This is a genomic window from Plantibacter sp. VKM Ac-2885, from assembly GCF_015351205.1.
In the GTDB taxonomy this organism is placed as follows: Bacteria; Actinomycetota; Actinomycetes; order Actinomycetales; family Microbacteriaceae; genus Plantibacter; species Plantibacter auratus.
In genome coordinates, this window is sequence record NZ_JADKSK010000002.1 from 1,009,618 (window position 1) to 1,122,113 (window position 112,496).

The following is a 112,496-nucleotide window of genomic DNA, read 5'->3' on the forward strand; positions in this document are numbered from 1 at the left end:
TCACCGGATTCGGGCGGTCGCTCGTGTGCCCTTCGACAGGCTCAGGGAGCGGTGGAGGATCACCGGATTCGGGCGGTCGCTCGTGTGCCCTTCGACAGGCTCAGGGAGCGGTGGAGGATCACCGGATTCGGGCGGTTGCTCGTGTGCCCTTCGACAGGCTCAGGGAGCGGACGAGGTTCCTCCCGGACGGGAGTGGTCCGGCATGCCGCTCCTGGTCACCGAGCCTGTCGAAGTGCAGAGGTTCCTCGTGTGCCCTTCGACGGACTCGGGGGCCGGGAGGAGATCGCCGGAGCGCGTGGTTCCTCGTGTGCCCTTCGACAGGCTCAGGGACCGGGAACAATGCCGCGGAGCATGCCCGAAGTCGGTCGGTCGCGCAAGTTGTTCTTGGGTGGTCATGTGTTATGCCAGGATCTCAGTACCGTGTACCTCGATCGAAAGACACCATGAGTTCCAACACCACCCCTGAATACCCCGCGATGCCGACGTACGGGCAGCCATACGCGCCTGCTCCGATCCGCGGTGCCGCCTCCCCGGACGACCTGACGCTCCCGCTCTACGGGGCGACCTTCCCGCAGGCCATCAAGCGCTACCTCCGCAAGTACGCGACCTTCACCGGCCGGGCCTCGCGGAGCGAGTACTGGTGGGCCACGCTGTTCGTCTTCCTCGTCGCGCTCATCCCGAACATCCTCTTCTTCACGGGCTTCCTGATCGGCGCGACATCGGCTGCCGCGCAGCGCGAGGCCGTCGTGTTCGACAGCAGCCCGGGCGCACGGACGTACTACACCCAGCCCGGCATCCTCGAGATCCCCGAGGCTGCTCCGCTGATCCTGACGGGCTTCGTGCTCCTCTGCCTCATCGGGCTGGCGACCATCGTCCCGAATCTGGCCCTCGCTTGGCGCCGCCTGCACGACGCCAACTTCCCCGGCCCGTTCTACTTCCTCTCGCTCATCCCGTCGGTCGGCGGCCTCATCCTGTTCGTCCTCTTCCTCCTGCCCTCGAAGCCTGAGGGCCAGCGGTTCGACACGGTGCGCTGAACCGTAGTCTGACAACCGGAACGGGCCGGTGTGGACGTGATGTCCGCACCGGCCCGTTCTCCGTCCACTCCAGGACGTGCGTGGACGCCTCAGCCGGCCGCCGCGACGTCGAGCACCCAGGTGACGCCGAACCGGTCGGTCACCATGCCGAAACCGGGGCTCCAGGCGGACGCGGCGAGCTCCTCGACGACCGAACCTCCGACGACGAGGCGGTTCCAGAACACCTCGACCTCCGCGAGCGTCTCGCCACGCACCGCGACGAAGCAGGACTGCTCGGTGACCGTCGTCCCGTGCTCGCGGCGGGTCGTTCCGGTGCCGATCAGCGACGCCGCCGGAGCTCTGGGGCTGTCGTACGCCATCACGCGGAAGCCGTCCTCGGATTCGACCTGACCGAAGACGACCAGGTCGGCACCCGGGGCGTCCTTCGGCATCCCGAAGTCGCTGTAGCTCGCGATCGTCGTCCGCCCGCCGAAGACGGACTCGTAGAACTCCAGCGCAGCGCGGGCGTCGCCCTGGAAATTGAGGTGGGTCGTGGTCGTGATGCTCATGCGTGCTCCTCGAGTCGTGCCGGGCTCCTCCCGGTCGAGCACCACTGTCCCAGGCGTCTAGGACAGATCGTGTCCTGCACTCGGACTACGCTCGCACCATGGCCTCACCGACCTCCAGACTCCTGCAGTTGCTCTCGCTCCTGCAGGCGCGGCGCGAGTGGCCGGGTGCCCTGCTCGCCGACCGGCTGGACGTCAGCCACCGCACGATCCGCCGCGACGTCGACCGGCTCCGGGAGATGGGGTATCGCATCGAGGCCACGATGGGGCCGGACGGCGGGTATCACCTCGACGCCGGGAGCGAACTCCCGCCGCTGCTCTTCGATGACGAGCAGATCGTCGCGCTCACCATCGCCCTCCAGACCGCCGCCGTCGCGGGATCCGGGTTCGAGGAGCCCGCGCTCCGAGCACTGACGACCGTGAGACAGGTCCTGCCGTCGCGGCTGCGGCATCGACTCGACGCCCTCGACGTCACCTCGGTGCCCCGAGCCGGCGACGGACCGACGCCGCAGGTGGCCGTGCCGGTCCTCCTCGCGCTGTCGGCGGCCATCCGCGCGCGGGAGGTGCTCCGGTTCGGGCGATCCGACGACGACCCGGAACCGCCCCGGCGCGTCGAGCCGCACCACCTGGTCACCTCCCAGGGACGCTGGTACCTCGTGGCCTGGGATCTCGACCGCGACGACTGGCGGATCTTCCGCGCCGACCGCATCGTGCCGAGGACGCCGACCGGACCGCGGTTCCGTCCGCGTGAGGTGCCGGGTGGAGACGTGCAGGCGTTCGTGGCGGCGAGGTTCAAGGGTTCAGAGCAGACCGACGCCTGGCCCTGTGTCGGCACCGTCGTGCTCCACCTGCCGTTCGAGGCGGTCCGACCGTTCGTCGGCGACGGCACCGCCGGGCCCCTCGGCCCGGACCGCACGCGCTACACCGCCGGCGCATGGTCGTGGGTGGCGCTCGCCGCCTCCCTGAACCGCTTCGACACCGACGTCGACGTCGTCGAGCCGCCCGAGCTCGTCACCGCGTTCGCACAGCTCGCGGAGCGCAATGCCGCGACCGCGCAGACGGTCAGCCGTGGAGCGCGTCGTCCGGCGGTCCGAGACGCACCGCGGTGAACCGGACTGTGAGGCCGGCGCGCGTGGGGGCCGCGCAGAAGAGTCCCGCCTCGACGTCGGCCTCCGGGTCGAGGTGGGCGACGCGGACCAGTCTCCAGTCCTCGTCGTCCACCCGCGCGCGTACGGTGAGGGCGTCGCCGTCGCGGCTCGCGCGCACGGTGACCGTTCGTCCGAGCCAGTCGGGGACCGGTGCCACCGACCAGTCCGAGGTGCCGTGCGTGACGACCGCGCCGAGCTGGGCGACCCCGTCGGACACCTCGACCCCGGCCTTGATCCACGTCGACTCGGAGGAGCGGAGGAACACACCGCCCTGATCGAACTGCTCGGAGCCGTCGAGGACGAACGACACCTCGATCGCCGCCCGTCGCTGCATCGGCGCGATCAGCGCGTGCTCCGTGTCGTGGACGAAACCGTAGGAGGTGTGCCGCCAAGCGTCACTTCCCTCGACGGCGGTGACGAGCAGGGAACCGTCCGGCTCCGTCGTCACCGCCGCAGGGGCCGTCGTCCAACGTCCGTGCTCGGCAAGGCTCTGGAGATCCATCCGTCCATCCTGACGTATGGATGCGGGCGCTCGCCTCAGATCGCCGTGCCGAACTCGCGGATCGTGATCCCCGAGGCGGTCAGCGGCCCGCCATCGGTGTAGAGGGAGATCCCCGTGTCGCCCTCGGCGAAGTGCACCTGCTGCGAAACGACGGTGTGACCGGCGTTGACGAAGACCTCGACGCTCTGGGTGTCGACGAAGACCCGCAGGTGGACCGAGCGTGCAGCCGCGTCGATCGGTGCTGCGGCTCGCGTGTACGGCTGCAGTGAGAAGCCGGCCAGGTCGGACGGTGCGCGGTCGACGTAGAGCTCGGCCCCGGCCTTCCCGATGTTGGTGTGTCGGGAGCCGTCCGCCGAGCGCCCGACGGAGAGACCGACGTTGGTCGCGGTGTCCCAGGTGAGGTCGAGCTCGATCTCGTACGCCCGGCCGCTCCAGGGCAGGACGGCGCTCCCGGTGACGGTCTGGTCCGGGAGGGACACGGTTGAGGTCGCATACCCGGCCAGGGCGTCCACGGGTGAGCTGAGCAGGCTGTACCGACCACCGGACTGGGCCTCGAGTCGCAACTCCCGGACGACGGAGTTCTGGCCGTTGTAGCCGTCCGAGGCGTCGGTGGGGACGTCGCGGGCCGCGTACTTCCAGTTGTTCATCCACGCGATCGCGAGCCGGCGGTCGTCGGGCGACTCCGCCTTCGGCCAGGTGACGGCGGCATACCAGTCCCAGCCCCAGTCCAACCACTGCGGGGTGAGGTCGTCGGCCGTGAACCGCGTCCCGTCCCAGGTGCCCGTCCAGTAGGCGTAGGTCATCGGCAGGCCGATCGAGTAGGCGTCCATGCTGGCGCCCAAGACCCAGTGCCAGCTGCCGTCACCCGCTCGCATCTGGAACAGGTCCGGGCACTCGATGCCGCCGAGGTCGTGGTTCGGGAAGTCGAAGTTGTGCTGCAACTGCCACGTGGTGAGATCGGGCGAGGTGTAGAAGGCCGCGTAGCGCGCCCGGCCGATGACGCAGACCCACTCGCTCCTGGCCGCGTCCCAGTGCACCTTCGGGTCCCGGAACCACTCGGCGTTCTCGATCTCCGCCGTGGTCTGGGCCGCACGTCCGTCGGTGTTCACGATCACCGGGTCGGGGAGCATCGTGAACGTGAAGCCGCCGTCCGTCGACCAGTAGAGGTACTGCTCCTGGTACTTCCGGACGCCGTCCGTGGGCTGTGTCGCGAGGGCGATGACCGCGCCCGCCCCGAAACCGGCGGTGTTCGCCGTGTCGACGACGGCGGATCCCGACCACACCGGGAAGTCCGGCTGCAGCGGCATGACCGTCCCGTGGTGGGTGAAGGCGACGCCGTCGGTCGTCGTCGCATGATCCCAACCGCCCGGACCGTTGTTCTGGCCGGAGTGCAGGTAGTACAGCTGGTACGCGCCGTTCGTGAACACCGGTCGTTGCGGGTCGCAGAGCCACCCCGACGGCGGCGTCATGTGGAACACCGATCTGAGGGAGGCCTGCGCCTGGGCGGTGGTCGCCGCCTGTGCCGCGAGAGGTGTACCGGCACTCGCGAACAGGGCGAGCGCCCCGAGGCCGGCGCCCTGGAGGACGGTCCGGCGGGAGAGGTCGTGCGTCATTGCTGTTCCTTTCGTCGGTGCCGCGGGCGCGCCGAAGGCACCCGTGGCGGGGATGGTGCTGGATCGTGCGGTGGAGGACTGCTCAGGCGAGCGCGTGCACCTGGTCGGTGGCGGGCGCCCGGTCGAGGACGGCGACGGCGACCGAGACGGGACTGGCGCGTTCGCTCGCGAGGGTCAGCGTCGGTCGTCCGCTCCCGAGGAGGACGAGGTCGGAGACGGTGGCGAGACCGCCGTCGACGAACAGCTCGAGCAGCGGGCCGTCGAGGCTGAGGATGAGCCGCGCCGGACGGTCGCCGGCGAGCGGGACGATGCTCGTGGAGGCGAAGTCGGGGTGCACCGTCTCCATGGCACCGCCCGACCGGGCGACGGAGAGTGAGGCCGCCGCCGGGTCGTGGACGATGAGGACCGCTCCGTCGGTGTCGGCCGTCAGTCGGAGCCGCAGCTCACCGGTGATCGACGGATCCCAGCGCAACTCGACCACGCCGTCGCCGTCGAGCGCCAGGTCGACGGCGTCCGAGGACAGGGTGACGGTCGTCGGTTCGATCGCGGCGAGTCGTTCCCTGACGAAGGCCGGCGGCTCCTGCACGAGTCGCGGCTCGCCGTCGACCGTGGTCAAGGACAGGCGTCTGGGGAGCGACATCGCGCCCCGCCACGGTGAGGCGGGGAGGTCGGCGGCGTAGCGCCAGTTGCCCATCCAGCCGAGGATCACCGCTTCACCGTCCGGAGCGCGGTCGAACCCGACCGCGGCGTAGAAGTCCCGACCGTGGTCGAGCCGCTGCAGCTCGGCCCGCTCAGGTGTGAACACCGTGCCGTCGAAGTCACCGAGGAGATAGCTCATCGACGACCCGTCCGGGTCCTGCATGTCGCCGACCGGGTTGGTGCTGAGGAGCAGGACCCATCGGATCTCGTCCGGGCGGCCGTCGACCTCGAGCGGGATGAGGTCGGGGCACTCCCACACGACGCCGGTGGGACCGATCGGACCGACGGTGCTGACGTGCTCCCAGGTGCGGAGGTCGGTGGAGGAGTACACGAGGACCTGACGCTCCACGGCCTCCACCGTGAGCATGATCCAGCGGAAGCCCGCGGCGTCCCCGTACCGGATGATCTTCGGGTCGCGGAAGGCGTGCGAGCCGCGGTCGAGGATCGGGTTCTCCGGGTCGCGCTGCCAGGTGAGCCCGTCGTCGTCACTGGTCGCCCGGGACTGCGCCTGCCGACCGTCGGTGGACACGCTCGTGTAGTACGCCGTGAGGCGTCCGTCGGGACCTGCGGCGACCACGGATCCCGAGTACACCTGCTCCTCGGCGGTGTACCGCAGGGCGACCGGATGCTCGTCCCAGTGCTGCAGGTCGACGCTCGAGGCGTGACCCCAACTCATGTTGCCCCAGTCGCCACCCTCCGGGTTGTACTGGAAGAAGGCGTGCCACCGCCCGCGGTGGAAGACCAAGCCGTTCGGGTCGTTCATCCAGTTCCGCTCCGGCGTCAGGTGGAAGCCGGGCCGTGGCAGGGCGTGCTGCTCGTCGTGCACGGTCGCGCCCTCAGACGGAGTGCCGCGGGACGGCCGGGCAGGCGATGAGCTGCGGCCCGGCGGGCAGCGCGGCGTCGAGACCGAGCAGCCGACGCACACCGGCCGCCCCGAGCTCGTAGTGGGGGAGGGCGACCGTCGACAGCGGAGGCCGGAGGTGTGCGGCGATGACGTCCTGGTTGTCGAAGCCCATGACCGCCATGTCGTCAGGGATCCGCAGTCCGCGCTCGCGCAGCCCGTCGTAGAGTCCCATCGCCACGCGGTCGTTGTGGCAGAAGACCGCGGTGGCGCCCGAGCCGACGACTTCGGCGGTCGCCGCGTACCCGCCCTCCTGCTCCGGTGAGGCCGGGAACACGAGGGCGTCGTCGAACGCCACCCCCGCCGCCTGCAACGCCGAGCGGTACCCGGCGAGCCGGCCGGTCTGTGCCGGTGAGGGGGTCGTCGTGTTGACGAACGCGATCCGTCGGTGACCGGCCGCGAGCAGCGCCTCGGTCGCGGTCCGCCCGCCCTGCTCCTCGTCGGGGACGACGGCCGGGAGCCCGCTGCCGGCGGCGTAGCAGTCCACGAGCACGGTGTCGGTCTGGAGGAGTGCCTCCGGCACGGTGATCTCGTGGTGGAACCAGGTCGAGTAGAGGATCCCGCGGACCTGGTGCTCGAGCATCATCGCGATCGCCTCCTCCTCGGCGGCCGTGTTGCCGTCGGTGTTGGCGACGAGCAGGACGTAGCCGTGGCGCCACGCCTCGTCCTGGGCGCCGTGGATGATCTGGCCGGCGAACGGGGTCGTCGCGATCGCGTCGGCGACGAGGCCGATGAACCGGGAGTGCCCCTGGGACAGCGTCTTCGCGAGGGCGTTCGGCCGGTAGCCGAGCTCCGCCACCGCCTCGTGCACCCGACGCTTGGCGTCCTCGCCGATCCGCGACCCCGGCTTGTCGTTGACGACGTGCGAGACGGTCGCCACGGAGACGCCGGCGGCCTTCGCGACGTCGCGCATCGTGATGCCCGAGGTGTTCTTCGGGTGGTCTGAGCCGGGCTTCGGCTGGTCGGTGCTGCTCATCCCTTGGTCGCTCCGCTCTCGAGGCCGCTGATCATCGCTTTGTTCAACACGAGGAACACCAGCAGCAGCGGTGTGACCGTGACGCAGACGGCGGCGAACGTCGCCGTCCAATCAGTGTTCCCCATCGCCCCGATGTAGTTCTGCAGGCCGAGCGGGATGGTCTTCAATCCGTCCGAGAGCACGAAGGTGTTCGCGAAGATGAAGTCGTTCCAGATGAAGATGCTGTTGACGAGCACGACCGTGATGATCGTGTTGACCGAGAGCGGGAACGTGATCTGGCCGAAGATCCGGTACGGGCCCGCCCCGTCGAGCGACGCGGCCTCGTACATCTCCCGCGGGATGTACTCGTAGAACGAGGAGAACAGGTACACCGCCATCGGCAGGGCGAACGCCGCCAGCGGGATGATCATCGACAGGTGGGTGTCGAGCAGGCCGACCTGCGAGTAGTCGATGAACAGCGGGACGAGCGCGATCTGCACGGGCACGATGATGCCGAGGAGGAACAGGCCGCGGACGAGCCCGCTGAACCGGAACCCGAGGACCTGGAGCGCGTACGCCGCCATCATGCCGGCGATGACGATCAGGGCACTCGACCCGAGGGTGACGATCAGGCTGTTGACGATGTTCAGCCCGAGGTTGCCGGTCGAGAACGCCCGCGCGTAGTTCTCGAGCGTCCACTCGGACGGCAGCGCGAAGGGGTTGCCACCGGCGAAATCCGCCGCCGTCCGGAAGCTCGTGAGCAGCAACCAGACGAGCGGGTAGACCTGGACGAGCACGATCGCGACGACGGTCACGGTGAGGATCGTCCGCTGCACCCGCACGCGCGGGGTGTGCCGGGGTTTCCGCTTCGGTGTCGGCGCTACCGGGGGCGCGACGTGTTCGGTCGGCCGGGCGGGGAGGGTGGCGGTCATGACTTGTCCTTCCGTCGGAGCAGCAGGAAGATGAGGCCGACGGCGACGAGACACTCGACGACGATGAACATGGAGATCGCGCTGGCGTAGCCGTAGTCCGTGTGGACGAACGCCGTCTTGTACATGTACGTGGTCAGCAGCTCGGACGACTGACCGGGACCGCCGTTCGTCAGCAGGTACGGGATGTCGAAGCCACGGAGGGCGAAGGTCGTCGCCATGACCGTCGTCGTGATCCACACCGGCCGGATGTACGGGAAGCGGATCCGCCAGAAGATCTGCCACCAGGAGGCGCCGTCCAGCCGGGCGGCCTCCTCGAGGTCGCGGGGCACGGCCATGAGGGCGGCGTAGATGATGAGCATGTACAGGCCGGTGAACCGCCAGCCCTCCGGGATCGACACGGCCGCGAGGACCGTCTGCACGTTCGACAGCCAGGCCGTCTGGAGGTCGCCGAGGCCGATCCATGCGAGCAGCTGGTTGATCAGCCCGACCGGTTCGAGCGCGTACAGCCGCTGGAACAGGATGGCGATCGCGACCGTCGAGATGACCGCGGGCAGGAGGTACAGCGTCTTGACGAGCTCGCGGGCCCGGGGGAGGGCGGTGAGCAGTCCGGCGACGAGGAGCGCGCCGCCGAGCTGGAGCACCAGACAGATCGCGAGGTAGCCGAGGGCGTTGCCGAAGGAGGTCCAGAACACGTCGTCCCGGGTGAGCATCTTGACGTAGTTGTCGAGTCCGACGAACGCCATGTCCGTGATGCCGTCCCACGAGAAGAGGCTGAGGAACAGCGACTGCACGATCGGCAGGAGTACCGCGACACCGTAGAGGACGAGGGGCGGCACGAGGAACACGAGCACCGACAGCGTCGACCGGCGGGGCAGCATCGACGTGGACATCGGCTTCCGCCGCCGCGGTGGGCGGGCCGGTGCCGCGCCCACCGCGGTCTGGGTGAGCTCAGTCATCGACGTTCTCCGTGAGGGCCGCGTCCATCGTCTTGATGAACTCGTCCGGCGTGATGTCGCCCTGCACGAGCAGGGTCAGCTCCTGCTGGAGTCGGGTGTTCGTGGCCGGGTCGAGCTGGGTGTCCCAGGGCATCGCGATCGCCGGTCCGACGCCGTCCGCCTGCGCCACGGAGCTCGCGTACAGTTCGGTCGCGTTCGTGGGGACGGTGGTCTGCGCGGAGGTCGTCGGCGACAGGGCGCCCGTCGCCGCGTAGAGCTCCGGGTAGCGCTCGAGGGCGAACGCGAGGAAGTCGCGCACGAGCGGGTCGTACGTCTTCGCGTTCACCGCCATGCCGATGCCGGAGGGGGTGACGTACTCGTTGTCGGCGGTGACGGCACCGTCGATGGTCGGCAGCGTGAAGGTGCCGACCGCATCACGGACGCCGGGGTCGAGCGCATCCGTCGCGAGGTTCGAGAGCTCCCACGTGCCGATGTTGTAGACCGCGGCCTTCCCCGAGGTGAAGAGCGCCTGCGCGTCCGCGTAACCGGTCGAGGAGAAGCCCTCCTGGAAGCAGCCGGCCTGCCCGAGCTCGTACAGCCACTCGGCCGCGGCCTTTCCTGCCGGGTCTGAGAAGGAGGCCTTCCCGGCCTTCAGGTCCTGGATGTACTCGGGACCCGCCATCCGGAACGGGTAGTAGGCCATGTAGCGCTCGAGCGGCCACTGGTCCTGACCGTCGAGTGCGATCGGGGTGACGCCCTTGGCGCGGAGCGCCTTGCACATGGCGGGGAAGTCGTCGAGCGTGGCCGGGACGGTGACACCGGCGTCCTCGAGCAGCGAGCGGTTGTACCAGAAGAACTCCAGCTGGAACTCGAACGGCACCATGTACAGCGAGCCGTCGTCGAACCGCTGATAGTTGAGCGCCGCCTCGCGGTAGGAGTCGGCGAGACCGAGGTCTTCGAGGAGCAGGTCGACGTCGACCATCCGGCCCTGCTTCGCGAGCTTCTGCGCGAAGGGGGTCGCGTCGGTGTCGAAGAGCTCGGGGAGCTTGTTCGCGGCCGCGAGGGTCTCGTACTTCTGGATGTAGGACGGGCGGTCGGGCGTCGTGATGAGGTTGAGCGAGAAGCCGGGGTGGTCCTTCGCGTACTCGTCGGCGATCTGCTCCATCGCGGTGATCACCCCGCCGTCGGCCGGGCGGGAGAGCAGCCACGAGATCTCGCGGGGGACGATGTCGCCCTTCGGGTCGACGTCGGTCGGGTCCGTGGCGCTCGATCCGCCGGCACAGCCGGAGAGGGCGAGTGCTGCAGCGGCGACGAGCGCCACGAAGGCGGTGCTGCGGGTGGGGCGCATGGTGCGGGGGCGTGCGGTGGTTGGCATGGTCGGAATCTCCATTGATCGATCACAGGTGGGTGCGGGTGTGCGGGTGGTGGTGCAGCAGGGCGGAGCGTGGTGCCGGGATCAGGACGTGGTGCTGGTGAGGAGTCGGTGTGACGGGGAGTCGTCGTCGGAGTCGCCGCCATCGCGTTCCAGGAGCGTGCACGCCTCGACGGTGACGGTCCCCTCGCCGACGAAGACGCCGACGCGACCGGTCGGTCGGTCGTACAGGCGCGTGCTGAGGACGACCGCGTCGTCGACGGTCGCAACGCAGAGGTCGCCGTCGACGATCACTTCGAGCTCGTGCAAGCCGGGGGCGAGGTGGCAGGGGCGTTCGAGTTCGACGACGAACGGGACGTCGCCCGAGATCTGCCACTGCTCCGTGCCGGTGCTGGAGCGGGGCCAGCGGTCGAACACGAGGCGGTCGCGCTTCGGCTCCAGGCGCAGGACGTAGCCCTCGTCGCCGTCGTCGCTCGCCCGGAGGAGGACACCGCACTCGGTCGTGCCGGGGGCGATGTCGAACCGGGCGACCAGTCGGAAGGAACTCGGTGCGTCCACGTCCGAGAGGGCGTCGGCGTACTCGTCGGGGGCGCTCAGAACCGTGCCCGAGGTGATGACGGCGTCCGTCCGCTCCTCGGCGGGTCCGAACGTCTCGCGGAGTTCGACCGGCGGATGGAAGGCGAGGGTGCCGTCGGCACGCTGCTCCGCTTCGAGGACCGACATTGTGCCGGCCCACTGCCAGGCACCCGCGTCGTGGGCTCCCTCACGCGAGGCGATCCAGCCGAAGAAGAACCGGCGTCCGTCGCGGGCGGCGGACTTCGCCGCGTAGTAGGCGCGTCCGTCGAGCGTGTCGTGCTCGGGGACGAGCCAGGGGCCGTGCAGGGTGCGCGACATCCGGTAGCGCGTCGTGAACGACTCACTGAACTCGGAGTACACGAGGTACCACCAGTCGCCCCACTGGAAGACCTCGGGGCACTCGTGGGCGATGTAGCGGCGCGGGTCCCAGAACGGCTCGACGGGTTCCCAGGTCGAGAGGTCCGTGGAGGTGCACTGGGCGATGACGCCGCGACGTCGTTCCGGGCCGTGTGCGTGTCGGGCGGTGATGAGCATCCGCCAGACGGCCGCGTCCTCGTCCCAGAAGACGAAGGGGTCCCGCCAGTCGGCGGTCTCATACCCTGCGGTGGCGCCGAAGGTGTCGGCCTCCCGGCGCTCCCAGGTGCGCATGCCGTCGGTGCTGACGGCGTGCATGACGAGTTGTAGCGCCAGACCGTCGGCACCGCGGCGCTCCGGGTGCTGTCCTGTGTAGAAGACGTGGTGGACCCCGTCGGGGCCCAGGACGATGCTCCCCGTGTAGACGTTGAAGTCCGGCGCGGACGGTCCGCCCGACGCCAGTGCCTCGCCGAGCTCGTCGAAGTCGACGAGGTTGCGGGTGGTCACGCGATGCCACGGCATACCGATCTTGGGCACGCGACGCGACTCGTGCAGGTAGAGGAGGTGGAAGACACCGTCCTCCTGCCAGGGGATGACGTCTCCGACCCATGCGCCATTCGGCTGGTGGAACCCTCGTTGGTTCATGACGTCCTCTGCAGTGAGTGGTTAATCGGTTACGCAGTTACCGTAGCGGGACGCCGAGAAGGTGGTCAAGCGGTTAAGCAAAGTTAAGCAGCTCGATCGTCGACTTGCCTCATGTGACATTCGAACGTATGTTCGACACATGACCCGCCCGCGTCCGATCCGCCTCGACCACGACACGTGGCTCGTGATGCGGAACGACCCGGTGATCCCGAAGGCGGTCATCGAACGGCGCCGCGATCGGGGTGGTGCCGACGCGTACTTCGTCATCGCCTGGGACATCGATCCGCTCAAGCGGGTGTTGATGAGTGTGCAACCGAGCCTGGAACGCGCCGACGCCCTCGTGCGGTACGACGTCCCGCGCACCACCTCCGACCGCGACGGACCGCCCAATGGGCTCAAGGCCACCCCGCGCTGATCCGCTCTGATCCGCTCTGATCCGCGCTGATCCGCTCTGTCGGAGCGGGCCGTCGGGGAGTAGCGTTCCCGCATGGCGATCGATCCGAAGCTGCTCGACTGGTTGCTCGACGCCGATCCGGCTCTCCGGTGGCAGGTCGAACGAGACCTGGCGGGTGCGCCACCCGAGGTCTGGGAGGCGACGCGGAGCACCGTCGCGACGACCGGGTTCGGTGCCGAGCTGCTCGCGCATCAGGACCCCGACGGACAGTGGGCGGGCGGCGCGTACTTCCCGGCCGGTTTCTTCGGCAGTGCCGAGCAGGAGGAGCCCGGGCAGCCCTGGGTCGGGACCACCTGGGCCCTCAAGGACCTCCGCGAGTGGGGCGTCGATGCCGCCGCCCTGACCGACACGGCCGAGCGCCTGGCGGTCAACAGTCGGTGGGAGTACGACGATCTGCCGTACTGGGGCGGTGAGGTCGACGTCTGCATCAACTCGTTCACGCTCGCCACCGGCGCCTGGCTCGGCGTCGACGTCACCCCGCTCGCCGCCTGGTTCACCACGCATCGCCTCGCCGACGGCGGCTGGAACTGCGAGGCGGAGGAGGGCGACTCGGTGCGGTCCTCCTTCCACTCGACCCTCAACGCGGTGCGCGGTCTCCTGGCGTACGAGGCGTACACGGGTGACTCGAGCGTCCGTGAGGCCCGGCAGGGTGGCGAGGAGTACCTCCTGACGCGACGACTCCTCAACCGGGCGACGACCGGGGAGCGGGTCGGCCCGTTCGTCGACCACCTGGTCTTCCCGAACCGCTACCGCTACAGTGCCCTCGCCGCCCTCGACCACTTCCGGGACGCCTCGCTCGCCGACGGCACGCCCCCGGATCCGCGCCTCGCCGACGCCGTCGAGCTCGTCCGTGCGGCTCGCCGGCCGGACGGGACCTGGCTCCAGGGGCGGCCCCTGCCCGGACGCGTCTGGTTCGACACCGACGTGCCGGAGGGTGAACCGTCGAAGTGGCTCACGCTCATCGGTTCCCGGGTCCTCGCCTGGTGGGACGACGCGCGCTCGGCAACCGCCCAGCAGACCCATCGACGACGTATGGACGGCTCATAGGAAGCCCATAGCCGGCACGCCGATGCTCGTCTCACCACCGATCGAGACCACCGATCGCAGACGAAGGCGAGGCGCACCATGAGCAGGATCCCGACACCCGAGACCACCCCGGACGGCCCGGCCTACGAGGGCCGCCTGCTCGACCGGGCCGACGAGGAGGTCGTCGACCAGGGCGTCGCGTTCGACCTCGGAACCCTCGTCAGCCGACGCACGGTGCTGAGCCTCGTGGGCGCCGGGGTCGGGGCCGTCGCGCTCGCCGCCTGCTCCACCGGGGCGTCCGGCAGCAGCAGCACGAGCACCGGCGCCGCGAGTTCCGGCACGAGCACCGCGACCGCGACCGGCGACCTCCCATCGGGCGAGATCCCCGACGAGACCGCGGGCCCCTACCCGGGCGATGGCTCGAACGGAGCCGACGTGCTCGAGGAGTCCGGCATCGTCCGCAGCGACATCCGGTCGAGCATCGGGTCCGGCACCACCGCGAGCGGGGTCCCCATGGCCCTCTCGCTCACCATCCTCGACATGGCGAACGGTGACACCCCGTTCGCTGACGTCGCCGTCTACGTCTGGCACTGCGACGCATCGGGCGGCTACTCGATGTACTCCGACGGGATCGAGGACGAGACCTACCTCCGCGGCGTCCAGGTCGCCGACAGCTCGGGGACCGTCTCGTACACCTCGATCTTCCCGGCCTGCTACTCGGGCCGGTGGCCGCACATCCACTTCGAGGTGTACCCCACGGTGAACGACATCTCCGACTCCGCGAACGCGATCGCGACCTCGCAGGTCGCCCTCCCGCAGGCGGCGTGCGACACCGTCTACGCGCTGTCGGACTACGACGGTTCGAGCGCGAACCTGGCCCAGGTGAGTCTCGACGACGACAACGTCTTCGGTGACGACGGCGGTGCCCTGCAACTCGCGACGGTGTCGGGCGACGCGACCTCCGGGTACCAGGTGGCGCTCACCGTCCGCGTGGACACCACGACGACGCCGACCGCCGGCGCCGCTCCGTCCGGTGGTGGTGGGGCCGGCGGTGGCGGAGGGACGCCCCCGAGCGGCCGCTGACCGCGCCGCGTCTCCTCGCATCCCCGACCCATCCCGTATCGACCCGAAAGGACCCGTCATGGGATTCCTCCAGAACCTCACGGGCTGGCACGCCCTCATCGTCCTCGCCGTCATCCTGCTGTTCTTCGGCGCGGCGAAACTCCCCAGCCTCGCCCGCAGCGTCGGGCAGTCAGCGCGCATCCTGAAGGACGAGGTGTCGGCCGACACCGACACTCGCGCCGACACGCCTGCCGCCTGATCATCGGAGCGCATCGTGTTCGGACTCACCATGGACAAGCTGATCGTCATCGGCATCCTCGCGGCCGTGCTCATCGGCCCGAAACAGTTGCCGGTGTACGCCGAGCGACTCGGGGTGCTCGTCCGCACGGTCCGCGACCTCGTCGCGACGACCAAGGCGCGAGCCGCCGAGGAACTGGGCCCCGAGTTCGACCCGACCGAGTGGAAACGCCTCGACCCTCGACAGTTCGATCCCCGACGGATCATCCAGGAGGCGCTCGTCGAGGATCGTGGGTCGGTCGCGCAGCTCGAGCCGTCGACGACGTCGGAGGTGCAGGTGGAGCCGTCCGTGCCGTCTGCCTCGGCGAAGCCGGTCGCGAGCGGCGGCTGGCAGGCCGCGCTCCTCGAACGGGTCGGACGCGACGGGGCGGATGCGCACCGCGCACCCGCCCCGATCGTGATCACCGAACGCGTCGTCCTCGACGGACGCGTCGACGAGTCCGCTAGCCGGCGGGCGTCGTGACGCGTCCGTCCTGGCCGTCCGCCGCGGCACCGGTGGTCGACGCGGGCGGCAGGATGTCGAGCGGCATCGTGTGGGTGTCGATGAGCGGGTTGTCGTCCTGCCCCTTGACGAGTTCCACCGCCTCGGCCTGCGTCTCGACCGTCGGCACCGAGCCGATGAGCGGGCGACGAGCCGTCTCCCGCATCGTGAGCACGCCGACGCCCGCCACCGCCGCGAAGAACATGATGTAGAACGCGGGCATGAAGGTGTTGCCGGTGAGCTGGATGAGGAACTCGCTGAACAGCGGCGTCGTGCCGCCGAAGAGCGAGACCGACAGGTTGTAGGCGATCGCCATCGCGCCGAAGCGGGACGCCGTCGGGAAGAACGCCGGCAGCGAGGCCGCGGACGGTCCCGCCCACAGCGCGACCGGGGCGGCCACCATGAAGAGGGCGATGAAGATGGCCCAGATCTCACCGATCTGCATGACCGCGAACGCCGGCACCATGAGGGCGAGGGTCGCACCGACGGCCATGAGGTAGACGGGCTTGCGGCCGAGCTTGTCGGACATCCGGCCGACGAGCGGCAGGCAGGCGGACATGATGAGCAGGACCGGGATGGTCGCGACCGCCGCCGTCAGGTTGGAGACGCCGACGTCCTTCTCGAGGTAGGTCGGCATGTAGCTCGTGAGCGCGTAGCCGGCGGTGTTCGTCGCGGCGACGATCGCCATCGCGATGAGGATCTGGCGCCAGAAGTGACGGAAGATCCCGAAGACGCCCTGGCGGGCCATGGGGTCCTCGTGCTCCGCCTCGATGCCGCCGGCGGTCTCGGCGACCTCGTAGGCCGGGGTCTCGGGGATCTTGAGGCGGAACCACACCGCCACCGCGCCGAGCGGCAGGGCGATGAGGAACGGGATGCGCCAACCGAACTCGGTCATCGCGTCGGGGCCGGCGAGGCCCTCCGCGATCAGCGTGGTGAGGGCGACGGTCCCGGCACCGGCCGCGAAGCCGACGTAGGACCCGACGTCGAGCCAGGAGGCCCAGAACCCGCGGCGACGGTCGGGTGAGAACTCGGCGACGTAGGTGGACGCGCCGGCGTACTCACCACCGGTCGAGAATCCCTGGATCATCTTGAGGAGGTACAGCGGGGCGATGGCCCACAGCCCGATCTGGGCGGCGGTCGGCAGCACGCCGATGAGGGCGGTCGCCGCGGCCATCATCGACATCGTGAGGAAGAGGATCTTCTTCCGGCCGATCTTGTCGCCGAGCGGTCCGAGCACGAGCCCGCCGAGCGGACGCACGAGGAACGACACGGCGAAACCGAACAGGGTGACGAGGATGCCGGCCTCAGGAGGGAGTCCCTCGGTGAAGACGACGGTCATCGTGACCGCGAGGTAGCCGTAGATGCCGAAGTCGAACCACTCCATGAAGTTGCCGACGACGGTGCCCGAGATGGCGGTGCGGATGCGCGACCGCTTCACGACGAGGACGTCGTCGACGCGGAGGCGCCTGGTCTTGCGGGCCGGCTTCCGGCCGGTTTTGGGGGAGGGGGATGCGGGGGACGATGATGCCGCGTTGTCGCTGGAGTTCACAAGCAGTACTCGTTTCCTGACAGTCGTGTTGAATCATTCGGCACTCGCGTAGTCGCTCAGTGCCCGAGAAATGCCGGAGGATCGCCATGCTGCACTGGCACGGAGCTCGGGGGAGCTGCACGTCGGGTGGCGGGTCGTTCTCGGGGAGAACGTGTCCTCTCGGCTCTGGACGGGTATAGACAATACCAGGTGTCCAGTGGCGCCCCTCCCCGCGGTGGTGCGGGCACAATGGACGGCATGGATGTTCGGCGCGGTGTCTGGACCCTCGACGGCGGTCTCGGAACGCTGCTCGAGGCACGAGGACACGACCTCTCCGACGCGTTGTGGAGCGCCGGTCTGCTGCTTGAGAAGCCACAGGCGATTCTGGACGCTCATCGGGAGTTCTTCGCCGCTGGTGCGCAGATCGCGATCACCTCGTCCTACCAGGTCGGCTTCGAGGCGTTCGAGCGGATCGGCATCTCGGTTCAAGAGACCGAACGGCTCCTCAGATCGAGCGTCGAGCTGGCGCGTGCGGCGCGCGACACGCGGTCGGAATCGGACCCCGACGGACTGCTCCTCGTCGCCGCGTCGGTCGGTCCGTACGGCGCGACGCTCGGCGACGGCTCGGAGTACCAGGGTGCCTCCGGTCTCAGTCGGACCGAGCTGCGGCAGTGGCACGAGCGGCGTCTGGCAGTGCTGGTCGACGCGGCCCCCGACCTCCTCGCCCTCGAGACCATCCCGACGCTGGACGAGGCGACGGCGCTCGCCGATCTGGTGCGGGGTTCGGGCGTACCGGCATGGTTGTCGTTCACGGTGGAGGGCGGTCGTCTGCGGTCAGGTGAACCGATGGCCGAGGGCTTCCGTCTCGTCGAGGGGATCGACGAGTTCCGGGCCGTCGGTGTCAACTGCTCGCACCCGGACGAGGTCCTCCCGGCCATCGCCGCTGCGCGGTCCGTGACGGACAAGGCGGTGGTGGTCTACCCGAACTCCGGCGAGCAGTGGGATGCCGGCGCCCGCTGCTGGCGCGGAGCCGCCGGGGTCGGTGAGGTGGAGGCCTGGCTGGAGGCCGGAGCGACGATCATCGGCGGCTGCTGCCGGATCATGCCGGCCGACATCGCCGACGTCCGTGCGCGGGTCGGCCGGGAGCGAGGCCCCTAGCCGACGTTGAAGCCGCCGTTGCTCGAGAGCACCTGGCCGTTGATCCAGGAGCCCGGGGCTGAGAACAGGAAGCGGACGAGGTCGGCGGTGTCGGACGGCGTTCCGAGCCGGCCGGCGGGCGTCGCCTCGGTGCCCCAGCGGCGGATGTCGTCGGTCATCCAGCCCGTGTCGATCGGACCCGGGTTGATGACGTTCGCCCGCACCCCGCGGTCGCCCAGCTCCACCGCCGCAGCGGTCACGATGCGGTCGAGCGCACCCTTGCTTGCCCCGTAGGGGAGGTTGTTCACAGTGTGATCGCTCGTGAGGGCGACGATGCGACCGGCCACCCGGGGCGGTGCCTCCTGCACGGGGAGCTGTTCGGCGAAGGCCTTGATGAGGAGCCAGGTCGCCCGCGCGTTCACGGCGAAGTGGCGGTCCCAGCTGTCGAGGTCGGTCGTGAGGATCGAGCTGTCGACCGACTCGCAGTGCGACATGACGAGCCCCGACACGGGACCCAGCTGCGCCGCGCGCTCGACGAGCTCGGCCGGGAACGCCGGGTCGGCGAGGTCGCCGAGCACGAGCTCGACGGTGACGCCGAGCGCGCGGCACTCGTCGGCGATCGCCTCGGGGTCGTCGGGGGTCCGCTCGTAGCCGACGCGGTCGTCGTAAGGTCGCCAGGCGTTGAGGACGAGGTTCCAGCCGTCCGCGGCGAGACCGGTGGCGAGCCCTGCACCGATCGAGCGGCGGCGCCCGACCCCGGTGATGATGGCGATGCGGTCGGTGGCGGTGGCGTCGTCGGTGAAGTCCATCCCGAGACCCTACGCGATGTCGGGTGGTCGCCGACAGGCCGGCGCCTCCTCCGGTCAGGCGGCCAGGAGTCGGCCGGCGATCGCGCGGGCGGTCTCGAACGGTTCGCGGAAGGTGCGCATCCCGACCGTCACGATCGCGCCCTCGTAGAGCAACATGAGTTCGCGGGCGCGCGCTCCGGCGTCCGACAGGCCGGCTTCGGAGATGAGCTCGGCGAAGCGGTCGAGCAGCCATTGCTTCTGTCGGGTGACCTCGGGGAGGACGAGGCCGCTCGTCGCGTGGTCGGGGATCTCCGCGCGTGCGTTGACGGCGCTGCAGCCCTTGGGGCTGTTGTCGTCCGACCAGCCGATCGCCGCGTCGAAGATCGCGAGGACCCGGTCGATCCCGGGCTCCGGGTGCCGGGCGAGGAACTCGTCGACCCAGACGCGCCAGCGGGCGTCGCGATGCTGCAGGTAGGAGAGCACGAGGGCCTCCTTGCTGCCGAAGCGGTCGTAGAGCGTCTTCTTCGTGACCCCGGCCGCCTCCGCGATGGTGTCGACGCCGACCGCGTGGATGCCGTTCTCGTAGAAGAGCACGGAGGCGGCGTCGAGCACGCGTCGGGCGCCCGGCGTGAGGGGTGCGAGCTCTGGAGTGTCGACCGTCATACGAAAACTATACCAGTCTGTATACTGCGGGGATGAGTAAACAGATCGGTATACCTATGGCCCGGATGATCCGTGCCGTCATCGTCCCCCTCGCGGCGATCGGGTTCGTCCTCGCGTGGAGCTCCGGGTTCATCGTCGCGAAGATCGGGACCGAGGACGTGCCGGTGCTCACCGTGCTCCTCTGGCGGTTCGTCCCGCTCGCCGTGGGGCTCGCGATCGTGCTGCTGCTGAGCGGGCAGTGGCGGAACGCCACCCGGGCTCAGGTGCGGTCGCAGCTCGTCATCGGCCTCTTCGCGCAGTTCGGCTACGTCGTGTTCGTCTACGCCTCGGTCGCGGTGGGCATCTCGACCGGGACGACCGCGCTCATCGACGCCGTCCAGCCGCTCGTCATCGCGGCGCTCGCCGGACCGCTGCTGCACGTGCGGGTTCCGGGTGCCCAGTGGCTGGGGCTCGGGATCGGCGCGGTCGGGGTGTTCCTCATCGTGCAGTCCCAGTTCGGCGCCTCGGACGCGCCGCCGATCGCCTACGCCCTGCCCGCACTGGCCATGGCCAGCCTCATCACCGCGACGATCCTGGAACGGCGCTCGCCGCACCGATCCCCGGTCCTCCTCACGCTGACCGTCCACGCGACGGCGACCATGGTGCTCCTCGCCGTGCTCGCCCTTGCGACCGGTGAGGCGGTGCCGCCGGGCGACGCGACCTTCTGGCTCACGACGCTCTTCCTCGCGCTCGTCCCGACACTCTCGGCCTACGGGCTCTACTGGTGGCTGCTGCGTCGCATCGGGGTCACGGTCCTCAATGCGCTCCTGTTCCTCGTCGCGCCGACGACCGCCGTCGCGGGTGCGCTCCTGTTCCGGGAGCCGTTCACGCTCCTGACGGCCGGCGGGTTCCTGCTCAGTGCGGCGGGCGTCGCCCTCGTGCTCGTGAGCGACGCCCGCGGTCGCGTCGGTGCCCGTCGGGTCAGTGCCCCGCCGGCCGCCGATCCTGCTGACGGCGCATCTCCTCGGCCAGTGCCGGATTCCGCTCCGCAAGGTGCGCGGTGATGTCGTCGACCACCTCGGGCGTCTTGTTCTGACTGAGCTTCGCGCGGGCGTCGAAGCGGGTCACGCGCATCCGGAGGCCGACCGTCCCCTTCGCGGCCCGCCGGGTGCCGGCCTCGTCCTGGGACAGGTGGCGGCCGTCCGGTCGGTGGTCCTCGAAGTGGTCGGTGAGTCGCGAGAGCATCTCGTAGTTCTCGTCCTCGCTGAGGACCTCCGGCGTGCCGTACAGGTGCGCGGTGACGTGGTTCCAGGTCGGGATCACCTGGCCCTCGGGGTACCAGCTCGGCGAGACGTAGTCGTGCGGTCCCTGGATGATGACGAGGATCTCGTGTTCGCCGAGCTCGTGCGAGCGCTCGTCCGGTCGGCCGAAGTGGCTGACGATCGACAGCTCGTCCCGGTCCTCCTCGAGGATCGCCGGGTAGTGGGAGGCGACGAGTCCGGTGCTCGCGGGCGAGACGAAGGTCGCCCACGGGTGGTTGCGGATGAGGCGCTTGACCTCGTCGACGTCGGTCATCAGGTAGGTGGGGGTGTGGCGCATGGCGGGGTCACTTCCGGTCGAGACGGGTGCGGACGGCGAGGCCGGCGCACAGGATGACCGCGAGCCCGCCGAGCACGGTGGCCCAGTCGAGTCGCTCGCGGAGGATGAGGGCCGCCCAGACGATGCTCAGCACCGGCTGGACGAGTTGGATCTGGCTGACCCGGGCGATCGGGCCGATCGCGAGTCCGCGATACCAGGCGAAGAAGCCGAGGAACATGCTTACGACGCCGAGGTAGCCGAACGCCAGCCAGCTGCCGATGGCTGCGGTCGGCGGCTGCTGGACGACCGACAGTGCCGTGAGGGCGACCATGAGCGGTGATGCCACGACGAGCGCCCAGGAGATCGTCTGCCAGGAGCCCAGCTCCCGGGCGAGCAGGCCGCCCTCCGCGTAGCCGACGGCGGCCGCGACGACGGCGCCGAGCAGGAGGAGGTCCGACCAGGCCATCGGCGCGAGGCCGCCATGCTGCACCGAGGCGAAGACCATCGCCGCGACCGCGCCCGACCCCGCGAAGATCCAGAAGCGGCGCGTCGGGCGCTCGCCGCCCCGGAGGACGGCGGCGACCGCGGTCGCCGCCGGGAGGAGGCCGATCACCACGGCGCTGTGACCGGCCGGAGCGGTGGTCAGCGCGAAGGAGGTCAGGAGCGGGAATCCGACGACGACGCCGCCGGCGACGATCGCGACGCGAGCCCACTGCAGGCCGGCCGGTCGCCGCGCTCGCAGGGTGGCGAGGGTGATCGCGGCGAGCAGGGCTGCGACGACCGCGCGCCCGGAACCGATGAAGAGCGGCGACAGTCCGACGAGTGCGACCTTCGTGACGGGGACCGTGAGGGAGAACGCCAGGACGCCGAGGAAGCCCCAGCCGAGCCCGCTGCGGGATAACACTCGCGCTGGCGTCACGATAACGCTACTCTGTGGACTCATGGACAACGATAGCACCGGGCGGATCGTCGCCGCCATGACCGCTTGGATCGCAGCGGCGCCTCCGGGTGCACGCGTGCCCTCCAATCGGGCGTTGACCGCCGAGTTCGCAGCGAGCCCCGTCACCGTCCAGAACGCGATGCGCCAGCTCGCCGGGCGAGGGCTCATCGAGAGTCGGCCGGGCGTCGGCACCTTCGTGCGGGCGGCTCGTCCGGCGCGATCGGTGGACTACGGCTGGCAGACCGCTGCGCTCGGCGCGCTGCCGTGGCGCTCTGGCGCGTTGTCCTCGGCGCAACGGTCGGTCGCACCCGCTGCGATCGCGATGCACTCCGGATACCCCGCCCGAGAACTGTTGCCTGAACGGCTGGTCCGCGCCGCGCTCGCGCGTGCCGCCCGCACCGACGTGGCGATGACCCGATCACCGGCGGCCGGGTCGCCGGAGCTCCAGGCGTGGTTCGCGGCCGACCTCGGGGAAACCGCACCGCCCGGGGTCACGCCGCCGACCGCGCGGGACGTCATCGTGATCTCCGGCAGTCAGAGCGGACTCAGTTCGATCTTCCGTGCGCTCGTCGGCCCGGGGCAGCCGATGCTCATCGAGTCGCCGAGCTACTGGGGTGCGATCCTCGCCGCCGAGCAGGCGGGCGTGACGCTGGTCCCCGTGCCGACCGGCCCGGACGGACCGGACCCGGACGTCGTGGAGCGTGCGTTCCAGGACACCGGTGCGCGGGCGTTCTACGCACAGCCGACCTTCGCGAATCCGACCGGCGGCCGCTGGTCGCCGGAGACGGGGGTCGCGATCCTCGAGACCGTCCGGCGGCACGGCGCGTTCCTCATCGAGGACGACTGGGCGCACGACCTCGCGATCGACGTCGATGCCCGGCCGCTCGCCGCGCTCGACGACGACGGACACGTCATCTACCTGCGGTCGCTGACCAAGAGCGTTTCGCCGGCGCTCCGGGTCGCCGCCGTCATCGCGCGGGGGCCCGCCCACGACCGGATCCTCGCCGACCTGGCCGCCGAGTCGATGTACATCAGCGGGGTCCTGCAGGCCGCAGCCCTCGACGTCGTCACCCAACCCGGGTGGCGGTCGCACCTCCGTGGTCTGCGACCGCTCCTCCGTGCTCGGCGGGACCTGCTCGCTGGGAGTCTGCGTGAGCACGCCCCGACGGCGCACCTCGAGCGGCTGCCGCTCGGTGGACTGAACCTGTGGCTGCGGCTCCCGGAAGGCACCGATGTCCCGCGCGTGGTCCGCACCTGCGAGAGCCGTGGGCTCATCGTCTCCAACGGCACCGAGTGGTTCCCGGCGGAACCCGCGGGGCCCTACTTGAGAGTCAACTACTCCGGCGAGGATGCGGGCCGCTTCGATGAAGCGGCCCGCATCCTCGGCGGTGTCCTGGCGGACGAACGTGCCTGAAGATGTTCAGGCGACCGCTCGTTACAGGTCGAGCTTCGCGTTGTCGCCGCCGTCGTAGGTCTCGCCGGTGACCTTCGACTTGACGAACGCGACGGCGGTCGCGATCTTGCCGCCGGGGCTGTCCCAGTACTCGGCGCTGTCGGCCGAGAACTTCAACAGACCGACGCGCGGGTCGGAGGGGCCGTCCGGGAACCAGGCCTCGACGACGCTGTTCCACAGCTCTTCCAGCTTGGCGTGGTCCTCGACGAGTCCGGCGGTGCCGGCGAGCGACACCCAGGAGCTGTCCGAGCTCAGCGTGACGCCGGCGTTCGGGTTGACGTCGAGCTGCTGCACCGCGGAGGCGTCCTTGCCGACGATGAACCACAGGTCGCCGTCGAACTCGCGCTCCTGCACGGTGAGCGGGTGGGCGACGAGCTTGCCGTCGAGGTCCACCGTGGTGAGCATCGCGAAGCGGAAGTCCGCGAGCAGCTTGTTGAGGGTCGTGTAGGGGTCGGTGTCTCCGGCCATGGGGTCTCCTTCGTCTCGTCGACCGGCCCGTCGGTGTCGGGGTGCCGGTCTGCGTGGCTCGCAGCCTACGACTCGCGGCTCCGACCGCACCTGGATGGTGCCGACCGTTGACGCGAGGCGGATCTTCTGCTCCTGCGGCGACTCCGGCCGACGTGTCCGGTCGCCGGCTCCAGTCGACGTCTCCGGTCGCCCTATCGCACATCTCGTGCGCGAGCGCCATGCTCCCGCCGTTCCCGGGTCCGCTCACTACCCTGGACTCTTCACCACCGTAGGGAGAGACACATGAACACCTCATCGCTCACGAACCAGATCAACGAGGCGCTCGCGGCACTCGGCGGCGGTCCGTTCCTCACGACGAAGACCACCGAGCAGGACGCCACGACCACGGTCACCGGCACCCTCGGCGACAGCGAGATCCACATCGACTTCATCGAGGAGGGCAACGGCACCGAGGCCGAGAAGGACCACACGGTCGTCGTCCGCGACGCCTCGGGCAAGCAGATCGGCGAGGGGCGCGGCGACTCGACCTTCGCCGACGCCATCTCCGCCTTCGGCTGGGCGGGCGTGCTCGACGCCGTCAAGAACGGCTGATCGCGTCGTCATGACCTCCAGGGTCCGGTCTCGTCCGCATTCGCGGTGGGCCGGGCCCTGCGTCGTCTCCAGGAGGCACCCGTGACGCCGCGATCGGACGACGGGCCGGAGGAGGACGACCACTGGTTCGTCGTGAACGGCAGGCGCTGGCGCCGGACGGATCCGAGTCTGCCGTCGGAGCTCGTCGCGTCCCTGCAGTCCCACCTCGGCCGCGGGCGCTCCGGCGTCGGCGTCGCGAAGCGGGCGGGTGACGACGACGCGGTCGCTGCTGCCCGCCGTCGCGTCGGCCTCGCCAAGCACGGGCTCGGTGAACGCGGCCCGAAGTGGTGGGAGGAGCCGGAGGACGAACGACTCGAGCGCGCCGAGGCGGCGCTGCGGGAGCTCGAGGCGCTCGACGATCCACCACCAGGCTGATCCGGCCGGGTGGAGGTGCTCTCCGCCCGCTCTTGCGTTCTGATCCGTCTCGGCATATCGTTTATCGATACCAACGACAATCGATATGGATGTGATGATCATGACCGAGTCCACCGATCGCCCGACGCCGTCCGCCTTCGACCACGCGGCCTGGCAGGCTGCGAAGACCGAGCGCTCCAACCGCAACGACCTCGTGTCCGTGCTCGGTGCCGCCGTCGTCGCGGCAGGGGCTGTCGTCGTCACGCTCGTCCTCCGGCTGCTTGACGTCTTCGGCACCGACGGGACCCGGGTGCCCGTGTTCTTCGACGCCGTCGACGCAGTCCTGCCGGGTGCGGCAGGAGCCGGCGCCTTCACGATCGACCAGGGTTCGGTCGTCGTGGCCGACCTCCCCGTGGTGACCTTCGTGTGCGTGCTGCTCGCCGCGATCCTGCCGGCGATCGCGAACCTCGTGGTCATCGTCTGCGCGTTCCGCTTCTTCCGCCGCCTGCTGCGTGGCGATGCCTTCGCGCCCGGGAACGCACGGCTGCTCTCGATCGCCTCCATCGCCATCCTCTGCGGGTGGATCGCGGACACCTGGTTCGGCACGATGGCGTCCAACGGCGCGCTCGCGGCCGCGACCGACGGCGCCGTCGAAGGAACCCCCTACCCGCTCACCTGGATCCCGTTCTTCGTCGCCATGGCGGTCGGCGGCCTCGCGATCGCCTTCCGCGCGGGCGAGCGCCTGCGCGCCGACACCGAGGGACTCGTCTGATGGTGCCGACGCCCGAGGAGGACGTCGCGACCGGGGTGCACTGCAACCTCGACCGGTTGCTCGCAGACCGCGGTCTCACCCTCGCCCGGCTCAGCGAGCTCGTCGGCGTGAGCGTGGTGAACCTGTCCGTGCTGAAGAACGACCGCGCGAAGGCGATCCGGTTCTCGACGCTGACGGCGATCTGCCGGGTGCTCGACTGCACCGTCGGCGAACTGCTGGAGCTCGACGACGCACGCTGAGTGGTTCGGAACCGACCCTCAGCGCCGGCGTTCCCGGAGCAGCAACTGCGTGAGGTACAGCCCGCCGACGACCACCGTGACGACGCCGACCGGCACCGTCAGCGGGATCAGATGCTGGGCCACGAGGTCGGACGCGAGGAGCAGGACGCCGCCGACGAGCCCCGTCGCGACCAGCGGGATGCCCGGCGAGCGGGTCAGCCGGCGGGCGATCTGCGGAGCGGCCAGGGCGATGAACGCGATCGGGCCGGCGACGGCGGTCACCGCGCTCACCAGCGCGACCGCGAGGCCGATGAGGATGGCGCGTTCACGGGTGAGGCGCACCCCGGTCGCAGCGGCCACGTCGTCACCGAGTTCCAGCTGGCGGAGCGGACGGGCGGCGAACGGTAGGACCGCGAAGAGCACCACGAGGCACGCGAGTGCCGGCCAGACGACGGTCGCGGTCGCGGTGTTGAGCGTCCCCGCGCCCCAGGCCGCCGCGAAGAGCGCGACGTCGAGGTCGGCCCGGAGCAGGAGCCAGCTGTTGAACGCCGCGAGCATGGCCGAGACGCCGATGCCCACGACGATGAAGCGGAAGCCCGACAAGCCCTGGCGGAGGGCCAGCAGGAAGATCGCGACCGCGGCCGCCAGACCGCCGATCAGCGACCCGGCCATCAACGCCGGCCAGCTGCCGCCGAGAAGGAGGAGCGCGACGAGCATCCCGGTGAACGAGCCGTTCGCGAGGCCGATGATGTCGGGGCTCGCGAGCGGATTCCGGGTGAGCGTCTGGAAGATCGCTCCCGAGACACCGAGCGCTGCGCCAAAACCGATCGCCGCGAGCACGCGGGGCAGCCGCCAGTCCAGCACGACGGTGCGCGCCAGGCCGTCGACGCGTCCGGTGAGGACGCCGATCACCTCGTCGGTGGTCAGCGGGTAGTCGCCGAGCGCGAGACCGGCGATCGCCGCGACGACGATCGCCAGGACGACGGCGGCGCAGACGAGGAGGGTCCGTCGTGTCGGTCGGTGCCCGGTGACAGGACCGGCGGTCTCCCGTTCCCGTGTCGTGCTCACAGGCCCGAGGCCGTTCTGCGTCGGGCGAGCGCGATGAGGACGGGCGCCCCGACGAACGCGGTCACGAGCCCGACGGGCATCTCACCTGGGAGCACCGCGATCCGTCCGACGACGTCGGAGCACAGCACGAGGATGCAGCCGACGAGGACCGAACCCCCGAGGATGCGGCGCTGATCGCTGCCGACCGTCCAGCGCACGAGGTGGGGCACGACGAGGCCGACGAAGGCGATCGGCCCGGCGATCGCGGTGGCGCCGCCGGCGAGCAGGGTCACCGCGGCGAGCACCAGGATGCGACTGCGCGTGACGCTGACGCCCTGTGCTCTGGCGACGTCCGGGCCGAGGGCGATCGCGTTGAGGCTCCGCGCGCTCGCGGCGGCCAGGAGGAGCCCCACGGCGAGGAAGGGGAGGACCGGCACGACGACACCGAGGTCGCGTTCGAGCAGGCTGCCGGCGTTCCAGCCGCGCATCCGGTCGAACGCGTCGGGGTGCGTGATCGCGATCCCCGTCGTCAGTCCGGCGAGCACGGCACCGAAGGCGACACCGGTGACGGTGAGGCGGGCGGTGGAGGACTGCTCACGTCCGCCGGAACCGATCGCGTACACGACGAGGGTGACGACGAGTGCCCCACCGCAGGCGAGCCAGGCGATGTCGCCCGGCGCCCGGACGCCGAGGAACGCCAGGCCGACGGCGACCGCGAAGCCTGCCCCGGCGTTGACCCCGAGGATGCCGGGGTCGGCGAGCGGGTTCCGGGTGAACGCCTGCATGAGCGCACCCGCTACGCCGAGGGCCGCACCGACGGCCAGTGCCGCGACCGTGCGTGGCACCCGCTGATCCCACACGACGAAGTCCGCCTCGTCCGAGCCCGCGCCGAGGAGCGCCGCACGGACGTCATCCGGCGCGATGGGGTTCGCGCCGACGAACAGGGACAGGAGGACGGCGACCGCGAGCGCCGCGACGCCCGCGAGCAGCACGACGAGCAGGCGGTGTCGTTGCGGCGCCCGCCGTCCCACCGAGGTGTTGCGGGCGGTCAGGATCGCGGTCGGGTTCGTCACGACCCGTCGGAGAGCAGCCGGTCGAGGTCGTCGAGGACGGCCATGCCGCCGAGGGGGCCGACGCCGGTGATCCAGAAGGACTGGTCGACGAGGTGCAGCTCGGGGAAGGCGTCCGTGTTCGCGGTGAGCGAGGCGGGCAGGGTCGAGGTGTCGTCGGGATCGACGCTCGTCACGAAGACCTGGTCGGCCTTCGCCTCGAGCACGCGCTCGGGGGAGAGGTCGAGGGAGATGTCCTCCCAGGCGTGTTCGGGCGTCGTGAACCCGGCGCACTCGAGGGTGCTGCCGGCGAAGGAGGTCGGGCCGTAGAGCGTCAGGACGCCGTCGCGCGGGCGGATGAGCTGTGCCGTCTTGCCGGCGGTGTCGTGCTCCTTCGCGATCTCCGCGCAGCGTGCGTCGTAGGCGTCGAGGAGTTCGTCCGCGCCGTCCGGGTCACCGAGTGCTTCGGCGACGAACTGCACGTTGTCGCGCCAGGGGTCGGTCTGCGTCGCCATGAACACGGTCGGCGCGATCTCGGACAGCTGGTCGTACAGGGCGGAGTGCCGTGACTCGGTGCCGATGATGAGGTCGGGCTTCGCGGCGGCGATCAGCTGCACGTTCGGCTCCGCCACGGTCCCGACGGTGGGGATGTCGGCGGCCTGCTCGCCGAGGTAGGCGGGGACGCCGGCGGTCTCGTTCAGCACCGCTGCGCCCACCGGGGTGATGCCGAGCGCGACGGTCGTGTCGAGCTGCACCGGTTCGAGGACGACGACCCGCTTGGGTGCGTCGGGGATGGTGGTCTCACCGTGGGCGTGCTCCATGACGTGGGTCGCGCTCGTCGCGGTGTCCGAGGGGGTCGAGGCGCTCGAGCTGCTGCAGGCGGAGAGGCCGAGGGCGGCGATGGAGAGGGCGGCGACGGCGACGAGACGTCGACGATCGGCGAGGAGGAGGGGCACGGATCACCTTTCGAACGGGTCGCGGCGGACGCGACCGAGTAAGGCAAGCATAACCTTCACTCGGGTGTGGCTCTGGGCCGGGCGTTCCAGTAGCCCTGCCCGTGGACGCGCTCCGGGTCGATCCCGTGGTCGGTCGTCGCAGCGCGCAGGAGGGGGATCCGGGTGCTCTCGGTCACCAGCCAGGCGGCGAAGCCGGTGCCCAGTGTCGCCGCCGACGACCCGTGGGTGCGGAGCCACTGTTCGACGCCGGCTACGAGCGCGTCACCGCCCGCCTGCCCGGCCCGTTCATGGACGTCGACCGTGTGACGCTCGAGCAGGGGCTCGAGCAAGGCGGCGTCGGCGGGGTCGCCGAGCTCGAGGAGGACGTGGGCCCGGACGTCCTCGTCGAGGGAGCGCAGGATCCCGTGGACGGCGGGGAAGGCCGTCTCGTCGGCGGCGATGAGGACGGTCGTCGCGGTGCCGGGCGCCCACTGGACACCGTGTGTCGGGTCGCCGCGACGGACGTCCGGACCCGAGACGAGCAACCGGTCGCCCGGCCGCGCCCCGAGCGCCCATCGACTGGCCGGGCCAGCCGGCTCGTGGATGAACACGTCGAGGTCGACCTCCTGCCGCGCCGGCCTGACGCGATGGGCCGTGTAGCTGCGCATCACCGGACGGTCCGCCGGTGGGAGTGCGCGCCAGGTGCGCCGCCACGCGTGCTCCGGCAGGCCGTCGTGGAGTCCGTCCGGGTAGGCGCCGTCGTCTCCCGGCAGCAGGATCTTGATCCGCTGGTCCCGCTCGTACGGGGCGAAGTCGGCGAGCGAGGCACCGGCGAGGGTGAGGCGGAGGAAGCCGGGGGACAGCCGTTCCGTGCGGTCCACGACCGTGTCGAACAGGATGTTCGGCGAGTGGAGGAACGGGACGGGCATCGCATCGAGTCTAGGAGGACCCGGCGCTGGCGTGCCGGGTCCTCCATCGTTCACCCGCGGCGGACGGCGCGTGCGATCACGGCGCAGAGGGGGACGGCGACGACGGTCAGCGAGGCCGCTGCCGGGAGGAGCAGGGCCGGGCCCCAGGTGCCGAGGATGATCCCGCCGACCGCGCCGCCGGTGGCGATCGAGCAGTTCCACACCGTGACGAGCGCCGACTGCGCCGCGTCCGCAGCGTTCCCGGCGACCCGGGCGATCGCCACCTGGAAGAGCACGGAGTAGGCGCCGAAGGCGAGCCCCCAGCCCGCCGCGGCGATGAGGAGGACGACGACCGGGGGATCCCAGGCCACGACGGCGAGGCCGACGGTCCCGAGGAGGGCGGCCGTGAGGATGGTCGTCCCGAGGCGCAGGTTCGCCAGCCGTCCGGCGCCGAGCGTCCCGACGACCGACGCCACACCGAAGGTTGCGAGGAGCACCCCGAGCGGCACGGGCGTCCCGCGGGAGGACAGGACCGGTGCGAGGTAGGTGTACGCGATGTTCTGGCCGATGATGCAGACGGCGAGGGCGACGAGGATCGTCACGACCGCGGGGATGCGGAGCGCCGCACCCATGCGCGTCGAACGCCCGGGGGCGCTGCCCGCCACGCGAGGAGCGACGACGACCGCGAGCACGCCGAGGAGCGCGGTGGCGGCGGCGACGATCCCGAACACCGTGCGCCAACCGAACTCCTCACCGAGGACCGCGCCGGCCGGGACGCCGAGCGCGAAGCCGAGTGTGGCACCGGACAGCACGACGCCGAGGGTGGAGCCGAACCGCTCCGGGGTGGTGAACCCGCGGGTGTACCCAGGGAGCATCGCCCAGACGACGCCGGCCACGAGCCCCGCGACGAACCGGGTCGCGAGATGCGTGAGCAGGTCGGGCGCGACGGCCGTGCCGGCGTTCGCGAGCGCCGAGACGATCAGGGCGAGCAGTACGACCGTCCGGCGGTCGAGCTTCGCGAGGGCACGGCTGAGCGGGATCGCGGCGACGATGCAACCGAGTGCGAAGACGGCGACGCTCTGGCCCGCGATCGACTCCGAGACGCCCAGGTCGGCGGCCATCGCCGGGAGGACCCCGGCCGGGAGCACCTCGGTGAGGAGCGTCACGAATCCGACGGCGGCGAGGAGCAGCGCGGTCGGGAGGGGAGAGCGGGTTCCGGTGGCAGGAGGGGTCGTGGATCGTGCCGTGCGCACGCTGTCGGTGGTCATGTCGGTGAGTCTCCCGGCCTGCCACTGGTGGCAGGGTCAAGCCGACGAGGATGCCCCGGGAATATCCGCCCGGCACCGACGGCTGCTCCAAGAGGACACAACTCGGTCGAAGGGGTCTTGCATGCGCATCGGCGAACTGGCGGCGGCCACCGGGAGCACGCCGCGGCTGCTCCGGTACTACGAGGAACAGGGGTTGCTGCGCCCGACCCGCTGCCCGAACGGGTACCGCGAGTACGGAGACCACCTCGTCGCGAAGGTGCAGCGCATCCGCGAGCTGATCGGCGTCGGCATGCCGACCGCGCTCATCCTCCAGGTCCTGCCCTGCTTCGAGGACGACGACACGATCTACCAGGTGACGCCCTCGGCGGAGGTGCTGGAGCGGTTGCTCGAGCATCGCGAGCGACTGGACGCGAAGCTCGGCTGCATCCAGGAGAGCCGGGACGCCATCGACGTCTACCTCCACCGCGTCGGCGGCATCGTGGTCTGAGTCGGCTGAGTCGACCGAGTCTGCTGGGTAGGCTCGGCGCATGTCACTCGATCCGTACTACCGCGACCGCCTGAGCCTCTTCGACGGGTTCTCGAACGCCGATCGCGCCGCCGCCGGCGGGACGCTCGACGAGGCGTTCCAGGAACGACTCGCAGCCTACGGCGACGACGGGCCATGGAACCCGCCGAGCGACGTGGTGATCACCGACGAGGTCGTCGACGGTCCGCACGGCACGGTCCCGATCCGGCGCTACGTCCCGGCCGACCCCAGTGGTGCCGCCCTCCTCTGGGTGCACGGCGGCGGCTTCGCGGCGGGGACGCTCGACTGGCCGGAGGCGCACGTCGTGAGCGCCGAACTGGCGGCGCGGGCGGGTGCCGAGGTCGTCTCCGTCGACTACCGACTGGCGGACGGCACCACGCGATACCCGGTGCCGCTCGACGACGTGCTCGCGGTCTGGGAGCAGCTCGACGACGAGCGGTCGGCCGTTCCCGGTGCGCGGACGGCCATCGGTGGAGCAAGCGCCGGAGCGGCCCTCGCGCTCGCCGCCTCACTCCGCAGCGATCGCCGCGCGGACGCCGTGCTGCTGGCCTACCCGTTCCTGCACGCCGTCGTGCCAGCCCTGCCCGCGGACGTCCTGGCCGAGATGGCGGTCCTCCCGGACTTCATGCGGTTCCCGACCGAGTCGATCGACTGGATGGTCGGGAACTACGTCGGTCGCCTGGAGGACGTGCCCGAGCTCGCCCTGCCGGGAATCGTCCCCGTGACCCCGGACCGCCCGCCGCTGTGGGTGCTGCTCTCGGAGTTCGACGACCTCCGGCCGTCGGGGGAGCTGCTCATCGCGGCGTCGGAGGCCGCCGGTGCTCCCGTCCGCAGTCGGCTCGAGCCAGGCGTCCTCCATGGCCACCTCAATCGCCATCCGTTCGCGCCAGGCGTCTCCCCGTCGCTGGACTGGCTGGCCGACGGGCTGCGCGCCATGGGGAACCACGCCGACTGAGTCTTGCGTGATCCTCGTCAGCGGGCATACTGGAGTCACGCTCCGTTCCCGAACGGAGTTCGGTTTTCGCTTCCGGCTCGCCTGAGCCCGGGTGATCCCGACGCCGCCCACTCACTGACGAGAAACGGACCACCCATGAGCGAGCACGAACCGGCGCTGCCCTACCGCGACGCGAGCCTGCCGGTGGAGGACCGGGTGGAGGACCTCCTCGGACGGATGACCGTCGCAGAGAAGGCCGGCATGCTCTTCCAGACGATGATCGCCCCGGGGCCCATCGACGAGGCGAACCCGCACATGGGACTCGCGAGTGGCGAGCACATGATCGGCGAGCAGCTCATGTCCCACTTCAACGTCCTCGGCACCGCGCCCGACACGACGGCGCTCGCCGAGTGGACCAACGCCCTGCAGGAGCGCGCGTCGCGCACGCGACTCGGCATCCCGGTCACGCTGTCGACCGACCCGCGCAACCACTTCACCGACAACGTGGGGACCGCGGCCCGCGCGGGCGCCTTCTCGCAGTGGCCCGAGACGCTCGGCCTCGCGGCGATCGGATCGGTCGACCTCGTCGAGGCGTTCGCCGACACCGCACGGCAGGAGTACCTCGCCGTCGGGATCCGGCTGGCGCTCCACCCGCAGGTCGACCTCGCGACCGAGCCGCGCTGGTCGCGCATCGGTGGCACGTTCGGTGAGGACGCCGAGCTCAGTGCCGAACTCGTCGCCGGCTACATCCGAGGGTTCCAGGGTGCCGAACTCGGGCCGCAGTCGGTCTCCACGATGACGAAGCACTTCCCGGGCGGTGGGCCCCAGCTCGACGGGGAGGACCCGCACTTCGCCTACGGGCGCGAACAGGTGTACCCCGGCGACAACCTCGACTACCACCTCATCCCGTTCCGCGCCGCGATCGCCGCCGGAGCCGCGCAGATGATGCCGTACTACGGCATGCCCGTCGGGACCGAACACGAGGAGGTCGCCTTCGCCTTCAACCACGGGATCATCACCGGGCTCCTCCGCGAGGAACTCGGCTTCGCAGGCATCGTCTGCACCGACTGGGGACTCGTCACCGACACGTCGATCATGGGACAGGACATGCCCGCACGGGCCTGGGGCCTGGAGCACCTCGACGAGCTGTCCCGGGTCGAGCGCATCCTGCAGGCCGGCTGCGACCAGTTCGGTGGCGAGGCCCGACCCGAGCTCGTCGTCGAACTCGTCGAGCAGGGACGTGTCACCGAGGATCGCATCGACGCCTCGGTGCGCCGACTGCTGCGCGAGAAGTTCGTGCTGGGGCTCTTCGAGCAGCCGTACGTCGACGCGGGCGCCGCGAGCGGGGTCGTCGGGCGCGCGGACTTCGTCGCCGCCGGCGAGGCCGCACAGCGCCGCGCGTTCACCGTCCTGACGAACGTGGCGGAGACGCTGCCGGTGCGCTCGCCGCGTCCCAGGCTGTACCTGGAGGGCGTCGATCCCGAGCTCGCGGGCGCGTACGGCGAGGTCGTCGCGGATCCGGCTTCGGCGGACGTCGCCCTCGTGCGCATGCAGACGCCGTACGAACCGCGGCCCGGCGGCTTCGAGGCCATGTTCCACGCCGGATCGCTCGACATCCCGGCCGACGAGGTCGAGCGGCTGCGGGCGCTCGCGCTGACGGTGCCGACCGTGCTCGACATGCATCTCGACCGACCGGCGATCCTCACCGGGGTGGTGGACGCGGTCGCGGCGCTCGTCGCGAGCTTCGGCGGCAGTGACGCGGCGTTCCTCGACGTCGTCTTCGGTCGGGCGCTGCCGGAGGGCCGGCTGCCGTTCGACCTGCCGCGCTCGATGGCGGCCGTCGAGGCGAGTCGGTCCGACGTCCCCTACGACACCGAGGACCCGCTCTTCCGCTTCGGCCACGGGCTCACCTACCCTGCCGGTCCCTGAGCACCTCTTCCGGTCCCTGAGCTTGTCGAAGGGCGGTCCGGGTGCACCTCTTCCGGTCCCTGAGCACTTCTTCCGGTCCCTGAGCTCGTCGAAGGGCGGCGTCTTCTCGTGTGCCCTTCGACAGGCTCAGGGAGCGGTTCTCCGTCCGCGGTTTCTTCGTGCTCGGGGTCGCTTCCCACGGTCCGTGAATGCCCCTCCGGTCCCGGAGCACCTCTTCCGGTCCCTGAGCACTTCTTCCGGTCCCTGAGCTTGTCGAAGGGCGGCGTCTTCTCGTGTGCCCTTCGACAGGCTCAGGGAGCGGTTCTCCGTGTGCGGTTGCTTCGTACTCGGGGGTCGCTTCCCCCGGTCCGTGAATGCCCCTCCGGTCCGGTGCACTTCTTCCGGTCCCTGAGCTTGTCGAAGGGCGTCAGCGCTCGGAGCCGCGCAGCTCCAGACGCACGTCCAGGGTGTGGGTCACGGGCGGGCCCGCCTCGCCGGCGATGAGCGCCAGGAGGGTCTCCGCCGCGACCCGGCCCATGAGCGCCACGTCCTGCGCCACCACCGACACCGCCGGCGACACGAGGGGTGCCGCCTCGAAGTCGTCGAACCCCACAAGTGGCAGCCGTCGTCCGGCCGTCGCGAACGCCTGCATGGCCCCGATCGCGGCCCGGTTGTTCGCGGCGAACACGGCGTCCACCTCGCCCGACGCCAGGAACCCCGCCACGACCGCCGCAGCATCCTCGACGGAGTGTGCGCCGTCGGAGACGATCGGCTCGATCGGACCCGTCCCCGTCGCGCCGCCGAGATCGGCCTCGGCGAGCGCCCGGTGGTAGCCGGCCAGTCGCTCGCGCATCGTGTACAGCTCGAGCGAGTCACCGAGGAACGCGACCCGTCGTGCGCCTGCTGCGAGCATGGCCGCTGTCGCCCGGGTCGCTCCGCCCGCGTTGTCGGCGAGCACCGTGTGCGCCTCGACCGACTCGAGCGGCCCGGTCGGTCGGTCGACGAGCACCATCGGGACGTGCACGATCGTGCTCGTGGCCCAGGCCGTCGTCGCCTGCCGTGGCGGCACGACGACGAGGCCGTCCACGCGCTGCGCGACCAGTCTGTCGACGAGGAGGCGGTGCCGGTCGGCGTCCTCCTCGGAGCTCGCCGACATCAGCAGGTAGCCGTGTTCCGTGCACACGCGCTCCACCGAGCGTGCCAGCACTGAGTAATAGGGGTTCGCCAGGTCGCTGATGATGAGCCCGATGACCTTGCTCGACCGCCCGGGGCGGATGCTCGCGGCCGCCAGGTTGTGCCGGTAGCCGAGGGCCTCGATCGCCGCGCCGATCCGTTCCGACAGCTCCTGGTTGATGTTCGTCGCGCCGTTCACGTACCGCGACACCGTCTTCAGCCCCACCCCGGCCGCCGCGGCGACGTCGTTCATGGTCGGGGGGCGGGAGCTACGCATGCTCACCATCCTGGCGTATGGGGGATCAAGCGACCGGCTCGCCCGCCTCCCGCGACCGCGAAGCGACCGCTGAGTCCGGGGCGCAGTCGGGTGATCTCGGCCGCCGTCGGACGGCGTCCCGCGATCGTCGCAGCGGCACTCGCGCCCGCGAGTTCGGCGGCTTCCGCCGGTGCGGCACCGCGTGACATCGCGAACAGCAGGCCGGCGGTCGACGCGTCCCCGGCGCCGTTGGTCGACACGAACGCGGGTGCGGGGACGGGCGGCGCGACGAGGTCGACGTCTGCCCAGGCCTCGGCGAGCGGTGCGAGCATCCGTCCGCCCAGGCGCAGGCGGTCGACACAGGCCGCCCGGAGGAGCAGGCCGTCCTCGCCGGCCGAGATCGCCACGACGCCGGCACCCCAGGCGAGCAGGAGGTCCGCGAACGCCGCGGCTTGGGCCAGCGGTGATGCACTGGTCCCGGCCGGGAGGCGGAGCGTGCCGAGCGCCGAACGCAGGTCGTCGACGCTGGGACTCACGACGTCGGTCAGCGGCAGGGTGCGCCGGAGGATCGCCTCCCAGTCCAGATGGCCGACGGCGCTCGTGGGGTCGACGACGGCGAGGTCCATCGAGGTGGTCGCACCGTGTCGGTGGATCCGTTCGAGCAGCCTCGCGAGCGGCGTCGCGTCGTCGGCGACGATCCCGGGGAGCAGCGGGGGATAGCCGAGGTGGACGAGGTCCGCGTCGCCGACGGCCAGGTGCTCGCCGGTGAACACCTCGTTGGCGCCCGTGTGGTGCCAGAAGGTCCGGTCGAGGCCGGCGGGCTCGACGACCACGCTGTAGGAGGTCGCGGCCCGGTCGGTGACCTCGAGCGCCGGGTGCAACCGGTCGTGCGCGGCGATGCGCGACGCGACAATCGCGCCGAGCTCGTCGTCGCCGACGGTCGCGTGCAGGCGGACCGTGCTCCCGAGATCGGCGAGGGCCAGGCCGGTGTTCGCGACGCAGCCGCCGAGGGAGATGCGGAGCGGGCCGGTGTCGATGAGGGCGCCCGGATCGATGCGTGCGCTCGCACTCAGCCCTGGCGACAGGTCGACGCAGATGTGACCGGCGACGACGATCTCGCCCATGGACCCTCCGTTCTTCGCCCCGGGGCTGACCCGGCGCAAGCTAGACAACGTTGTCTCAGGCCACTACTGTGACACACCGAGGGACGATTCGGAAACCCTCCCCGTCACGATCAGGAGCCGCCGCAATGTCGCTGTACCGCCTCAATCGTCTCTTCAACGCCCGATCAGGTCGCGCGCTCGACGTCGCCGTCGACCACGGGTTCTTCGGCGAGCGTTCGTTCATCACCGGCATCGAGGACATGGGCGAGGTCGTCCGCACGCTCGTCGCCGCGGGCCCGGACGCCGTCCAGCTGACTCTCGGCCAGGCCCGTCTCCTGCAGCAGGTCCCCGGCAAGGACAAGCCTGCGCTCGTCCTGCGCACGGACGTCGCGAACGTCTACGGCAACCCGCTCGACTCGATCCTCTACAGCCACCACGTGCCGCACGCGATCGAGGAGGCCGTCCGGCTGGACGCCGTCGCCGTGTGCGTCAACCTCATGCAGATCCCCGACCACCCCGAGGTCCGTGAGGCGAACATCCGCTCGATCATGGCCCTGCGCCGCGAAGCGACCCGGTACGGGATGCCGCTCATGATCGAACCGCTCGTCATGCAGGACAACACGACGGCCGGCGGGTACCAGGTCGACGGTGACATCGAGAAGATCGTCACCCTCGTGCGCCAGGCGGTCGAACTCGGCGCCGACCTCATCAAGGCCGACCCGAGCAGCGACATCACCGAGTACGCGCGGGTCGTGCAGGTCGCCGGAGACATCCCCGTCCTCGTCCGCGGCGGCGGTCGCGTCGACGACCGGACCCTGCTGGAGCGCACGGTCGCCGTCCTCGACGCCGGGGTCAGCGGCATCGTCTACGGCCGCAACATCATCCAGCACGAGCATCCGGCCGCCATCACCGCGGCACTCATGGCGGTGCTGCACGACGGCGCCGACGCCGATGCCGGCCTCGCGATCCTCGAGGCGGCTCGCGCATGAGCGCCGACCAGGTGACGGCCGACCGGGCGACGGCGGAGCGCGTCAACGTCGCGATCATCGGCGGCGGACTCATGGGGCGCGAGATCGCAGCCGCCATCCAGCGGTGGCCGGCACTCATCGACCACCCGGTGCGACCGCGACTGACGGCCGTCTGCGACATCAACCCGGCGGCGCTCGACTGGTTCGACGAGATCGACACGGTCGTCACGAAGACCACGGACTACCACGAGCTGCTCGCCGACCCGTCGGTCGACGTCGTCTACGTGGCCGTGCGTCACGACCTCCACGAGCAGATCTACACCGACGTCATCCGAGCCGGGAAGGGTCTCCTGGCGGAGAAGCCGTTCGGGATCGACGCGGCGGCCGCGCAGTCCGTCCTCGCGGCGATGGCGGAGCACCCGGAGAGCTTCGTCCGGTGTTCGAGTGAGATGCCGTTCTTCCCGGGAGCGCAGCTGGCGATCGACTACGTGCGGTCCGGGGCGCTCGGCACGATCGTCGAGGCGCGCAACAGTTTCCTGCACTCGAGTGACATCGATCGGGGCAAGCAGATCAACTGGAAGCGCCAGACGCAGTTCTGCGGTGAGGCCGGCGTGATGAACGACCTCGGGATGCACACCTGGCACGTGCCGCTGCGGCTCGGCTGGGCACCCGAGAGCGTGTACGGGGTGCTGCAGAACATCGTCACCGAGCGTCCCGGCCCCGACGGTTCGCTCGTGCCATGCGACACCTGGGACAACGCCGTGCTGCACAGCTGGGCGACCCACGACGGTGTCCGCTTCCCGCTGGCGACCGAGACGAAGCGCATCGATCCCGGACAGAAGAACACGTGGGAGTTCGAGGCGATCGGTCTCGACGGCGGGGTCCGGTTCAGTACGAAGAACCCGAAGCTCGTCGAGGTGTTCGCGGTGCGGGACATCGCGGGTGGCGGTCGGGAGCAGGTGTGGCAGCAGCTTGACGCAGGCAGCCAGTCGGTCTGGCCGACGGTGACCGGGCCGAACTTCGAGTCCGGTTTCTCCGACACGATCCTCCAGATGTGGGCCGTGTTCCTCGCCGAGCGACACGGCTCCCTCGGCGACCGGTTCGGGGCGGCGCGCCCCGAGGAGGCGGCGCTCACCCACGACATCTACCGAGCGGCGATCCGCTCCCACGAGGAGGCTCGCGCGATCGCGCTGTGACGTGCGCATCGGCTGGGAGGCCACCCGATCGTCTCCCAGCCGAACGCCCTTCGCCGGTCCGCTCCCTGAGCGTGTCGAAGGGCGCTCCCTGTTCGCTCACCTGCCCGGTCCCTTCCATCGCAACGTATCGGTTCCTGAGCTCGTCGAAGGGTGGGGTCTGTCCGTGTGCCCTTCGACAGGCTCAGGGACCGGGGTTGGAGTCGGTCGTTTCTGAATGGTCGGTCCCTGTCCGGCTACTCAGCCGGTCCTTGCCAGCCCACCCGTTGGGTCCCTGCCGGCCCAACCGATCGGTCCCTGAGCTTGTCGAAGGGTGGGCTCTGTTCGTGTGCCCTTCGACAGGCTCAGGGACCGGGGTTGGAGTCGGTCGTTTCTGAAGGGTCGGTCCTTGTCCGCTCACCCAGCCGGTCCTTGCCAGCCCAACCGTTCGGTCCCTGAGCTTGTCGAAGGGTGGGCTCTGTCCGTGTGCCCTTCGACAGGCTCAGGGACCGGCCACCGGGTCCGTTCCGGGTTCTGGATCGCGCCATGCGGTGATCCGCGAGCAGCTGAGGCGCGGGAGGTCGTCGAACCGCCCGTCGATCACTGCTTGCTTCTTCGCCCGGCTCCACCCCTGAAGACGTTTCTCGATGAAGAATGCGTCGTCCACGCGGTCGTACTCGGCCGACCAGACGAGTGTGACGGGCAGTCGCTCGCGGGTGTAGGTCGCTCCGAGGCCGTCCATGTGCTCGGCGACTCGTCGAGCAAGGTCGATGGTGCTGCCGGTGTAGAAGGATCCGTCGGCGCATTTGAGGATGTAGACGTGGGGCATCCGGGAAGCCTCGCAGGACCTCGATCCTGTCGGTCTGCGCTGACGTCCGACGGTGGACGCTCTCGGATCACAGGGGAGTTGTGGAGGACCGTCGCTCGACCCTGCCGCTTCGCCCGTTCGGTCCCTGAGCTTGTCGAAGGGTGGGGTCTGTTCGTGTGCCCTTCGACAGGCTCAGGGGCCGGGGGCGGAGGCCGGTGTCGGCGGGGTGGGGGACACTCGGGAGATGCCCCACAGACGATGCGTACAACCCGGGTGTGACGCCGCGGCACCGGTCGACGCGCCCGTCGCGCTCTGCGAGGATCACCTGGCCCTCGCCGCCGACTGGGCGGAGCGCCGTTGGGGTGTGGTCGACGTCCTGCCGTCGCCGTGCATCATGTGCGGCTCGCGGCTCGGCCGGCACTACCCGTCCGCCTGGTTGTGCGCCGCGTGCGAGTGGCGGCACGGGGACGTGCCCGACGACGACCTCGCCCGGCCGCGGATCGACGTCGTCTACTACCTCCGCCACGGCGACCGCGTGAAGATCGGCACCACGACGAACCCACGCCAGCGGTTCGCCGCGATCTGGCACGACGAACTGCTCGCCCTCGAACGCGGCGACCGGCACGTCGAGCGTGCGCGTCACGAACAGTTCGCCCGCGAGCGCCTCGACCGTTCCGAATGGTTCACGGGGTCGCCCCGACTGCTCGCCCACACCGCCTCGGTCGCCCGCGACGTCGACCCCTGGGACCTCTACAGCCGATGGCTCAGCGAGGCGGCGGCACTGCGTGGGCGATAGCCCCTCCGGCGAGCACCGCGCTCGGAGTACGCTCAGCGCGTGTGCACTCGAATCTTCTGGAACGACAACGCGGTCGCCAAGACGGTCAGCCGCTGCATGGACTGGTCGGAGAGTGACGAACCCGAGCTGTGGTTCGTCCCGAGCGGTACCGACCGAGGTGGCACGGGCGACGCCACCTCGCACCGGTGGACCTCCCGGTACGGCAGTGTCGTCACGAGCATGTGGGGGATGGGGACCGTCGACGGCCTGAACACGGCGGGCCTCGGAGCGCACGCGCTCTACCTCGACCCGGAGGACGTGACGTTCGCCGAGCCCGACGGCCGTCCGACGGTCTCGAACGCGCTGTGGGTGCAGTACCTCCTCGACACCTACGCCACGGTCGCCGAAGCGGTCGCCGACATCGACGCCGTGCGCATCACGTCCCCGATGTTCCGCGGCCTCCAGATGGGGATCCACATCGCACTCGAGGACGCCTCAGGTGACTCCGCGATCATCGAGCCGATCGACGGCCGGCTCGTCGTCCACCACGGCCGCGAGTTCACCGTGATGGCGAACTCGCCGAGCCTCGACGAGCAGATCACCAACCGCGACCGCTACCGGCCGTTCGGCGGTGAACTGCCGCCTCCCGGCGACATCACCTCGGTCGACCGCTTCGTGCGGGCCTCCTACTTCCTCCACTACCTGCCGGAGCCGGCGGACACCGTCGAGGCGGTGGCGGGTGTGTTCCAGCTCATCGCGAACGTGTCGGTGCCGTACGGCGCGCCGTATTCGACGGGCGACGTGTACCCGACCTGGTGGCGGGCCGGTGCCGACCTCACGAACCGGGTGTACTACTTCGGCTCGACACGGAGTCCGAACATCTTCTGGATCGAGCTCGACGGACTCGCGGACGTCGGCGAGGTCCGTCGCCTCGACCCGCGCGACCCGAGCCGCGTCGGCGACCAGACGGCGGAGCTCGCGCCGGCGGTGTTGAGCTACTAGGCCGGCCGGTTTCGGTTCCCGAGCCGGTCGAGTTCCCGGGGCGTTCGCGTGGCGCCCTTCGACAGGATCAGGGACCGAGATGGTTCAGGGGCCGGGGATTCGACGGCTATACGGGGCGGCGCTGAGTCGGGAGGGCTCAGCGCACCGCGGGTGCGGCCCGGCATGAGTCGCGCTCGACGAGGTGCACCGGGAGGACCGTGCTCCGTCGGTATCGCGCGTCGGGGCGGTCGAGTCGGTCGATGATCCGTTCCGCAGCGAGTCGACCGAGGGCCTCCGGGTCCTGCGTGATCACGGACACCGACGGTCGCAGGAGCTCGGCCAGGGGGAAGTCGCCGAACGCGACGAGTGGGAGCGGTTGCTCGGCGAGTGCGGGCAGCAACGCCATCGTGCAGACGGCGTTCGACGAGAACAGGGCCGTCGCCTTCGAGTCGATCGCCGCCAGCGCACGAGCCGCCCCCTCGCGGGTCGCCGCGCCGAGGGCGATGAGTTCCTCGTCGGCGGGCAGCCCGGCTTCGGTGAGTGCCGCCCGGTACCCGCGCAGCCGCTCGGCGGTCGTCGGCAGGGCCAGCTCGTCGCCGACGAAGGCGATCCGGCGGTGGCCGTGCTCGACGAGGTGCGTCGTCGCCGCGAACGCCCCACCGAAGTCGTCCTGCGTGAAGGCGTCGGCGGCGAGGCCACCCGGCGCGCGGTCGACGAACACGAACGGCGTCCGCGACGCCCACGCGGCCAGTGAGCTCTGGTCGTCGCTGATCGGCGCGAGCACCACTCCGGCCAGCTGGCGCCGGAGCATCGGCTCGAGGACCGCGCGCTCGCGGTCCGGGTCGTCGCCGAGGCTCGTGACGAGCGTCGACATGTCGTGATCGCGCGCCGTCCGCTCTACCGCACGCGCGATCTCGGCGAAGAACGGGTCGACGATGTCGGGCACGGCGACCCCGATGACCGACGGGCGGCCCGAGCGGAACGCCGTCGCGAGGGAGTTCGGCACGTAGTCGAGCTCCCGCATGATCGACTCGACCCGTTCTCGGGTCGCCGGGAGGACGTGCGGGTCCTCGTTGAAGACCCGCGAGACCGTCTTCGCGCTCACGCCGGCGGCTGCGGCGATCTGGCGCATCGTGGCCATGCTCGGGTCCCTTCCGTTCGGTCCTGCCGGATCGGGTCAGCGCGCGGTGTAGCCGCCGTCGATCGGCAGCGAGACGCCGGAGATCATGCCGGCGGCGTCGCTCAGCAGGAAGGTGATCGGGCCGGCGATGTCGTCCTCGGTGGCCCACTTGCCGAGCGGCATCGCCTCGAGGAAGGGGCCTTCGATGTCGGGGCGACCCCAGTACCAGGCGGACATCGGCGTCATCACGACGGTCGGGTTGACGGCGTTCACCCGGATGCCGTACTTCCCGAGTTCCAGGGCGGAGACCCGCGTGATGTTGTCGAGCGCGGCCTTCGACGAGCCGTAGGAGATGTGGCCGGAGAGGGCGACGAGGCTCGCCTGGCTCGAGACGTTGACGATCGCGCCGCCGCGTTCCTGGCGGATCATCTCGCGGGACGCGTACTTGGTGACGAGCAGCGATCCGCGTGCGTTGATGCTGATGACCTTGTCGAACACGTCGATGTCGGTCTCCTGTGGGGAGGCGATCTCGCCGCCCCAACCGCCGGAGTTGACGACGCCCCAGATGTCGCGTCCCTCGATCGCGTCGCGGATGCTGTCCTCCGAGGTGAGGTCGAAGGGCAGCGGTTCGGCGCCCGTCTCGGCGGCGATGGCGTCGAGGTGTTCGACGTTGCGACCGGAGGCGATCACCTGCGCGCCCGCTGCGACGAGGTGGCGGACAGTGGCGCCGCCGATGCCGCCGCTCGCTCCCGTGACGAGGATGGTGCGGCCGTTGAAGTCAGTCATGAGGTGGTCCGATCGACGTGATGAGGCCCGTGCGTCGGTGCACCGGGTCGGGAGCATCATAACCACGGAATGACGGTCGTGTCACCCGTGACATGGATTTCACCAACAGATCATGACACCGGTGACATCCGGTGTTGACACACGCATCCCCTGGACCTACCGTGAGTCGGGCGACGGCGCGATCGCGACCGGTCGGCATCCAGGAGAGGTCAGGCATCACGATGAGCGGCACGACGACCACCGCCGGGACCGGCCTCGATGGCTTCGTCGACCTCGACGGCCTCATCGATCACGCCCGTTCGCTCGCCGCCACCGGGTCCCGCCGGATCCTCGGGATCGTCGGTGCGCCCGGAGCGGGCAAGTCCACCGTGAGCGACGCGATCGCCGCGGCGCTCGGCGACCAGGCCGTCATCGTCGGGATGGACGGCTTCCACCTCGACAACGCCGAGCTCGTCCGCCTCGGGCGACGCGACCGCAAGGGCGCGCCCGACACCTTCGACGTCGACGGCTACATCGCACTGCTGTCCCGCCTCGCCCGTGCCGGGCGCACCGCCGATTCACCGGGCACGCCGATCTACGCACCCCGGTTCGACCGCTCGCTCGAGGCGTCGATCGGCAGTGCCGTCCTGGTCCGCCCCGAGGTGCCGCTCGTGATCACGGAGGGCAACTACCTCCTGTTCGACGACCACGGCTGGCAGGGTGTCGCCGCGCATCTCGACGAGTCCTGGTACGTCGACGTGGACGACGAGGTCCGCCGCGACCGACTCATCGCCCGACGCCTCGGTCACGGACACCCGCGCGACGAGGCCGAAGCCTGGGTGCTCGGCGTCGACGAGCCGAACGCCCGCCTGGTCGACGCGACCAAGCAGCGCGCCACCCGCATCGTCACGCTCGACGCGTCGACGCCGGTGGAGACCGAGTCCACCCACGGCGTCTGATCCACCCTCAGCCTCAGCACCCTCGACCCGCACCACCCTCGACCTGCACCACCCGGAACCCGCTCACCGACGAGAAGGCACCACATGACCCAGCTCTCCGACGCCACCCTCACCGCTCTCGATGAGCACGTGGCCGTCCCCGCCTACGACCGCTCGGCCATCCGACCCGGCATCGTCCATTTCGGAGTCGGCGCCTTCCATCGTGCGCACGGGGCGATGTTCGTCGACCGCGTACTCGGGCTCCCCGGCGACGAACACGCGTCCTGGGGGCTCGTCGGCGTCGGCACACTGCCCGGTGACGCTGCCATGCGGGACGCGCTCGGCGCTCAGGACCGGCTCTACACGCTCGTGACGACGAGTCCGGACGGCGAGGTCGAGGCGCGCGTCGTCGGGTCGATCGTCGAGTACCTGTTCGCTCCCGACGACCCGGAAGCGGTCCTCGCGCGGGTGAGCGATCCGTCGACGCGGATCGTGTCGCTCACGATCACCGAGGGCGGCTACGGGGTGAACGACGCGACCGGCGCGTTCGAGCCGAGTGACGGTGCGACGCTCGCGGACCTCGACGGTCTGCCGTCGGGCGCGCTGCCGCAGAGCCCACTCGGCTTCATCACGGCGGCCCTCCGTGCCCGACGCGACGCCGGTGCGGTCCCGTTCACGGTCATGTCCTGCGACAACATCCAGGGCAACGGGCACGTCGCCCGGACGGCGATCCTCGCCTTCGCCGAGCGCATCGACCCGCCGCTCGCCGCCTGGATCGGTGCCGAGGTGCGGTTCCCGAACTCGATGGTGGACCGCATCACGCCGGCGACGACGGACGAGCAGCGCGCGTTCGTCTCCGAGCGGTTCGGGATCGACGACCGCTGGCCGGTGCTCTCGGAATCGTTCGAGCAGTGGGTGCTCGAGGACGCCTTCTCGGACGGCCGTCCGCCGTACGAGCAGGTGGGCGTGCAGCTCGTGGAGGACGTCGAGCCCTATGAGCTGATGAAGCTCCGGTTGTTGAACGCCTCCCACCAGGCGATGAGCTACCTCGGGCTGCTGGCGGGGGAGACGTACGTGCACGACGTCTGCCGCGACGAGCTGTTCTCGCGGTTCCTCCTCGGGTACATGCATGAGGAGGCGCGTCCGACGCTGGCGCCGGTCCCGGGGATCGACATCGACGCGTACTGCGCGGAGCTGATGCGCCGGTTCGGCAGTGAGGCGATCAAGGACACCTTGGCGCGGCAGATCGTGGACGGTTCTGAGCGCATCCCGAAGTTCCTGCTCCCGGTCGTCCGTGAGCAGTTGCGGACCGGCGGCGGGATCGCGCGTTCGGCGCTCGTGCTCGCGGCGTGGAGTCGATTCATCGAGGGCGTCGGTGACGACGGGCAGGAGCTTGCCCCGGTCGACCGGCGGTTGGCCGAATTGCAGGCGGCGGTCGCGCAGGAGGCGGAGCGCCCCGGGGCGTTCCTGGACCTGGAGGTCGTGTTCGGCGACCTCGGATCGGACGCGCGGCTACGCAAGGCGTTCATCGCGGCGCGAGCACGGCTGGCGAACGTCGGTGCGCGGGTGGCGGTGGAAGAGGTCGTCGCCGCGGGGTGACCCTTGCGGCGGCGGGACGGTGCCTCGTCGTCCCTGCGGCCGGTTGAGGGGGCGCTCGGTCGCTGAGTCGTCCCCGTCCTCGAGTGCTGGTGGTTCCCGTCTCGGTCCCTGAGCTTGTCGAAGGGCAGGTTCGAAGGCTGTTCGTGTGCCCTTCGACAGGCTCAGGGACCGGCGCCCCGGATGCGGAGCCTGCGTTCGGCTGGCGTGCGTGTCGAGACGTCATGGTGTCCTGTCTCGGTCCCTGAGCTTGTCGAAGGGCAGGTATGACGGTTCGTCGTGGGCCCTTCGACAGGCTCAGGGACCGGCGCCCCGGATGCGGAGCCTGCGTTCGGTTGGCATGCGTGTCGAGGCGTCATGGTGTCCTGTCTCGGTCCCTGAGCTTGTCGAAGGGCGGGTGTGGCGGCTGTTCGTGTGCCCTTCGACAGGCTCAGGGACCGGGATGGCCGGGTTGTCGAATACGGCGTCGTTCCCTGAGCGTGTCCGGGTGTGCTGGGTTCCCGTTTCGGTCCTTGAGCTGGTCGAAGGGTAGGCGTGTGCGGAGGCAGAGGGGTGCCCCGGGTTCAGGCGGCGAGGTGGATTCGTCCGCCTCGGATGGGGGTTTGGTGTCGGTCGATGTGGCTGGGTGGGATGAACCAGGGGATGCCGTTTTGGATGGTGATGGTCCAGTGGTCGTCGTGGATGCGGTGGTGGTGGAAGGGGCAGAGGAGGATGCCGTTGTCGAGGTTGGTGGGGCCGCCTTGGGACCACCAGGTGATGTGGTGGGCTTCGGTGAAGGATGGTGGGTGGGTGCAGCCGGTCCAGGCGCAGCCGCCGTCGCGTTCGGCGAGGGCGAGTTTTTGTCCGCGGGTGAAGAGGCGGGTGCTGGTGCCGAGGTCGAGGACCTGGGTTGGGCCGCCGAGGATCATGGGGATGAGGTTGGCGTCGGCGGCGAGGCGGCGGAGGGCGCCGGGGCCGATGGGTTCGTCGATGCCGTCGATGGTGGTGGTGCCGAGACCGGTTTCGAGGGTGTCGTGGTCGGTGCGGATGATGACGGTGACGGGGGTGAGTTCGGTGGCGGCGGCGTTGCAGCCGGCCAGGTGGCGGAAGGTCTCGGTGAGGGCGATGGCGCGGCGTCGGTCGATGGGGATGAGTGACGGCCCGTCGGGCATGGGTTTCCCGGATCCGTCGGGTTGGTCGGCGGGGTCGGCCGTGTCGGGGTGGGTGAAGTGGGGTTTGCGGGTGGTGGCGCCGATGAGGGCGTCGAGGCCGGCGCGGATGAAGGCGGCGCTTTCTGGGGCGAGTTCGGCGCGGAGGAGGGTCATGCCGGTGGGGAGTTCGTGGATGGTGCAGCGTTCTGCTCGGCGGAGGAGTTCGTCGCGGGGTTCGCGGCCGTCTTGGTCGAGGCGGGTGCGGACGAGTTTCGCGATGCGGGTGACGTCCTGCAGTGGCGCGTGGGCGGCGTGCTCGACCGCGATCACCGACGCCGCTTGCAGTTCGCCTCTGCTGCAGATGCGGCCCGCGTTGCGGAGCTCCCGGACGATGACCGCAGCACCATCCACGCTGAGGGGTGCTTTGGGTGTGCCGCCATCGCTTGACGGGTGGGTGTCATCCGGGACTGCGTCGGTGTTCGATGACTCGGGACTGGCGGCCGGTTCGAGGGCGGAGGTGATCGCCGGGAACGGACATTCCTCCAACTCGCCGAGCAGCCCGCGGGGCTGCGTGATCGCGGCACCGACCTCCGCGATCGCCGCGCCTCGGGCGCGTGCCACCCGCCACCGCTCGGACACCATGACGCCAGGGTTGGCGTAACCGGCGGCGCGCACGAGGGTGCCGTCGCGGCGGGTAGGCGACGGCCGCAACGCGATCGCGCCGGTGACGCGCGCGGCGAGGACCTCGACCGCGTGCTGCACGGCGCCGAGTTCGTCCAGGACCCGGAGGATCGCTTCGTCGTTCATGTTCTCGAGCTGTTCCGCGACACAGGCGCCTGGACGGATCGCGTCGAGCGCGCCCTGCCAGACCGCATCGAACCCCGCCGCGGCGGCGGCGAGTGGGTTCGGTGCGGTGCTGGTCACGGGTCCATCCAAACACGGACCACTGACATTCGAACGGTTACCGAATCAGCCGCTGATCAGCCCATTTATCCGACAATTGATACTTCCTCAGGGCCCCCTTCGACAGGTTCAGAGACCGGCGATGACGCGTCCGCCGAGCCTGCCGAGGTGCGGTGGGGGAGGTTGTTCGAGGGCCCTTCGACGAGCTCGGGGACCGGCGGGGGCGCGGTCGCGGAGTCTGTCGAGGTGCGGTGGGGAAGGCTGTTCGTGGGCCCTTCGACAAGCTCAGGGAACGGCGGTGACGCGGTCGCGGAGTCTGTCGTGGTGCGGTGGGGAAGGGTGTTTGGGGCGCCCTTCGACAAGCTCAGGCACCGAGTGCCCGCGGTGCCGGCGTGCGGTGGGGGAGGTTGCTCGGGGGCCCTTCGACAGGCTCAGGGAACGAGTCTCCGCGGTTGTCGAGGAGTGGTGCAGAAGGGACGTGCGGCCTGACCTCACGCGAAGACGAAGTAGAACGACAGGTGCAGCGTCAGGATGAGGTGCATCGTCGTGAACCGGCGACGGAGCCACGCGAGCAGGAGTCCGAGCGCGAGCATGCTCAGTGCCGGGAGTGGGTTCGGGACGATCCCGAATTTGTCGGGCAGCAGGATGACGTGTCCGAGGGCGAACAGGACGGCGACGGCGGGGATGACCATGCGCGACGGCAAGCGCGCGGCGAGATGGCGTTGCAGGAGTCCGAAGGTCAGGTAGTCCTGCCAGAACACCGAGACGGTCATCCAGAAGATGTAGAGCAGCACGGGGAACTCGAGCTCGTAGTGCAACGGCAACGCGAGTGCGAGCACGACCGGGATGACGTACAGGAATCGCTGCCGAGACGGTGCGAAGAGTTCACGGGTGTGGGTGCGCTGCAGGATGGCGATGGCGATCACCAGGAGGCCGGCGATCAGGGACTCGAGGAACACCACGAGGGTGTCCTCTCGCACCACGAGACGCACGGGGCCTCGGTCGGTGATGCCCGGGGTCAGGCACCACAGCGCGAACCACACCGCGGCGAGGACCAGTGCGGAGAGCGGGCGGAGGGATCGGCGGGAGGGAGCGTCTGTAACGGTCGACATGGCAGTCGATATGTTAGCAGTGTTATTTCAGATGCAAGACAAGGGGGAGGCTCGCAGCCGCCCGAAGCGACGGTGGAGAACGAACCGTCGGCGCGGAGGAGTCGTCGCGATCGAGGACGTGTTCGGAGGCCCGTCGACAGGCGCCCGGATCGGGGTGCCGCTCAGCCGAGCGACGCCGGGACGAGTCGGAACCCACCCTCGGCGACCGGCTCGAGCCGCAGTTGGAAGAGGCCGTCGATCACGAGGTCCGCATCGAGTTCGTGCGCCTCGTGCGTACCCGCAATGCCGACCGTCCAGCAGCCGGCGGCGCGCGCTGCGGCGAGCCCGGCCGGTGCGTCCTCGAACACGACGCACGACTGCGACTCCAAGCCCAGCCGGGTGCGGCCGAGCAGGAACGGTTCGGGGTCCGGCTTGCCCTTCGTGACGTCGTCGAAGGTCACGACGACCTCCGGCCGCACGAGGCCGGCGGCCGCGATCCGGTTGCCGGCGATGAGCCTCGTGCCACTCGTGACGATCGCCTTCGCGTCGTCGCCGAGCGCTGCCAGAGCCTCCGCCGCCCCCGGGAGCGCGATGACGTCGGCGACCTCGTCGGCCTCGATCTCGATGATCCGTGCGAGCGCTCCGGCGACCTGCTCGGGCGGGAAGATCGCGGCGAGCACCTGGGCGGCGGGCTGGCCGTGTCCCGCGGCGAGCAGGTCGCCCTCGAGGCCGTACTCGCGGGCGAGCTGCGCCCACGACCGGTTCACCGCCGGCGTCGAGTCGATGAGGGTCCCGTCGAGGTCGAAGAGCCCGGCGGCGAAGACCTGGTCGAAGATCGGGGCGGAGGCCTCGATGGTCCGTCCGAGACCGAGCGCGCGTTGGACGGCGGCGAGCTGCTGCGAGGTGGGCAACGCGGCTTCGATCGACAGGTGCTCGATGGCGGGTGGGGTGTCGGTCGACGGGTCCACGATGTGTGTGTCCCGCTCGGCACCTCGTTCGGCCCGGCGAGCCGCGAGCGTGGCGGCATCGGCGTGCAGCCAGACGACCTTCGGGACGACCCCGGCCGCCTCGACGAGCGCGTTCCATTCGGCGCCGCCACGGAGCTCCGCGGTGAAGGGTGCCACGAGTACCGCGCCGACACCACTGCCGCGTTGGTCGGCGAGGACCGCTCGGAGGGCCGCGTACCGTGCCGGGCGCATGGTCGGGCGCAGCTTCGCGTCGTTCCAGTGGAGCGGTTCGGCGCCATCGGGATCGCTCACCGCACCGAGACCGTCGAGCAACGGATTGGTGATGGTGTCGAGGTCGAGGAGCGGGAGTCGGAGGGCTCGGGCGAGCTCACGTCCGAGGGTGGTCTTGCCGCTTCCGGCTGCTCCTGCGACGACGACGATCACGCTGACTCCTCGATGATTCCGGGGTGGCGACCCGCATCCGAGGGGTCTGAACGCCTCTTCAATGCGAGTTCCAAATGAATTTGATCTCTTTCAGACAACGTTGCTTGACAACGTTGTCGGTCTGCGGTCAGTATAGGCCCACGAAGGAACGACGGGGTTCTGCAGCTGCACCACCCCGACCGATGACAACGCTGTCAGGAGGTGGAGCCCATGGGCACCTGCAACCCCGCGATCACCGCGACCAGTCCGATCCGGACACGTGCGCACGTCCCGTCGCTCCGGACCGGCTGCGACGTCCGACCCGTTCCGCTTCCCGTCAGGGGGACCCGCTGATGCGGCCGCCCGGGATCAAGGATGTGGCTGCGCAGTCCGGCGTCAGCATCAAGACCGTCTCGCGGGTGGTGAACGGCGAACCGTCCGTCCACCCCGAGACCCGAAGCCGCGTGCTCGAGGCGATCGATCGCCTCGGGTACGTGCCCAACACGGCCGCCCGCTCCCTGAAGTCCGGCACCGGCGGCGCGATCGGCGTCCTCATCGACTCGCTCGCCGACCCGTTCTTCGCCTCGCTCGTGAGCGCCATCGAGGCCCGCGCGCTCAAGGAGGGCCTCAGCGTCCTCGTGGCGAGCACCGGGCTCGACGAGGGGCGCGAGCGCGACCAGCTCACCGGGTTCATCGCCGGCCACCAGGTCGCCGGCGTCATCATCGCCCCGGTCGCCGCGGAGCTGCCCTACCTCGAGGCGTTCCGGAACGTGACGCCCGTCGTGGCCGTCGACCGTCCGCTCGCCGCCTTCGACAGCGTCGTGGTCGACGACTACGCCGCCACCCAGCTCGCGATCCGCCAGTTCGTCGAGCTCGGCCACACCCGCATCGCCTTCTACGACCGGGACGAACGCTTCCTCACCATCCGTCGGCGCTACCAGGGCTACACCGACGTCCTCGCCGAGGCGGGGATCGACCTCGACCCGTCGCTCGTCTCCTGGACCATCGACGGCTCGCTCGACTACGCCGCCGAGACGGAGCGCCTGCTCGGACTCGAGGACCCGCCCACCGCGTTCTTCGCGTCGAACGCGAAGGCGGCGATCGGCCTGACGACCTCCCTGCACCGCATCGGGCGGGAGGGGACGGCGCACATCGCGTTCGGCGACTTCACCCTCGCCGACGTCCTGCGACCGGCCGTCAGCTGCATCAACCAGGATCCGTTCGTCATCGGGACCGCCGCCATCGAACGACTCCTCGAACTGCGCGAATCACCGGCCGACGAGCCGCGCGAGTGGGTCGTCCCGACCTCCCTGGTGTCGCGTGGTTCCGGAGAGATCCCCGGCCCGGCACAGCGTCACACCGTGGACGCGCGCACCGCGTCCACCACGAGCATGGTCGGAGGACCAGCAGCATGAGCACGACCCAGCCCACGAGGCTCGCCCAGCCGACGCGACTCGCGCCGAACCTCATCGAGCACTTCTACCGCGGCGGTGACCGCATCGCCGGCTTGCGCGGCATCGAGCAGCAGAGCGAGTTCCAGCCGGAGGAGTGGCTCGGGGCGACCGTGAGCCGCGCCGACCAGGAGCCCGGCGGTGCCATCGGCCTCGCCCGCACCGTCGACGGCGTCCTCCTCCGCGACCTCGTCGCGGCCGACCCGGAGCAGTGGACCGGGGCGGGACAGGATCACGGCACCGACGCCGCCGACACCGGCATCCTCGTCAAGCTGCTCGACGCCCGTCAGCGGCTCCCCGTCCACGTCCACCCGGATCGAGCGTTCGCCGCCTCCCACCTCGACTGCGCCTACGGCAAGACGGAAGCCTGGTTCATCCTCGACGCCGAGCCCGGTTCGGCCGTCCACCTCGGATGGAGCGAGGACGTCGACCCCGACGAACTCGACCGTCGTCGCGACGCCCAGGACAGCGAGTGGATGCTGTCGCACATGAACCGGATCGTCGTCGAGCGCGGCATGGGCATCCTCGTCCCGGCCGGCACGGCCCACGCGATCGACGGCGGCATCTTCCTCGCGGAGGTGCAGGAACCGACCGACCTCTCCATCCTCCTCGAGTGGTCGGTCACGACCTCGACGCGCGACGAGTCCCACCTCGGCCTCGGATTCGAGACCGTGATGGGCGCGGTGTCGACGACGGCACTCCCGCAGTCCGAGATCGAACACCTCGTCGTGCTGCACGACCTCGACGCCCGGACGGACGCGCCGGTGTCGCTGTTGCCCGAGGCCGCCGACCCCTACTTCCAGCTCTTTGCCGTGGCGCCCGGCACCGACGGCAGCGCGCCCGTGGTCGCCGGCTTCTCGGTGGCCCTCGCGCTCACCGGCGCAGGCGCACTGGTCTCTGAGACCGGCGCCGAGGCCGTCGAGTTCTCCGCCGGAGAGGTCTTCGCCGTCCCGGCCGGGTTCGGGCCCTGGACCGTCAGCGGCTCGGCCACCGTGCTCGCCGCCGGCCCCGGTGCGGGCTGGCCGGCGACCCTCGCATCGGGAGGCATCCGATGACGCCACCCCTCGACGCAGGACCCACGATCACGCAGCAGCTCACCACACACCACCGCCCCGAACGGCGGTACGACAGCCACCACACGCCGGACCCGTCCACCGGGGCCGGCTGGAAAGGAACGAGAACGACATGACGACTCCCGTCTTGGAGGCCAGAGGCCTCACCCGGCAGTTCGGGCACGTCCGCGCCCTCGACGAAGCGGACTTCGAGGTCTACCCCGGCGAGGTCACCGCCCTCATCGGCGACAACGGGGCGGGCAAGTCCACCCTGGTCAAAGCCCTCTCCGGCAACCTCGCGGTCGACAGCGGCGTGATCAAGTTCGAAGGCGAACCGATCACCCTCACCTCGCCCATGCAGTCGAGCGCGCTCGGCATCGAGACGGTCTACCAGGACCTCGCACTCGCGCCCCACCTCGATCCCGTGCAGAACGTCTACCTCGGCCGCGAGATCATGCGGCCTGGCCTCGGCGGGCTGCTCGGCCTCATGAACGTCAAGGAGATGAGCAAGCAGTCGCGTCACGCCTTCGACGAACTCGGCGCGACAGTCCGCTCGCTCACCGACCCGGTGGGCGCGATGTCCGGTGGGCAGCGCCAGGCGATCGCCATCGCCCGCGCGGTGCACTGGGCCAACAAGGTCGTCTTCCTCGACGAACCGACGGCCGCCCTCGGCGTCCGCCAGACGAAGAACGTGCTCGAGACGATCCGCCGGGTGCGCGACAAGGGCATCGCGGTCGTCTTCATCAGCCACTCGATGCCGCACGTCATGGAGGTGTCCGACCGCGTGCAGGTGCTGCGGCTCGGCCACCGCGCGGCGACGGTCGACACGAAGGACACGAACATGGAAGAACTCGTCGGTCTCATGACCGGTGCCAGCACGAGGAACGTCGCATGAGCGCGGTGAAGCAGGCCGAGATGGGGCCGGAGACGACCGCCATCGAGACGGCCAAGGATCGGGAGACCCCGATCAGGAAGCTCTTCAAGGCCCAGGCCTTCCAGATCTTCATCGTCCTCCTCGTCGTCATCGCGATCTTCTCCGCGATCGCGCCCGACACCTTCGCGCAGCTGTCCAACCTGCGGCTCGTCGTGCAGAACGCCTCGATCCTCGCGGTGCTCGGCGTCGGCATGACCTACGTCATCATCACCTCCGGCATCGACCTCTCGATCGGATCCGTCCTCGTCTTCTCGGGTGTCGTGTCCGCGACGACGATGCGGGCCATGGGCGGCGACGACTGGGGGACCGCGATCGTCGGCATCATCGTCTCGATCGGCGTCGGCATCCTCTGGGGGACGTTCAACGGCATCCTCATCTCGAAGGCGAAGGTGCCGCCGCTGATCGTCACCCTCGGTAGCCTCGGCATGGCGCTCGGCCTCGCCCAGATCCTCACCGGCGGTGTCGACATCCGCGAGGTGCCGTCGGTCCTCACCGACTCCATCGGGTACGGCAACATCTTCGGCGCAGTCCCGATCATCTCGGTCATCGCCCTCGTCGTCGTCATCATCGGTGCGCTCATCCTCCACAAGACGAAGTTCGGCCTGTACACCTACGCGGTCGGATCGAGCGAGGAGGCGGCACGACGCGTCGGCGTGAAGGTCGACCGTCACCTCATCCGCATCTACGCGATCTCCGGAGGCCTCGCGGGTCTCGCCGGCATCCTGTCGCTGTCGCAGTTCGGCACCACCGCGATCGCCGGTCAGTCGCAGACGAACCTGAACGTCATCGCCGCGGTCGTCATCGGTGGCACCTCGCTCTTCGGTGGCTACGGGACGATCTTCGGCACCGTCGTCGGTCTGTTCATCCCCGCCGTCCTCCAGAACGGCTTCGTCATCACCGGCGTGCAGCCGTTCTGGCAGCAGGTCGCGGTCGGCGCCGTCCTCATCCTGGCCGTCTACGTCGACCAGGTCCGCCGTTCCTCCGCAGCCCGCGGTGGATCCACCAGCTTCTGGCGAGCCCTCGTCAGCAGGAAGAAGAAATAGAGCTGCTGATCAACCAGGCGGCGTCCACCAGGCGAAGCCCTCGTCAGCAGGAAGAAGAAGTAGCCCCTTACACAGATCAACACCCCCCCGCACCATCCCAGTAGTCCAGAAGTTCAAGAGAAACGGGTAATCACAATGAAGTGGAAGAAGTCAGTTCTCGGAGTCCTCGCGCTCGGCGCGTCGGCAGGCCTCATGCTCACCGGCTGTTCCGGTGGCGCGAGCTCGGGCGGCAGCAGCGCAGGCGCAGGTTCCGACGGCTACAAGATCGCGTTCATCCAGGGCGTCGCAGGCGACGAGTTCTACATCTCGATGCAGTGCGGTATCGAATCGGCGGCGAAGGATGCCGGCGCGACGGTCACGACCCAGGGTCCGGAGAAGTTCGACCCGACGCTGCAGAAGCCGCTCGTCGACTCGGTCGTCGCCTCGAAGCCGGACGCGATCCTCGTCGCTCCGACCGACGTGAAGGCCATGGAGGCCCCCCTGAAGGCTGCGGCCGACGCGGGCATCAAGGTCGTCCTCGTCGACACCACCGTCGACGACCCGTCGTTCGCGGTCTCGCAGATCTCGAGCGACAACAAGGGCGGCGGCGCTGCGGCGTTCGACGCGATCAAGGAAGCGCACCCCGAGGGCGGCAAGGTCCTCGTGGTCTCGGTCGACCCCGGCATCTCGACCACGGACGCCCGTGCCGAGGGCTTCCAGGAAGCGGTGAAGGGCGATGACAAGTTCACCGACCTCGGCGTGCAGTACAGCCACAACGAGCCGTCCACGGCTGCCGAGATCGTGACCGCGGCGCTCCAGAAGGACCCCGACATCGTGGGCATCTTCGCAGCGAACCTGTTCGCGGCCGAAGGTTCCGCGACCGGTGTCAAGCAGGCCGGCAAGGAGGACTCGGTCACCATCGTCGGGTTCGACGCAGGTCCCGCCCAGGTCAAGCAGCTGAAGGAGGGCACCGTCCAGGCGCTCGTCGCTCAGGAGCCGGCCACCATCGGCAAGGACGGCGTCGCCCAGGCGATCGCCGCTCTGAACGGTGACAAGGTCGAGGCCAAGATCGAGACCGGCTTCACCATCATCACCAAGGACAACGTCGACGGCGACGCGAAGGATGCCGTCTACCAGTCCAAGTGCGGCTAGGCCTGCTGGCCACCCCGCACAACCAGACCGCGACGGCGTCGGAGCATCGAGCTCCGGCGCCGTCGCGCTGCGTCCGGCAGCTCCGCCTCGACGCCACCCTCCACGGGGTGCGAGAATCGCGACATGACCCAGGTGATCGTCGCGGCGACCGCGGTGCGCCGGCTGTCCGACGATGCTCCGGGACGGATCGAGGCCGAGGTCGTCGATGCAGCGGGGCGAGCCCACCGCCTGGTCATCGCGGTCCCCGAACGCGCGAGCCGTGCGGCCGCCGCGTCGACCGACGTCCCGTTCCGACTCGGGCTCCGGGCCGAGTACGTGCGTATGGAGGGACAGGCGGTGGTGATCCGGTTCGCGGACGGCGTCACCACCACCGAGGGCCTCGGCGGGGTCTGCCTGGACCCGGACATCGTCCACTGGTTGTGAACGACTCGATCGACTGACGGTCGGGTCGGCGACGAGTCCTATGCGACGAGGGTGAGGAGCCGCGCGACCTCGGCGGCGACGGCGTCGCGTGCCGGGCCGAGGTACTTCCGCGGGTCGACGAGTGACGGGTCCGCGTCGAGGCGCTCACGGACGGCTCGGGTGAAGACGCCGTTGATGTGGGTCGAGATGTTGATCTTGCGCATGCCCGCGTCCACCGCCCGCACGAGGTCCTCGTCGCTCACGCCGCTCGAACCGTGCAGGACGAGCGGGACGGGGACGGCTGCCGCGAGTTCGCGGATGAGGCCGAAGTCCAGGGTCGCGCTCCGCGACGTCATCGCGTGCGAGCTGCCGACCGCGACCGCGAGGCCGTCGACGCCGGTGCCCGCGACGAACGCCGCGGCTTCACCGGGGTCGGTCCGGACGCCGGGCGTGTGTGCGCCGCCCTTCCCCCCGATCGCTCCGAGTTCCGCCTCGACCCATACGCCCTGCGCCTGGGCTGAGCGGGCGACCGCTGCGGTGCGATCTCGGTTCTCCTCGTCGGGGAGGGTCGCTGCATCGAACATGACCGAGGTGAATCCGAGCCGCACCGCCTCCTCGACGAGCGTCTCGTCCTCGGCGTGGTCGAGGTGCACGGCGGTCGCGATGCCGGCCTCGCGGGCGAGCTCCAGGCTCGCGAGCCCGATCGGCGCGAGGCCGCCGTGGTACCTCGCCGCGTTCTCGGACACCTGCAGGATGACGCCCCGGCCCGCGAGCTCCGCGCCGCGGAGGATGGCCTCGCCGTGTTCGAGCTGGATGACGTTGAAGGCGAGCACGGCGCGCTGCGCGTCGAGGAGCGCAGCGGTGGAGACGAGCGTCATGGTGGTTCCTCTCGGGGTGCACGCGGGATGATCGACCCGGTGCCGGTGGGGATGGTCAGGTGGTGGCCAGCAGCAGCTCTGGACCGCTCTCGGCGAGCGCGTCGACGGTGTCCGGGTCGAGCCCGTCGTCGGTCACGATCTGATCGAACTCGTCGAGTCCCGCGGCCCGGTGGAACGAGGTGGTGGCGAACTTCGCGGCGGTGACGGCGAGGATGCGTCGTCTGGAGATACCGAGCATCGCCCGCTTCACCTCGGCCTCCTCCGGCAGCGTCGTCGTGGCGCCCGAGGTGAGCCCCACCCCGTTGGCGCCGAGGACGGCGACGTCGGCGTGGAGCCCCGACAGCCGTTCGACGGTCCACGCGCCGACGGTCGCCTGGGTGACGGCGCGGACCCGCCCGGGCAGGGCGAGCACGGTGAGGCGCGGCCGGCCACCGAGCAGGGCGACGATCGGCAGGCTGTTCGTCACCACGAGGAGTCGGCTGGCGTGGGGGAGGAGCGCGGCGACCTCGAGGGTCATCGCACCGGAGTCGAGGAGGACGACTCCTTCCTCGGGGAGCTGCTCGACGACGAGCCGGGCGACGGCGGCGCGCTCGATGCGCTCGCCCTCGCGGCGTCGTTGGAGGCTGGGCTCGAACGCGGGTCGCCGGGCGAGGACCGCGCCACCGTGGTGGCGGCGGATGAGCCCCTGTCGCTCGAGCACCGCGAGGTCGCGACGGATGGTCTCCGGCGTGACGCCGAGTCGGCTGCTCAGCTCGGCGACCGACAGGGCGCCGTCGCCGTCGCGGGCACCCGCGAGGATCGCGGCGTGACGCTCTGCTGGGTACATGACTGCTCCGTCCGGTCTGGCCAGCGTATCCGAATCTGTCCGGAATCCCTTCCGATTCGGTGGGATAGGTGCAAAGATCAACATGATCGGGCACACCCGACGACGACGATGACGACGAACGGAGGGCCGCCGATGGCTGAGCACGGGCCGCACAGCGCACCCCACGAGTCGGGGTCGCGGTTCCTGCTCGGGATCGACGTCGGGCAGACCGCCGTCAAGGCCGTCCTGCACGACGAGCGGTTGCTGCCGGTCGCGGTCGCTCGGCGCGCGAGCCCCGTCGACCGCCCGGTCGCCCGGCACGCCGAGCGCTCGCAGGACGCCCTGTGGGCCGCGGTCGCCGATGCGGTGTCGGAGGTGATGGCGACCTCGGGTGTCGACCCGACCCTGGTCGCCGCCGTCGGGATCACCGGCCACGGCGACGGCCTGCACCTCGTGACCGCCGCGGGAGCGCCGGTCGGCCCGGCCATCACGGCGATGGACTCCCGGGCGCACGTCGAGGCCGCCGAACTCGCGGCTGACCCGGACCGGCTGCGCGTGGTGCTCGAACGCTCCGGACAGCTGCCGACGCCGGGCGCCCCCGGCAACCTCCTCCGCTGGTTGCTCCGCCACGACCCGGAGCGTGTGGAGCAGGCAGACGCGATGCTCTTCTGCAAGGATGTGGTCCGCCTGCGGCTCACCGGCGAGATCTCCACCGACTACTCCGACGCCTGCGCCTCCTTCCTGGACGTCGGGACCGCCACCTGGAGCGCCGAGGTCCTCGACGCCTACGGCCTGCCCGCCGAGCTGCTCCGCCTGCTGCCGACGATCAACCCGAGCGGCACGATCGTCGGGTCGGTGCTGCCGGAGGCCGCCGCGGTCACGGGCCTCGTCGCCGGGACACCGGTCGTGTCGGGACTCCACGACGTGCAGGCCTCGTCGATCGGCATGGGAGCACTCGTCCCCGGGCGGCTCGCCCTCGTGGCCGGCTCGTTCAGCACCAACGGCGTGACGACGACCCAGCCCGACGTGGACCCGCGGTGGCAGTCCCGCCTCTCGATCACCCCGGACCTGCGGATCGCGATGTCCACGTCGGCGACGGCATCGCCCTCCTTCGACTGGACGCTCCGGCTCCTGGGCGTGACCGACGCCACAGGCCGTGACGAGCTGATCGCCGAGGCCGCAGCACTCCCTCCGGAGGAGCAGGTGCCGCTCATCCTGCCCTTCCAATCGGACTCGCCGCTCGGCGCCGAAGCCTCGGCCACCCTCGCCGGCGTCCGCGACTGGCACACCCGGGCGCATGTGCTGCGCGGAGCCCTCGAGGGCATCGTGCTCATGCACCGCTGGCACACCCGTGCGCTCGGCGAACGGTTCCGGTGGGACGAGCCGATCGTCCTCGGCGGCGGCCTCGCGCGGTCGCCACTGTACGTGCAACTCGTGGCCAACGCGCTTCGAGCGCCCGTGACGGTCGTTGACTCGGAGGAGGCCGGAGCCCTCGGCGCTGCGATCGTCGCCGGGGTCGCCACCGGACTCCTGCCGTCGGTGGAACAGGCCCAGCACGACGTCGTCCGACACGCACCCGCCGTCCTGCCGACGGACGCCTCGGCCGCGTACTGGGCCGGGGTCGGACACGCGTTCGACGAGCTCGTCGAGGCCCTCGGCCCCTGGTGGCGACGACGGGCCGAGGAGTCGAGCCCCGACGGTCCGGCGTCCGAACGCGACGACCGTGCCGGGGTGGAACGATGAGCGCGTCCGTCGGCGGCCGCGGGACGGCCACGTCCAGCCCGGTGGACGACCGGCGTCGGGAGATCCTCACCCGACTCGACCAGGACGGGCGGGTCGAGGTCGGCGTGCTCGCAGTGGACCTCGGCGTGACCGAGGAGACGATCCGACGCGACCTCCGCGTCCTCGAACTCGACGGACGCCTCCGACGCGCGCACGGCGGTGCGGTGCGGGTCGACCTCGACCCGGGCCAGGACTCCGGGGTGTCCGGTGCGCTCGCCGCGCGGGCGCTGACCCTGGTCGACCCGGGCTCAGCGGTCTTCCTCGGCGCGGGGTCCGCCTGCGAGGCGCTCGCCGCAGGCCTCGCGGCGACTGCCGGGACCATCATCGTGACCGGTTCGGTGCCGGTGGCGATGGCCGCGGTCGCTGCCGAGGAATCGGCCGTCGTCCACCTCGTCGGCGGGACGGCGGACGGGCGCGGCGTCCTCACCGGCGCCTGGGCGCGCGAGCAGCTCGCCGGCCTCCGCCTCGACGTCGCGGTCGTCGAGGCGCTCGGTGTCTCCGCGGACGGCCGACTGCTCCACGCCTCGCCGGAGGAGGCGGCGGTCGTCGCGTCGGCGGTCGAGCTGGCGTCCACGACGATCCTCCTGGGCGACCCGGCGACGTTCGGTGCCGACGGCCTCGCGGCCTCCGTCCCGGCCGCCCGCCTCGACGTGGCGGTGGTGCATCACGGCGTCGACGAACCGACCCTCGCCGCCCTCCTCGCGACCGGCGTCCGCGTCGAGACGGTCGGGGCGGACGCATGAGCGGCATCGTGACGGTCACGCCGGCGGCCGCGATCGACCAGACCTACCGCGTCGACGGGCTGCGACTCGGCGACGTCAACCGGGCGGTGGGCGTGTCCACCGAGCTGAGCGGCAAGGGCGTCAACGTCGCGCGGGCGGTCACCCTCTCGCCGCTCCCGGTCCGTGCAGTAGTGCCGATGGGTGCGGACGGACGGATCCTCGCCGACGACCCGGCACTCCGGACGTTGCTCGCCGTGGTCCCGACCGACGGTCGGACGCGGGTGAACACGACCATCCTCGACGCCGCGACCGGGACGACCAAGGTCAACGAACCGGCGATCCCGCTGCGCGCCGAGGACTGGGCCGCCGTCGTCGCGACCGCCGGGGCCGAGATCGACCGGATCGGCGCGGACTGGCTCGTCCTCTCCGGCACGATCCCGGCGGTCCAGGGCGGCACCGGCCTCGTCGACATCCTCCAGTTGCTCCGGCAGGCGGGTGACCGGGGAGCGCGCGTGGCCGTCGACACCGCGGGTGCGGCGCTCGAGACCGCCGTCGCGAACCTCGACCTCGTCCACCTGCTCAAACCGAACGCGCACGAGCTCGCCGAGCTCACCGGCCGTGAGCTGCTGACGATCGGCGATGTCGCCTCCGCCGCCGACGAACTGCACCGTGCCGGCTGCGACCTCGTCTACGTGAGCATGGGGGCCGACGGGGCGCTCCTCCGCACCGCGGCGGGCCTGTGGCACGCGCACGTCGCAGCCACGGTCGTGAACACGGCCGGTGCCGGCGACGCCTCGTTGGCCGGATTCCTCGTCGGACTCCACGGCGAGGACGGACGGGACGACCCGGCGGCGGCGGTCGCGTCTGCCGCCGCCTGGGGTGCGCTCGCCGTGTCGAGCGCGACGACCATCCTCACCTCCCTCGAGGCGCTGACGACACCGGTCGCCGTCCAGGACCCCGACCCGACGACGCCGCTGAGCGAACCGGCCACGCCGCCACGCGACGAGGCGACGACGCCATGATCGATCAGGCCGTTCCACGCTTCCATGCCGCCGTAGACCTCGGTGCGTCGAGCGGTCGCGTCATGCTCGGGCGCTGGGCCGACGGCCGCTTGGAGCTCACCGAGGTGCACCGGTTCCCGAACGGCCCGATCACGCAGGACGGTCGACTCCGGTGGGATGCGGAGCACCTGTTCGAGGAGACCCTCGTCGGGCTCGCGGAGGCCGTCCGGATCGCAGCGGCCGCGGGCGGTGTGCTCGACGGGATCGGGGTCGACAGCTGGGGCGTGGACATCGCACTCGTGGGCGTCGGCACCGGAACGGCGTTCCCGACCGTGCCGCATCACCGCGGCGCCGACGCCGATGGACCGGCCCGCGCCGCTGTGCTCGTCGACGCAGCGACGGCCTACGCGATGACCGGCGTGCTGGAGCAGACCATCAACACCTCGTACCAGCTGCGGTCCCGCGCCGAGGAGCTCGACGCGCGCCGAGCCGACGGCGATCGCCCGACCGTGTTGCTCGTCCCGGACCTCTGGGTGTGGCTGCTCACCGGCGTCGTCGGAGCGGAGCGCACGATCGCCTCGACGACGCAGTTGCTCGATCAGGGCACCGGCGACTGGGCGGCGGAGCTGATCCGTCGCTGGGGTCTCGACGGCTTCGACTTCCCGCCGGTGGTCGCACCGGGGACGGTCGTCGACCCGACGACGCCGGAGGTCACCGCGCGTCTCGGGTCGAGCGTGCCGATCCCCGTCCACCGCGTCGCGGAGCACGACACCGCGTCCGCGCTCGCCTTCGCCCGTCCGGACGGTGCGGAGCTCCTCGTCTCGAGTGGCAGCTGGTCCCTCGTCGGGGTATGTCTGCCGGCGCCGGTGCTCACCGAGCACGCGCGGACCGCCGGCTTCACGAACGAGGCCGGTGTCTCCGGATCCTCCCTGCTCCTCCGCAACCTGGCGGGGATGTGGCTGCTCACGGAGTGCGCCCGCGCCTGGTCCGCGGAGGACGGGAGCGCGGTCGACCTCGTCGAACTCGTGTCGGCGGCAACGGCGGAGGCGGAGACGGACGAGGACGTCAGGCCCGCGGTGTTCGACGTCGCCGACCCACGGCTGCTCGTCCCGGGTGACATGCCGGAACGCATCGCGACGCTCTGCCGGGAGACCGGACAGCGTCCACCGAGCGGACGGAGCGACACCGTGCGCAGCGTGGTCGAGAGCCTCGCGGTCGCCTACGCCGAGACGGTCCGGGCCTGCGAGGCGATCACCGGGGTAGCGATCCGTTCCGTCCGCATCGTCGGCGGCGGATCGCGCAACCGGCTCCTGTGCGCCCGCACGGCGGCACGGACCGGTCTTCCGGTCACCGCCGGTCCGGCGGAGGCTTCGGCGCTCGGCAACCTGGCCGTGCAGCTCGTCGCGGCCGGTCACGCGCCGTCGCTCGACGCGGTCTACCGGCACGGCCAGGACGACCACGACCACGACCATGAGCGGACACCGACATGACCGACCGCACCGACCAGCCGGAGACCGAGACGGACCTCCTCGACCGCTTCGTCGCCTTCTCGCGCGACCTCGGCCGTCCCGATCGGGCGTGGGCGCTCCTGGCGGAGGGCAACACCTCCCTGCTCCTGCCCGACGACGGTGATCCGGCGATGCTCGTGAAGGCCAGCGGCGCGTCCATGGCCGAGGCGACCGCCGAGGACGCGGTCCGTCTCGCGATCGGACCGGTGCTCGACCTCGTCGACTCGCACGCGGGCGGGGACGCCGAGGTGGCCGCGCTGTTCGATGCCGCGGCCCTCGCGGGGAACGGTCGGCGCCCCTCGGTGGAGGCGATCCTCCACGCCGTCTGCCTCGACCTGCCCGGCGTCGTCGCGGTCGGCCACACCCATCCCGTGCCGGTCAACGCGCTGCTCTGCTCGCCGTCGGCCGACGCCCTGACCCGCGGTTCGCTCTTCCCCGACCAGATCGTGGTCCTCGGCACCGATCCGCTGCTCGTGCCCTACGTCGACCCCGGGCTCGAGCTCGCCCGCACGGTCCGCCGCATGCTGCGCGAGCAGCTCGCCACGACCGGCCGGGTGCCGAAGGTCGTGTACCTGCAGAACCACGGGATGTTCGCCCTCGGATCGAGTGCGGCCGAGGTCGTCCGGATCACCGAGATGGCCGTGAAGGTCGCCCAGGTGGTCCTCGGAGCACTCGCCGCCGGCGGGCCGGTGTACCTGAGCGACGAGGCCGTCGCCCGCATCGACACGAGACCCGATGAACTGCTGCGTCGAGCCGCGCTGGCCGCGCAGGAATCCACGACCGACCGCGCCGGGACGGCGCACGGAAGGACCACGACATGAGCCAGTCGACCAGCGCCATCGACCTCACCGGGCAGGTCGCGATCATCACCGGAGCGTCCTCGGGCATCGGCCGCTCGTACGCCCAGGCGCTCGCCGCTGCCGGGGTGCGCACGGTGCTCGTGGGACGCTCCACCGAGCGACTCTCGGGCGTCGCCGACGCCCTGCCGACTCCGAGCGTCTTCCTGGCGGGTGACCTCGCCGACCCCGCCGTGTCCGAGCAGGCCGTCGCCCTGGCGCTCGCCGCCTTCGGACGTCTCGACATCGTCCTCGCCAACGCGGGCCTCTACGTCGGCGGTGACGTCGTCGACACCCCGATGACCGCGATCGAGGAGCTCGTCGGCGTCAACGTCCTCGGAGCGATGGCGACGGTTCGCGCAGCGCTGCCGCACCTCGTCGAACAGGGCGCGGGCGACGTCCTGGTGACGAGCTCGGTGTCCGGGCACCAGGACATCCACTGGGAGCCCGTCTACTCCGCGACGAAGCACGCCATGCAGTCGTTCGTCCACACCACCCGGCGGAACCTCGTCGGATCCGGGGTGCGGATGGGCGCGGTCGCCCCTGGCGTCGTGCTCAACGAGCTGTGGGGGATCGCCGAGGGGGCTTCCGGGGTGGAGGACCAGATCGCCGCACGCACCGGCATCCGTTCCGAGGACGTCGCCGACGCCGTGCTCTTCATGCTCACGAGACCCCGGCACGTCACCATCCGCGACCTCGTCATCCTGCCCACCGACCAGGAGATCTGAGCGACTCGCGTCGCTCGATGACACCTCCACCAGCCCGCCCCGATCGAAGGACCGCACATGTTCTCTGACCTCCACGGCCGCACGGCCGTCATCACCGGCGGGGCCCGCGGGCTCGGCTACTCGATCGCCACGGCGCTCGCCGCGCAGGGCGTCCATGTGGCGCTGCTCGACCTGCTGCCGACCGTCCACGAGTCGGCCGAGCGGCTGGCTTCCGAGTACGGCGTCCGCACCTCGGCGCACCCGGTCGACGTCACCGACGCCACCGCCGTCGAGGCCGCCTTCGCCGCTGCCGAGGCCGCGCTCGGCGCGCCGTCGCTGCTCGTGACCGCGGCGGGCATCACCATCTGGGGCGACAGCGTCGACGTGCCGGCGGACACCTGGCGGAAGGTGCTCGCCGTGAACCTCGACGGCACCTTCTTCGCCGCGCAGTCCTTCGCCCGTCGAGCCATCGCCGCGGGCCGGCCCGCCTCGGCCGTCTTCATCTCGTCGATGTCGGCGTTCATCGTGAACCAGCCGCAGTTCCAGGCCTCCTACAACGCCTCGAAGGCGGCGGTCAGCCACCTCGCGTCGTCACTCGCGGTCGAGTGGGCACCCTCCGGCGTCCGGGTCAACGCGATCGCCCCCGGGTACTTCCTCTCCGACATGACCCGCGAGTTCACCGAGGCGAACCCCGACCTCGCCGCCGAGTGGACCGCGGACATCCCGGCGGGCCGGATGGGGCAGCCGGAGGACCTCCACGGGCTCGTCCTGCTGCTCGCTTCCGACGCCTCCTCGTACCTCACGGGCCAGAGCCTCGTCATCGACGGCGGCTACACCGCCCTCTGAGCCGGCCCCACCCGCCGAACCGTTCGACCCGACCACACCGACCCGAGGACCCGCCATGACGACGACGCCGCCCGAACAGACGCCCGACGACCAGGCCGACCGCGACGCCGTGTGGGGCGCCCGGCGTCGACGCTTCGTCGAAGCCCGATCCGGTGCCGTCGAGCGTGCGTGGGCTCCGCGTGCCGTCCGCGTCGACGACGGGCCGTCGACGGGCCGGCGCCAGATCGAACTGCGCCACCTCGGCGGACTCGAGGTCACGGTCGAGGTCGACCAGTTCCTCGACCTCGGCGAGGCCTCCTGGAACGGCGAGGTCGTGTCCTTCGTCGCGCCGACGACCGCTCCGCAGGCCGAGAGCTGGGCCCGTCGCTGGCAGGGCGGTCTGCTGACGACCTGCGGGCTCACCGCCGTCGGTGTGGCCGCGGAGGCGGACGGCGGGATGCACGGTCGGGCGCATCGCATCCCGGCGACCCTCACCCGCCGCGAGGGGCGATGGACCGCGGCGGGCCGGTACGAGCTCCTCGTCGACGGCCTGCTCCGCGAGGGCGCCGTCTTCCAACAGAACCTCACGGTGACCCGCAGCATCCGAGCCGAGGTCGGCGTCGCGCGGATCCGTCTGCACGACGTCGTCCGGAACGAGGGGTTCGTCGCCGAGCCGGTGCGCCTGCTCTACCACGTGAACCTCGGCTGGCCGGTGCTGCACGGCGGCGCCGTCGTGGCGGCCGAGGCCGACGTCCCCGGCGAGGCGGGGTCCGAACGCCCGGACGCCGGTGGCTGGCGGCGGGTGATCGGCGAGCCCGAACCGGCTGCCGACGAGCAGGTCGACGCCCTCGACGCGGTCGCCGGGCCCGACGGCTGGTCCATCGCGACCCTGTCGGGCGAGGCCGGCACGGTCACGGTCCGGTTCCGGCCGGAGCAGTTGCCGTTCCTCACGGTGTGGCGGAGCACGGCCGCGGGGTCGTACGCCCTCGGCATCGAACCCGGCACCTGTTGGCCGAGTCACGCCGCCGGTCCGGATCGCGGGAAGGCCGGCCGGATCGTGGAGCCCGGGGAGTCGTTCGAGGTCGATCTCGAGATCGTCTTCGAGCCCGCGGCCGACGACTTCGGCGACTGAGCCCACCGGCCTCCGTCACCATCCGGTTCCCGGTTTCCGAAGAATTCACGCTGGGGTATGTCATCGATGACATGAACGAGGTATGCTCGCCATGACATCGATGACATGGAGTCATCGTCGGAAGCCGACACGGACGTCGGAACCTGAACGGACACCGCCGTGCACCCTGCTGCGAACCTCGACTCGACCGCCGTCACCTCCGTGGCCTCGGATCGACTCGTCGCCGGCCTCGACCTCGGCAGCACCGGCGTCAAGATCCTCGTGACCGACGCCGACGGCGCCGAGGTCCTCATCCACCAGCTGCCCACCCCGTGGCTCGCCGGTCCTGGCGGCACGACCGTGATGGAGGCGGCGTCCCTCATCGCCACCGTCCGGGAGCTCCTCGACCACGTCGGTGCGGAACTCGTCGACCGGTTCGGGCCGGCCGCGCGGGTCCGGGCCCTCGCCGTCTCCGGCATGGGGGAGTCCGGGATCGTCCTCGACGCCGTCGGCCGGCCCGTCGCGCCCGCCATCGCCTGGTTCGATCCGCGCGGCGCCGAACAGCTCGCAGCCCTCCCGGCCGAGATCGCCGAGCAGTTCGCCGGTCGGACCGGCCTGCCGCTCGGCGTGCAGGTCTCGGTCATCAAGCTCCTCCACCTCCGTGACGCCGGACTCGACCTCGCCGGAACGCGCTGGCTCAACCTGCCGGAGTACCTCGTCTCGGCCCTCGGCGGCGAGGAGGCAGCCGAGTACTCGCTCTCGTCGCGCACCGGCCTGCTCGACCAGGACACCGGTGAGCCGTGGCCCGAACTGCTCGACCACCTCGGCGTCGACGCGTCGTTCCTCCCGCCGTTCACCGACGCCGGTGCCCCGCTCGGCGCTGCGAGCAGCCCGTGGGTGCCGCCGGTCTTCTCTGGTGCGGCCCTGACCGTCGCCGGCCACGACCACCTCGTGTCGGCCGTCTCCACCGGCTCGTTCCCCGCCGAGCGGTACCACGTGTCGATGGGCACGGCCGAGGTCCTGCTGCGACGCCTGGACGAACCACTCCCGTTCGCCGCCCGGGAGCGGCTCGCCGAGGTGTTCATCAACTGCGTCCGTCACGTCGTGCCGGGCACCTGGGTGCTCGTCGCCGGGGTCAAGACCGGTCTGCTCATGCGTCGCACCCTCCAGCTCGTCGGGGTGACCGACCGCGCAGGGCGCGACCGCCTGGACGACGAGGTCATGGCGCTTCCGGCGGGCGGGCTGCTCGGCGACGGTGACATCTCGGTCGCGGGCGCCCGGAACGATGACGGCGTCCTCAAGCTCACGGTCCGTGCCGACGGCGCGGGACCGGCCGAGATCTTCGAAGCGGTGCTCCGGCACGGCAACGACGAACTCGCCGTGCTCATCGCGGCGATGGACCGCGAGGTCGCCCCGGCCACCTCGGCGCTGCTCACCGGCGGCTGGGCCAGCATGCGGTCCATGCAACGCGCCCGAGCGGCCGTCCTGCCCGGCGTGCAGGTGTCGCACCGGTCCCAGGACACGGCATACGGCGCAGCCGTCTTCGCCGGGGCCCTCCTCGAACCAGCCACCTCCCGATCACATCCCTGACCGACCGACCACCCGACGACCCAGACCGATCCTCCCCGGCGCGACCGCTGCCGGGATCAGACCCCATCCGAAGCACAAGGAGCACCTCATGAACGCAGTAGCCACCAGGACCAACGAGCTGACGACGCTCGAACGCCGCGCCATGGCCACGATCAGCACCCCGGGCGGCGGCATGCTCATCGTCGCCGGCGACCAGCGCAACGGCATGAAGGCCGTCATGACCGACGCCCCGAACGGCGCGGCCGGCATCAGCCGTGACGAACTCGCCGAGGCCAAGAGCGACCTCGTCCGGTTCCTCGGCAACCACGCACCGGCCATCCTCCTCGACCCGGAGGTCGCCCTCCCGCTCGTCGTCGACGAGCGCACCCTCTCCCGCACGACCGGTCTCGTCGTCGGCATGGACTCCTCGGGCTTCGACACCGAGAACGGTCTGCGCCGGACGAAGTACGTCCCCGGCATGGACGCCCGCCGGGTTCGCGAACTCGGTGGCGACGCCGCCAAGATGCTCTTCTACCTGCGCTCCGACCAGCGCGAGGCCGAGCAGGTCGTCATCGACGAGATCGCCCGCCTCGTGGAGGAGTGCACCGCCGAGGGCGTGCTGCTCATCGTCGAGATCCTCGTCTACCAGCTCGACGGCGAGAGCGACGAGGCCTACGCCGAGATCTTCCCCGAGCTCGTGCGCGGCGCCGCGGAGATCTCCGTCGCCGCCGGTTCCAAGGTGCTGAAGCTCCAATACCCGGGCTCCGCCGAGGCCGCCGCAGCCGTGACCGAGGCCGCCGCCGGTGTGCCGTGGGCCGTGCTGTCCGCCGGCGTCGACCACGAGACCTTCGTCGGCCAGGTCCGCACCGCGGTCGAGAACGGTGCCGGCGGCGCGATGGCCGGTCGTTCGCTGTGGAAGGATAGCCTTTCGATCTCGTCGGCGAAGCGTGAGGAACTGCTCACGAACCGAGCATTGCCTCGCCTCCGTGAGCTCGAGCAGGTCATCGAGACCGCGCTCGCCGGTCGCTGACGGATCGCGGGCGGCGTCCTCGGTCGCCGCCCGCGAACCAGCCCGATCCGACCACGCCACACAGGTGGAACCACCCGAGGAGCAGCCATGGCCACGATGCAGGACGTGGCGTCCCTCGCCGGGGTGAGCTCGAAGACGGTCTCCCGCGTGTTCAACGACGACCCGCACGTGCTCCCGGAGACGCGGTCGCGGGTCGAATCGGCCATGCGGGAACTGAACTACGTCCCGAACGTCCTGGCGCGCACCTTCCGTGCCGGGCGGTCCTCCTCCGTGGGCGTCGCGGTCCCGGACGTCGTCGACCCCTTCTTCGCCGCGGTCGTCCGCGCCGTCGAGGAGGTCTGCTCGGTCTCGGGCATCACCACCCTCGTCACGAGCATCGGCGACGACCCGGCGCGCGAGCGTGCCGTGCTCGACTCCCTGCTCCGCTCACAGCTCATGGGGCTCGTCCTTGCGCCCGTCGCGGAGGACCAGTCGTGGCTCGCGCCGTGGGCCGAGCACACACCCATCGTGTTCGTCGACCGCGCCCCTGGTGGGCTCGACGCCGACAGCTTCGTCGAGGACGACCACCGCGGTGCCTACCTCGCGACGAGGCACCTGCTCGAGCACGGGCACACCCGGGTCGCCTTCGTCGCCGACTCGGCACACCCGCCGAGCACCCGTCGCCGGCTCGAAGGCTACCGTTCGGCGCTCGCCGAGAGCGGGATCGACCTCGACGACGCCCTCGTCAGCCTCGACGCGACGGACCGCGAACCGGCCGCCGCCGTGGTCGACGGTCTCCTCGGCCTCGTCTCCCCGCCGACGGCACTGTTCTCGGCGAACGCGCGTGTGACGATGGCGCTCGTCCCCGCGCTGCGCTCACGGGGGATCGCCTCGCTGGGCTTCGGTGACTTCCCGATGGCCGACCAGCTCGATCCGGCGGTCAGCGTCATCGAACAGGACCCGGCACGACTGGGTCGCTTGGCCGCCACCCGGGCGCTCGCCCGTTTCGGTGACGCGGACGGCGAGCACGAGCGCAGCACCGTCGTCCCCGTCGGTCTCCTCCTGCGGGAGTCCTGCGGCTGCCGCCTCATCGCGTGATCCCCCGGGCGGCGGATGCGCCCCGCGCCGTCGCTCCGTAGCGTGGGAAGCTGTTCGCGACCACGGGGGATGACATGCAGCGACCGGACGACACACCGACCGAGGGCGGCTGGGCGCCGATCGGACAGCCCGCGCCAGGGCCGATCCGGACGCCGGTCGCCGACGGATCGCCGGCACCTGGACCGGCCGCGGGCCCGGTGATCGGTGCCGCCGGGCGGGCCGTACTCGCCCAGCAGCCGGAGTCCGCGGCGGATCGCCAGCGTCGGCGGAACCGTGAGCTGGCCCCGATCCTGCCGACCAGGGTCCCGTGGGTCGCCGTGACGGTCTTCACCGTGCTCGCCGTCGGCCTCGCCTGGCTCATCGCCGCACCGCTGTGGCTGTCGGGTGAGGGACTCGCGAACCCCTGGTTCCAGCTCATCGCCCTCGGCATGATGTACACCCCGACCATCGCCGCGCTCGTCGTGGTGCTGTTCGTCGCCCGCCCGAGGAGCATCCCGCGGCTGCTCGGACTCGCGCCGCTGCGTCCCCTCGGCCGGACCCTCGGGCTCTGCGCGGCGGCGCTCGTCGGATTCCCCGTCCTCGCGTTCTGCTCCATGCTGCTCGGGCAGGCCATGGGGCTCATCGAGCTCGACCTCGTCGGCCTGTCCGGTCTCGCCGCCATCATGACCGCCTCGGGCGCCGGCGAGCTCGGGCGGGACGACCTCACCACGGTCGCCCTGGTCCAGCTCCTCACCCTGCCCCTCGGCGTCCTGGTGGCATCGCTGTCCGCGTTCGGGGAGGAACTCGGCTGGCGCGGCTGGTTGCTGCCGAACCTCCTGCCGCTCGGCACCTGGCCCGCCCTCCTGCTGTCCGGGGCGATCTGGGGTGTGTGGCACGCTCCGCTCATCCTCCTCGGCTACAACTACCAGCGGACCGACGTCCTCGGCCTGCTCCTGATGGTGGGCTGGTGCATGCTGCTCGGCGTCCTCATCGGCTGGTTGCGGCTCCGCTCCGCCTCGGTCTGGCCGGCGGTGATCGCCCACGGCGCGGTGAACGCCGCCGTCGGGGCGCTGCTGCTGTTCGCCAGCCCGACGTCGATGCAGGACACCGGCAGTGTGTTCGGCACCCTCCTCGGCTGGCCGGGCTGGATCCTCCTCGCAGCGACGACGCTCATCCTGGTCGTCACCGGCCAGTTCGGCAATCGTGCGGTGCCCGGACTGCGTGGCTCGGAGGTCGCCTCGCCCGTGAGCTGATCCTCCGACGCATGCGCGCCGCGTATGAGTCGCACCGGGCAGGCTGCTTGTCCGCCGCTTCGACGCTTGGTGCACTGGGACGATGCGCAGACCCGATCTCCCCGATCTCCCCGAGGCGTCCGTCCGCCCACGTGCCGCCCACGCTCGCCGTCACGGCGGTGCGGTGAGCGCACGGGTCCGCCGCCGGCGCCTCATCGTCGGCATCGCAGGCGGCCTCGTGCTCGCGCTCCTCGGGGGTGTCGGTGCGCTCGCGCTGCGACTGCAGGGCAACCTCAGCTCCGAGGCCATCGCCGCCCCGACCGGACGTTCGACCGAGCCCGCGCAGCCGGGCGCACCGGACCCGGCGATCAACGTCCTCCTCCTCGGCTCCGACAGTCGTGACCTCGCGGTCGGCGACTACGGCGAGGACACCGGCACCAAGCGCAGCGACGCGATGGTGCTCGTGCACGTCTCCGAGGGCAACACCCGGATCGACGCGATGCAGATCCCACGTGACACGCTGACCGACCTGTCGATGTGCACGGACACCGGGCGGGGGACGCCCGACGACTACGGGATGGTGAACGCGGCGTTGAACTCGGGGGCCGCCTGTTCGGTCGCCGCGGTGCAGGCGATGACCGGTGTGCCGATCGACCACTTCGTCGAGCTCGACTTCAGCGGCTTCCAGGCGATCGTCAACGGCATGGACGGGCTGGCGGTGTGTCTGCCGTCGGACATGGAGGACCCCTATTCGAACCTCGCGCTGCCCGCCGGAGCGCAGGTCATCGACGGGACGCAGGCGCTCGCGCTCGCCCGCACCCGGCACGCGGTGGGTGACGGCAGCGACATCTCGCGCCTCGGCAACCAGCAGATGGTGATGTCCGCGATCGTGCAGCGGGCGCTGAGTGCCGAGGTGCTCACCCGGCCGGACCGCCTCGTCCGCTTCCTGGACGCGGTCACCTCCTCGCTCACCGTCGACACCGCGCTCGGCGACCTCGCGAGCCTGACCTCGCTCGCCCACCGGGTCTCGCAGGTGCCGGCGTCGGCCATCACCTTCCTGACGATGCCGTGGACCGAGGCGCCGTCGGACGCCAACCGGGTCGTCCCGAGTGATGACGCCGCGATCGTCTTCTCGAGCCTCGCCACCGATGTCCCGGTGCCGATCGCGGGAACCGCTGACGCGTCCCCCGCCGAGCCGGTCGCCCCGGTCGAACCGGTGCGGGTCGTGGCGGTCAGCGTCCTCAACGGCTCGCAGACGAACGGGGTCGCGACGGCGACGGCCGACCGACTGACCGCCCTCGGTTACACCGTCGCGTCGATCGGCGACGCGGAGACGGACACCCCGGTCACGGTCCTGCTCGCGCGCGACTCGGACGCGGCTCGGGCGACGGCCGCCTCCCTCGCCCAGGAGTTGGGGATCACGATTGTCGTGAGCGGCGAACCGGGGCCGGACGACGAGGACGTCGTGCTCGTCATCGGCGACGACTTCGCCTCACTGACCCCGCCTGCCGCGCCCGCGCCCGTCGAGGTCGAGTCCCGCAACGCCGCCGCGGACCTCTGCGGCTGACGCGGGGCGTCGTCAGTCCCCGGGTGGGACCCGCTCCGCCAAGCGGAGGAAGGCACTCACGGCGGGTGTCCCGACGCTGTCGTGGCGCACGAGCAGGCCGATGCTCCTCGTGACCGGTGTCGGGAACCGGCGGACCCGGGCGCCGTTCGCCGCAGCCCAGTCGGCGAGCCGCTCGGGGACCACGGTCAGTCCGACGCCGGCGGTCGCGAACCGGGTGAGCGCGTCGCGCTGGGTGGTCACGATGACCCGCGGTGGCTGCACGCCGAAGCGGGCGTAGGCCTCGTCGGTCACGGCGCGCATCGACGTCCCGCGCGGAAGGGTCACCAGGGTGTGAGCAGCCAGCTCGTCGCCGGTGATGGTCGGCGGCGTGTGCTCGGCCTCGCGCTCGGCGACGGTCCTGAGGCCGGGGAGGACGATCGCGAACCGCTGTTCCTCCAGGAGCCGCACCTCGACACCGTGGCCGGCGGTGGCCACATCGGCCACGCCGAGGTCGATGCGCCCGAGGTCGATGGCGTCGAGCAGTTCGGCGGAGTCGACGGCGCCCGTGACCTCGATGCGGACGTCGGGGTGCGCGGCGTGGAACCGGGCGACGAGTTCCGGGACGTGGGTCGCGACGAGCGAGGGGAGTGCGCCGATGCGGAGCGTGCCGGCGGTGAGCGCCTGCTGGGCGTCGGCGAGTGCGCGGAGCCCGTTCGCCTCCTGGAGCATCCGCCTCGCCGGGCCGAGCACGGACCGTCCGGCGTCGGTGACCTGCATGCGCCGACCGACGCGGGTGAAGAGCGCGAGCCCGAGGTCCGTCTCGCAGCGTTGGATGCGTCTCGTGAGCGAGGGCTGCGAGATCCGGAGGACGTCGGCCGCTGCGGCGTACGAGCCGTAGTCGACGACCGCGACGACCGCTTCCAATTGCTCCAGGTTCATGCGTCGTGGGTCCGGATCATGCCTCCACGCTACCGACACCTGCTGGACATGCCTGGGCGCCGGGGGTCCGCCCCGCAGCAGGACGCTTCGCCTTGGAACCTCCTGCCCCGGAGCGGATCTCCTGCCGGTGCCTACCGAGCGCAGGCGTCGAAGACGTGGGCGGGGTCGTCGGCCGTCCGGAGGTCGCGGTCGCGCAGGATCGTTGAGAAGGGGACCTGCGGATCGGCGCACACCTCGTCGAAGGTGCCGCGCAGGTCGTCGGTGTACTCGATGTCCAGCACGGCGCCTCCGTACACCTCGGTGTAGGTGGCGCACTCGTCGAAGCGGTGGCACTCCTCCGCGACGGCGAAGTCGAACCCGACGTCGTCCCGACCTCGCGTGCCGAGCTCGGCGGCGTTCTTCTGCCCGATGAGGAGACCCGCGTCGTGGGCGAGGTCGGCGTACCGGGTGGCGAGGGCGATCGCGTCCTCAACGGTGAGTCGACCGTCGGACCGGGTGTACGAGTCGAGGTTGTCGATCTCGACGGCGTCGAAGCCGGCCTCCGCGCAGCGGGTGATGCTCGCGCCGACCCGCTCGGCGATCCGTGCGCGACGGTCGTCGGTGGAGAGGTCGAAGATGAGTTCGTCGGGCCAGTTCTCGTCGATGACCGGTTCACCGGCGTCGTCGGTGAGGACGAGGTCCGGCTCGGCGAGCCAGGCCTCGCGATCGGCCGGCTGGCTCTGGAACCCGTTGACGTAGCAGATCGAGTACCGGTCGAGGTCGGGGGAGTCGGTGCTGTCGCGGGCGACGCCGCCCACGCCGGCCGCCGGCTCGTAGCCGCCACCCAGCTGGTAGTCGAAGACGACGTCCGTAGGGAACCCGCCCGCTGAGTGGGTCGGTCCGGTGTCGGAGCTCGCACCGCTCGGGAAGGTGGAGCAGCCGGCGGCGGTGACCGCGAGCAGGAGGGCGGCGCCCGTCGCGGTGAGCAGGGGCGCGCGACGGGGGAGACGGGTCATGTCTCCACCCTAGGTCGCGGTCCCGTCCCCGCGCCGCCGCTCAGCCGGTACCGTTGGGGGCATGAAGTATCTGGTGTTGTTCTCCGCGGGTGCCGCGCTCATCGTGCTCGGGGTCGTCTTCGCGCTGCTCCTCGAGCTGCCTGTCGGGTTCCGGATCGCCGGGCTCGTCGCCATGCTCCTCGGCACCGTCGTCATGGGTGTGAACATCGGTCTCCAGTTCTTCGACCGCCGCAAGGAGCGCGCACGTCGGCTCTGAACCACGACGGCGCAACCACCTGACCCGGTCGGTTCCCCGGCGTTACCCTCGATGGAACCCACCTCCACCGAGGCGGGACGACGACAACCCGGAGGCATCGTGGCGCGCGCGCTCTTCATCATCGACGTACAGAACGACTTCACCGAGGGCGGTGCGCTCGGCGTGGACGGCGGCGAGGCCGTCGCCGCGGGGGTCACGCAACTGTTGGCCGAGCACGGGGACGAGTACGCGCACGTGTTCGCCTCACGCGACTGGCACGACGCCGAGGGCGACAACGACGGTCACTTCGCGACGGGCGAGCCCGACTACGTGACGAACTGGCCGGTGCACTGCGTCGCGGGGAGTGCAGGCGCCGAGTACCACCACGCGCTCGACACCAAGAGCGTCGACACCCACATCCGCAAGGGTCAGGGTGCCCACGGATACTCGATCTTCGAGGGCGTGACGCCCGAGGGGCTGAGCCTCGACGAGGTCCTCACGGATGCCGGCATCACGGAGGTCGACGTCGTGGGTCTCGCGACCGACTACTGCGTCCGCCGGAGTGCGCTCGACGCCATCGAGCACGGCCTGCAGGTCCGCGTCCTCGCAGGTCTCGTCGCGCCCGTCGACCGGGCCGCCGGGGATGCGGCGCTCGCCGAGATCACCGAAGCCGGGGGAGTCGTCGTCCCCGCCTGAACTCCGTCCCCGGCCGCCCGTCGCAGATAGTAAGCTAGCTGCATATTATTTCGAGCAGGGCGAGAACGGGGCGCGCGCATGACGCACGGACGACACGGCGGAACGCAGACGGACGCGGACACCCGGACGCAGCAGCGGGATCGGACGGGTGCGCCGCGGTGGCTGCGGGTCGTGCTCCCCGCGGTCCTCATCCTCCTCTGGCTCACGGCCGCCGGCGTCGGCGGTCCGTACTTCGGGAAGGTGAGCGAGGTCGCGACCAACGACCAGACGAGCTTCCTCCCCGCGAGCGCGGACGCGACCGAGGTGCAGACGGCACTCGACGGATTCCGGGAGGGTGACGACATCCCGGCCCTCGTGCTGTTCGTCCGCGACGGCGGGATCACCGAGGAGGACCGGGCGGCGATCGACGACGAGCTCTCAGCCCTGTCCTCCACCGAGGGCGTCGCCGACGGCGTCTCACCGGCCATCCCCTCCGAGGACGGCGACGCGGTCGAGGTCTTCGTCCCGATCAGCGGCGACGCGGAGGTCGGCGACGTCGTCGAGGCCCTCCGTGCGCAGCTCGCCGAAGCTGCCCCGGCCGGCCTCGACGTCTTCGTCACCGGCCCGGCAGGGGTCACCGCCGACCTCACCGACGCCTTCGCCGGCATCGACGGCATCCTCCTCCTGACCGCGCTCGGCGCCGTCTTCCTCATCCTCATCGTCGTGTACCGCTCGCCGGTCCTCCCGTTCCTCGTGCTCGGCACCTCGCTGTTCGCCCTCTGCACCGCACTCCTCACCGTGTGGTGGCTCGCGAAGGCCGGTGTCGTCCTGCTGAACGGCCAGGTCCAGGGCATCCTCTTCATCCTCGTGATCGGTGCGGCGACCGACTACTCGCTGCTCTACGTCTCGCGGTACCGGGAGGCCCTCCGCGACCACGAGCGGCGGTGGGACGCGACGTGGGCGGCGCTCCGTGGATCGTTCGAGCCGATCGTCGCGTCGGGCGGCACCGTCATCGCCGGACTGCTCTGCCTGCTGCTCAGCGACCTGAACTCGAACAAGGCGCTCGGGCCGGTCGCCTCGATCGGGATCGTCTTCTCGGTCCTCGCGGCGCTCACCTTCCTGCCCGCGCTCCTGCTGGCCTGCGGTCGCACCTCGTTCTGGCCGCTGCGCCCGAAGTACGGGAGCGAGCACCGTGTGCGCGCCTCGTCGACCGACGACACCGCCGTGCCGACCACCGGTCTGTGGGGTGGGATCGCCCGCCTCATCTCCCGCCACGCCCGCGTCGTCTGGATCGGGAGCACCCTGCTCCTCCTGGTCGCGAGCCTCGGGGTCTTCCAGCTCAAGGCGGACGGCGTCGCTCAGAGCGACCTCATCCTCGGCACGTCCGAGGCCCGTGACGGCCAGGCGGCTCTCGGTGAGCACTTCCCGGCCGGCTCGGCGAGCCCCGTGTACGTCCTCACGCAGGAGGGCGATGCCGCGCAGGTCATCGGCATCCTCGAGGAGGCCGACGGTCTCGACAGCGTCCAGGCGCTGTCGAGCGACTCCGCGACCGGCACCGCGGACGCGACGGTGAGCGACGGGGAGGCGGTGTTCACGGCCCCCGCCGCGGGACCCCCGGGGACCCCGGTGGCGTCCGCCGAACCGACGGTCGACGACGGCCGCATCCTGCTCCAGGCGACGCTCGATGCGGCACCGGACTCGACGACGGCGGAAGAGAGCGTGCGACAACTGCGCTCGACCCTCGACGCCGAGGTCGGCACCCACGCGCCGGTCGGCGGCGTCACGGCGACCGCCATCGACTCGAACGACGCGTCCATCCACGACCGGAACCTCATCATCCCCGTGGTGCTCGCCGTCATCCTCCTCATCCTCATGCTGCTGCTCCGCTCGGTGCTCGCCCCGGTCCTGCTGATCCTCAGCGTGGTGGTGTCCTTCGGGGCGGCTCTCGGGGTGTCCGCGCTCGTGTTCAACCACGTGCTCGGGTTCCCGGGCGCGGACCCGAGTGTGCCGCTCTACGGCTTCGTCTTCCTCGTGGCGCTCGGAATCGACTACAACATCTTCCTCATGACGAGGGTCCGCGAGGAGTCGCTGCGGGTCGGAACGAGGGCCGGCGTGCTGCGGGGGCTGGCGATCACGGGTGGCGTGATCACCTCGGCCGGACTCGTGCTCGCGGCCACGTTCGCGGCGCTGGGCGTCATTCCGATCCTGTTCCTCGCGCAGATCGCGTTCATCGTGGCGTTCGGGGTCCTCCTCGACACGATCATCGTCCGGACGCTGCTCGTCCCCGCCCTCAGCCACGACATCGGGAGCGCCATCTGGTGGCCGTCGAAGCTCGCGAAGGGTCGGGTCGAGCACCGGCACACGGCCTGACCGAGGCGGACGCGACCGGCTACCCCTGCTCGGCGAGGAACGCCAGCACGGCGTCCTTGAACGCCCGCGACGAGACCGCGTTGAAGTGCTCGCGGCCGGGCAGCCCCACGTAGCGGGCACCGGCGGCTTCGGCGAGCCGCCGACTCCCGGCGGCGACCGCGTCGTCGTCTCCGGTCACGAGCAGCATCGGCAGCGGCGGCACCTCGGCCGTGCTCGGCTGTGGCCCTCCGCGCAGGCCTTCCACCAGGGCAATGAGGGCCTCCACGTCGTTGCCCGGGACGCCCTCGGCCATCGTCACGTACGTGTCTGTGAGGGCGTGCGTGATCGTCGTCCCGGTCCTCACATGGTGACGGGCCGCCTCCAGGTCGAAGTCGCGGAGCGAGTCGCCCTCGGGGAGACCGCCGAGGCTGAGGGAGCGCACGCGGTCGGGGTGCCGGACGCCCAACCGCCAGCCCACCCGGGAGCCCAGCGAGTACCCGAGATAGTGCGGCTCGTCGACGCCGTAGCCGTCGAGGACGGACAGGACGTCGTCGACGAGGATGTCGAGTCGGTATGCGGCGGGATCCGTCGGTTTGTCGGAGGCTCCGTGACCGCGTTGGTCGAGGGTCAGCAGGCGGTACCCGGCGCGCGTCAGCGTGCGTGTCCACCCGGCGAGGTCCCAGTTGAGTCCGGCGCTCGAGGCGAAGCCGTGCACCGCGACGATCGTTCCGAGGTCGCCTGTGCCCGGAGCCGGTTCGTGGAGGTACGTCGCGATCCGGATGCCGTCCGTCGACATGACGTAGGTGGGTGCGGTCGGGGCAGGCTGAGGAAGCACCCGTCAACGATACCCGCGGTGGCGCCGCGCAGGCTCAGTCGACGGCCACCGGCCGTGGTCCCTGCTGCATCATCTCGGAGAGGTACGGGGCGACGACGCTCGTGGAGATGCGGCAGTCGAGCAGGAGGACGCCCTGCGCTCCGGCGTGGACCCAGTCGGTGAGTCCGTCGAGGTCCGCGAGCGTGTCGATCGTCACGCCCTGGCCACCCAACGCCCGCGCGAGGGCGGCGAAGTCGACCTCGTCGATGAGCATCGGGGTCTGGTCGAGTCCACGCGAGCCGTACTGGTGGACCTCGGCTCCGTAGGCGGCGTCGTTGAAGACCACGATCACGCCGCTCGGCACCGTGCGGATGACGGTGTCGAGGTCGGGGAGCGCCATGAGGCCGCCGCCGTCGCCGGTGCACAGGACGGTGGTGCCCGTGTGCCCGGCCGCCGCGGCACCGACGGCGCTCGGGAACCCGAGTCCGATCGACTGGTACGCCGTCCCGACCATGACGAGGCGGTCGGGGGAGGGGATGTCGAAGTACATCGGCGCCCAACCGATGAAGTGGCCGCCGTCCTGGACGACCGTGCGGTCGGCCGGGAGTAGCTCGTCCAGTCGGTGCGCGAGGCTGCGCGGGTCGAGGCGCCCGTCGGCGCACAGCCCGTCGTCGGACGAGCCGTCACCCAGGTCGCGGTCGAGGTGCGGGGCTGGACGGGTGGTACCGGCCGACCCGATCCATCCGGACCCCGCGCCGTCGGGGAGCCGTTCCAGGAGACCTGCGGCTGCGAGGGCCGCGTCACCGTGGATGAGCTCGTCGACCCTGGCGTTCGTCGGGGCGTCGGCGAGGTCGACCTGGATGACGTGCGCATCGGGGGAGAAGGCCTCGCCGAATCGCATCGTGAACTGGTTGAGGCCTGCGCCGACGACGAGCACGACGTCCGCTTCGGCGATGCGCCTCGCGGCGTGCTCCGTCGCGAACCCGCCGGCCACCCCGAGATCACGGGGGCTGGAACCGAAGAGCCCGCGTCCGAGCGCCGTGGTCGCGGTGTGGGCGTCGAGCCGGTCGGCGAGCTCGCCGAGGACGGGTCCGGCGTCGGCCAGCCAGGCTCCACGCCCCGCGAGGATGAGCGGACGGTGTGCGCTGCGCAGAGCTGCGGCGGCGGTGTCCAGGCGCCGCGCGACGGGCTCCACGCGGGACGGCCGGACGAGCGCCGGGTGGTGTGGTGTCCCGTCCGCCCGCAGCGGCTCGTCGGACGCCACGGCGGCGAGGTCGTAGGGGATCGCGAGCACGACCGCGGTCCGGCGGTGGACGGCGTGCTCGATGGCACGGAGCGTGGTCGCGGTGGCGTCGTCACGACCGACGGTGAAGGTCGGTGCACCGAGCCCGGCGGCGATCTGGAACTGGTCGACGTCCCAGGGGCGGGCCCCGGTGGTCGGGGCGTCACCGACGACGAGGACCAGCGGGATCTGAGCCATCACCGCCTCCGCGAGCGGCGTCAGGGTGTTGGTGAATCCGGCGCCGTAGGTCGCGGTGGCGGCAGCGAGGCCGCCGCCCGCGCGGGCGTAGGCGTCGGCTGCGGCGACACCGCCGGCCTCGTGCCGCATGGCGGTGAAGCGGGTCGTCGTCGCGGCGAGGGCGTCGAGGAGGTGCGCGTTGCCGTTGCCCATGACTCCGAACACCTCGGAGACATGGCGGCTGAGTGCCTGTGCCACCCGGGCGGAGACGGTGGAGGAGCGGATCGACGTGGGAACGGTCGACGAAGCGTGTTCGGACATGGGAGACCTTCGAGAACGTGGACGGATGGGATTCCGTGTGTGTCTCGCCGGTGCTGGCCGCGCTATCGCCCTTTTTTCGAGCAACGACCCCCGTGTTGTGGAGTCTGACGAGCACACTCTACTCCGCAGCGACCGCGCTGCACAGTGCGGCAGCGACAGCATCCGCTCCACATCCGTGACGCCTGCCGGACACTCGGACCCGGGTTCGACGGAGGCTGGCTCCATGAACCACATCGTGCAGGCCAACGCGGCCGAAGACCTCCTCGCCCTCATCCCCGGACTCGTCGGAAGCACTCCGAGATCGAGTCTCGTCGTCGTCCTGTTCGCGGGCCGTTACAGCCGCGGCGCACTCCAGGTGCACCTGCCGGCCGGAACGGACGTCGACCGGCAGGTGGCGGACGCCGCCGCGGAGCGCGCCCTCGGGTTCGCCTGCCGGGCTCCGGGTGTCGACGCCATCGTGCCCGTGGTCTACACGGACGACGCGTTCGGAGCCGGGGCGGAGCCGCCGGGCGGGACGATCGCCGACGCCGTCCTGGAGCTGGCGAGCGCGCAGGGGTTCACGGTCAAAGACGCCCTCTGCTCGGCCGCCGACGGATGGGGCTCCTACCTCGACCCCGGACTCCCCGCCGGAGGGCGTCCGCCGGCGATCGTGGCCTCGGCGGCGGTCCCGCCGGTCCCACCGCTCCCCTGGGAGCTCGTCACGACCGAGGTCCCGTCGGTGGACGTGGCGACGTTCGCAGCCGTCGACCTCGAGTACCGGGTGCTCTGCGCTCGACTGGCCTCCATGCTCGACGCGGCCGCCGATCGCGCCCGCACGACCTGGCGGATCGACGTCGGAGACGCCGTGGAACGACTCGACGGCCTTCCTGCGGTCTTCGAGGACGCGCTCGCCCGCGGCGTCGAGGGGATGACCGCCCGGGAAGTGGCCTTCCTGTTGCTGAGCCTGTCACGCCCGTGGGCGAGCGATCTCGCACTCATGCAGTGGGCGTTCGGGCGCGAGCTGGGTGAGGAACTCGACGACGCCGAACGCGCGTACGGGCATCTGCCGGTCGGTACGGACGACCCGGAGGTGTTCCACCGGGTCGCCCACCTGCTGGTCGGCGACGGACCGCATCCCGATATCCAGCGCATCCGGGCGGCGAGCAGCCTGCTCCTCGGCGTCGCGGCGCGAGCGTCGGAGTCGGCACGCGTCGCGCCGCTCGCCATGCTCGCCTGGCTGTCGTGGGCGCTCGGCCAGAGCACGCGCGCGACCGCCTTCCTCGCAGAGCTGGTCGACGAGGAGCTGGACCACCCGCTGGCGGCGACCGTCGGGTCGCTGATCCGCCAGGGGCACCTCCCGGCCTGGGCGTTCTGCAGCGCCCCGGGAACACGCGTCGGCGTAGCCGCGCCGAGCGATCAGCCCGCCGCGTGACGCTCGAGGAAGTCGTAGACCTCGGAGTCGTCGACGCCCGGGAAGGTGCCGCTCGGCAGTGGGGAGAGGATGTGGGTGTGCAACCGGGCGCTCGGCCAAGCCTGCTCCCGCCACTTGTCGGCGAGGTCCGACGGTGGTCGACGGCAGCAGGTCGGGTCCGGGCAGGTGGAGACCGCACGCGTCGTGGTCTCCCGTCCGCGGAACCACTTCGCCTCGCCCCAGGGCACGCCGACCGAGATCGAGAACTCGCCGGCCTCGGTCGTGCCGGTCTGCGTCGCGCACCAGAAGGTACCGGCCGGGGTGTCGGTGTACTGGTAGAGCTCCGTGGTGCGGTTCGTCCGCGCGAAGGCGTTCCGCGCGCTCCACTTCCGGCACACGATCTGGCCCTCCACCGCGCCCGTCACGTCGACGGGCAGCGGCAGCGCATCGTTCTCATAGGCCTTCGAGATCGCCCCGTCCTCGGAGACCCGCAGGAAGTGCAGGCGCATGTCGAGTCGGGCGGTCGCCAGGTTGGTCAGGCGCAGCGCCGCGGCCTCATGGGTGACCCCGAAGGCGTCGCGGAAGTCCTCGACGGCCAGGTTGCGGTCGCGCTTGGCCTGCTGCAGGAACGAGACCGCGGCCGTCTGCGGCATGAGCGCCGCCGCCGCGAAGTAGTTGATCTCGAGCCGTTGCCGGAGGAACTCCGCGTAGCTCGTCGGGCGCTGGTGCCCGAGCAGGCGGTGCGCCATCGCTTGCAGGGCCATGGACCGCAGGCCGTGCCCGCCGGGGATCGACGCCGGTGGCAGGTAGATGCGCCCGTTCTCGAGATCGGTGACGCTGCGGGCGGAGTGCGGCAGGTCGTTGACATAGATGAGGTCGAAGCCGAGCTGTTCCGCCATGATGCTCACCGTGCGGTGGGTGAGCGCGCCGGTGCTGTGCCCGGCGCGCAGCACACGCGACTCCGCGAGTTCCTCGATCTCGGGCAGGTGGTTGTCGCGCTCCCGCATCCACTCCCGCAACTCGGTGTTGGCACGCCGTGCCTCCTCCGGGGTCGCGATCGCCTCGCTCGCGTGCCGCTGCAGTTCGCGGTGCAGGCCCACGAGTGCGCGGAGGGCCTCGTCCGGGATGCCCTTCGACGGCTTGACGATCGGCAGGGTCAACTCGCCGTAGAGCGCACTGCGCTGGAGGCGGTCCAGCTCGATCTCCAGCGCTGCGCGGGGGTTCGGTGCCTCCTTCGACAGGAGGTCGGTCAGGTCGACCCCGAGCGCGGTCGTCAGCTCCTGCAGGACCGACAGCTTCGGCTCGCGCTTCCCGTTCTCGATGAGGGAGAGCTGGCTCGCCGCCAGCCCGACCCGTTCGCCGAGGTCGTCGAGGGTGAGGCCTCGCCGGGTCCGGAAGTGCCGGATCCGATGGCCGAGCGTGAGGAGTTCGGCGGCGGCGGTCGATGCGGGAGTCGGCGTCATTCCTTCACCGTATCGAAAGAACCGCGATTCTTGAAGAGAGAATGCGTGTGAAGATCGGCCGAATCGGGCGCATGGTGGCTCTACGACCACTTCTTGACCGTCCCACCAACGCCGGAGGAACGCATGTCCATCGCAGCACTGATTCCCGACACCGCACCCGCTCCCGCCGCCCGCGCGGAGCTCCGAGCGGTGCCGCGCCCGAAGCGGAGCGGTCTCGCCGAGCTGCACGCCTGGGTCGACGACCTGGCGGCCCTCCTGGAGCCGTCCGCGATCCACTGGGTCGACGGCTCCGCGAGCGAGTCGCACCGGCTCACCCACCAGCTCGTCGAGGAGGGGAAGCTGATCAAGCTCAACCCGGAGTGGCGGCCGAACAGTTTCCTCGCCCGCAGCGATCCGCGCGACGTCGCGCGCGTCGAGGACCGCACCTTCATCTGCTCCGAGCAGGAGGAGGACGCCGGCCCGACGAACAACTGGCGCGATCCCGCGGTGATGCGCGACGAACTGCACGGGGTCTTCGCCGGCAGCATGCGCGGCCGCACGATGTACGTCGTGCCGTTCTCGATGGGCGCGGTCGGCGGGCCGCTCTCGCAGCTCGGCGTGCAGATCACCGATTCGGCGTACGCGGTCCTCAGCATGGGCATCATGACGCGGATGGGCGACCGCGTCCTCGAGCTCATCGCCGACGGACAGCCGTGGGTCCGGACCGTCCACTCGGTCGGCGCTCCGCTCGAAGCGGGGCAGGCCGACGTGGTCTGGCCGTGCAACGACACCAAGTACATCGTCCAGTTCCCGGAGACGCGCGAAGTGTGGTCGTTCGGTTCCGGCTACGGCGGTAACGCACTCCTCGCGAAGAAGTGCTTCGCGCTGCGGATCGCCTCGGTCATCGGACGCGATGAGGGCTGGTTGGCCGAGCACATGCTGCTGGTCCGGGTCGTCTCGCCGGAGGGCCGGGCGTTCCACATCGCCGCCGCGTTCCCCTCGGCCTGTGGCAAGACCAACCTCGCGATGCTGCGGCCGACGATCCCCGGGTGGACGGTCGAGACCCTCGGCGACGACATCGCGTGGATCCGGCCCGGCGACGACGGACGTCTGTACGCCATCAACCCGGAAGCAGGCTTCTTCGGGGTCGCACCCGGCACGGGCGCCGGCACGAATGCGACGGCCGTCGACACCCTGTGGGGCAACACGATCTTCACCAACGTCGCGCTCCGCGACGACGGAGACGTCTGGTGGGAGGGGCTGACCCCCGAGCCCCCCGCCCACCTCGTCGACTGGCAGGGGCAGGACTGGACGCCCGAGTCGGGGCGCCCGGCGGCCCACCCGAACTCGCGGTTCACCGTCGCGGCGGCACAGTGCCCGTCGATCGCCGACGACTGGGACGCGGCCGACGGCGTCCCGCTCGACGCGATCCTCTTCGGCGGGCGTCGTGCCACGAACGTTCCGCTCGTGGTCGAGGCCAGCAGCTGGGAGCACGGCGTGTTCATGGGTGCGACGATCTCCTCCGAGCAGACCGCCGCCGCCGAGGGCACGGTCGGGGAGCTCCGTCGCGACCCCTTCGCGATGCTCCCGTTCTGCGGCTACAACATGGCGGACTACTGGAGTCACTGGTTGCGGGTCGGCGGTGCACTCGAGCACGGCAAGGCGCCGCGGATCTTCCAGGTCAACTGGTTCCGGAAGGACGCCGACGGCTCCTTCCTGTGGCCGGGCTTTGGCGAGAACTCGCGGGTCATCGAGTGGATCGTGCGGCGGCTCGAGCACGAGGTCGACGCACGGGAGTCGGCGATCGGCCGGTTGCCGGTCCTCGACGAGCTGAACCTCGACGGCATCGACGTGCCGGACGCCGACCTCGACGCCCTGTTCGCCGTCGATCGCGAGTCCTGGCTCGTCGAGTGCGACCTCACCGAGTCCTTCTTCGACACCTTCGGCAGCCGCGTCCCGGCCGCCCTCCGTGCGGAACTCGCCGCCCTGCGCTACCGCCTCCGGTCCTGATCCTCGTCCTCCATTCGCCCAGTTTTGGGCGAATGGAGGTTCGTGCGCCCAAAGAGGGGCGAACGAACCGGCGACGAGGGCGCTCCACCGGCCGGAGATCGCGGCTGCTCGTCGACGTGAGGAGGGTGCGCCGGTCACGGACCGACCGATCGCGCGACGATCGAAGCATGATGCCGACCGATCTACCCGATCACCACGCCTTCTCCGTCCGCTCGGCGCTGGAGCAGGGCGTCTCGCCGGAGCGCCTCCGCACGACGCGTGTTCCAGCACCGTTTCCGGGGGTTCGGAGCTTCGCTGCACCACGCAGGGGCGCGGACCTGCCTCCCGAACAGCGTCATCTCGCGCACCTGGAGCTGTGTCGGGCATACGCACTGCGAATGGCACCGGCGCAGTTCTTCTCGCACCTGTCGGCCGCGCATCTCCTGGAGGCTCCGCTCCCGGCGCGGTTGCGCTGGGACGAGGTGCATGTCGGCGTCCGGCCGCCAGACCGAGCGCCCAGGGTTGCCGGGGTCGTCGGCCATCGCTTGGCGGGCCTCTTCGGCGATCCGGTCCTCGTCGAGAGGCTCGCGGTCGTGAGTCCCGCCGACATGTGGTGTCAGCTCGGACCGAGTCTCAACATCGATGAGCTGGTCGCGGTCGGCGATCATCTGATCCGTGAGCGTGGTGCCTCCGGCCGGTGGCTCCACCAGCGCCTTCCACCACTCTGCTCGCTCGACGACCTCGCAGCGGCGCTCAGCGGATCCCGGCATCTCGGCGCGGGGGCACTCCGTGCCGCGCTCCCGCAGATCCGCGCTGGTTCCGAATCACCGAAGGAGACGGAACTTCGTCTCGCCTTCGTTCGTGCCGGCCTCCCGGAGCCGGTGCTCAACCACGAACTCCGCGATCGCCGGGGGCGATTCATCGCACGTCTCGACCTCGCCTACCCGGCGTATCGTGCAGCGTTCGAGTACGACGGGCGCCAGCACGCCACCGACCCGGGTCAGTTCGCGAAGGACGTCGACCGGATCCATGCCGTCACCAGACTCGGCTGGTCCCATGACCGCTTCCTCGCACATCACCTGCAGGCGGGTGCCGCCGTCGCGATCGACCGAGCGCGCGAGCGCCTCATCGCGGCAGGATGGCGCCCGTGACTCCATTCATTCGCCCATCTTTGGGCGACTGAGCACCCGTTCGCCCAAAAATGGGCGAATGAACCGGGGTCACACGAGGAGCTGGTGCTTGGCGAGTTCGCGGTAGAGCGGGACCTCGGTCACGAGGTCGCTGTGGGTGCCGACGCCGACCACCCGACCCTCCTCGAGGACGACGATCTGATCGCTGTCGACGACGGTCGAGAGCCGGTGCGCGATGACGATGAGTGTGCGTCCCGTCGCGACCGCGTCGATGGCCTCGCGCATCATCTGCTCGTTGACCCCGTCGAGGCTCGAGGTCGACTCGTCCAACAACAGGATCGGGGGAGCCGCGAGGATGGCGCGCGCGATGGCGAGGCGTTGCCGCTCGCCACCCGACAACATGATGCCGTCCTCGCCGACCGGAGCGGCGAGACCGAGCGGGTTGCGATCGAGGACCCCACCGAGGTTGACCGCGTGCAGCACGCGCTCGCAGTCGGCGTCACTCGCATCCGGTGACGACAGCAGCAGGTTGTCGCGCAGCGTGCCGGCGAGGACCGGGGCGTCCTGTTCCACATATCCGATCTGGTCCCGGAGGTCGGCGCGGGGGATCGTGCGGATGTCCACGCCGCCCAGGCGGATGGCACCGGCCGTCGGGTCGTAGAAGCGTTCGATGAGCCCGAGGATGGTGCTCTTGCCGGCGCCGGACGGCCCGACGAGCGCCGTACGTCTGCCCTGCATCGCGGCGAAGGACACCCCACGGAGGACCTGACGACCGAGCGCGGACTGCGCCTCGGTGAGTCGGGCGGCATCGGCGGCGACGACTTCCGGCGCGCTGGTGCCCTCACTCAGTGCCTCGGTCGCGAGCGCCTCCGCTGCGGCCCGTTCGCGCTCGATGACCGCCGCGTCCGGGTAGGCGAACTCGACGCCGTCGAACTCGATCGCCGGAGCGGACGCCGAGGCGGTCCCGGGACGTCCGACCCGCGCGGCGATGGCTGCGTCGTCGTCGCCCTCGTCGGGCAGGTCGAGGATCTCCTGGATCCGGCCGAGCGCTCCGAGCGCCTGGTTGACGCTCGTGATCGCGCCGAAGGCCTGGCCGAGCGGCATGATCATCATGAACAGGAAGAGGATGAACGCGACGAGACTCGCGATGGTGATGGCCCCGGACGCGACGCGGAACCCACCGACGCCGAGGACGACCAGGAACGAGGTCTGCATGGCGATGCCGGCGACCGGGACGACCAGCGAGGAGATCTTCGCGATCCGCACGCCGACGCCGTAGACCTCCTTGGCCACGCCGTCAACCGCGTCGATCTCGCGGTCGGTCGCGTTGGACGCCCGGATGGTGCGGATGGAGCTGATGGCGCGCTCGACCGCGGCGGCGAGCTCGCCCACCTTGGTCTGCTGCTCGCGGCTGGCGACGCGGATGCGTCCGCTCAGGGCGACGACCACGACGACCGAGACGATGACGACGAGGAGGGTGAGACCCAGCAGGACGGGGTCGATGATCGCCATGGCGATGAGCGCGCCGAGGAAGGTGATGGCGCCGCCGACGGCGTCCACGAAGCCCTGCGTCAGGACGGCGTAGAGCATGGTCGTGTCGCTGCCGACCCGCGAGACGAGGTCGCCGGTGCGGCGCGTGTCGAACTGGCTGATCGGCAGCCGGAAGATGCGCGCGATCAGCTGGCGTCGGGAGGAGTAGACGACCCCGGTGCCGGCGCGCTGCAGGAGGTAGTGCTGGTACCCGCTGATGACGCCGGAGACCACGACGAGCCCGACGAGGAGCCACGCCAGGTTGCCGAGCGACCGGCCCGCTTCGACGACCCCGATCACCTGGCTGACGATGAGCGGCTGGGCGAGCGACGCGGCCGCTCCGATGACGCTCAGGATGATGACGACGATGAGGATCGAGCGGTGCTCGAAGATGTACGGCATGAGCTGCTTGAGGCTCGCGCGGGGACCGTCGTCCTTCAGTCGGCTGAACGGGTTTCGGCTGCGTGCCGGGCGCGCTGGGGTGCTCATGGTGCTCTTCCTCCGAGGTGCGGTGCGCGGCTCCGAGACGTCCATGGCGACGGCGCACCGTGGTTCAACTCTAGGCGACGGTCGCACGCGCCGAGCCCGAAGCCGACGCACCGAGTGCCCACGTACCGAGGGCCGGCGCGCGGAGGTGTCCTCCACGCACCGGCCCTCGGTGATCGCCTCGATCAGGCGTCGATGTCGACGTCCTTGGTCTCCTTGGAGACGATGAGGGCGACGAGCGTGATCAGGGCCATCGCCGAGAGGTAGACGCCGACCCAGAACGGGCTGCCGCCGCCGGCACTCCAGAGTGCGACGGCGATGAACGGTGCGACCGCCGCGCCGAGGATCGACGACACGTTGTAGGAGATCCCCGACCCGGTGTACCGCACGTTCGTGGGGAACAGTTCGGGCAGCAGGGCGCCCATCGGTCCGAAGGTGAACCCCATGAGGCTGAATCCGATGATGAGCCAGATCATGACCCCGGTGAACCCGGCGCCGAGCAGCGGGACCCAGACGAGCCCGAACACGAGGATCGCGCTCGTGACGACGATGAGCGTCTTGCGGCGTCCGTACTTGTCGGCGAAGGGACCGGACACGAGCGTGAAGATCCCGAAGAAGACCACGCCGGCGATGAGCATGAGGACGAAGGTCGTGTAGCTGTAGCCGAGCCCTGCGACCGGTGCGTCGAGGGGCGCACGGCCGTAGCTCAGCGAGAACGTCGTCATCAGGTAGAAGAGGACGTAGGTGGCGAGCATGAAGAACGTGCCGAGGAGCAGCTTGCGCCAGTGCAGCTTGATGACGCTCGCGAGCGGCGACCGCTGCACCTTGCCCTGCTCCTTCGCGTTCGTGAAGGCGTTGCTCTCGACGAGACGGAGTCGGACCCAGAGCCCCACGATGACCATGACGACGGAGAAGAGGAACGGGATGCGCCAGCCCCACTCGAGGAACGCCTCCGACGGCATGGACGGGTCGTCGCTCGGCAGGATCGCCGCGATGATCAGGAAGAGTCCGTTGGCGATGATGAAGCCGATCGGCGCACCGAGCTGCGGGAACGTGCCGAACAGGGCACGCTTGCCGGTCGGCGCGTTCTCCGTCGCCACGAGGGCGGCTCCCGACCATTCGCCGCCGAGCGCGAAGCCCTGACCGATGCGGAGGATCACGAGGAGCAGCGGGGCGACCCAGCCGACGAGCTGGTAGGTCGGCAGCAGGCCGATGAGGAAGGTCGCGATCCCCATGGTGAGGAGGGCACCGACGAGGGTCGCCTTCCGACCGCGCTTGTCGCCGAGGTGCCCGAAGATGACGGCACCGACGGGCCGGGCCACCATCGCGGCGCCGAACACGGCGAAGGAGGCGAGGAGACCCGCGGTCGGGTCCTCGCTCGGGAAGAAGAGGTGCGGGAAGACGAGGACGGCGGCCGTCGCGTAGACGTAGAAGTCGTAGAACTCGATCGTCGTGCCGATGAGGCTGGCGAGGACGACTCGGGAGCGCGGATTGACAGGGGCCTTGGTGACTGGGGTTGCTTCGAGAGACATGCGTGCGCGTTTCGGTTCGGGAATGGACGCCGTCGAAGCATCAGCACCGGTCGCGCACGCCCGCCGACGACGGCAGGATCAGAGGTTCGCCCGCTTGTGGCAGGACCATGACACTGTACGCCGAAGTGCGGCATTCCGGTATTCGGTTGCCCAGCAGGCGAATGCCGATAACGGAATGCCGCGTGATGCGCCTCTGCTCGGGTCAGCCGCGCAGCTCGCGGAGGACGACCGCGGTGGCGACGGCGGCATCGGCGGCCTCCGCCCCCTTGTCCTCTTTCGACCCGGGCAGCCCTGCGCGGTCGAGCCCCTGCTTCTCGTCGTCGAGGGTGAGGACGCCGAAGCCGACGGGCTTGCCCGTCTGGATGCTGACCTGCGTGAGGCCACTCGTCGCGGCGTCGGAGACGTACTCGAAGTGCGGCGTGCCGCCACGGATGATGACGCCCAACGCGACGACCGCGTCGGCCCCGGCCTCGAGGGCGGCCTTGGCCACGACCGGGAGTTCGAAGCTCCCGGGGACCCGCACGAGGCGGTGGTTGGCACCGCTCGCATCGAGGGCCTTGACGGCTCCGGCGATGAGACCGTCGGTGATGGTCTCGTGCCAGGTGCCGGCGATGACGACGATGTCGAGGCCGGTGCCGTCGACGCTGATGGTGGGGGATCCTTCGCCGCTCATGCGGTCTCCTATCTTCTTCCCTCGAGCGCGTCGAGGGGTTGGTGGTGCTCGCTCCTCGAGTGAATCGAGGGCGGCGGTGGACTACTGGTGGGGGTGCGGTTCCGGTGCGAGCTCGAACCCGATGCTGTGGCCCATGCGGTCGCGCTTCGTCTCGAGGTAGCCCTCGTTGAACAGGCCGACGCCGACCACCAGCGGGACGCGCTCGCTCACGGCGATGCCGTGGTTCGTGAGCTGTCGCTCCTTCTCCGGGTTGTTCGAGAGCAGGCGCACGGAGGTGATGCCGAGGTCCGTCAGGATCGCGCTCGCCGCCGTGTAGTCGCGGGCGTCGGCCGGCAGCCCGAGTGCGAGGTTGGCGTCGAGGGTGTCGAGACCGTCCTCCTGCAACCGGTAGGCGCGCAGCTTGTTGACGAGGCCGATGCCGCGCCCTTCGTGCCCGCGCAGGTAGACGACGACTCCGCCGTGGCGCTGGATGGTGTCCAGGGCGCTGTCGAGCTGCGGACCGCACTCGCACTTGAGCGAGCCGAACGCCTCGCCGGTCAGGCACTCGGAGTGGACGCGCACGAGCGCGCCGGTGGCCTGCGGGTCGCCGGCGACGATGGCGACGTGGTCTGCGCCGGTCCTGCGGTCGCGGTAGGCGCGCAACCGGAACGAGCCGTGCGTCGTCGGGACGGTCGTCTCCACCTCGAACGACACGTTCGACGATTCGGGGATGGCCGCCTGGGCGGCGCGTTCCTCGGCGCAGACCGCGGCCGCGTCGGGGTTCTCCTCGAGGAAGGCGATGAGTGCGGCGATCGTCGTGACGAGCACGCCCTCCCGCTCCCCGAGCGCGATGAGGCCGGGCAGGCGCATCATCTCGCCGTCGTCGGCGACGATCTCGGAGATCGCCCCGACCGGGACGAGTCCAGCGAGCTTCATGAGGTCGACGGCCGCCTCCGTGTGGCCGTCGCGTTCGCGCACCCCGCCGTCGACGGCGCGCAACGGCACGATGTGTCCGGGGCGCGAGAGGTTGGCCGGCACGGACGCCGGGTCGGCGAGCACGCGCAGGGTGTGGGCGCGGTCGGCGGCGCTGATGCCGGTGCTGAGTCGGTCGGCCGCGTCGACCGTGACGGTGTACGCGGTGCCTCTGGGGTCCTCGTTGAGCGCGACCATCGGCGGGAGGGCCAGCCGGTCGGCGATCTCGTTCGTCATCGGTGCGCAGATGAATCCGGAGGAGTGCCGGACCGTCCACGCGATCCACTCCTGCGTGGCGGACTCCGCGGCGAGGACCACGTCACCCTCGTTCTCTCGGCCTTCGTCGTCGGCCACGATGACCGGACGGCCCTGGCGGAGTGCCTCGAGGGCCTCCGGGATGCTGGCGATGCTCATGCGTTGCCCCTTCCGGTGGCGGTGGTGCCGACCGGGTCCGCGGACTGCGGATCCTGGTCGATGCTGCTGGGGAGTGCCGACTCGAGACGGCTGAATGCGAGCATTCGCTCGACGTGCCGGGCGAGGATGTCGGTCTCGAGGTTCACGCGGTCGCCGGGGACACGATCGCCGAGCGTCGTCGCGGCCAGCGTCTCGGGGATGAGGGACACCTCGAACCAGGCTTCCGGTGCGTCCGGTGCGCTGATGCCGCTGACGGTGAGTGAGACGCCGTCGACGGTGATCGACCCCTTGTCGACCACGAGCGGCGCGAGTGCCGCGGGGAGCGAGACGCGCACGATGCGCCAGGCCTCGCCGGGCACCGTGGCCAGGACGGTGCCGGTGCCGTCGACGTGCCCTTGGACGATGTGGCCACCGAGGCGGTCGCCGACGCGGGCCGCACGTTCGAGGTTGACCGGAGATCCGACCGTGACGCCGTCGAGCGAGCTCATCGTGAGGGTCTGGGCCATGACGTCGGCCGTGAACGTCTCGCCGGTCTGCTCGACGACGGTGAGGCAGACACCGCTCACGGCGATGGAGTCCCCGTGCCGGGTGCCCTCGAGGGCGAGCGGGCCGCGGACGGTGAAACGTGCCGAGTCATCGCCGTGGTCGATGGCGACGATGGTGCCGAGTTCTTCGATGATGCCCGTGAACATGGGTGGTCCGTTCTCTGGGGGTCAGGCGGTGAGGTCGTGGGCGGCCGAGGCGGAGGCGCTGCGGTCGGGTGTCGTGATGACGAGGAGGTCGTCGCCGAGTGGTTCGACGCCGACGGTGGTGAGGCGGATCGCATCGCCGATGGTGTCGACACCGAGGTCGCCGATCGCGAGGCGAGGGCCGCCGAGGAGCACCGGGGCGAGGTAGGTGAGGACCGTGTCGGCGAGTCCTGCGCGGAGGAACGCTGTGGCGATGGTCGGGCCGCCCTCGATGAAGACGCTCCGGACGCCCGCGGCGCGGAGTTCGGCCAGCAGCGCAGCCGGATCATGCCCGTGGTGGACGACGACCTGCCGGGGGTGGCGGTGGACGGCGGCGTCCAGGGGGATCGGGCGATCGCCCATGACGACGGGCAGGGGCTGCTCGGGCAAGAGGTCGCCGTGGTCGTCGCGAGCGGTGAGGCTCGGGTCGTCGGCGAGGACCGTCCCCGTGCCGACGAGGATCGCATCGTGGGCGGCCCGTCGACGGTGGACGTCGTCGCGCGCGGCATCGCCGGTGATCCAGCGGCTCGTGCCGTCGCTCGCGGCGATCCGCCCGTCGAGACTCGAGGCCCACTTCACCGTCACGAGCGGACGCCCGAGGCGGGCGCTGGTGAGCCAGTCACCGAGGAGGTCCTCCGCCGGTCCGGCGAGCACACCGCCCACGACGGTGACGCCGCCGTCGCGGAGTCGTTCCGCTCCACCTCCGGAGTGGTGGCCGGGGTCGTCCACGGCGAACACGACGCGCTCGACACCGGCCTCGAGGAGGGCGACGGCACACGGACCGGTCCGGCCCGTGTGGTTGCACGGTTCCAGGGTGACGACGGCGGTCGCGCCGCGGGCCGCCGCGGGCGCGAGGTGGGACAGGGCGTCGACCTCCGCATGCGGGGTGCCGGCTCCACGGTGCCAGCCCTCGGCGAGCACGGTGCCGTCGGCGTCGAGGATGACGCAGCCGACGCGGGGGTTCACACCGCGGGCCGGGCCGTTGGCGGCGAGTTCGAGCGCGCGCAGCATGGCCTGCTCCTCGCGGACGCTCGCCTGCGGTGCCTCGGTTCCTGCGCTCATCTGTCCGTCATCTCGGTCGGTACTGACACGAGTTCCGGGGTCGCGGGCAGGTGCTCGCCGGCGTCGACCATCGGCCGACGCCCGTGCTTCCTTCCATCCGGACTCGAACGCCGCCTGCGAGCAGACGCGTTCATAACCGTCGGTCCTGGAGTTCCACCAGGTCAACCGGGCCTCGCTTGCGCGAGACACGGGTCGCGGACTATCACCGCCGGTTCGGACTCTCACCGACCCCGGAGCACGTTACGTGTTGTCGATTCTAGGTCAACGGCCTGAGTGGGTGCCCTATTCCCGGTTCGGATGACGCCCGGTTGCAGCGCCTGATGCGGCCGGGGTCAGCGCTGGGCGTCGTGCTGGTCGATCGCCGCGCGGGCGGTTCCCTCGTCGACCACGAGGTCGGAGATGAGCCCGCCCGCCAACGCCCCGAGGAGCGGGGGCACCTTGGCGGCTCCCGCGACCACGCAGATCCGACGGGAGACGCCGCGCAGCACGTCGAGGTCGGGCCCGGATGCACGGTTGTTGAAGGGGATGTCCCGCCAGGAACCGTCGGCCCGGAAGAACACCGTCGCGACGTCCCCGACGGCACCGGCGCTCGCGAGCGCCTCGAAGTCGCTGTCGTCGAGGTAGCCGCCGACGTAGACGTGGCTGGGCACACCCGACAGCTGCGAACCGAGACCGAACAGCGCGACGTCCATGCGGCGTTGGATCTCGAGCACGCGTCGGATGCTGCGCTCCCGCCAGAGGGCGAGTTTGGTCGACGGGTCGTCGAAGAAGGCCGGCACCGCGAACTGCTGAGCGTAGGCCCCGTAGGCGTCCGCGTACCGATGCAGGATCTCGCTCGCGTAGAGGATGCCCGAGGTGCGTGTGTTGGCCGCACCGTTCAGCTGGACGATCTGCGAGTTGTGGGTCCGCTTGGGGGTGAGGTGCCTCGCCACCGCACTCACGGTCGAGCCCCATGCCAGGCCGAGCGTCATGTTCGAGTCGAACACCGAGCCGAGAAAACGTGCAGCCGAGAGGGCGACGCGCTCCAGTCGGTCGATGTCGCTCGTGTGGTCGGGGACCGGGACGATGTGGGCGGTCACGCCGAAGCGGTCGCGGAACTCCGCCTCGAGCCGCGACGGCATGTCGTGCGGGGAGCGCACTTGGATGTCGACGAGGCCGCTTTCCCGCGCATATCCGAGCAGGCGGGACACCGACGACCGCGAGGTGTGGAGCTCCTGGGCGATGGCCTCCATGGTGAGGTCCTGCACGTAATACAGCTGTGCGGCGCGGAGTGCCTCGGCCGTCCGGTCCGGCTGGCTGAGCGCGTCTGCGAGCGACATCGGGTCTCCTTGCACGTTTGTTCACTAGAGCTGTTCAGAGTTGCAGCGGGTGTCACGATGTATTCAGTCACATCATTCAGCGGCGCGCAATCCCGGCAGCGTCGCGTACCAACCGCGAAGAAGCGAGGCATCTCATGTCCCTCAAGTCGTCAGCTCCCCGTTCCACCGTCCAGTCCGTCATCGACCGCCCGCAGGCGTCGGTGCTCATCATCGGCGGCGGCATCAACGGCATCGCGACCTTCCGCGACCTCGCGCTCCAGGGCGTCGACGTCACGCTCGTGGAACGCAACGACTGGGCCTCCGGAGCCTCCGCCGCGTCGAGCCACATGATCCACGGTGGCATCCGCTACCTCGAGAACGGCGAGTTCCGTCTCGTCCAGGAGTCGGTGCAGGAGCGGAACGGGCTCATCAAGATCGCCCCGCACTACGTGAAGCCGCTCGAGACCACGGTCCCGATCTTCTCCACCTTCTCGGGCATCCTCTCCGCACCGCTGCGCTTCCTCACCCACAAGCAGGGCAAGCCGCAGGAGCGTGGTGCGCTGCTCATCAAGGTCGGCCTCACCGCGTACGACTCCTTCTCCCGCGACGGAGGCAGCGTGCCGCGTCACCGCTTCCACGGCCGCAAGAAGTCCCTCGCCGACCTGCCGAAGATGAACCCGGGCCTCAAGTACACGGCGACCTACTACGACGCCTCCATGCACGACCCGGAGCGTCTCGCACTCGACGTCCTCATGGACGGCCTCGCCGCCGGCCCGCACGCCCGCGCCGTCAACTACGTCGAGGCGGTCGGCATGGGAGCCGACGGCGTCGAGCTCCGCGACACCGTCACCGGCCAGACCTTCACCGTGACGAGCGACGTCGTGGTCAACACCTCCGGCCCCTGGACCGACCTCACGAACGCCGGCCTCGGCGAGCCGACGACCTACATGGGTGGCACGAAGGGCTCGCACATCGTCCTCGACAACCCGGAGCTCTACGCGGCCACCAAGGGGCGCGAGATCTTCTTCGAGCACGAGGACGGCCGCATCGTCCTCATCTACCCGCTCAAGGGCAAGGTCATGGTCGGCACGACCGACATCGACGCCGACCCGAGCACCCCGAGCGTCTGCACCGAGGAGGAGGTCGACTACTTCTTCGACCTCGTGAAGCACGTCTTCCCGACCATCGCGACCTCGCGCGAGCAGATCGTCTACCGGTTCTCCGGCATCCGCCCGCTCCCGAAGCACGACGACGAGGCCCCCGGCTTCGTGTCGCGCGACTACCGGATCGAGCGCCGGGCCGCCGCTGCACGTCCGTCCACCACCGTGTTCAGCCTCGTCGGTGGCAAGTGGACCACCTTCCGGGCACTCGCCGAGCACCTCAGCACGGACGTGCTCAACACCATCGGGGCCCCGCGTCCCGTGGAGACCCTCGGACTCGCGATCGGCGGCGGCGCCGGCTTCCCGCGCACCGACTCGGCGACGCGCACCTGGGTCGCCGCGCACGAGGACGGCACCGGTGCCAAGCGTGCCGAGCAGCTGCTGGGCCGGTACGGCACGAAGGCCGCCGCACTCCTCGAGCACCTGGCGGAGCACGGCGACGACCGCTTGCAGGGGGCTGCCGACTACAGCGTGCAGGAGCTGGAGTACCTCGTCGAGCAGGAGCAGGTCGTGCACCTCTCCGACGTGCTGCACCGTCGCACCAGCCTCGCCTTCACCGGATCGCTGACCGCCGGCCTCGTCGACGAGATCGCCCGCGTCGTCGGCGGCGTCCTCGGGTGGGACGACGCCGAGCGGACCGCGCAGATCACCGCAGCGCTCGACCGACTGCGCGACGCCCACCAGGTCGACCTCCGGGTCGACGCCGCCAAGGAGGCCCCGGCGTTCTCATAATGCACGAATGTGCAGGCAAGGCCCTTGTCCTGTGCAACAGGAGCTGGCTACCTTACAAGCATCTGGTCAGTGCAACCTCGCCCAGCGGGGGCTCGCGCCGCGGCGTCGGCCCCCACACGGCCACACCTATGAAAGGTCAATGAAGACATGAACCTCGGAACCATCTTCCTCTCCGAGACCGTGGGGACGGCGATGCTCGTCCTCCTCGGTACCGGTGTGGTCGCCACGGCGATCCTCACGAAATCCAAGGGCCTCGGTGGCGGCTGGCTGCTCATCAACTTCGGTTGGGGCCTCGCGGTCTTCGCCGGTGTCACGGTGTCCTACGCCTCCGGCGGGCACCTGAACCCCGCCGTCACGATCGGCTTCCTCACCACGGGGTCGATCGACTTCGGTACGGCGCTCGTCTACTGGGCGGCGCAGATGGTCGGTGCCTTCATCGGTGCCGTGCTGACGTACTTCGCCTTCAAGCAGCACTTCGACCAGGAGGAGGACCCGGGCAAGAAGCTCGGTGTCTTCTCGACCGGTCCGGAGATCCGCAGCTACGGCTGGAACCTCGTGACCGAGGTCATCGCGACCTTCGTCCTCGTCTTCGTCGTGATGTCCTTCGGCAAGACCGGCCCCGACGCGGTGGTCATCGAGGGCGTCCCCGGGGGACTCGCCGCCCTCGGCGCCCTGCCCGTCGCCCTGCTCGTCGTCGGTATCGGTGCCTCCCTCGGTGGCCCGACCGGCTACGCGATCAACCCGGCACGTGACCTCGGTCCGCGCATCGCCCACGCCCTCCTCCCCATCAAGGGCAAGGGCAAGAGCGACTGGTCCTACGCCTGGGTGCCGGTCGTCGGCCCCCTGCTCGGTGGTGTCCTCGCGGCCCTCGCCTCGATGGTGCTGCTCCCGGCCGTCTGACCTGACGCTGCGGCGGTGACCGGACACGATCACCGCCGCGGCACCCCGGGGTACCGGTTCCGGTGCCTCACCTCGCAACGCACGCAACGAAGGAGTATCCAATGGCGGACTACGTCATCGCAATCGACCAGGGGACGACGAGTTCCCGGGCCATCGTCTTCGACAAGAGCGGATCGATCGTCTCGACGGGCCAGCTCGAGCACGAGCAGATCTTCCCGAAGGCCGGCTGGGTCGAGCACAACCCGAACCAGATCTGGAACAACACCCGCGAGGTCATCGGCCAGGCGCTCAGCAAGGCCAACATCACCCGGCACGCCATCGCGGCCATCGGCATCACGAACCAGCGCGAGACCGCCGTCGTCTGGGACAAGACCACCGGTCAGCCCGTCTACAACGCGATCGTCTGGCAGGACACGCGCACGCAGGACATCGTGAACCGCCTCGCTGCGGACGGTGGCGTCGAGCGCTTCAAGAAGACCGTCGGCCTGCCGCTGGCGACCTACTTCTCCGGCACCAAGATCGTCTGGATCCTCGAGAACGTCGAGGGTGCTCGCGAGAAGGCCGAGGCGGGCGACCTCCTCTTCGGCACGACCGACAGCTGGGTCATCTGGAACCTCACCGGTGGTGTCAACGGCGGCGTGCACGTCACCGACGTCACCAACGCCTCGCGCACGCTCTTCATGGACCTCGAGACCCTGCAGTGGGACGACGAGATCCTCAAGGCGTTCGGCGTCCCGAAGTCGATGCTCCCGGAGATCAAGAGCTCCTCCGAGATCTACGGCCACGCGTCCGACGACAGCCTCCTCCGGGAGACGCCGATCGCCGGCATCCTCGGCGACCAGCAGGCCGCGACCTTCGGTCAGGCCGCATTCCAGCAGGGCGAGGCCAAGAACACCTACGGCACCGGTAACTTCATCATCTTCAACACCGGTGAGGAGATCGTCCACTCCGAGAACGGTCTGCTGACGACGCTCGGCTACAAGCTCGGCGACGCGAAGCCGCACTACGCGCTCGAGGGTTCGATCGCCGTGACCGGTTCGCTCGTCCAGTGGCTGCGCGACAACCTCGGCATGTTCTCCTCCGCTCCCGAGGTCGAGGCGCTCGCCAAGACCGTCGAGGACAACGGTGGCGCGTACTTCGTGCCGGCGTTCTCCGGGCTGTTCGCGCCGTACTGGCGTCCGGACGCCCGCGGTGCGCTCGTCGGGCTCACCCGATACGTCAACAAGGGCCACATCGCCCGGGCCGCCCTCGAGTCGACCGCGTTCCAGACGGCCGAGGTCATCGACGCCGTCAACGCCGACTCGGGTGTCCCGCTGACGGAGCTCAAGGTCGACGGCGGCATGACCGCCAACGACACGCTCATGCAGTTCCAGGCCGACATCCTCGGCGTCCCGGTCATCCGACCGGTCGTCGCGGAGACCACGGCGCTCGGCGCGGCCTACGCGGCCGGTCTCGCCGTCGGCTTCTGGTCCGACCTCGACGACCTCGCGAAGAACTGGCAGGAGGACAAGCGCTGGGAGCCCAACATGGACTCCGCAGAGCGCGACCGCCTCTACCGCAACTGGAAGAAGGCCGTCACGAAGACCTTCGACTGGGTCGACGACGACGTGCAGTAGTCCCGACCGACCGGAACGGCCCGTCCTCCTCGCGGAGGGCGGGCCGTTCTGTCGTCCGTCCTCGTGCCGCTCCCCGCAGGGTGCACCTGCGCACAACTCCTGCAGCTTGAGGATCGACTCGGGAGCAACCGCGCCATTCCGCCTGCCCGCGCCGACCGGGCCGGTCAGGCGCAGGAGTTCTGCGCGAACTCACTGCCTCCCGCGAGACTCGCTCCGACCCCGATCTCGTCGAGACGGATGTCCCACATGCGCATAACTCCTGCTCCTCACCGCTGCGGCGCCTCCCTGCGGTCGATCCTGAGCGTTGGCCAGTGGCTAGCAGGAGTTGTGAACCGCGCGCGACGGTGACGCCCTGACCGTGACCCTCCTCCACAGTGCTCCCGTAGTCCTCGACCGACGACGAAGCAGCCGCGTGAGACCGACCGCTCGATCGGTGCCCCGAACCTCGATGGATGGACAGTGCAGCTTCTAGTCACACGATCCTCACCCGCTCGACGCTTCTCGAGGAAGGGATGCGACCGCGTGAGATCACCCAGGCGGTGCGTGATGGAACGATCGTTCGCGTGCGGCGCGATCGATACGCGCTCGCCGGAGTACACGATGACATCCGTGCCGCAGTGCGCATCGGGGGGAGGCGAGCATGCCTGTCCACCCTGGCCGCCCGTGGTGTGTTCGTGTTCGACGCCACCCGGGTCCATGTGCATGTGGACCGCAGCGCCTCACGACTTCGCGGACCGCGGGCGGAGGACCGACGGCTGGCTACCAGCGATCGACGGGAGTTCACTCTCCACTGGCGACCGCTTGATCAGCCGTGCGGCACGTTCGACTGCGACGTGTCGATCATCGACGCACTGGCCCAGTCCATCCGGTGCCAGTCGCCGCGCATGGCACTCGCGACGCTCGACAGCGCGGTCCATCTCGGGTTGGTCGATGAGCCCGACCTCCGACGAGTCTTCGCCCTGGTGCCCGAACGCTTTCGTGCGCTCATGGCGTTGATCGATGGACGCGCCGAGTCAGGTCCGGAGACACTCCTGCGCTTGATCGTCCGCAGCCTCGGTCTGTCGTACGAAGTGCAGCCCCGCTTGGCGGAGGGCGGACGCGGTGATCTCCTGGTGGCTGAGTCGTTGTTGATCGAGGTCGACAGTCGAGCCCATCATGAGGGGTGGTCGCACGCCGTCTCAGACCGCACCCGCGACCTCAGAGCCGCCTCGCGCGGGCTGATGACGTTGCGACCGCTCTACCAGCATGTGGTGCATGAGCCCGGGCTCGTCGCGGCAGCGATCACCGGTCTGATCGGGGACGTGCGCACAGCTCCTGCTCACCGCGTGGGTACTCCGCGGGCCGCGCGGTGAGTGCGGTGAGTGCGGGCTTGCGGACAGTGACGAGCAGGAGTTGCGAACGGACGGCGGGATCAGGCGGGGCGGAGGAGTCCGACGCGGTCGTAGACCTCGGCGAGGGTCTGCTCGGCGACCTCGGTCGCGCGCGCGGCGTTGACCGCGAGCAGGCGGTCGAGCTCGGCGGGGTCGTCGAGGAGCTCGAGTGCGCGCGCACGGACCGGCTCGAGTTCGCCCACGACGACCTCGGCGAGGCCCTTCTTGAGGTCGCCGTAGCCACGACCCTCGAACTCGCCGACGACGGCCTCGATGGGGGAGCCGGTGATCGCGGAGTAGATGCTCAGCAGGTTCGAGACACCGGGCTTCTCCTGGGTGTCGAAGGCGATGACGCCGTCGTTGTCGGTGACGGCGCGCATGATCTTCTTCTGCGTGACCTTCGGTTCGTCGAGCAACCAGATGATGCCGGCCGGGGTCTCGGCGGACTTCGACATCTTCGACGTCGGGTTCTGGAGGTCGTAGATGCGTGCGGAGTCCTTCTGGATCTGCGCCTTCGGGACGACGAAGGTGTCGCCGAAGCGGGCGTTGAACCGCTCGGCGAGGTCGCGCGTGAGTTCGATGTGCTGCCGCTGGTCGTCGCCGACCGGCACGATGTCGGTCTGGTAGAGCAAGATGTCGGCAGCCATGAGGATCGGGTAGGCGAAGAGCCCGACCGAGGAGGCGTCACGCCCGTGCTTGGCCGACTTGTCCTTGAACTGCGTCATGCGCGCGGCCTCGCCCATGCCGGTGATCGTGTTGAGCACCCAAGCGAGCTGTGCGTGCGCCGGGACGTGCGACTGGACGTACAGGGTCGACGCCGAGGGGTCGATGCCTGCGGCGATGTACTGAGCGGCCGTGCGACGGGTCTTCTCGCGGAGCTCGGCGGGGTCCTGCGGCACCGTGATCGCGTGCAGGTCGACGATGCTGAAGAAGGCGTCGTGCTCCTGCTGCATCTGCTTCCACTGCAGGAGGGCGCCGATGTAGTTGCCGAGGTGGAGCGAGTCGGCGGAGGGCTGCATGCCGGAGTACAGGCGTGGCTTGGTCATGTGGGTTCTCGCAGAGGGATCAGCGGCCGAAGTCGGGCGCGGGTGGTCTGGTGGTGGGGTGCCGGTGGTCAGACGGCGTAGTCGACGACGACGGGGGCGTGATCGGACCATCGCTGGTCGTATGCCGCGGCCCGGTCGATCGTGTAACCGGACGCGAGGGCTGCGAGCTCGGGAGTGGCGAGCTGGTAGTCGATTCGCCAGCCGGTGTCGGTGTCGAAGGCCTGGCCGCGCTGGGACCACCAGGTGTACGGACCGGGGACCTGGCCGGCGGCCTGACGCCCGATGTCGACCCAGCCGAGCCCGGTGCCGGTCACGCCGTCGACACCCGTCACCGTCTCGCCCGCCGGGCCGAGGTAGCGGTCGAAGTAGGACCGCTCGGCAGGCAGGAAGCCGGCACGCTTGACGTTGCCCTTCCAGTTCTTGATGTCGAGCTCGGTGTGGCCGACGTTGAGGTCGCCGACGACGAGGGACAGCGGGTTGTGCTCGCGCAGTGCGGGCAGCCGCTCGAGCATCGCCTCGAGGAAGCGGAACTTCTCGACCTGCTTGGGGGTGTCGACCTCGCCGGAGTGCACGTAGGTGCTCACGACCGTGACGAGGGTGCCGTCGATGTCGAAGTCGGCCTCGATCCACCGACCCGCGCTGTCGAAGTCGTCCGCTCCGAGGGCGACGCGGTGGATGCCCGCCGAGCGACGGCTGACGATCGCGACGCCGGCACGCCCCTTGGCGGTCGCGGCATCGTGCAGGATGTTCCACTCCGGTCCGAAGAGCGTCTCGAGGTCGCTCGTCGCGGCGCGGACCTCCTGCAGAGCGAGGATGTCGACCCCGCGGTCTTCGAGCCAGTCGCCCATCCCCTTGCGGAAGGCCGCGCGGACTCCGTTGACGTTGACACTGGCGATGCGGAGGGGTGCAGACATGCCTCCAGCTTAGTCGCGGGGGCCGACAACGCCCTGGCCCCGGCGTCCGCCCGGGCGTCGGCGATGGGGAGGGTCCGACGCGTCCGCCGCTGGCGACTCGGGGGCTTCGCCGTGCTCTCGGATGAGCTCGGCCGAGGCCTCCTCGGCGTGCCGGACGCGCCGGCGGGCGAACCAGACCGCCGGGCCCTTGGCGCGCCGGAGGGATTCGCGAGCCTCCCGCAGTTCCGCCTCGGCGATCAGTCTCCTGGCCGCCAGCTCTTCGGCCGCCTGCTCCTCCGGCGTCGTCGTGCGCACACTGATGCCCTGGTCGTCGAGCCCCACGGCGATCCACGCGGCGGAGGCGAGGATGACGCGGCTCACGAGGTTGAACCACAGCATGAGACCGATGAACACCGCGAAGGTCGCGAGCAACGGGTTCCGGGAGGCCCCGGCGATCACCGCACTGCTGGCAACGCTCAGGAGCGAGAGCACCAGGCTGCCCAGGAGCGCGCCTCCGAAGAGGTTGCGCCACGGGATCCGGATCCGGCTGAGCACGCGGTACATGGCGCCGAGGGTGACGAGGTTCACGACGACCGCGACGACCAGACCGACGACCCGGCTGCCGACGGTCACCCAGAAGGTGCCCTCCAAGCCGACGAGCGACAGCAGCCAGCTGAGTGCCTGGGTGCTGGCGACCGACAGCGTCGCGGAGACGAGGAGGAGGACGCCGAAGGCGAGCGCCAGGACGAAGTCGACGACCTTCAGCAGGAAGAAGCTCGCGGCGACCTTCGGGAGCGCGAAGATCGACCTGACCGCCTGCCGGGTGTAGTACAACCAACCGATCGCCGTCCAGATGAGACCGACGGCGGCGATGACCCCGGTCCACCCGAGCAGGGAGGCGCTCGACAACTGCTCCTCGGCGATGATGCCTTCGCCGTCGGTGCCGATGAGGCCGGGGACGGCGCGGTTGATGATCTCCACCAGCGCTTGGAAGACCTCGGCGTTGTTGCCGAGCCAGATGCCGGTGATGGCGAATCCGACGTAGACCGCGGCGAACACGGCGAAGACGGCCTGGAAGCTGATCCCGGCGGCCAGGAGGTTGCCGTCCATGGCGAGATACCGATGGATGACGCGATAGGGCTTCAGCCGCATGACCCACGTCGTGGCGCGCTCCGCTCTCGCCGCGCGGGGTGCGAGTCGCCGGATGAACGGGTTCTCGCTGTTCTGGATCCATTGGAACACGAGTGGAGGTGGCGTCTGCTGGAGCCGCACCCTGGGGGTGGTGGTGACGTCCGGCGCGTCGGCGGAGTCCTTCCTCGGCGCACGCGGATTGGTCACCGGACCAGCCTACAAGCGGGCCGGACCGGGGGAGAGGCGGTGCACTAGGGTCGAACCATGCGCGAGGCGGAGGGGCAACGCACGTTCACCGGCACCGGCGTCGGACGCGGCGTCGTCGCCGGTCCCGTGCTCCGCATGCCGGAGCCGCTGCCCGAACCGAGTGCCGACCCGTTCCTCGGGGACGTCACGCTCGAACAGGCCCGTGCCGTCGCGGCGCTCAGCGCGACGCGGGCCGACCTCGAGGAGCGGGCTCGACGAGCCGGCGGACATGCGCAGGACGTGCTCGAAGCGCAGGCGGTCATGGCCGACGATCCGGCGCTCGCGGAGGACGTCGCGACGCGCATCGCAGTGGGGCGTTCCGCGGAGCGCGCCGTGTTCGAGGCCCTGGCGACGGTCCAGCAGGTCCTCTTCAACCTGGGGGAGCCGATGGCGGCGCGTGCGACCGACGTCGGTGACGTCTCGCAACGGGTCATCGCGCGATTGCTCGGTCGACCTGTCCCCGGACCACCCGAGTCGGACGAGCCGTTCGTCCTCGTCGCCGCGGACCTCGCTCCGGCCGACGCCGCGCTCCTCGATCTCGAGCGGGTGCTGGCGCTCGTCACGAGTGGCGGCTCGGCGACCTCGCACACGGCCATCCTCGCGCGCGAGCAGTCCCTCATCGCCGTCGTGGGCGTCGCCGGAGCCGAGCAGTTCGAGGACGGTGAGATCGTCCTCGTCGACGCCGGAGCCGGGGTCGTCACCGGGTCGCCGACGAAGCGCGAGGTGCGGTCGGCCAGGTCCACCGCGGCCGAGCGCGTGCGGGTCTCGCCGCGCTCACCGGGCGAACTCGCCGACGGCACCCCGGTGCCCCTGCTCGCGAACCTCGGGTCCGTCGCCGGCGCGGCCGGTGCCCTGGCACTCGGCGCCGAGGGGGTCGGGCTGTTCCGCACCGAGCTGCTCTTCCTCGACCGCGCGGAAGCGCCGGGCGTCGCCGAACAGGCTGACCGCTACGGCGAGTTGCTCGCGGCGTTCCCGGGCAAGCGGGTCGTCGTCCGGGTGTTCGACGCCGGAGCCGACAAGCCGCTCGCCTTCCTCCGACCGGACGAGGCCGAGCCCAACCCGGCGCTCGGGGTGCGGGGTATCCGGGCGCTCCGAGCTCGTGACGAGGTGCTCCGAGACCAGCTCACGGCGCTCGCGCTCGCACAGGACGCCCACGAGGCGGACCTCTGGGTGATGGCCCCGATGATCGCCGACCTCCCCGAGGCCGCGGCGTTCGTGACCCTCGCCAAGCGGCTCGGCCTGCGGACGGTCGGGACGATGATCGAGGTGCCGTCGAGCGCACTGCTCGCCGCGCAGATCCTCGGCGTCGCGGACTTCGTGAGCATCGGGACCAACGACCTGACGCAGTACACGCTCGCGGCGGACCGTCTCCTCGGGCCACTCGGCTCGTATCAGGACCCGTGGCACCCGGCCGTGCTGCGGCTCGTCAAGCTCGTCGGCGACGCCGGTCTCGCCTCCGGGCGCTCGATCGGCGTCTGCGGGGAGGCGGCAGCGGACCCGGCCCTCGCGGTCGTGCTCGTCGGTCTCGGGGCGACGAGTCTCTCGGTCACCCCGGCCGCGCTCGGCGACGTCCGGAGCGAGCTGCGCCGCTACACGCTCGAGGCGGCTCGTGCCATGGCCATGGACGCCCTGAGCGCCGCGTCACCGGCTGAGGCCAGAGCTGCTGCGCTGGCCTGACGTCGCTCGACGCACGGGTCGCCCTATACGAACACGTCCGGCCCAGCGCAGTGCGCTGGGCCGGACGGACGAACCAGGTGTGGGCTAGGAGACCTTGCCGGAGATCATGGCCTGCTTGACCTCGGCGATCGCCTGCGTGACCTGGATGCCGCGGGGGCACGCCTCGGTGCAGTTGAAGGTGGTGCGGCAGCGCCACACGCCCTCCTGGTCGTTGAGGATGTCCAGGCGGACCTGCGACGCGTCGTCGCGGGAGTCGAAGATGAAGCGGTGCGCGTTCACGATCGCCGCCGGGCCGAAGTACTGGCCGTCGGTCCAGAAGACGGGGCACGACGAGGTGCACGCGGCGCACAGGATGCACTTCGTGGTGTCGTCGAAGCGGGCGCGCTCGGCGACCGACTGCACGCGCTCCTTGTTCTTCTCCGCGGGCTTACCGGGCATGAGGAACGGCTGCACCTCACGGAACGACGCGAAGAAGGGGTCCATGTCGACGACGAGGTCCTTCTCGAGCGGCAGACCCTTGATCGCCTCGACGTAGATCGGCTTCGAGATGTCGAGGTCCTTGATCAGCGTCTTGCAGGCGAGGCGGTTCCGGCCGTTGATCCGCATGGCGTCGGAGCCGCAGATGCCGTGCGCGCAGGAGCGACGGAACGTGAGGGTCCCGTCCTGTTCCCACTTGATCTTGTGGAGCGCGTCCAGGATGCGGTCCGTCGGGAACATCTCGACGTCGAAGTCCTCCCAGCGTGGCTCGGCGTCCACGTCCGGGTCGAACCGACGGATGATCAGGGTGACCGTGAAGGACTGGATCTCCTCCGGTGCCGCGGCCGGCGGGTTCTCAAGCGTTGCAGTGCTCATCGCTAGTACTTCCTCTCCATCGGCTGGTACCGCGTGATGACCACGGGCTTCCAGTCGAGCCGGATGTGGTCGGCCGCGTCGGACGAGTGCGGGTCGCCGGACAGGTACGCCATCGTGTGCTTCATGTAGTTCTCGTCGTCGCGCTTCGGGTAGTCGTCGCGCATGTGACCGCCACGGCTCTCCTGACGGTTGCGAGCGGAGTAGACGACGACCTCGGCGAGGTCGAGCAGGAAGCCCAGCTCGATCGCCTCGAGGAGGTCGGTGTTGAAGCGCTTGCCCTTGTCCTGGACGGCGATGTTCTGGTACCGCTCGCGCAGGTTGTGGATGGTGGCGGTGACGCCGGCGAGGGACTCGTCGGTCCGGAACACCTGGGCGTTGCGGTCCATCTCCTCTTGGAGCTCCTTGCGGATCGTGGAGATCCGCTCGGTGCCGTTGGAGTTCCGCATCTGCTCGATGAGGCCGGAGACGAAGCCGGCGGGGTTCTCGGGCAGCGGCGTGAAGTCGACGCCCTGGACGTACTCGACGGCGTTGTTGCCGGCGCGCTTGCCGAACACGTTGATGTCGAGGAGCGAGTTCGTGCCGAGTCGGTTCGAGCCGTGGACGGACACGCACGCGCACTCGCCGGCCGCGTACAGGCCGGGGACGACGGTGTTGTTGTCGCTCAGGACCTCGGCCTTGACGTTCGTCGGGATGCCGCCCATGGCGTAGTGCGCCGTCGGCATGACCGGGACGGGCTCCGTCACCGGGTCGACGCCGAGGTAGGTGCGCGCGAACTCGGTGATGTCGGGCAGCTTGGTCTCGAGGACCTCGGCACCGAGGTGGGTGCAGTCGAGGTAGACGTAGTCCTTGTTCGGCCCGGCACCGCGGCCTTCCGCGACCTCCTGGACCATGCAGCGCGCGACGATGTCTCGCGGGGCGAGGTCCTTGATGGTCGGGGCGTACCGCTCCATGAAGCGTTCACCGCTCGCGTTCCGGAGGATCGCACCCTCGCCTCGGGCTCCCTCGGTGAGGAGGATGCCGAGACCGGCGAGGCCGGTGGGGTGGAACTGGAAGAACTCCATGTCCTCGAGCGGGAGACCCTTGCGCCAGATGATCCCGACGCCGTCGCCCGTGAGGGTGTGTGCGTTCGAGGTCGTCTTGTAGATCTTGCCGAAGCCACCGGTGGCGAAGATGACCGCCTTCGCCTGGAAGACGTGGATCTCGCCGGTGGAGAGCTCGTACGCGACCACACCGGACGGCTTGTCGACGCCGTCGACGTTCGTCATGATCAGGTCGAGTGCGTAGTACTCGTTGAAGAAGTTGATGCCGAGGCGGACGCAGTTCTGGAACAGCGTCTGCAGGATCATGTGGCCAGTGCGGTCGGCCGCGTAGCAGGCGCGGCGGACCGGCGCCTTGCCGTGGTCGCGGGTGTGGCCGCCGAAGCGACGCTGGTCGATCTTGCCCTCGGGGGTGCGGTTGAACGGCAGACCCATGTTCTCGAGGTCGATGACCGCGTCGATGGCCTCCTTCGCGAGGATCTCCGCAGCATCCTGGTCGACGAGGTAGTCGCCGCCCTTGATGGTGTCGAAGGTGTGCCACTCCCAGCTGTCCTCCTCGACGTTCGCGAGCGCAGCGGCCATGCCGCCCTGCGCCGCTCCCGTGTGGGACCGCGTCGGGTAGAGCTTGGAGATGACGGCCGTCTTCGCTCCGGGGCCGGCCTCGATCGCGGCGCGCATGCCGGCACCGCCGGCACCGACGATCACGATGTCGAACTGGTGGTAGTGGATGCCGTCGATGACGGTGGACTCGGTGGTTTCTGTAGTCACGGTTTCCGTTGCTCGGTCTCGGTTGCTCAGTTGGCGGGGCAGAACGACGCGAGCAGGTCTGCAGGTGCGCCGGCGGGGCACGGGTCGAAGGTGAAGACGACCAGGGTCCCGAGGATGATGAGGATGGTGACGGCGGCGAGGATCGCGACCTTGAGGACACCGCGGATCGTGCGACCCGTGGCGTAGTCGTTGACGATGGTGCGCATGCCGTTGCCGCCGTGGATCAGTGCGAGCCACAGCATGGCGACGTCCCACCACTGCCAGAAGGGGTTCGACAGCTTGCCGCCGACGAAGGCGAAGTCGATGGCCTTGATGCCGTCGCCGACCATGAGATTGACGAACAGGTGGCCGAAGATGAGGACCAGCAGGATCACGCCGGAGACGCGCATGTAGATCCAGCCCCACTTCTCCCAGTTGACGCCCTTGCGGCGCGCGGGACGAGCGGGGGTGCGGGGAGCGGCGATCGTCGTCATCAGTGGCCCATCTCGCTGAACACGTTGATCAGGTGGCGCGGCGTGAAGCCGAGCATCGTCACGACCCAGAGACCGATGACGATCCAGAACATGGGCCGCTGGTACTTGGTGCCCTTCGACCAGAAGTCGATGAGGATGATGCGGATGCCGTTGTACGCGTGGTAGGCGATGGCGGCGACGAGCGCGACCTCACCGAGCCCCATGATGGGGTTCTTGTACGTGCCGATGACCGCGTTGTACGCCTCGGGGGAGACCCGCACCAGCGCGGTGTCGAGGACGTGCACGAGGAGGAAGAAGAAGATGGCGACGCCGGTGATCCGGTGGAGCACCCACGACCACATGCCCTCACGGCCCCGGTACAGGGTGCCGGCCGGGCGTTTGGATGTCGTGGATTCCAACGGTGACGTTCGCGTGAGACTCGCGGTCACGAGGTCCTCCCTGATAGTCGCTATCTGCGGCAGATCGTTCTGCCGTGCGGGGGTTGTTGCCTGCCGTGCGTCGAATCGGCGCGCTGGACCAAGTGTAGGCGTGGGATGCGCGGTCCCGCCGCTAAGGCTGGCCTAACTGTCTCGACGTCGAGAGAGGCCGGACACCTGCGCGACGACCGGGCGACACCGGGTGTTCACAACCAGTTCCGACGCTTGAACACCTTGTAGAGGATGACGCTCGTGGTGGCCATGAGCGCGAGCGCCATCGGGTAGCCGAACCACCACGACAACTCCGGCATGTGGGTGAAGTTCATGCCGTAGATCCCCGCGATGAGACTCGGGCCGAACAGGATGGCGGCCCAGGAGGAGATCTTCTTCACCTCGTCGCCCTGCTTGAGGCTCGCCTCGGTCATCTTCGCCATCTCCTCGTTCTGGCGTTGCCCGACGAGGGTGCTGTTCACGGTCAGGATGTCGCGCAACAGCTCGCGGTAGGCGTCGATCCGTTGGTTGACGCTCGTGAGGTGGTCGGCGACGTCGCGGAGGCCGCGTTGCAGTTCGTCGGCGACCCCGTACTTCGCGCTGCCCTGCTCGAGCGACAGCATCACGTCGCTGAGCGGGTGCGTCGCCCGTTCGAAGGCGATGACCTCGCGGGAGAGCTGGTAGATGCGGCGGGACACCTGGGATTCGCCGACGAAGACCTGCTCCTCGATCTCGTCGATGTCGTTCGAGAGCCCGGCGACGACCGGACCGTAGCCGTCGACGACGGCGTCGATGATGGCGTACAGGATCGCCTGCGGACCATAGGCGAGGAGTTCGTGCTCCTGCTCCATCCGCGCCCGCACGTGCGACAGGTCGGGGGACTCGGCGTGCCGCAGGGTGATGACGAAGTTCGGGCCGACGAAGACGTGCAGCTCGCCGAACTCGACGGTCTCGGTCTCGTCGACGTAGTTGGCGGCCCGGAGGACGACGAACAGGACGTCGTCGTACCGCTCGATCTTCGGTCGCTGGTGCGCGGTGATGGCGTCTTCGACGGCGAGCGGGTGGAGACCGAACTCCGCCGCCAGGACGCCGAGCTCGCCGGCGTCGGGCCGGTAGAGCCCGATCCACGCGACGCCGTCCGGGGTCTCGTGGAGCGCGCGGAAGGTGTCCTCGAGCGAGGTGAGCGTCGAGCTACGGGAACCGTGGCGGTAGATGCAGGCGTTGACGATGCTGTTGCGCCCGTCGAGGTCCGCGGCGTCAGGCGGGCCGACGGGGGCCGGCGGAGCCTGCTTGCTGCCGAAGGACGGGATCGGGATCCCGAGGACGTTGCGTCCAGCCATGCTCGTACCGTTCTTTCTCATGCTCGATCTGGCGCTCATCGTAATCCCGTCACATGACGGTTCCGTGCCGTCGTCGTCAGGCTGGAGCCTGGCGGTACGCTCGGGGGATGACCACGCCCCTCGAACGCTTCTACGCGGTGATCCCGGCCGGCGGCATCGGCAGTCGTCTCTGGCCGCTCTCGCGAGCCGACGCACCCAAGTTCCTGCACGACCTCACCGGCTCCGGCAGCACGCTGTTGCGCGCCACCTGGGACCGCCTCGCGCCGATCGCCGGCGACCAGCGCATCATGGTCGTCACCGGGCGTGCGCACCGCGCGGCCGTCGAACAGCAGCTGCCCGACCTCGCCGACGCCAACGTGGTGCTCGAGAGCGAGCCGCGCGACTCGACCGCCGCGATCGGGCTCGCTGCGGCGATCCTCGTCCGTCGCGAACCCGACGTCATCGTCGGCTCGTTCGCCGCCGACCACGTGATCCGCGGCGACCGCCTGTTCCGCGCCGCGGTCGCCCAGGCCGTCACGGCCGCCGAGGAGCGCTACATCGTCACGATCGGCATCCAGCCCACGGAGCCCGCCATCGGCTTCGGCTACATCAAGAGCGCCCGCGACCTCGGCATCCGCGGGGCCGAAGGGGTCATGCTGGTCGACTCCTTCGTCGAGAAGCCCGACCTCGCCACGGCCAAGCGGTACGTCTCGAGCGGCGAGCACCTCTGGAACGCCGGGATGTTCATCTCGCGGGCCGACGTCCTCCTCGAGGAGATCGGTCGGCAGAAGCCCGAACTCCTGGCGGGCCTCCTCGAACTCGCCGAGGTCTGGGACGACGCGGCGGCCCGCGGACCGGTCGTCGACCGCGTCTGGCCGGCGCTCGAGAAGATCGCGATCGACTACTCCGTGGCGGAGCCCGCCGCGGCTGCCGGTCGCATGGCCGTCGTGCCGGCGCACTTCGACTGGGACGACGTGGGCGACTTCGCCTCGCTCGCCAAGCTCAACTCCGGTGGGCGCAAGTCCGACCTCGCCATCCTCGGCGAGAACGCGCGCGTGCTGTCGGACGCCTCC

Annotated in this window: 104 protein-coding genes (1 of these 104 running past the window's edge); 54 read left to right on the plus strand and 50 right to left on the minus strand. The window is 70.4% G+C overall.

Translation table 11 applies throughout. The annotated features are described in order from the left end of the window. The first annotated feature begins 443 nt into the window (after nucleotides 1-443). A complete protein-coding gene (locus tag ITJ66_RS17200; protein ID WP_228501975.1) occupies nucleotides 444-1,034 on the plus strand; it encodes a DUF805 domain-containing protein in 591 nt (196 codons plus the stop codon). A gap of 89 nt (nucleotides 1,035-1,123) precedes the next feature. Here the strand turns inward: ITJ66_RS17200 and ITJ66_RS17205 are convergent, their stop codons facing one another. Next, entirely contained in the window at nucleotides 1,124-1,582 is a 459-nt protein-coding gene (locus ITJ66_RS17205) for a VOC family protein (protein WP_194645423.1), read from the minus strand. A gap of 98 nt (nucleotides 1,583-1,680) precedes the next feature. Here ITJ66_RS17205 and ITJ66_RS17210 point away from each other — a divergent pair, with 98 nt between their 5' ends. After that, nucleotides 1,681-2,688, plus strand: a complete 1,008-nt coding sequence (locus ITJ66_RS17210; RefSeq protein ID WP_194645424.1) for a YafY family protein — start codon at nucleotides 1,681-1,683, stop codon at nucleotides 2,686-2,688. Here the strand turns inward: ITJ66_RS17210 and ITJ66_RS17215 are convergent. The 8 genes from ITJ66_RS17215 to ITJ66_RS17250 form a co-directional block, all read right to left on the minus strand. Beyond that, on the minus strand, nucleotides 2,642-3,229 hold the full coding sequence (locus ITJ66_RS17215) for a DUF1349 domain-containing protein (RefSeq protein WP_194645425.1): 588 nt from the start codon (nucleotides 3,227-3,229) through the stop codon (nucleotides 2,642-2,644). The two genes, ITJ66_RS17210 and ITJ66_RS17215, sit on opposite strands and share 47 nt — an antisense overlap. Before the next feature lie 35 nt (nucleotides 3,230-3,264). Then, entirely contained in the window at nucleotides 3,265-4,842 is a 1,578-nt protein-coding gene (locus ITJ66_RS17220; protein ID WP_137243494.1) for a glycoside hydrolase family 32 protein, read from the minus strand. Between the two features lie 82 nt (nucleotides 4,843-4,924). Further along, nucleotides 4,925-6,367 (minus strand): glycoside hydrolase family 32 protein, encoded by a 1,443-nt coding sequence (locus ITJ66_RS17225; RefSeq protein WP_194645426.1) that lies wholly within the window; start codon nucleotides 6,365-6,367, stop codon nucleotides 4,925-4,927. A 10-nt stretch (nucleotides 6,368-6,377) separates the two neighbouring features. Next, nucleotides 6,378-7,418, minus strand: coding sequence for a LacI family DNA-binding transcriptional regulator (locus ITJ66_RS17230; protein WP_194645427.1), 1,041 nt, complete (start codon nucleotides 7,416-7,418; stop codon nucleotides 6,378-6,380). After that, entirely contained in the window at nucleotides 7,415-8,329 is a 915-nt protein-coding gene (locus ITJ66_RS17235; protein WP_137243491.1) for a carbohydrate ABC transporter permease, read from the minus strand. Before ITJ66_RS17235 ends, ITJ66_RS17230 begins: the two co-directional genes overlap by 4 nt. Then, nucleotides 8,326-9,207: a carbohydrate ABC transporter permease gene (locus ITJ66_RS17240; RefSeq protein ID WP_137243811.1), complete on the minus strand. Its 882-nt coding sequence runs from the start codon at nucleotides 9,205-9,207 to the stop codon at nucleotides 8,326-8,328. Before ITJ66_RS17240 ends, ITJ66_RS17235 begins: the two co-directional genes overlap by 4 nt. Nucleotides 9,208-9,277: 70 nt before the next feature. Further along, entirely contained in the window at nucleotides 9,278-10,639 is a 1,362-nt protein-coding gene (locus tag ITJ66_RS17245; RefSeq protein WP_228501976.1) for an ABC transporter substrate-binding protein, read from the minus strand. A gap of 81 nt (nucleotides 10,640-10,720) precedes the next feature. Next, a complete protein-coding gene (locus tag ITJ66_RS17250; RefSeq protein WP_194645428.1) occupies nucleotides 10,721-12,211 on the minus strand; it encodes a glycoside hydrolase family 32 protein in 1,491 nt (496 codons plus the stop codon). A 139-nt stretch (nucleotides 12,212-12,350) separates the two neighbouring features. Between ITJ66_RS17250 and ITJ66_RS17255 the strand changes: the two genes are divergently transcribed. The 5 genes from ITJ66_RS17255 to ITJ66_RS17275 all read left to right on the plus strand — a co-directional run bounded on the left by ITJ66_RS17255 (nucleotide 12,351) and on the right by ITJ66_RS17275 (nucleotide 15,513). Continuing rightward, a complete protein-coding gene (locus ITJ66_RS17255) occupies nucleotides 12,351-12,626 on the plus strand; it encodes a hypothetical protein (RefSeq protein ID WP_079706952.1) in 276 nt (91 codons plus the stop codon). 72 nt (nucleotides 12,627-12,698) lie between these two features. Further along, on the plus strand, nucleotides 12,699-13,712 hold the full coding sequence (locus ITJ66_RS17260; protein ID WP_137243489.1) for a squalene cyclase: 1,014 nt from the start codon (nucleotides 12,699-12,701) through the stop codon (nucleotides 13,710-13,712). Between the two features lie 78 nt (nucleotides 13,713-13,790). Next, complete coding sequence (locus ITJ66_RS17265; protein ID WP_137243488.1) at nucleotides 13,791-14,774, plus strand: intradiol ring-cleavage dioxygenase; 984 nt, start codon at nucleotides 13,791-13,793, stop codon at nucleotides 14,772-14,774. Nucleotides 14,775-14,832: 58 nt separating this feature from the next. Further along, nucleotides 14,833-15,012 (plus strand): twin-arginine translocase TatA/TatE family subunit, encoded by a 180-nt coding sequence (locus ITJ66_RS17270; protein ID WP_137243487.1) that lies wholly within the window; start codon nucleotides 14,833-14,835, stop codon nucleotides 15,010-15,012. Nucleotides 15,013-15,027: 15 nt separating this feature from the next. Then, complete coding sequence (locus ITJ66_RS17275; RefSeq protein ID WP_194645429.1) at nucleotides 15,028-15,513, plus strand: hypothetical protein; 486 nt, start codon at nucleotides 15,028-15,030, stop codon at nucleotides 15,511-15,513. On the opposite strand, the gene ITJ66_RS17280 is transcribed toward ITJ66_RS17275, so the two are convergent. Beyond that, nucleotides 15,494-17,080, minus strand: a complete 1,587-nt coding sequence (locus tag ITJ66_RS17280) for an MFS transporter (RefSeq protein ID WP_194645430.1) — start codon at nucleotides 17,078-17,080, stop codon at nucleotides 15,494-15,496. The genes ITJ66_RS17275 and ITJ66_RS17280 overlap by 20 nt on opposite strands. 237 nt (nucleotides 17,081-17,317) lie before the next feature. Between ITJ66_RS17280 and mmuM the strand changes: the two genes are divergently transcribed. Then, a complete protein-coding gene (gene mmuM / locus ITJ66_RS17285; RefSeq protein WP_228501977.1) occupies nucleotides 17,318-18,217 on the plus strand; it encodes a homocysteine S-methyltransferase in 900 nt (299 codons plus the stop codon). On the opposite strand, the gene ITJ66_RS17290 is transcribed toward mmuM, so the two are convergent. After that, entirely contained in the window at nucleotides 18,214-19,005 is a 792-nt protein-coding gene (locus tag ITJ66_RS17290; RefSeq protein WP_194645431.1) for an SDR family oxidoreductase, read from the minus strand. The two genes, mmuM and ITJ66_RS17290, sit on opposite strands and share 4 nt — an antisense overlap. A 54-nt stretch (nucleotides 19,006-19,059) precedes the next feature. Then, entirely contained in the window at nucleotides 19,060-19,647 is a 588-nt protein-coding gene (locus ITJ66_RS17295) for a TetR/AcrR family transcriptional regulator (protein WP_194645432.1), read from the minus strand. A 32-nt stretch (nucleotides 19,648-19,679) separates the two neighbouring features. Here ITJ66_RS17295 and ITJ66_RS17300 point away from each other — a divergent pair, with 32 nt between their 5' ends. Further along, nucleotides 19,680-20,690 (plus strand): DMT family transporter, encoded by a 1,011-nt coding sequence (locus tag ITJ66_RS17300; RefSeq protein ID WP_228501978.1) that lies wholly within the window; start codon nucleotides 19,680-19,682, stop codon nucleotides 20,688-20,690. On the opposite strand, the gene ITJ66_RS17305 is transcribed toward ITJ66_RS17300, so the two are convergent. Together ITJ66_RS17305 and ITJ66_RS17310 are read right to left on the minus strand one after the other, a co-directional pair. Next, nucleotides 20,608-21,225, minus strand: a complete 618-nt coding sequence (locus ITJ66_RS17305; RefSeq protein ID WP_194645433.1) for an FMN-binding negative transcriptional regulator — start codon at nucleotides 21,223-21,225, stop codon at nucleotides 20,608-20,610. The two genes, ITJ66_RS17300 and ITJ66_RS17305, sit on opposite strands and share 83 nt — an antisense overlap. Nucleotides 21,226-21,232: 7 nt before the next feature. Next, on the minus strand, nucleotides 21,233-22,147 hold the full coding sequence (locus ITJ66_RS17310; RefSeq protein WP_194645434.1) for a DMT family transporter: 915 nt from the start codon (nucleotides 22,145-22,147) through the stop codon (nucleotides 21,233-21,235). On the opposite strand from ITJ66_RS17310, the gene ITJ66_RS17315 reads away from it, so the two are divergent. Beyond that, the gene (locus ITJ66_RS17315; RefSeq protein ID WP_194645435.1) at nucleotides 22,146-23,558 is read left to right on the plus strand and encodes a PLP-dependent aminotransferase family protein; all 1,413 of its coding nucleotides are present in this window, start codon (nucleotides 22,146-22,148) and stop codon (nucleotides 23,556-23,558) included. The two genes, ITJ66_RS17310 and ITJ66_RS17315, sit on opposite strands and share 2 nt — an antisense overlap. Nucleotides 23,559-23,579: 21 nt before the next feature. Here ITJ66_RS17315 and ITJ66_RS17320 read toward each other — a convergent pair whose 3' ends face one another. Beyond that, nucleotides 23,580-24,065, minus strand: a complete 486-nt coding sequence (locus tag ITJ66_RS17320; RefSeq protein WP_056013083.1) for a pyridoxamine 5'-phosphate oxidase family protein — start codon at nucleotides 24,063-24,065, stop codon at nucleotides 23,580-23,582. Nucleotides 24,066-24,347: 282 nt separating this feature from the next. On the opposite strand from ITJ66_RS17320, the gene ITJ66_RS17325 reads away from it, so the two are divergent. The 4 genes from ITJ66_RS17325 (at nucleotide 24,348) to ITJ66_RS17340 (ending at nucleotide 26,060) form a co-directional block, all read left to right on the plus strand. After that, a complete protein-coding gene (locus ITJ66_RS17325) occupies nucleotides 24,348-24,656 on the plus strand; it encodes a hypothetical protein (RefSeq protein ID WP_064294727.1) in 309 nt (102 codons plus the stop codon). Nucleotides 24,657-24,737: 81 nt separating this feature from the next. Beyond that, the gene (locus tag ITJ66_RS17330; RefSeq protein WP_194645436.1) at nucleotides 24,738-25,070 is read left to right on the plus strand and encodes a biopolymer transporter Tol; all 333 of its coding nucleotides are present in this window, start codon (nucleotides 24,738-24,740) and stop codon (nucleotides 25,068-25,070) included. Nucleotides 25,071-25,170: 100 nt separating this feature from the next. Next, complete coding sequence (locus ITJ66_RS17335; RefSeq protein WP_159879524.1) at nucleotides 25,171-25,821, plus strand: DUF2975 domain-containing protein; 651 nt, start codon at nucleotides 25,171-25,173, stop codon at nucleotides 25,819-25,821. Further along, nucleotides 25,821-26,060 carry a helix-turn-helix transcriptional regulator gene (locus tag ITJ66_RS17340; RefSeq protein ID WP_079002926.1) on the plus strand — a complete coding sequence of 80 codons (240 nt, stop codon included), beginning with the start codon at nucleotides 25,821-25,823 and terminating at the stop codon, nucleotides 26,058-26,060. Before ITJ66_RS17335 ends, ITJ66_RS17340 begins: the two co-directional genes overlap by 1 nt. A gap of 18 nt (nucleotides 26,061-26,078) precedes the next feature. Here ITJ66_RS17340 and ITJ66_RS17345 read toward each other — a convergent pair whose 3' ends face one another. From ITJ66_RS17345 to ITJ66_RS17365, 5 genes are read right to left on the minus strand one after another with little or no spacing between them, the layout of a single operon-like run. Continuing rightward, the gene (locus tag ITJ66_RS17345) at nucleotides 26,079-27,107 is read right to left on the minus strand and encodes an iron chelate uptake ABC transporter family permease subunit (RefSeq protein ID WP_194645437.1); all 1,029 of its coding nucleotides are present in this window, start codon (nucleotides 27,105-27,107) and stop codon (nucleotides 26,079-26,081) included. Then, a complete protein-coding gene (locus ITJ66_RS17350; protein WP_370582699.1) occupies nucleotides 27,104-28,159 on the minus strand; it encodes a FecCD family ABC transporter permease in 1,056 nt (351 codons plus the stop codon). The genes ITJ66_RS17345 and ITJ66_RS17350 overlap by 4 nt, the downstream gene beginning before the upstream one ends. Beyond that, the gene (locus ITJ66_RS17355; protein ID WP_194645438.1) at nucleotides 28,156-29,091 is read right to left on the minus strand and encodes an iron-siderophore ABC transporter substrate-binding protein; all 936 of its coding nucleotides are present in this window, start codon (nucleotides 29,089-29,091) and stop codon (nucleotides 28,156-28,158) included. The genes ITJ66_RS17350 and ITJ66_RS17355 overlap by 4 nt, the downstream gene beginning before the upstream one ends. 56 nt (nucleotides 29,092-29,147) lie before the next feature. Further along, complete coding sequence (locus ITJ66_RS17360) at nucleotides 29,148-29,999, minus strand: siderophore-interacting protein (protein ID WP_194645439.1); 852 nt, start codon at nucleotides 29,997-29,999, stop codon at nucleotides 29,148-29,150. Between the two features lie 50 nt (nucleotides 30,000-30,049). Beyond that, nucleotides 30,050-31,246, minus strand: a complete 1,197-nt coding sequence (locus tag ITJ66_RS17365) for an MFS transporter (RefSeq protein ID WP_194645440.1) — start codon at nucleotides 31,244-31,246, stop codon at nucleotides 30,050-30,052. Between the two features lie 121 nt (nucleotides 31,247-31,367). Between ITJ66_RS17365 and ITJ66_RS17370 the strand changes: the two genes are divergently transcribed. The 3 genes from ITJ66_RS17370 (at nucleotide 31,368) to ITJ66_RS17380 (ending at nucleotide 34,635) form a co-directional block, all read left to right on the plus strand. Then, nucleotides 31,368-31,733, plus strand: a complete 366-nt coding sequence (locus tag ITJ66_RS17370; RefSeq protein WP_124769763.1) for a MerR family transcriptional regulator — start codon at nucleotides 31,368-31,370, stop codon at nucleotides 31,731-31,733. A gap of 40 nt (nucleotides 31,734-31,773) precedes the next feature. Continuing rightward, a complete protein-coding gene (locus tag ITJ66_RS17375) occupies nucleotides 31,774-32,727 on the plus strand; it encodes an alpha/beta hydrolase fold domain-containing protein (RefSeq protein WP_194645441.1) in 954 nt (317 codons plus the stop codon). A 135-nt stretch (nucleotides 32,728-32,862) separates the two neighbouring features. Next, entirely contained in the window at nucleotides 32,863-34,635 is a 1,773-nt protein-coding gene (locus ITJ66_RS17380; protein ID WP_194645442.1) for a glycoside hydrolase family 3 protein, read from the plus strand. Nucleotides 34,636-35,041: 406 nt separating this feature from the next. On the opposite strand, the gene ITJ66_RS17385 is transcribed toward ITJ66_RS17380, so the two are convergent. Together ITJ66_RS17385 and ITJ66_RS17390 are read right to left on the minus strand one after the other, a co-directional pair. Next, nucleotides 35,042-36,064 (minus strand): LacI family DNA-binding transcriptional regulator, encoded by a 1,023-nt coding sequence (locus ITJ66_RS17385; protein WP_192018452.1) that lies wholly within the window; start codon nucleotides 36,062-36,064, stop codon nucleotides 35,042-35,044. 2 nt (nucleotides 36,065-36,066) lie between these two features. Further along, entirely contained in the window at nucleotides 36,067-37,167 is a 1,101-nt protein-coding gene (locus tag ITJ66_RS17390) for a carbohydrate kinase family protein (RefSeq protein ID WP_194645443.1), read from the minus strand. A 125-nt stretch (nucleotides 37,168-37,292) separates the two neighbouring features. On the opposite strand from ITJ66_RS17390, the gene ITJ66_RS17395 reads away from it, so the two are divergent. Both ITJ66_RS17395 and ITJ66_RS17400 read left to right on the plus strand, forming a co-directional pair. Continuing rightward, nucleotides 37,293-38,135: a class I fructose-bisphosphate aldolase gene (locus ITJ66_RS17395; RefSeq protein WP_085512298.1), complete on the plus strand. Its 843-nt coding sequence runs from the start codon at nucleotides 37,293-37,295 to the stop codon at nucleotides 38,133-38,135. Continuing rightward, nucleotides 38,132-39,310, plus strand: a complete 1,179-nt coding sequence (locus ITJ66_RS17400) for a Gfo/Idh/MocA family protein (RefSeq protein ID WP_194645444.1) — start codon at nucleotides 38,132-38,134, stop codon at nucleotides 39,308-39,310. The genes ITJ66_RS17395 and ITJ66_RS17400 overlap by 4 nt, the downstream gene beginning before the upstream one ends. Nucleotides 39,311-39,788: 478 nt before the next feature. On the opposite strand, the gene ITJ66_RS17405 is transcribed toward ITJ66_RS17400, so the two are convergent. After that, a complete protein-coding gene (locus ITJ66_RS17405) occupies nucleotides 39,789-40,115 on the minus strand; it encodes a GIY-YIG nuclease family protein (protein WP_124769757.1) in 327 nt (108 codons plus the stop codon). 223 nt (nucleotides 40,116-40,338) lie between these two features. Between ITJ66_RS17405 and ITJ66_RS17410 the strand changes: the two genes are divergently transcribed. Together ITJ66_RS17410 and ITJ66_RS17415 are read left to right on the plus strand one after the other, a co-directional pair. Beyond that, complete coding sequence (locus tag ITJ66_RS17410) at nucleotides 40,339-40,890, plus strand: GIY-YIG nuclease family protein (RefSeq protein WP_194645445.1); 552 nt, start codon at nucleotides 40,339-40,341, stop codon at nucleotides 40,888-40,890. A gap of 39 nt (nucleotides 40,891-40,929) precedes the next feature. Next, nucleotides 40,930-41,871 (plus strand): linear amide C-N hydrolase, encoded by a 942-nt coding sequence (locus tag ITJ66_RS17415; RefSeq protein WP_194645446.1) that lies wholly within the window; start codon nucleotides 40,930-40,932, stop codon nucleotides 41,869-41,871. A 136-nt stretch (nucleotides 41,872-42,007) separates the two neighbouring features. Here ITJ66_RS17415 and ITJ66_RS17420 read toward each other — a convergent pair whose 3' ends face one another. Together ITJ66_RS17420 and ITJ66_RS17425 are read right to left on the minus strand one after the other, a co-directional pair. Beyond that, on the minus strand, nucleotides 42,008-42,991 hold the full coding sequence (locus tag ITJ66_RS17420; protein ID WP_192018458.1) for a LacI family DNA-binding transcriptional regulator: 984 nt from the start codon (nucleotides 42,989-42,991) through the stop codon (nucleotides 42,008-42,010). Nucleotides 42,992-43,027: 36 nt separating this feature from the next. After that, entirely contained in the window at nucleotides 43,028-43,756 is a 729-nt protein-coding gene (locus tag ITJ66_RS17425; protein WP_064296395.1) for an SDR family oxidoreductase, read from the minus strand. A 221-nt stretch (nucleotides 43,757-43,977) separates the two neighbouring features. Between ITJ66_RS17425 and ITJ66_RS17430 the strand changes: the two genes are divergently transcribed. Together ITJ66_RS17430 and ITJ66_RS17435 are read left to right on the plus strand one after the other, a co-directional pair. Further along, on the plus strand, nucleotides 43,978-44,694 hold the full coding sequence (locus ITJ66_RS17430) for a nucleoside/nucleotide kinase family protein (protein ID WP_194645447.1): 717 nt from the start codon (nucleotides 43,978-43,980) through the stop codon (nucleotides 44,692-44,694). Between the two features lie 84 nt (nucleotides 44,695-44,778). Then, nucleotides 44,779-46,272, plus strand: coding sequence for a mannitol dehydrogenase family protein (locus tag ITJ66_RS17435; RefSeq protein ID WP_192018460.1), 1,494 nt, complete (start codon nucleotides 44,779-44,781; stop codon nucleotides 46,270-46,272). Between the two features lie 560 nt (nucleotides 46,273-46,832). Here the strand turns inward: ITJ66_RS17435 and ITJ66_RS19915 are convergent. The 3 genes from ITJ66_RS19915 to ITJ66_RS20265 form a co-directional block, all read right to left on the minus strand. Next, on the minus strand, nucleotides 46,833-48,323 hold the full coding sequence (locus ITJ66_RS19915; protein WP_194645448.1) for an HNH endonuclease signature motif containing protein: 1,491 nt from the start codon (nucleotides 48,321-48,323) through the stop codon (nucleotides 46,833-46,835). A 470-nt stretch (nucleotides 48,324-48,793) separates the two neighbouring features. Next, nucleotides 48,794-49,414 (minus strand): type II CAAX prenyl endopeptidase Rce1 family protein, encoded by a 621-nt coding sequence (locus ITJ66_RS17445; protein WP_194645449.1) that lies wholly within the window; start codon nucleotides 49,412-49,414, stop codon nucleotides 48,794-48,796. 161 nt (nucleotides 49,415-49,575) lie between these two features. Further along, nucleotides 49,576-50,784 (minus strand): HAD-IA family hydrolase, encoded by a 1,209-nt coding sequence (locus ITJ66_RS20265; RefSeq protein WP_194645450.1) that lies wholly within the window; start codon nucleotides 50,782-50,784, stop codon nucleotides 49,576-49,578. 356 nt (nucleotides 50,785-51,140) lie between these two features. On the opposite strand from ITJ66_RS20265, the gene ITJ66_RS17455 reads away from it, so the two are divergent. The 6 genes from ITJ66_RS17455 (at nucleotide 51,141) to ITJ66_RS17480 (ending at nucleotide 56,797) form a co-directional block, all read left to right on the plus strand. Beyond that, a complete protein-coding gene (locus ITJ66_RS17455; RefSeq protein WP_159879498.1) occupies nucleotides 51,141-52,178 on the plus strand; it encodes a LacI family DNA-binding transcriptional regulator in 1,038 nt (345 codons plus the stop codon). Then, entirely contained in the window at nucleotides 52,175-53,269 is a 1,095-nt protein-coding gene (locus tag ITJ66_RS17460) for a class I mannose-6-phosphate isomerase (protein WP_194645451.1), read from the plus strand. The genes ITJ66_RS17455 and ITJ66_RS17460 overlap by 4 nt, the downstream gene beginning before the upstream one ends. 130 nt (nucleotides 53,270-53,399) lie before the next feature. Then, the gene (locus tag ITJ66_RS17465; RefSeq protein ID WP_079707372.1) at nucleotides 53,400-54,161 is read left to right on the plus strand and encodes an ATP-binding cassette domain-containing protein; all 762 of its coding nucleotides are present in this window, start codon (nucleotides 53,400-53,402) and stop codon (nucleotides 54,159-54,161) included. Then, nucleotides 54,158-55,243 (plus strand): ABC transporter permease, encoded by a 1,086-nt coding sequence (locus ITJ66_RS17470; RefSeq protein ID WP_085512287.1) that lies wholly within the window; start codon nucleotides 54,158-54,160, stop codon nucleotides 55,241-55,243. Before ITJ66_RS17465 ends, ITJ66_RS17470 begins: the two co-directional genes overlap by 4 nt. A 135-nt stretch (nucleotides 55,244-55,378) precedes the next feature. Continuing rightward, entirely contained in the window at nucleotides 55,379-56,374 is a 996-nt protein-coding gene (locus ITJ66_RS17475) for an ABC transporter substrate-binding protein (protein WP_056013014.1), read from the plus strand. Nucleotides 56,375-56,497: 123 nt separating this feature from the next. Continuing rightward, nucleotides 56,498-56,797, plus strand: a complete 300-nt coding sequence (locus ITJ66_RS17480) for a hypothetical protein (RefSeq protein WP_194645452.1) — start codon at nucleotides 56,498-56,500, stop codon at nucleotides 56,795-56,797. Nucleotides 56,798-56,835: 38 nt separating this feature from the next. On the opposite strand, the gene ITJ66_RS17485 is transcribed toward ITJ66_RS17480, so the two are convergent. Beyond that, nucleotides 56,836-57,654, minus strand: a complete 819-nt coding sequence (locus tag ITJ66_RS17485; protein WP_194645453.1) for a class II fructose-bisphosphate aldolase — start codon at nucleotides 57,652-57,654, stop codon at nucleotides 56,836-56,838. Nucleotides 57,655-57,709: 55 nt separating this feature from the next. Continuing rightward, entirely contained in the window at nucleotides 57,710-58,480 is a 771-nt protein-coding gene (locus ITJ66_RS17490) for a DeoR/GlpR family DNA-binding transcription regulator (RefSeq protein WP_194645454.1), read from the minus strand. 132 nt (nucleotides 58,481-58,612) lie between these two features. Between ITJ66_RS17490 and ITJ66_RS17495 the strand changes: the two genes are divergently transcribed. The 13 genes from ITJ66_RS17495 (at nucleotide 58,613) to ITJ66_RS17555 (ending at nucleotide 73,405) form a co-directional block, all read left to right on the plus strand. Next, complete coding sequence (locus ITJ66_RS17495) at nucleotides 58,613-60,202, plus strand: FGGY-family carbohydrate kinase (protein ID WP_194645455.1); 1,590 nt, start codon at nucleotides 58,613-58,615, stop codon at nucleotides 60,200-60,202. Further along, entirely contained in the window at nucleotides 60,199-60,984 is a 786-nt protein-coding gene (locus ITJ66_RS17500; RefSeq protein ID WP_194645456.1) for a DeoR/GlpR family DNA-binding transcription regulator, read from the plus strand. The genes ITJ66_RS17495 and ITJ66_RS17500 overlap by 4 nt, the downstream gene beginning before the upstream one ends. Beyond that, nucleotides 60,981-61,985 (plus strand): 1-phosphofructokinase family hexose kinase, encoded by a 1,005-nt coding sequence (locus tag ITJ66_RS17505; RefSeq protein WP_194645457.1) that lies wholly within the window; start codon nucleotides 60,981-60,983, stop codon nucleotides 61,983-61,985. Before ITJ66_RS17500 ends, ITJ66_RS17505 begins: the two co-directional genes overlap by 4 nt. Further along, complete coding sequence (locus ITJ66_RS17510; protein WP_194645458.1) at nucleotides 61,982-63,454, plus strand: rhamnulokinase family protein; 1,473 nt, start codon at nucleotides 61,982-61,984, stop codon at nucleotides 63,452-63,454. The genes ITJ66_RS17505 and ITJ66_RS17510 overlap by 4 nt, the downstream gene beginning before the upstream one ends. After that, on the plus strand, nucleotides 63,451-64,293 hold the full coding sequence (locus ITJ66_RS17515) for a class II aldolase/adducin family protein (protein ID WP_194645459.1): 843 nt from the start codon (nucleotides 63,451-63,453) through the stop codon (nucleotides 64,291-64,293). The genes ITJ66_RS17510 and ITJ66_RS17515 overlap by 4 nt, the downstream gene beginning before the upstream one ends. Continuing rightward, entirely contained in the window at nucleotides 64,290-65,036 is a 747-nt protein-coding gene (locus ITJ66_RS17520) for an SDR family oxidoreductase (protein WP_194645460.1), read from the plus strand. Before ITJ66_RS17515 ends, ITJ66_RS17520 begins: the two co-directional genes overlap by 4 nt. Before the next feature lie 57 nt (nucleotides 65,037-65,093). Next, entirely contained in the window at nucleotides 65,094-65,861 is a 768-nt protein-coding gene (locus ITJ66_RS17525; protein WP_194645461.1) for an SDR family oxidoreductase, read from the plus strand. A 55-nt stretch (nucleotides 65,862-65,916) separates the two neighbouring features. Further along, the gene (locus tag ITJ66_RS17530) at nucleotides 65,917-66,972 is read left to right on the plus strand and encodes a DUF4432 family protein (RefSeq protein WP_194645462.1); all 1,056 of its coding nucleotides are present in this window, start codon (nucleotides 65,917-65,919) and stop codon (nucleotides 66,970-66,972) included. 159 nt (nucleotides 66,973-67,131) lie between these two features. Further along, the gene (locus tag ITJ66_RS17535; protein ID WP_370582700.1) at nucleotides 67,132-68,541 is read left to right on the plus strand and encodes an L-fuculokinase; all 1,410 of its coding nucleotides are present in this window, start codon (nucleotides 67,132-67,134) and stop codon (nucleotides 68,539-68,541) included. An 88-nt stretch (nucleotides 68,542-68,629) separates the two neighbouring features. Beyond that, on the plus strand, nucleotides 68,630-69,550 hold the full coding sequence (locus ITJ66_RS17540; protein ID WP_197479028.1) for a hypothetical protein: 921 nt from the start codon (nucleotides 68,630-68,632) through the stop codon (nucleotides 69,548-69,550). Nucleotides 69,551-69,637: 87 nt separating this feature from the next. Further along, entirely contained in the window at nucleotides 69,638-70,627 is a 990-nt protein-coding gene (locus ITJ66_RS17545) for a LacI family DNA-binding transcriptional regulator (RefSeq protein ID WP_194645463.1), read from the plus strand. Nucleotides 70,628-70,701: 74 nt separating this feature from the next. Then, nucleotides 70,702-71,859 carry a CPBP family intramembrane glutamic endopeptidase gene (locus ITJ66_RS17550; RefSeq protein WP_194645464.1) on the plus strand — a complete coding sequence of 386 codons (1,158 nt, stop codon included), beginning with the start codon at nucleotides 70,702-70,704 and terminating at the stop codon, nucleotides 71,857-71,859. Nucleotides 71,860-71,941: 82 nt separating this feature from the next. Continuing rightward, nucleotides 71,942-73,405 (plus strand): LCP family protein, encoded by a 1,464-nt coding sequence (locus ITJ66_RS17555; protein ID WP_194645465.1) that lies wholly within the window; start codon nucleotides 71,942-71,944, stop codon nucleotides 73,403-73,405. A gap of 12 nt (nucleotides 73,406-73,417) precedes the next feature. Here ITJ66_RS17555 and ITJ66_RS17560 read toward each other — a convergent pair whose 3' ends face one another. After that, nucleotides 73,418-74,323, minus strand: coding sequence for a LysR family transcriptional regulator (locus ITJ66_RS17560; RefSeq protein WP_194645466.1), 906 nt, complete (start codon nucleotides 74,321-74,323; stop codon nucleotides 73,418-73,420). A 131-nt stretch (nucleotides 74,324-74,454) separates the two neighbouring features. Further along, nucleotides 74,455-75,318 carry an endo alpha-1,4 polygalactosaminidase gene (locus ITJ66_RS17565; protein ID WP_194645467.1) on the minus strand — a complete coding sequence of 288 codons (864 nt, stop codon included), beginning with the start codon at nucleotides 75,316-75,318 and terminating at the stop codon, nucleotides 74,455-74,457. A gap of 61 nt (nucleotides 75,319-75,379) precedes the next feature. Here ITJ66_RS17565 and ITJ66_RS17570 point away from each other — a divergent pair, with 61 nt between their 5' ends. The 3 genes from ITJ66_RS17570 to ITJ66_RS17580 all read left to right on the plus strand — a co-directional run bounded on the left by ITJ66_RS17570 (nucleotide 75,380) and on the right by ITJ66_RS17580 (nucleotide 78,598). Beyond that, nucleotides 75,380-75,574: a hypothetical protein gene (locus ITJ66_RS17570; protein ID WP_079707354.1), complete on the plus strand. Its 195-nt coding sequence runs from the start codon at nucleotides 75,380-75,382 to the stop codon at nucleotides 75,572-75,574. 99 nt (nucleotides 75,575-75,673) lie between these two features. Further along, the gene (locus ITJ66_RS17575; protein WP_370582714.1) at nucleotides 75,674-76,249 is read left to right on the plus strand and encodes an isochorismatase family protein; all 576 of its coding nucleotides are present in this window, start codon (nucleotides 75,674-75,676) and stop codon (nucleotides 76,247-76,249) included. A gap of 78 nt (nucleotides 76,250-76,327) precedes the next feature. Beyond that, nucleotides 76,328-78,598, plus strand: coding sequence for an efflux RND transporter permease subunit (locus tag ITJ66_RS17580; protein WP_194645469.1), 2,271 nt, complete (start codon nucleotides 76,328-76,330; stop codon nucleotides 78,596-78,598). Between the two features lie 19 nt (nucleotides 78,599-78,617). Here the strand turns inward: ITJ66_RS17580 and ITJ66_RS17585 are convergent, their stop codons facing one another. Both ITJ66_RS17585 and ITJ66_RS17590 read right to left on the minus strand, forming a co-directional pair. Next, nucleotides 78,618-79,412, minus strand: coding sequence for an alpha/beta fold hydrolase (locus ITJ66_RS17585; RefSeq protein WP_370582701.1), 795 nt, complete (start codon nucleotides 79,410-79,412; stop codon nucleotides 78,618-78,620). Between the two features lie 34 nt (nucleotides 79,413-79,446). Beyond that, nucleotides 79,447-81,171: a thiamine pyrophosphate-binding protein gene (locus ITJ66_RS17590; RefSeq protein ID WP_194645470.1), complete on the minus strand. Its 1,725-nt coding sequence runs from the start codon at nucleotides 81,169-81,171 to the stop codon at nucleotides 79,447-79,449. A gap of 223 nt (nucleotides 81,172-81,394) precedes the next feature. On the opposite strand from ITJ66_RS17590, the gene ITJ66_RS17595 reads away from it, so the two are divergent. Further along, nucleotides 81,395-82,582 carry a DUF4192 family protein gene (locus ITJ66_RS17595; RefSeq protein WP_194645471.1) on the plus strand — a complete coding sequence of 396 codons (1,188 nt, stop codon included), beginning with the start codon at nucleotides 81,395-81,397 and terminating at the stop codon, nucleotides 82,580-82,582. Here ITJ66_RS17595 and ITJ66_RS17600 read toward each other — a convergent pair. Next, on the minus strand, nucleotides 82,567-84,024 hold the full coding sequence (locus ITJ66_RS17600) for a helix-turn-helix transcriptional regulator (protein WP_064294809.1): 1,458 nt from the start codon (nucleotides 84,022-84,024) through the stop codon (nucleotides 82,567-82,569). The genes ITJ66_RS17595 and ITJ66_RS17600 overlap by 16 nt on opposite strands. Nucleotides 84,025-84,147: 123 nt before the next feature. On the opposite strand from ITJ66_RS17600, the gene ITJ66_RS17605 reads away from it, so the two are divergent. Beyond that, a complete protein-coding gene (locus tag ITJ66_RS17605) occupies nucleotides 84,148-86,013 on the plus strand; it encodes a phosphoenolpyruvate carboxykinase (GTP) (RefSeq protein WP_194645472.1) in 1,866 nt (621 codons plus the stop codon). Between the two features lie 377 nt (nucleotides 86,014-86,390). Next, entirely contained in the window at nucleotides 86,391-87,143 is a 753-nt protein-coding gene (locus ITJ66_RS17610) for a hypothetical protein (protein WP_192018480.1), read from the plus strand. Nucleotides 87,144-87,212: 69 nt separating this feature from the next. Here ITJ66_RS17610 and ITJ66_RS17615 read toward each other — a convergent pair whose 3' ends face one another. The 7 genes from ITJ66_RS17615 to ITJ66_RS17645 form a co-directional block, all read right to left on the minus strand. After that, nucleotides 87,213-89,141, minus strand: coding sequence for an ABC transporter ATP-binding protein (locus ITJ66_RS17615; protein ID WP_194645473.1), 1,929 nt, complete (start codon nucleotides 89,139-89,141; stop codon nucleotides 87,213-87,215). A gap of 182 nt (nucleotides 89,142-89,323) precedes the next feature. Next, the gene (locus ITJ66_RS17620) at nucleotides 89,324-90,670 is read right to left on the minus strand and encodes an MFS transporter (protein ID WP_137243440.1); all 1,347 of its coding nucleotides are present in this window, start codon (nucleotides 90,668-90,670) and stop codon (nucleotides 89,324-89,326) included. Nucleotides 90,671-90,872: 202 nt separating this feature from the next. Next, nucleotides 90,873-91,343, minus strand: a complete 471-nt coding sequence (ribH, locus tag ITJ66_RS17625; RefSeq protein ID WP_064294813.1) for a 6,7-dimethyl-8-ribityllumazine synthase — start codon at nucleotides 91,341-91,343, stop codon at nucleotides 90,873-90,875. Between the two features lie 81 nt (nucleotides 91,344-91,424). After that, the gene (gene ribA, locus ITJ66_RS17630) at nucleotides 91,425-92,708 is read right to left on the minus strand and encodes a GTP cyclohydrolase II (RefSeq protein WP_194645474.1); all 1,284 of its coding nucleotides are present in this window, start codon (nucleotides 92,706-92,708) and stop codon (nucleotides 91,425-91,427) included. Next, nucleotides 92,705-93,400: a riboflavin synthase gene (locus ITJ66_RS17635; RefSeq protein ID WP_194645475.1), complete on the minus strand. Its 696-nt coding sequence runs from the start codon at nucleotides 93,398-93,400 to the stop codon at nucleotides 92,705-92,707. The genes ribA and ITJ66_RS17635 overlap by 4 nt, the downstream gene beginning before the upstream one ends. A gap of 21 nt (nucleotides 93,401-93,421) precedes the next feature. After that, entirely contained in the window at nucleotides 93,422-94,498 is a 1,077-nt protein-coding gene (ribD, locus tag ITJ66_RS17640) for a bifunctional diaminohydroxyphosphoribosylaminopyrimidine deaminase/5-amino-6-(5-phosphoribosylamino)uracil reductase RibD (RefSeq protein ID WP_228501979.1), read from the minus strand. 332 nt (nucleotides 94,499-94,830) lie between these two features. Next, nucleotides 94,831-95,817 carry a sugar-binding transcriptional regulator gene (locus tag ITJ66_RS17645; RefSeq protein WP_064294816.1) on the minus strand — a complete coding sequence of 329 codons (987 nt, stop codon included), beginning with the start codon at nucleotides 95,815-95,817 and terminating at the stop codon, nucleotides 94,831-94,833. A gap of 134 nt (nucleotides 95,818-95,951) precedes the next feature. Here ITJ66_RS17645 and ITJ66_RS17650 point away from each other — a divergent pair, with 134 nt between their 5' ends. The 4 genes from ITJ66_RS17650 (at nucleotide 95,952) to ITJ66_RS17665 (ending at nucleotide 101,556) form a co-directional block, all read left to right on the plus strand. Continuing rightward, a complete protein-coding gene (locus ITJ66_RS17650) occupies nucleotides 95,952-97,688 on the plus strand; it encodes a glycerol-3-phosphate dehydrogenase/oxidase (RefSeq protein ID WP_194645476.1) in 1,737 nt (578 codons plus the stop codon). Nucleotides 97,689-97,835: 147 nt separating this feature from the next. Further along, the gene (locus ITJ66_RS17655; protein WP_079002885.1) at nucleotides 97,836-98,588 is read left to right on the plus strand and encodes an MIP/aquaporin family protein; all 753 of its coding nucleotides are present in this window, start codon (nucleotides 97,836-97,838) and stop codon (nucleotides 98,586-98,588) included. 101 nt (nucleotides 98,589-98,689) lie between these two features. Next, a complete protein-coding gene (gene glpK / locus ITJ66_RS17660; RefSeq protein ID WP_079707342.1) occupies nucleotides 98,690-100,204 on the plus strand; it encodes a glycerol kinase GlpK in 1,515 nt (504 codons plus the stop codon). A gap of 452 nt (nucleotides 100,205-100,656) precedes the next feature. Then, nucleotides 100,657-101,556, plus strand: a complete 900-nt coding sequence (locus tag ITJ66_RS17665; RefSeq protein WP_194645477.1) for a hypothetical protein — start codon at nucleotides 100,657-100,659, stop codon at nucleotides 101,554-101,556. 59 nt (nucleotides 101,557-101,615) lie between these two features. Here the strand turns inward: ITJ66_RS17665 and trpS are convergent, their stop codons facing one another. The 3 genes from trpS to ITJ66_RS17680 form a co-directional block, all read right to left on the minus strand. Then, nucleotides 101,616-102,620 carry a tryptophan--tRNA ligase gene (gene trpS, locus ITJ66_RS17670; protein ID WP_086474110.1) on the minus strand — a complete coding sequence of 335 codons (1,005 nt, stop codon included), beginning with the start codon at nucleotides 102,618-102,620 and terminating at the stop codon, nucleotides 101,616-101,618. 68 nt (nucleotides 102,621-102,688) lie between these two features. Then, a complete protein-coding gene (locus ITJ66_RS17675) occupies nucleotides 102,689-103,534 on the minus strand; it encodes an exodeoxyribonuclease III (RefSeq protein WP_137243436.1) in 846 nt (281 codons plus the stop codon). Nucleotides 103,535-103,543: 9 nt separating this feature from the next. Next, on the minus strand, nucleotides 103,544-104,851 hold the full coding sequence (locus tag ITJ66_RS17680) for a YihY/virulence factor BrkB family protein (protein WP_194645478.1): 1,308 nt from the start codon (nucleotides 104,849-104,851) through the stop codon (nucleotides 103,544-103,546). Nucleotides 104,852-104,908: 57 nt separating this feature from the next. Between ITJ66_RS17680 and ptsP the strand changes: the two genes are divergently transcribed. Further along, nucleotides 104,909-106,567: a phosphoenolpyruvate--protein phosphotransferase gene (ptsP, locus tag ITJ66_RS17685; RefSeq protein WP_137243434.1), complete on the plus strand. Its 1,659-nt coding sequence runs from the start codon at nucleotides 104,909-104,911 to the stop codon at nucleotides 106,565-106,567. 84 nt (nucleotides 106,568-106,651) lie between these two features. On the opposite strand, the gene ITJ66_RS17690 is transcribed toward ptsP, so the two are convergent. From ITJ66_RS17690 to corA, 5 genes are all read right to left on the minus strand, one after another. Next, nucleotides 106,652-107,419 carry a succinate dehydrogenase iron-sulfur subunit gene (locus ITJ66_RS17690; protein WP_064294822.1) on the minus strand — a complete coding sequence of 256 codons (768 nt, stop codon included), beginning with the start codon at nucleotides 107,417-107,419 and terminating at the stop codon, nucleotides 106,652-106,654. Between the two features lie 2 nt (nucleotides 107,420-107,421). After that, nucleotides 107,422-109,224, minus strand: coding sequence for a succinate dehydrogenase flavoprotein subunit (gene sdhA / locus ITJ66_RS17695; RefSeq protein ID WP_086474106.1), 1,803 nt, complete (start codon nucleotides 109,222-109,224; stop codon nucleotides 107,422-107,424). A gap of 26 nt (nucleotides 109,225-109,250) precedes the next feature. After that, nucleotides 109,251-109,697, minus strand: coding sequence for a succinate dehydrogenase hydrophobic membrane anchor subunit (locus ITJ66_RS17700; RefSeq protein ID WP_064294824.1), 447 nt, complete (start codon nucleotides 109,695-109,697; stop codon nucleotides 109,251-109,253). Next, nucleotides 109,697-110,125 carry a succinate dehydrogenase, cytochrome b556 subunit gene (sdhC, locus tag ITJ66_RS17705; RefSeq protein WP_255376691.1) on the minus strand — a complete coding sequence of 143 codons (429 nt, stop codon included), beginning with the start codon at nucleotides 110,123-110,125 and terminating at the stop codon, nucleotides 109,697-109,699. Before sdhC ends, ITJ66_RS17700 begins: the two co-directional genes overlap by 1 nt. Nucleotides 110,126-110,319: 194 nt before the next feature. Beyond that, nucleotides 110,320-111,444 (minus strand): magnesium/cobalt transporter CorA, encoded by a 1,125-nt coding sequence (gene corA, locus ITJ66_RS17710; RefSeq protein ID WP_085512255.1) that lies wholly within the window; start codon nucleotides 111,442-111,444, stop codon nucleotides 110,320-110,322. Nucleotides 111,445-111,551: 107 nt separating this feature from the next. On the opposite strand from corA, the gene ITJ66_RS17715 reads away from it, so the two are divergent. Next, nucleotides 111,552-112,496: the 5' portion of a mannose-1-phosphate guanylyltransferase gene (locus ITJ66_RS17715; RefSeq protein WP_064294827.1), read on the plus strand. 171 nt of this gene lie beyond the right edge of the window; only the first 945 of its 1,116 coding nucleotides appear in the window; the start codon lies at nucleotides 111,552-111,554; its stop codon lies beyond the right edge, outside the window.

Coding starts and splice junctions, on each gene's coding strand:
- ITJ66_RS17200 (WP_228501975.1), top strand. CDS start 444: ATGAGTTCCAACACCACCCCTGAATACCCCGCGATGCCGACGTACGGG.
- ITJ66_RS17205 (WP_194645423.1), bottom strand. CDS start 1,582: ATGAGCATCACGACCACGACCCACCTCAATTTCCAGGGCGACGCCCGC.
- ITJ66_RS17210 (WP_194645424.1), top strand. CDS start 1,681: ATGGCCTCACCGACCTCCAGACTCCTGCAGTTGCTCTCGCTCCTGCAG.
- ITJ66_RS17215 (WP_194645425.1), bottom strand. CDS start 3,229: ATGGATCTCCAGAGCCTTGCCGAGCACGGACGTTGGACGACGGCCCCT.
- ITJ66_RS17220 (WP_137243494.1), bottom strand. CDS start 4,842: ATGACGCACGACCTCTCCCGCCGGACCGTCCTCCAGGGCGCCGGCCTC.
- ITJ66_RS17230 (WP_194645427.1), bottom strand. CDS start 7,418: ATGAGCAGCACCGACCAGCCGAAGCCCGGCTCAGACCACCCGAAGAAC.
- ITJ66_RS17235 (WP_137243491.1), bottom strand. CDS start 8,329: ATGACCGCCACCCTCCCCGCCCGGCCGACCGAACACGTCGCGCCCCCG.
- ITJ66_RS17240 (WP_137243811.1), bottom strand. CDS start 9,207: ATGCTGCCCCGCCGGTCGACGCTGTCGGTGCTCGTGTTCCTCGTGCCG.
- ITJ66_RS17245 (WP_228501976.1), bottom strand. CDS start 10,639: ATGCCAACCACCGCACGCCCCCGCACCATGCGCCCCACCCGCAGCACC.
- ITJ66_RS17250 (WP_194645428.1), bottom strand. CDS start 12,211: ATGAACCAACGAGGGTTCCACCAGCCGAATGGCGCATGGGTCGGAGAC.
- ITJ66_RS17255 (WP_079706952.1), top strand. CDS start 12,351: ATGACCCGCCCGCGTCCGATCCGCCTCGACCACGACACGTGGCTCGTG.
- ITJ66_RS17260 (WP_137243489.1), top strand. CDS start 12,699: ATGGCGATCGATCCGAAGCTGCTCGACTGGTTGCTCGACGCCGATCCG.
- ITJ66_RS17265 (WP_137243488.1), top strand. CDS start 13,791: ATGAGCAGGATCCCGACACCCGAGACCACCCCGGACGGCCCGGCCTAC.
- ITJ66_RS17270 (WP_137243487.1), top strand. CDS start 14,833: ATGGGATTCCTCCAGAACCTCACGGGCTGGCACGCCCTCATCGTCCTC.
- mmuM (WP_228501977.1), top strand. CDS start 17,318: ATGGATGTTCGGCGCGGTGTCTGGACCCTCGACGGCGGTCTCGGAACG.
- ITJ66_RS17290 (WP_194645431.1), bottom strand. CDS start 19,005: ATGGACTTCACCGACGACGCCACCGCCACCGACCGCATCGCCATCATC.
- ITJ66_RS17295 (WP_194645432.1), bottom strand. CDS start 19,647: ATGACGGTCGACACTCCAGAGCTCGCACCCCTCACGCCGGGCGCCCGA.
- ITJ66_RS17300 (WP_228501978.1), top strand. CDS start 19,680: ATGAGTAAACAGATCGGTATACCTATGGCCCGGATGATCCGTGCCGTC.
- ITJ66_RS17305 (WP_194645433.1), bottom strand. CDS start 21,225: ATGCGCCACACCCCCACCTACCTGATGACCGACGTCGACGAGGTCAAG.
- ITJ66_RS17315 (WP_194645435.1), top strand. CDS start 22,146: ATGGACAACGATAGCACCGGGCGGATCGTCGCCGCCATGACCGCTTGG.
- ITJ66_RS17310 (WP_194645434.1), bottom strand. CDS start 22,147: ATGAGTCCACAGAGTAGCGTTATCGTGACGCCAGCGCGAGTGTTATCC.
- ITJ66_RS17320 (WP_056013083.1), bottom strand. CDS start 24,065: ATGGCCGGAGACACCGACCCCTACACGACCCTCAACAAGCTGCTCGCG.
- ITJ66_RS17325 (WP_064294727.1), top strand. CDS start 24,348: ATGAACACCTCATCGCTCACGAACCAGATCAACGAGGCGCTCGCGGCA.
- ITJ66_RS17335 (WP_159879524.1), top strand. CDS start 25,171: ATGACCGAGTCCACCGATCGCCCGACGCCGTCCGCCTTCGACCACGCG.
- ITJ66_RS17340 (WP_079002926.1), top strand. CDS start 25,821: ATGGTGCCGACGCCCGAGGAGGACGTCGCGACCGGGGTGCACTGCAAC.
- ITJ66_RS17360 (WP_194645439.1), bottom strand. CDS start 29,999: ATGCCCGTCCCGTTCCTCCACTCGCCGAACATCCTGTTCGACACGGTC.
- ITJ66_RS17365 (WP_194645440.1), bottom strand. CDS start 31,246: ATGACCACCGACAGCGTGCGCACGGCACGATCCACGACCCCTCCTGCC.
- ITJ66_RS17370 (WP_124769763.1), top strand. CDS start 31,368: ATGCGCATCGGCGAACTGGCGGCGGCCACCGGGAGCACGCCGCGGCTG.
- ITJ66_RS17375 (WP_194645441.1), top strand. CDS start 31,774: ATGTCACTCGATCCGTACTACCGCGACCGCCTGAGCCTCTTCGACGGG.
- ITJ66_RS17380 (WP_194645442.1), top strand. CDS start 32,863: ATGAGCGAGCACGAACCGGCGCTGCCCTACCGCGACGCGAGCCTGCCG.
- ITJ66_RS17385 (WP_192018452.1), bottom strand. CDS start 36,064: ATGCGTAGCTCCCGCCCCCCGACCATGAACGACGTCGCCGCGGCGGCC.
- ITJ66_RS17390 (WP_194645443.1), bottom strand. CDS start 37,167: ATGGGCGAGATCGTCGTCGCCGGTCACATCTGCGTCGACCTGTCGCCA.
- ITJ66_RS17395 (WP_085512298.1), top strand. CDS start 37,293: ATGTCGCTGTACCGCCTCAATCGTCTCTTCAACGCCCGATCAGGTCGC.
- ITJ66_RS17400 (WP_194645444.1), top strand. CDS start 38,132: ATGAGCGCCGACCAGGTGACGGCCGACCGGGCGACGGCGGAGCGCGTC.
- ITJ66_RS17405 (WP_124769757.1), bottom strand. CDS start 40,115: ATGCCCCACGTCTACATCCTCAAATGCGCCGACGGATCCTTCTACACC.
- ITJ66_RS17410 (WP_194645445.1), top strand. CDS start 40,339: ATGCCCCACAGACGATGCGTACAACCCGGGTGTGACGCCGCGGCACCG.
- ITJ66_RS17420 (WP_192018458.1), bottom strand. CDS start 42,991: ATGGCCACGATGCGCCAGATCGCCGCAGCCGCCGGCGTGAGCGCGAAG.
- ITJ66_RS17425 (WP_064296395.1), bottom strand. CDS start 43,756: ATGACTGACTTCAACGGCCGCACCATCCTCGTCACGGGAGCGAGCGGC.
- ITJ66_RS17430 (WP_194645447.1), top strand. CDS start 43,978: ATGAGCGGCACGACGACCACCGCCGGGACCGGCCTCGATGGCTTCGTC.
- ITJ66_RS17435 (WP_192018460.1), top strand. CDS start 44,779: ATGACCCAGCTCTCCGACGCCACCCTCACCGCTCTCGATGAGCACGTG.
- ITJ66_RS17445 (WP_194645449.1), bottom strand. CDS start 49,414: ATGTCGACCGTTACAGACGCTCCCTCCCGCCGATCCCTCCGCCCGCTC.
- ITJ66_RS17460 (WP_194645451.1), top strand. CDS start 52,175: ATGAGCACGACCCAGCCCACGAGGCTCGCCCAGCCGACGCGACTCGCG.
- ITJ66_RS17465 (WP_079707372.1), top strand. CDS start 53,400: ATGACGACTCCCGTCTTGGAGGCCAGAGGCCTCACCCGGCAGTTCGGG.
- ITJ66_RS17470 (WP_085512287.1), top strand. CDS start 54,158: ATGAGCGCGGTGAAGCAGGCCGAGATGGGGCCGGAGACGACCGCCATC.
- ITJ66_RS17475 (WP_056013014.1), top strand. CDS start 55,379: ATGAAGTGGAAGAAGTCAGTTCTCGGAGTCCTCGCGCTCGGCGCGTCG.
- ITJ66_RS17480 (WP_194645452.1), top strand. CDS start 56,498: ATGACCCAGGTGATCGTCGCGGCGACCGCGGTGCGCCGGCTGTCCGAC.
- ITJ66_RS17485 (WP_194645453.1), bottom strand. CDS start 57,654: ATGACGCTCGTCTCCACCGCTGCGCTCCTCGACGCGCAGCGCGCCGTG.
- ITJ66_RS17490 (WP_194645454.1), bottom strand. CDS start 58,480: ATGTACCCAGCAGAGCGTCACGCCGCGATCCTCGCGGGTGCCCGCGAC.
- ITJ66_RS17495 (WP_194645455.1), top strand. CDS start 58,613: ATGGCTGAGCACGGGCCGCACAGCGCACCCCACGAGTCGGGGTCGCGG.
- ITJ66_RS17500 (WP_194645456.1), top strand. CDS start 60,199: ATGAGCGCGTCCGTCGGCGGCCGCGGGACGGCCACGTCCAGCCCGGTG.
- ITJ66_RS17505 (WP_194645457.1), top strand. CDS start 60,981: ATGAGCGGCATCGTGACGGTCACGCCGGCGGCCGCGATCGACCAGACC.
- ITJ66_RS17510 (WP_194645458.1), top strand. CDS start 61,982: ATGATCGATCAGGCCGTTCCACGCTTCCATGCCGCCGTAGACCTCGGT.
- ITJ66_RS17515 (WP_194645459.1), top strand. CDS start 63,451: ATGACCGACCGCACCGACCAGCCGGAGACCGAGACGGACCTCCTCGAC.
- ITJ66_RS17520 (WP_194645460.1), top strand. CDS start 64,290: ATGAGCCAGTCGACCAGCGCCATCGACCTCACCGGGCAGGTCGCGATC.
- ITJ66_RS17525 (WP_194645461.1), top strand. CDS start 65,094: ATGTTCTCTGACCTCCACGGCCGCACGGCCGTCATCACCGGCGGGGCC.
- ITJ66_RS17530 (WP_194645462.1), top strand. CDS start 65,917: ATGACGACGACGCCGCCCGAACAGACGCCCGACGACCAGGCCGACCGC.
- ITJ66_RS17540 (WP_197479028.1), top strand. CDS start 68,630: ATGAACGCAGTAGCCACCAGGACCAACGAGCTGACGACGCTCGAACGC.
- ITJ66_RS17545 (WP_194645463.1), top strand. CDS start 69,638: ATGGCCACGATGCAGGACGTGGCGTCCCTCGCCGGGGTGAGCTCGAAG.
- ITJ66_RS17550 (WP_194645464.1), top strand. CDS start 70,702: ATGCAGCGACCGGACGACACACCGACCGAGGGCGGCTGGGCGCCGATC.
- ITJ66_RS17555 (WP_194645465.1), top strand. CDS start 71,942: ATGCGCAGACCCGATCTCCCCGATCTCCCCGAGGCGTCCGTCCGCCCA.
- ITJ66_RS17560 (WP_194645466.1), bottom strand. CDS start 74,323: ATGAACCTGGAGCAATTGGAAGCGGTCGTCGCGGTCGTCGACTACGGC.
- ITJ66_RS17565 (WP_194645467.1), bottom strand. CDS start 75,318: ATGACCCGTCTCCCCCGTCGCGCGCCCCTGCTCACCGCGACGGGCGCC.
- ITJ66_RS17570 (WP_079707354.1), top strand. CDS start 75,380: ATGAAGTATCTGGTGTTGTTCTCCGCGGGTGCCGCGCTCATCGTGCTC.
- ITJ66_RS17580 (WP_194645469.1), top strand. CDS start 76,328: ATGACGCACGGACGACACGGCGGAACGCAGACGGACGCGGACACCCGG.
- ITJ66_RS17590 (WP_194645470.1), bottom strand. CDS start 81,171: ATGTCCGAACACGCTTCGTCGACCGTTCCCACGTCGATCCGCTCCTCC.
- ITJ66_RS17595 (WP_194645471.1), top strand. CDS start 81,395: ATGAACCACATCGTGCAGGCCAACGCGGCCGAAGACCTCCTCGCCCTC.
- ITJ66_RS17600 (WP_064294809.1), bottom strand. CDS start 84,024: ATGACGCCGACTCCCGCATCGACCGCCGCCGCCGAACTCCTCACGCTC.
- ITJ66_RS17605 (WP_194645472.1), top strand. CDS start 84,148: ATGTCCATCGCAGCACTGATTCCCGACACCGCACCCGCTCCCGCCGCC.
- ITJ66_RS17610 (WP_192018480.1), top strand. CDS start 86,391: ATGGCACCGGCGCAGTTCTTCTCGCACCTGTCGGCCGCGCATCTCCTG.
- ITJ66_RS17615 (WP_194645473.1), bottom strand. CDS start 89,141: ATGAGCACCCCAGCGCGCCCGGCACGCAGCCGAAACCCGTTCAGCCGA.
- ITJ66_RS17620 (WP_137243440.1), bottom strand. CDS start 90,670: ATGTCTCTCGAAGCAACCCCAGTCACCAAGGCCCCTGTCAATCCGCGC.
- ribH (WP_064294813.1), bottom strand. CDS start 91,343: ATGAGCGGCGAAGGATCCCCCACCATCAGCGTCGACGGCACCGGCCTC.
- ribA (WP_194645474.1), bottom strand. CDS start 92,708: ATGAGCATCGCCAGCATCCCGGAGGCCCTCGAGGCACTCCGCCAGGGC.
- ITJ66_RS17635 (WP_194645475.1), bottom strand. CDS start 93,400: ATGTTCACGGGCATCATCGAAGAACTCGGCACCATCGTCGCCATCGAC.
- ribD (WP_228501979.1), bottom strand. CDS start 94,498: ATGAGCGCAGGAACCGAGGCACCGCAGGCGAGCGTCCGCGAGGAGCAG.
- ITJ66_RS17645 (WP_064294816.1), bottom strand. CDS start 95,817: ATGTCGCTCGCAGACGCGCTCAGCCAGCCGGACCGGACGGCCGAGGCA.
- ITJ66_RS17650 (WP_194645476.1), top strand. CDS start 95,952: ATGTCCCTCAAGTCGTCAGCTCCCCGTTCCACCGTCCAGTCCGTCATC.
- ITJ66_RS17655 (WP_079002885.1), top strand. CDS start 97,836: ATGAACCTCGGAACCATCTTCCTCTCCGAGACCGTGGGGACGGCGATG.
- glpK (WP_079707342.1), top strand. CDS start 98,690: ATGGCGGACTACGTCATCGCAATCGACCAGGGGACGACGAGTTCCCGG.
- ITJ66_RS17665 (WP_194645477.1), top strand. CDS start 100,657: ATGGACAGTGCAGCTTCTAGTCACACGATCCTCACCCGCTCGACGCTT.
- trpS (WP_086474110.1), bottom strand. CDS start 102,620: ATGACCAAGCCACGCCTGTACTCCGGCATGCAGCCCTCCGCCGACTCG.
- ITJ66_RS17675 (WP_137243436.1), bottom strand. CDS start 103,534: ATGTCTGCACCCCTCCGCATCGCCAGTGTCAACGTCAACGGAGTCCGC.
- ptsP (WP_137243434.1), top strand. CDS start 104,909: ATGCGCGAGGCGGAGGGGCAACGCACGTTCACCGGCACCGGCGTCGGA.
- ITJ66_RS17690 (WP_064294822.1), bottom strand. CDS start 107,419: ATGAGCACTGCAACGCTTGAGAACCCGCCGGCCGCGGCACCGGAGGAG.
- ITJ66_RS17700 (WP_064294824.1), bottom strand. CDS start 109,697: ATGACGACGATCGCCGCTCCCCGCACCCCCGCTCGTCCCGCGCGCCGC.
- corA (WP_085512255.1), bottom strand. CDS start 111,444: ATGGCTGGACGCAACGTCCTCGGGATCCCGATCCCGTCCTTCGGCAGC.